At 54.0% G+C, this 115,343-nt stretch carries 103 protein-coding genes, 1 tRNA gene and 1 pseudogene (1 of these 105 running past the window's edge); 47 read left to right on the top strand and 58 right to left on the bottom strand.

Annotated elements, in window-relative coordinates; all coding sequences use genetic code 11:
- Window positions 1-113, top strand: a pseudogene (locus V6575_RS15915) (IS5/IS1182 family transposase); the annotation flags it as partial.
- Between the two features lie 9 nt (window positions 114-122).
- Here the strand turns inward: V6575_RS15915 and V6575_RS15920 are convergent.
- Window positions 123-839, bottom strand: coding sequence for a DUF502 domain-containing protein (locus tag V6575_RS15920; protein ID WP_340275710.1), 717 nt, complete (start codon window positions 837-839; stop codon window positions 123-125).
- A 147-nt stretch (window positions 840-986) separates the two neighbouring features.
- On the opposite strand from V6575_RS15920, the gene V6575_RS15925 reads away from it, so the two are divergent.
- Window positions 987-1,361 (top strand): YbaN family protein, encoded by a 375-nt coding sequence (locus V6575_RS15925; protein WP_340275711.1) that lies wholly within the window; start codon window positions 987-989, stop codon window positions 1,359-1,361.
- Here V6575_RS15925 and V6575_RS15930 read toward each other — a convergent pair.
- From V6575_RS15930 to glmU, 3 genes are all read right to left on the bottom strand, one after another.
- On the bottom strand, window positions 1,358-1,816 hold the full coding sequence (locus V6575_RS15930) for a GNAT family acetyltransferase (protein ID WP_340275713.1): 459 nt from the start codon (window positions 1,814-1,816) through the stop codon (window positions 1,358-1,360). The two genes, V6575_RS15925 and V6575_RS15930, sit on opposite strands and share 4 nt — an antisense overlap.
- A 10-nt stretch (window positions 1,817-1,826) precedes the next feature.
- Complete coding sequence (gene glmS / locus V6575_RS15935) at window positions 1,827-3,653, bottom strand: glutamine--fructose-6-phosphate transaminase (isomerizing) (RefSeq protein ID WP_340275714.1); 1,827 nt, start codon at window positions 3,651-3,653, stop codon at window positions 1,827-1,829.
- A 145-nt stretch (window positions 3,654-3,798) separates the two neighbouring features.
- The gene (gene glmU, locus V6575_RS15940; RefSeq protein ID WP_340275715.1) at window positions 3,799-5,175 is read right to left on the bottom strand and encodes a bifunctional UDP-N-acetylglucosamine diphosphorylase/glucosamine-1-phosphate N-acetyltransferase GlmU; all 1,377 of its coding nucleotides are present in this window, start codon (window positions 5,173-5,175) and stop codon (window positions 3,799-3,801) included.
- 477 nt (window positions 5,176-5,652) lie between these two features.
- Here glmU and V6575_RS15945 point away from each other — a divergent pair, with 477 nt between their 5' ends.
- A complete protein-coding gene (locus tag V6575_RS15945) occupies window positions 5,653-6,528 on the top strand; it encodes a hypothetical protein (RefSeq protein WP_340275716.1) in 876 nt (291 codons plus the stop codon).
- 52 nt (window positions 6,529-6,580) lie between these two features.
- On the opposite strand, the gene V6575_RS15950 is transcribed toward V6575_RS15945, so the two are convergent.
- The 5 genes from V6575_RS15950 to V6575_RS15970 form a co-directional block, all read right to left on the bottom strand.
- The gene (locus V6575_RS15950) at window positions 6,581-7,318 is read right to left on the bottom strand and encodes a cytochrome c biogenesis CcdA family protein (RefSeq protein WP_340275717.1); all 738 of its coding nucleotides are present in this window, start codon (window positions 7,316-7,318) and stop codon (window positions 6,581-6,583) included.
- Window positions 7,319-7,474: 156 nt separating this feature from the next.
- Window positions 7,475-7,903 carry a universal stress protein gene (locus V6575_RS15955; protein ID WP_340275718.1) on the bottom strand — a complete coding sequence of 143 codons (429 nt, stop codon included), beginning with the start codon at window positions 7,901-7,903 and terminating at the stop codon, window positions 7,475-7,477.
- Window positions 7,904-7,915: 12 nt separating this feature from the next.
- Window positions 7,916-10,543 carry a TRAP transporter permease gene (locus V6575_RS15960; RefSeq protein ID WP_340275720.1) on the bottom strand — a complete coding sequence of 876 codons (2,628 nt, stop codon included), beginning with the start codon at window positions 10,541-10,543 and terminating at the stop codon, window positions 7,916-7,918.
- A gap of 127 nt (window positions 10,544-10,670) precedes the next feature.
- Complete coding sequence (locus tag V6575_RS15965) at window positions 10,671-11,636, bottom strand: TAXI family TRAP transporter solute-binding subunit (protein WP_340275722.1); 966 nt, start codon at window positions 11,634-11,636, stop codon at window positions 10,671-10,673.
- A gap of 171 nt (window positions 11,637-11,807) precedes the next feature.
- Window positions 11,808-12,053 (bottom strand): hypothetical protein, encoded by a 246-nt coding sequence (locus tag V6575_RS15970; protein WP_340275723.1) that lies wholly within the window; start codon window positions 12,051-12,053, stop codon window positions 11,808-11,810.
- 442 nt (window positions 12,054-12,495) lie between these two features.
- Between V6575_RS15970 and V6575_RS15975 the strand changes: the two genes are divergently transcribed.
- The 3 genes from V6575_RS15975 to V6575_RS15985 all read left to right on the top strand — a co-directional run bounded on the left by V6575_RS15975 (window position 12,496) and on the right by V6575_RS15985 (window position 13,541).
- A tRNA-Lys gene (locus tag V6575_RS15975) sits at window positions 12,496-12,571 on the top strand.
- Between the two features lie 172 nt (window positions 12,572-12,743).
- Entirely contained in the window at window positions 12,744-13,241 is a 498-nt protein-coding gene (locus V6575_RS15980; protein WP_340275724.1) for a hypothetical protein, read from the top strand.
- Between the two features lie 33 nt (window positions 13,242-13,274).
- Window positions 13,275-13,541 (top strand): hypothetical protein, encoded by a 267-nt coding sequence (locus V6575_RS15985; RefSeq protein ID WP_340275726.1) that lies wholly within the window; start codon window positions 13,275-13,277, stop codon window positions 13,539-13,541.
- A 438-nt stretch (window positions 13,542-13,979) separates the two neighbouring features.
- On the opposite strand, the gene V6575_RS15990 is transcribed toward V6575_RS15985, so the two are convergent.
- The 7 genes from V6575_RS15990 to tpiA all read right to left on the bottom strand — a co-directional run bounded on the left by V6575_RS15990 (window position 13,980) and on the right by tpiA (window position 23,300).
- A complete protein-coding gene (locus V6575_RS15990; RefSeq protein ID WP_340275727.1) occupies window positions 13,980-14,708 on the bottom strand; it encodes a hypothetical protein in 729 nt (242 codons plus the stop codon).
- Window positions 14,709-14,906: 198 nt separating this feature from the next.
- The gene (locus tag V6575_RS15995) at window positions 14,907-18,074 is read right to left on the bottom strand and encodes an efflux RND transporter permease subunit (protein WP_340275728.1); all 3,168 of its coding nucleotides are present in this window, start codon (window positions 18,072-18,074) and stop codon (window positions 14,907-14,909) included.
- Window positions 18,075-18,079: 5 nt separating this feature from the next.
- On the bottom strand, window positions 18,080-19,231 hold the full coding sequence (locus tag V6575_RS16000) for an efflux RND transporter periplasmic adaptor subunit (RefSeq protein ID WP_340275730.1): 1,152 nt from the start codon (window positions 19,229-19,231) through the stop codon (window positions 18,080-18,082).
- A gap of 212 nt (window positions 19,232-19,443) precedes the next feature.
- Entirely contained in the window at window positions 19,444-20,268 is an 825-nt protein-coding gene (locus V6575_RS16005; RefSeq protein ID WP_340275732.1) for a VOC family protein, read from the bottom strand.
- Window positions 20,269-20,303: 35 nt separating this feature from the next.
- Window positions 20,304-21,932 carry a CTP synthase gene (locus V6575_RS16010; RefSeq protein ID WP_340275734.1) on the bottom strand — a complete coding sequence of 543 codons (1,629 nt, stop codon included), beginning with the start codon at window positions 21,930-21,932 and terminating at the stop codon, window positions 20,304-20,306.
- Between the two features lie 133 nt (window positions 21,933-22,065).
- Window positions 22,066-22,440, bottom strand: a complete 375-nt coding sequence (gene secG, locus V6575_RS16015; protein WP_340275736.1) for a preprotein translocase subunit SecG — start codon at window positions 22,438-22,440, stop codon at window positions 22,066-22,068.
- Window positions 22,441-22,541: 101 nt separating this feature from the next.
- Window positions 22,542-23,300, bottom strand: a complete 759-nt coding sequence (tpiA, locus tag V6575_RS16020; RefSeq protein WP_340275738.1) for a triose-phosphate isomerase — start codon at window positions 23,298-23,300, stop codon at window positions 22,542-22,544.
- Between the two features lie 227 nt (window positions 23,301-23,527).
- On the opposite strand from tpiA, the gene V6575_RS16025 reads away from it, so the two are divergent.
- From V6575_RS16025 to V6575_RS16045, 5 genes are all read left to right on the top strand, one after another.
- Window positions 23,528-25,429, top strand: coding sequence for a SurA N-terminal domain-containing protein (locus tag V6575_RS16025; RefSeq protein ID WP_340275740.1), 1,902 nt, complete (start codon window positions 23,528-23,530; stop codon window positions 25,427-25,429).
- 75 nt (window positions 25,430-25,504) lie between these two features.
- Window positions 25,505-26,518: an anthranilate phosphoribosyltransferase gene (gene trpD / locus V6575_RS16030; protein ID WP_340275742.1), complete on the top strand. Its 1,014-nt coding sequence runs from the start codon at window positions 25,505-25,507 to the stop codon at window positions 26,516-26,518.
- A 5-nt stretch (window positions 26,519-26,523) separates the two neighbouring features.
- Complete coding sequence (trpC, locus tag V6575_RS16035; RefSeq protein ID WP_340275744.1) at window positions 26,524-27,336, top strand: indole-3-glycerol phosphate synthase TrpC; 813 nt, start codon at window positions 26,524-26,526, stop codon at window positions 27,334-27,336.
- A 9-nt stretch (window positions 27,337-27,345) separates the two neighbouring features.
- Window positions 27,346-27,867, top strand: coding sequence for a cyclic pyranopterin monophosphate synthase MoaC (moaC, locus tag V6575_RS16040; protein ID WP_340275746.1), 522 nt, complete (start codon window positions 27,346-27,348; stop codon window positions 27,865-27,867).
- A gap of 5 nt (window positions 27,868-27,872) precedes the next feature.
- Entirely contained in the window at window positions 27,873-29,135 is a 1,263-nt protein-coding gene (locus V6575_RS16045) for a molybdopterin molybdotransferase MoeA (protein WP_340275748.1), read from the top strand.
- A gap of 25 nt (window positions 29,136-29,160) precedes the next feature.
- Here the strand turns inward: V6575_RS16045 and V6575_RS16050 are convergent, their stop codons facing one another.
- Window positions 29,161-29,535 carry a 2Fe-2S iron-sulfur cluster-binding protein gene (locus V6575_RS16050; protein ID WP_422785587.1) on the bottom strand — a complete coding sequence of 125 codons (375 nt, stop codon included), beginning with the start codon at window positions 29,533-29,535 and terminating at the stop codon, window positions 29,161-29,163.
- Between the two features lie 79 nt (window positions 29,536-29,614).
- Entirely contained in the window at window positions 29,615-30,577 is a 963-nt protein-coding gene (locus V6575_RS16055) for a LysR family transcriptional regulator (RefSeq protein WP_340275752.1), read from the bottom strand.
- Between the two features lie 131 nt (window positions 30,578-30,708).
- On the opposite strand from V6575_RS16055, the gene V6575_RS16060 reads away from it, so the two are divergent.
- The 7 genes from V6575_RS16060 (at window position 30,709) to V6575_RS16090 (ending at window position 39,881) form a co-directional block, all read left to right on the top strand.
- Window positions 30,709-31,917 carry a cytochrome P450 gene (locus tag V6575_RS16060; RefSeq protein ID WP_340275755.1) on the top strand — a complete coding sequence of 403 codons (1,209 nt, stop codon included), beginning with the start codon at window positions 30,709-30,711 and terminating at the stop codon, window positions 31,915-31,917.
- A gap of 29 nt (window positions 31,918-31,946) precedes the next feature.
- Complete coding sequence (locus tag V6575_RS16065; protein ID WP_340275757.1) at window positions 31,947-33,197, top strand: NAD(P)/FAD-dependent oxidoreductase; 1,251 nt, start codon at window positions 31,947-31,949, stop codon at window positions 33,195-33,197.
- A 781-nt stretch (window positions 33,198-33,978) separates the two neighbouring features.
- On the top strand, window positions 33,979-35,073 hold the full coding sequence (locus tag V6575_RS16070) for an ABC transporter ATP-binding protein (RefSeq protein ID WP_340275759.1): 1,095 nt from the start codon (window positions 33,979-33,981) through the stop codon (window positions 35,071-35,073).
- 92 nt (window positions 35,074-35,165) lie between these two features.
- Entirely contained in the window at window positions 35,166-36,266 is a 1,101-nt protein-coding gene (locus V6575_RS16075) for an extracellular solute-binding protein (RefSeq protein ID WP_340275761.1), read from the top strand.
- A gap of 72 nt (window positions 36,267-36,338) precedes the next feature.
- A complete protein-coding gene (locus V6575_RS16080) occupies window positions 36,339-37,601 on the top strand; it encodes an ABC transporter permease (RefSeq protein WP_340275763.1) in 1,263 nt (420 codons plus the stop codon).
- 10 nt (window positions 37,602-37,611) lie between these two features.
- Window positions 37,612-38,466, top strand: a complete 855-nt coding sequence (locus tag V6575_RS16085; protein ID WP_340275765.1) for an ABC transporter permease — start codon at window positions 37,612-37,614, stop codon at window positions 38,464-38,466.
- A gap of 185 nt (window positions 38,467-38,651) precedes the next feature.
- Window positions 38,652-39,881 (top strand): M24 family metallopeptidase, encoded by a 1,230-nt coding sequence (locus V6575_RS16090; RefSeq protein WP_340275767.1) that lies wholly within the window; start codon window positions 38,652-38,654, stop codon window positions 39,879-39,881.
- A gap of 73 nt (window positions 39,882-39,954) precedes the next feature.
- Here V6575_RS16090 and V6575_RS16095 read toward each other — a convergent pair whose 3' ends face one another.
- Genes V6575_RS16095 through V6575_RS16105 form a run of 3 tightly spaced genes read right to left on the bottom strand, consistent with a single transcriptional unit; the run spans window position 39,955 to window position 42,100 of the window.
- Complete coding sequence (locus V6575_RS16095; RefSeq protein WP_340275769.1) at window positions 39,955-40,830, bottom strand: amidohydrolase family protein; 876 nt, start codon at window positions 40,828-40,830, stop codon at window positions 39,955-39,957.
- A complete protein-coding gene (locus V6575_RS16100) occupies window positions 40,827-41,306 on the bottom strand; it encodes a MarR family winged helix-turn-helix transcriptional regulator (protein WP_340275771.1) in 480 nt (159 codons plus the stop codon). Before V6575_RS16100 ends, V6575_RS16095 begins: the two co-directional genes overlap by 4 nt.
- On the bottom strand, window positions 41,303-42,100 hold the full coding sequence (locus tag V6575_RS16105) for a crotonase/enoyl-CoA hydratase family protein (protein WP_340275773.1): 798 nt from the start codon (window positions 42,098-42,100) through the stop codon (window positions 41,303-41,305). The genes V6575_RS16100 and V6575_RS16105 overlap by 4 nt, the downstream gene beginning before the upstream one ends.
- A 300-nt stretch (window positions 42,101-42,400) precedes the next feature.
- Here V6575_RS16105 and V6575_RS16110 point away from each other — a divergent pair, with 300 nt between their 5' ends.
- Window positions 42,401-44,254: a feruloyl-CoA synthase gene (locus V6575_RS16110; protein WP_340275775.1), complete on the top strand. Its 1,854-nt coding sequence runs from the start codon at window positions 42,401-42,403 to the stop codon at window positions 44,252-44,254.
- A 223-nt stretch (window positions 44,255-44,477) separates the two neighbouring features.
- On the opposite strand, the gene V6575_RS16115 is transcribed toward V6575_RS16110, so the two are convergent.
- From V6575_RS16115 to V6575_RS16155, 9 genes are all read right to left on the bottom strand, one after another.
- Window positions 44,478-44,969: a MarR family transcriptional regulator gene (locus tag V6575_RS16115; protein WP_340275777.1), complete on the bottom strand. Its 492-nt coding sequence runs from the start codon at window positions 44,967-44,969 to the stop codon at window positions 44,478-44,480.
- A gap of 323 nt (window positions 44,970-45,292) precedes the next feature.
- A complete protein-coding gene (locus tag V6575_RS16120; protein ID WP_340275779.1) occupies window positions 45,293-46,081 on the bottom strand; it encodes an ABC transporter permease in 789 nt (262 codons plus the stop codon).
- On the bottom strand, window positions 46,078-46,857 hold the full coding sequence (locus V6575_RS16125) for an ABC transporter ATP-binding protein (protein WP_340275781.1): 780 nt from the start codon (window positions 46,855-46,857) through the stop codon (window positions 46,078-46,080). Before V6575_RS16125 ends, V6575_RS16120 begins: the two co-directional genes overlap by 4 nt.
- Window positions 46,858-46,893: 36 nt before the next feature.
- Complete coding sequence (locus tag V6575_RS16130) at window positions 46,894-47,325, bottom strand: cupredoxin domain-containing protein (RefSeq protein WP_340275783.1); 432 nt, start codon at window positions 47,323-47,325, stop codon at window positions 46,894-46,896.
- Window positions 47,322-47,957, bottom strand: coding sequence for an ABC transporter ATP-binding protein (locus V6575_RS16135; RefSeq protein WP_340275785.1), 636 nt, complete (start codon window positions 47,955-47,957; stop codon window positions 47,322-47,324). The genes V6575_RS16130 and V6575_RS16135 overlap by 4 nt, the downstream gene beginning before the upstream one ends.
- The gene (locus tag V6575_RS16140; protein WP_340275787.1) at window positions 47,954-48,700 is read right to left on the bottom strand and encodes an ABC transporter permease; all 747 of its coding nucleotides are present in this window, start codon (window positions 48,698-48,700) and stop codon (window positions 47,954-47,956) included. The genes V6575_RS16135 and V6575_RS16140 overlap by 4 nt, the downstream gene beginning before the upstream one ends.
- A 6-nt stretch (window positions 48,701-48,706) precedes the next feature.
- Window positions 48,707-49,636, bottom strand: coding sequence for an ABC transporter substrate-binding protein (locus V6575_RS16145; RefSeq protein ID WP_340275947.1), 930 nt, complete (start codon window positions 49,634-49,636; stop codon window positions 48,707-48,709).
- A gap of 228 nt (window positions 49,637-49,864) precedes the next feature.
- Window positions 49,865-50,887, bottom strand: coding sequence for a PQQ-dependent catabolism-associated beta-propeller protein (locus V6575_RS16150; protein WP_422785588.1), 1,023 nt, complete (start codon window positions 50,885-50,887; stop codon window positions 49,865-49,867).
- A 28-nt stretch (window positions 50,888-50,915) separates the two neighbouring features.
- Entirely contained in the window at window positions 50,916-52,121 is a 1,206-nt protein-coding gene (locus V6575_RS16155) for an ABC transporter substrate-binding protein (protein WP_422785589.1), read from the bottom strand.
- A 170-nt stretch (window positions 52,122-52,291) separates the two neighbouring features.
- On the opposite strand from V6575_RS16155, the gene V6575_RS16160 reads away from it, so the two are divergent.
- From V6575_RS16160 to V6575_RS16175, 4 genes are read left to right on the top strand one after another with little or no spacing between them, the layout of a single operon-like run.
- On the top strand, window positions 52,292-52,789 hold the full coding sequence (locus tag V6575_RS16160) for a DUF3280 domain-containing protein (protein ID WP_340275789.1): 498 nt from the start codon (window positions 52,292-52,294) through the stop codon (window positions 52,787-52,789).
- Window positions 52,790-53,338, top strand: coding sequence for an SRPBCC family protein (locus tag V6575_RS16165; protein WP_422785590.1), 549 nt, complete (start codon window positions 52,790-52,792; stop codon window positions 53,336-53,338).
- Window positions 53,316-54,308, top strand: a complete 993-nt coding sequence (locus tag V6575_RS16170) for a YncE family protein (RefSeq protein WP_340275794.1) — start codon at window positions 53,316-53,318, stop codon at window positions 54,306-54,308. The genes V6575_RS16165 and V6575_RS16170 overlap by 23 nt, the downstream gene beginning before the upstream one ends.
- Window positions 54,290-55,138, top strand: coding sequence for a quinoprotein dehydrogenase-associated SoxYZ-like carrier (locus V6575_RS16175; protein ID WP_340275796.1), 849 nt, complete (start codon window positions 54,290-54,292; stop codon window positions 55,136-55,138). The genes V6575_RS16170 and V6575_RS16175 overlap by 19 nt, the downstream gene beginning before the upstream one ends.
- A 42-nt stretch (window positions 55,139-55,180) precedes the next feature.
- Here the strand turns inward: V6575_RS16175 and V6575_RS16180 are convergent, their stop codons facing one another.
- The 6 genes from V6575_RS16180 to V6575_RS16205 form a co-directional block, all read right to left on the bottom strand.
- Window positions 55,181-55,720: a PQQ-dependent catabolism-associated CXXCW motif protein gene (locus V6575_RS16180; protein ID WP_422785593.1), complete on the bottom strand. Its 540-nt coding sequence runs from the start codon at window positions 55,718-55,720 to the stop codon at window positions 55,181-55,183.
- A gap of 77 nt (window positions 55,721-55,797) precedes the next feature.
- Entirely contained in the window at window positions 55,798-56,631 is an 834-nt protein-coding gene (locus tag V6575_RS16185) for a substrate-binding domain-containing protein (protein ID WP_340275798.1), read from the bottom strand.
- 131 nt (window positions 56,632-56,762) lie between these two features.
- On the bottom strand, window positions 56,763-57,293 hold the full coding sequence (locus V6575_RS16190) for a c-type cytochrome, methanol metabolism-related (protein ID WP_340275800.1): 531 nt from the start codon (window positions 57,291-57,293) through the stop codon (window positions 56,763-56,765).
- Window positions 57,294-57,444: 151 nt separating this feature from the next.
- Window positions 57,445-59,244 (bottom strand): lanthanide-dependent methanol dehydrogenase XoxF5, encoded by a 1,800-nt coding sequence (gene xoxF5, locus V6575_RS16195; protein WP_340275801.1) that lies wholly within the window; start codon window positions 59,242-59,244, stop codon window positions 57,445-57,447.
- A 311-nt stretch (window positions 59,245-59,555) separates the two neighbouring features.
- Window positions 59,556-60,383, bottom strand: a complete 828-nt coding sequence (fghA, locus tag V6575_RS16200; RefSeq protein WP_340275953.1) for an S-formylglutathione hydrolase — start codon at window positions 60,381-60,383, stop codon at window positions 59,556-59,558.
- A gap of 29 nt (window positions 60,384-60,412) precedes the next feature.
- Window positions 60,413-61,525, bottom strand: coding sequence for an S-(hydroxymethyl)glutathione dehydrogenase/class III alcohol dehydrogenase (locus V6575_RS16205; protein WP_340274260.1), 1,113 nt, complete (start codon window positions 61,523-61,525; stop codon window positions 60,413-60,415).
- A 168-nt stretch (window positions 61,526-61,693) separates the two neighbouring features.
- Between V6575_RS16205 and V6575_RS16210 the strand changes: the two genes are divergently transcribed.
- Complete coding sequence (locus V6575_RS16210) at window positions 61,694-62,341, top strand: hypothetical protein (RefSeq protein ID WP_340275802.1); 648 nt, start codon at window positions 61,694-61,696, stop codon at window positions 62,339-62,341.
- An 82-nt stretch (window positions 62,342-62,423) separates the two neighbouring features.
- On the opposite strand, the gene V6575_RS16215 is transcribed toward V6575_RS16210, so the two are convergent.
- Complete coding sequence (locus V6575_RS16215) at window positions 62,424-63,467, bottom strand: quinoprotein relay system zinc metallohydrolase 2 (RefSeq protein WP_340275803.1); 1,044 nt, start codon at window positions 63,465-63,467, stop codon at window positions 62,424-62,426.
- Between the two features lie 365 nt (window positions 63,468-63,832).
- On the opposite strand from V6575_RS16215, the gene V6575_RS16220 reads away from it, so the two are divergent.
- A complete protein-coding gene (locus V6575_RS16220) occupies window positions 63,833-64,741 on the top strand; it encodes a quinoprotein dehydrogenase-associated SoxYZ-like carrier (protein WP_340275804.1) in 909 nt (302 codons plus the stop codon).
- Window positions 64,742-64,748: 7 nt separating this feature from the next.
- Here the strand turns inward: V6575_RS16220 and V6575_RS16225 are convergent, their stop codons facing one another.
- The 13 genes from V6575_RS16225 to chvE all read right to left on the bottom strand — a co-directional run bounded on the left by V6575_RS16225 (window position 64,749) and on the right by chvE (window position 79,794).
- Entirely contained in the window at window positions 64,749-65,036 is a 288-nt protein-coding gene (locus tag V6575_RS16225) for a hypothetical protein (protein WP_340275954.1), read from the bottom strand.
- A gap of 128 nt (window positions 65,037-65,164) precedes the next feature.
- Complete coding sequence (locus V6575_RS16230) at window positions 65,165-65,857, bottom strand: hypothetical protein (protein ID WP_340275805.1); 693 nt, start codon at window positions 65,855-65,857, stop codon at window positions 65,165-65,167.
- Window positions 65,858-66,067: 210 nt separating this feature from the next.
- A complete protein-coding gene (locus V6575_RS16235) occupies window positions 66,068-68,326 on the bottom strand; it encodes a hybrid sensor histidine kinase/response regulator (RefSeq protein ID WP_340275806.1) in 2,259 nt (752 codons plus the stop codon).
- The gene (locus V6575_RS16240; RefSeq protein ID WP_340275807.1) at window positions 68,323-69,495 is read right to left on the bottom strand and encodes an FIST N-terminal domain-containing protein; all 1,173 of its coding nucleotides are present in this window, start codon (window positions 69,493-69,495) and stop codon (window positions 68,323-68,325) included. Before V6575_RS16240 ends, V6575_RS16235 begins: the two co-directional genes overlap by 4 nt.
- A gap of 3 nt (window positions 69,496-69,498) precedes the next feature.
- Window positions 69,499-70,221 carry a response regulator gene (locus V6575_RS16245; RefSeq protein WP_340275809.1) on the bottom strand — a complete coding sequence of 241 codons (723 nt, stop codon included), beginning with the start codon at window positions 70,219-70,221 and terminating at the stop codon, window positions 69,499-69,501.
- A 279-nt stretch (window positions 70,222-70,500) separates the two neighbouring features.
- Entirely contained in the window at window positions 70,501-70,851 is a 351-nt protein-coding gene (locus tag V6575_RS16250; protein ID WP_340275811.1) for a RidA family protein, read from the bottom strand.
- Window positions 70,852-70,901: 50 nt separating this feature from the next.
- Window positions 70,902-72,008: an NAD(P)/FAD-dependent oxidoreductase gene (locus V6575_RS16255; protein ID WP_340275813.1), complete on the bottom strand. Its 1,107-nt coding sequence runs from the start codon at window positions 72,006-72,008 to the stop codon at window positions 70,902-70,904.
- 201 nt (window positions 72,009-72,209) lie between these two features.
- A complete protein-coding gene (locus V6575_RS16260; protein WP_340275815.1) occupies window positions 72,210-73,133 on the bottom strand; it encodes a Gfo/Idh/MocA family protein in 924 nt (307 codons plus the stop codon).
- Window positions 73,133-74,875, bottom strand: a complete 1,743-nt coding sequence (gene araD, locus V6575_RS16265; protein WP_340275817.1) for an L-arabinonate dehydratase — start codon at window positions 74,873-74,875, stop codon at window positions 73,133-73,135. The genes V6575_RS16260 and araD overlap by 1 nt, the downstream gene beginning before the upstream one ends.
- Before the next feature lie 5 nt (window positions 74,876-74,880).
- Window positions 74,881-75,876, bottom strand: a complete 996-nt coding sequence (gene araD1, locus V6575_RS16270; protein WP_340275818.1) for an AraD1 family protein — start codon at window positions 75,874-75,876, stop codon at window positions 74,881-74,883.
- Window positions 75,877-75,880: 4 nt separating this feature from the next.
- Window positions 75,881-77,104 (bottom strand): multiple monosaccharide ABC transporter permease, encoded by a 1,224-nt coding sequence (mmsB, locus tag V6575_RS16275; protein WP_340275819.1) that lies wholly within the window; start codon window positions 77,102-77,104, stop codon window positions 75,881-75,883.
- 2 nt (window positions 77,105-77,106) lie between these two features.
- Window positions 77,107-78,627, bottom strand: coding sequence for a multiple monosaccharide ABC transporter ATP-binding protein (gene mmsA, locus V6575_RS16280; RefSeq protein WP_340275820.1), 1,521 nt, complete (start codon window positions 78,625-78,627; stop codon window positions 77,107-77,109).
- An 87-nt stretch (window positions 78,628-78,714) separates the two neighbouring features.
- Window positions 78,715-79,794 carry a multiple monosaccharide ABC transporter substrate-binding protein gene (gene chvE / locus V6575_RS16285; RefSeq protein WP_340275821.1) on the bottom strand — a complete coding sequence of 360 codons (1,080 nt, stop codon included), beginning with the start codon at window positions 79,792-79,794 and terminating at the stop codon, window positions 78,715-78,717.
- Window positions 79,795-79,971: 177 nt separating this feature from the next.
- Between chvE and V6575_RS16290 the strand changes: the two genes are divergently transcribed.
- Window positions 79,972-80,916, top strand: coding sequence for a LysR family transcriptional regulator (locus V6575_RS16290; RefSeq protein ID WP_340275822.1), 945 nt, complete (start codon window positions 79,972-79,974; stop codon window positions 80,914-80,916).
- A 20-nt stretch (window positions 80,917-80,936) separates the two neighbouring features.
- Here V6575_RS16290 and V6575_RS16295 read toward each other — a convergent pair whose 3' ends face one another.
- Window positions 80,937-82,088 (bottom strand): Gfo/Idh/MocA family protein, encoded by a 1,152-nt coding sequence (locus tag V6575_RS16295; RefSeq protein WP_340275823.1) that lies wholly within the window; start codon window positions 82,086-82,088, stop codon window positions 80,937-80,939.
- A gap of 44 nt (window positions 82,089-82,132) precedes the next feature.
- A complete protein-coding gene (gene iolG / locus V6575_RS16300) occupies window positions 82,133-83,131 on the bottom strand; it encodes an inositol 2-dehydrogenase (RefSeq protein WP_340275825.1) in 999 nt (332 codons plus the stop codon).
- A 122-nt stretch (window positions 83,132-83,253) separates the two neighbouring features.
- On the opposite strand from iolG, the gene V6575_RS16305 reads away from it, so the two are divergent.
- The 8 genes from V6575_RS16305 to iolB all read left to right on the top strand — a co-directional run bounded on the left by V6575_RS16305 (window position 83,254) and on the right by iolB (window position 92,836).
- A complete protein-coding gene (locus V6575_RS16305; RefSeq protein ID WP_340275828.1) occupies window positions 83,254-84,102 on the top strand; it encodes a MurR/RpiR family transcriptional regulator in 849 nt (282 codons plus the stop codon).
- A gap of 136 nt (window positions 84,103-84,238) precedes the next feature.
- Window positions 84,239-85,183, top strand: a complete 945-nt coding sequence (locus V6575_RS16310) for a sugar ABC transporter substrate-binding protein (protein ID WP_340275830.1) — start codon at window positions 84,239-84,241, stop codon at window positions 85,181-85,183.
- Window positions 85,184-85,312: 129 nt separating this feature from the next.
- Window positions 85,313-86,467, top strand: coding sequence for an ABC transporter permease (locus tag V6575_RS16315; RefSeq protein WP_340275832.1), 1,155 nt, complete (start codon window positions 85,313-85,315; stop codon window positions 86,465-86,467).
- A 1-nt stretch (window position 86,468) separates the two neighbouring features.
- Window positions 86,469-87,248, top strand: a complete 780-nt coding sequence (locus V6575_RS16320) for an ATP-binding cassette domain-containing protein (RefSeq protein ID WP_340275833.1) — start codon at window positions 86,469-86,471, stop codon at window positions 87,246-87,248.
- Window position 87,249: 1 nt separating this feature from the next.
- Complete coding sequence (locus V6575_RS16325) at window positions 87,250-89,178, top strand: bifunctional 5-dehydro-2-deoxygluconokinase/5-dehydro-2-deoxyphosphogluconate aldolase (RefSeq protein ID WP_340275956.1); 1,929 nt, start codon at window positions 87,250-87,252, stop codon at window positions 89,176-89,178.
- A gap of 80 nt (window positions 89,179-89,258) precedes the next feature.
- Window positions 89,259-91,100: a 3D-(3,5/4)-trihydroxycyclohexane-1,2-dione acylhydrolase (decyclizing) gene (gene iolD, locus V6575_RS16330; RefSeq protein WP_340275835.1), complete on the top strand. Its 1,842-nt coding sequence runs from the start codon at window positions 89,259-89,261 to the stop codon at window positions 91,098-91,100.
- Between the two features lie 21 nt (window positions 91,101-91,121).
- Complete coding sequence (gene iolE, locus V6575_RS16335; RefSeq protein ID WP_340275836.1) at window positions 91,122-92,033, top strand: myo-inosose-2 dehydratase; 912 nt, start codon at window positions 91,122-91,124, stop codon at window positions 92,031-92,033.
- Window positions 92,033-92,836 (top strand): 5-deoxy-glucuronate isomerase, encoded by an 804-nt coding sequence (gene iolB / locus V6575_RS16340; protein ID WP_340275838.1) that lies wholly within the window; start codon window positions 92,033-92,035, stop codon window positions 92,834-92,836. Before iolE ends, iolB begins: the two co-directional genes overlap by 1 nt.
- Window positions 92,837-92,952: 116 nt before the next feature.
- On the opposite strand, the gene V6575_RS16345 is transcribed toward iolB, so the two are convergent.
- The 4 genes from V6575_RS16345 to V6575_RS16360 form a co-directional block, all read right to left on the bottom strand.
- Window positions 92,953-94,695 carry a hydantoinase B/oxoprolinase family protein gene (locus tag V6575_RS16345; RefSeq protein ID WP_340275840.1) on the bottom strand — a complete coding sequence of 581 codons (1,743 nt, stop codon included), beginning with the start codon at window positions 94,693-94,695 and terminating at the stop codon, window positions 92,953-92,955.
- Window positions 94,692-96,800, bottom strand: a complete 2,109-nt coding sequence (locus tag V6575_RS16350) for a hydantoinase/oxoprolinase family protein (protein ID WP_340275842.1) — start codon at window positions 96,798-96,800, stop codon at window positions 94,692-94,694. The genes V6575_RS16345 and V6575_RS16350 overlap by 4 nt, the downstream gene beginning before the upstream one ends.
- 90 nt (window positions 96,801-96,890) lie before the next feature.
- A complete protein-coding gene (locus tag V6575_RS16355; RefSeq protein WP_340275843.1) occupies window positions 96,891-99,626 on the bottom strand; it encodes a molybdopterin-dependent oxidoreductase in 2,736 nt (911 codons plus the stop codon).
- Entirely contained in the window at window positions 99,623-100,468 is an 846-nt protein-coding gene (locus V6575_RS16360) for an FAD binding domain-containing protein (RefSeq protein ID WP_340275844.1), read from the bottom strand. The genes V6575_RS16355 and V6575_RS16360 overlap by 4 nt, the downstream gene beginning before the upstream one ends.
- A 199-nt stretch (window positions 100,469-100,667) precedes the next feature.
- On the opposite strand from V6575_RS16360, the gene V6575_RS16365 reads away from it, so the two are divergent.
- The 11 genes from V6575_RS16365 to V6575_RS16415 all read left to right on the top strand — a co-directional run bounded on the left by V6575_RS16365 (window position 100,668) and on the right by V6575_RS16415 (window position 111,634).
- Window positions 100,668-101,501: a ferredoxin--NADP reductase gene (locus V6575_RS16365; RefSeq protein ID WP_340275845.1), complete on the top strand. Its 834-nt coding sequence runs from the start codon at window positions 100,668-100,670 to the stop codon at window positions 101,499-101,501.
- 202 nt (window positions 101,502-101,703) lie between these two features.
- Entirely contained in the window at window positions 101,704-103,161 is a 1,458-nt protein-coding gene (locus V6575_RS16370) for a 6-hydroxynicotinate reductase (protein WP_340275958.1), read from the top strand.
- A complete protein-coding gene (locus V6575_RS16375) occupies window positions 103,158-104,069 on the top strand; it encodes a UPF0280 family protein (protein ID WP_340275846.1) in 912 nt (303 codons plus the stop codon). Before V6575_RS16370 ends, V6575_RS16375 begins: the two co-directional genes overlap by 4 nt.
- The gene (locus V6575_RS16380) at window positions 104,062-104,646 is read left to right on the top strand and encodes an amino acid synthesis family protein (protein WP_340275848.1); all 585 of its coding nucleotides are present in this window, start codon (window positions 104,062-104,064) and stop codon (window positions 104,644-104,646) included. The genes V6575_RS16375 and V6575_RS16380 overlap by 8 nt, the downstream gene beginning before the upstream one ends.
- On the top strand, window positions 104,643-105,227 hold the full coding sequence (locus tag V6575_RS16385) for an amino acid synthesis family protein (protein ID WP_340275850.1): 585 nt from the start codon (window positions 104,643-104,645) through the stop codon (window positions 105,225-105,227). The genes V6575_RS16380 and V6575_RS16385 overlap by 4 nt, the downstream gene beginning before the upstream one ends.
- Window positions 105,228-105,265: 38 nt before the next feature.
- Entirely contained in the window at window positions 105,266-106,333 is a 1,068-nt protein-coding gene (locus tag V6575_RS16390; RefSeq protein WP_340275851.1) for an aromatic ring-hydroxylating dioxygenase subunit alpha, read from the top strand.
- Between the two features lie 90 nt (window positions 106,334-106,423).
- Window positions 106,424-107,623 carry an ABC transporter substrate-binding protein gene (locus V6575_RS16395; protein ID WP_340275852.1) on the top strand — a complete coding sequence of 400 codons (1,200 nt, stop codon included), beginning with the start codon at window positions 106,424-106,426 and terminating at the stop codon, window positions 107,621-107,623.
- A 100-nt stretch (window positions 107,624-107,723) separates the two neighbouring features.
- Window positions 107,724-109,586: an ABC transporter permease gene (locus V6575_RS16400; RefSeq protein WP_340275854.1), complete on the top strand. Its 1,863-nt coding sequence runs from the start codon at window positions 107,724-107,726 to the stop codon at window positions 109,584-109,586.
- Window positions 109,583-110,356 (top strand): ABC transporter ATP-binding protein, encoded by a 774-nt coding sequence (locus V6575_RS16405; protein ID WP_340275856.1) that lies wholly within the window; start codon window positions 109,583-109,585, stop codon window positions 110,354-110,356. Before V6575_RS16400 ends, V6575_RS16405 begins: the two co-directional genes overlap by 4 nt.
- On the top strand, window positions 110,349-111,050 hold the full coding sequence (locus V6575_RS16410) for an ABC transporter ATP-binding protein (protein ID WP_340275858.1): 702 nt from the start codon (window positions 110,349-110,351) through the stop codon (window positions 111,048-111,050). Before V6575_RS16405 ends, V6575_RS16410 begins: the two co-directional genes overlap by 8 nt.
- Before the next feature lie 131 nt (window positions 111,051-111,181).
- Window positions 111,182-111,634: a MarR family winged helix-turn-helix transcriptional regulator gene (locus V6575_RS16415; protein WP_340275859.1), complete on the top strand. Its 453-nt coding sequence runs from the start codon at window positions 111,182-111,184 to the stop codon at window positions 111,632-111,634.
- Window positions 111,635-111,792: 158 nt separating this feature from the next.
- On the opposite strand, the gene V6575_RS16420 is transcribed toward V6575_RS16415, so the two are convergent.
- Both V6575_RS16420 and V6575_RS16425 read right to left on the bottom strand, forming a co-directional pair.
- Entirely contained in the window at window positions 111,793-112,638 is an 846-nt protein-coding gene (locus V6575_RS16420) for an SDR family oxidoreductase (protein ID WP_340275861.1), read from the bottom strand.
- Between the two features lie 100 nt (window positions 112,639-112,738).
- Window positions 112,739-113,530 carry an IclR family transcriptional regulator gene (locus tag V6575_RS16425; RefSeq protein WP_340275863.1) on the bottom strand — a complete coding sequence of 264 codons (792 nt, stop codon included), beginning with the start codon at window positions 113,528-113,530 and terminating at the stop codon, window positions 112,739-112,741.
- A gap of 148 nt (window positions 113,531-113,678) precedes the next feature.
- Here V6575_RS16425 and V6575_RS16430 point away from each other — a divergent pair, with 148 nt between their 5' ends.
- Window positions 113,679-114,836, top strand: coding sequence for an extracellular solute-binding protein (locus V6575_RS16430; protein WP_340275865.1), 1,158 nt, complete (start codon window positions 113,679-113,681; stop codon window positions 114,834-114,836).
- Window positions 114,833-115,343, top strand: partial view of a CaiB/BaiF CoA transferase family protein gene (locus V6575_RS16435; RefSeq protein WP_340275866.1) — the 5' end (the start) only. 632 nt of this gene lie beyond the right edge of the window; the window shows 511 of its 1,143 coding nt (coding positions 1-511); the start codon lies at window positions 114,833-114,835; its stop codon lies beyond the right edge, outside the window. Before V6575_RS16430 ends, V6575_RS16435 begins: the two co-directional genes overlap by 4 nt.

Raw genomic sequence — 115,343 nt, forward strand, 5'->3', positions numbered from 1 at the left:
GGATGTTCGGCAGGCTCAAGGAGTTTCGCAGGATCGCAACTCGATATGACCGAAACGCCAAGAACTTTATGTCGTCCCTCTGCCTTGCAGCGACCGTCTGCTACTGGTTATGAGTCTGAAGCCTAGGGCTTTTGGGGCATCTGCTGTGGAATATGATCTTCGAGCATTTCAGGGTAGTGCGGGTTCACCAGACCCGCAGAGATGACCAGTTTGGCAGCGTCTTCGACGCCCATGTCCAATTCGATTACATCCCCACGTGGGACAAACAACAAGAATCCGGATGTCGGATTGGGGGTTGTTGGCAAAAACACAGACACGGTATCCGCCCGCCCCTTCAACTTGGCCGCCACCTCGCCTTTTGTTTCCGTTGAAATAAAGACGATGGCCCACAAGCCTTTGCGCGGATATTCTATCAAAGCAGCCTTGGAAAACGACGTCCCGCGCTGATCAAGAACGGTCTCAAAGATCTGTTTCAGGCCGCTGTAGAGATTTCGCACCAGCGGCATGCGATTGACAATCGCCTCCCCAAGGGACAGCAAGCTGCGGCCGAGAAAATTAGCGGCAAGAAAACCGACAATCGTCAGCAGCAAAATCGCAACAATCAAACCGAACCCTGGCACCGGAAACGGTAGGTACGTGTCTGGATTATAGTCGTGCGGTACGAATGGCTTGACCCAACTGTCGACCCATTGAATGAGCGTCCATGTCAGCCACAGGGTAATTCCGATTGGACCGGTTATTACCAATCCGGTCAGCAGGTAATTACGCATGCGCGTCGTAAACCGGCTTTTGTGCGCGACAGAGCTTATTGGCTCATCGCCCGATTGATCCCGCTTCATGCAATTATCCTCAGTCTTCGCAGAAACGCCATCGCATTCCTGTCCACTGTCCATTACATAGTGTTTCAGGATGCGCTGCGATATCCCATTGGTATATTAAATTTTACGCGATCCGCAGGCTCGATTGCATCAATTGGAGGCAGCCCTTTGCGGCGCACCACATTCAAGGTTCTAGGGATTGGTTTCGTCGCCATCGGATTGATCGGTGCCGTACTGCCATTGCTGCCCACCACAATCTTCTTCATTCTGGCAGCCGGTTGTTTTGCCAAGTCCTCTCCAGAGCTGGAAGCCCGAATCCTGGCACACCCCAGGTTCGGACCCTCTGTGCGCAATTGGCGCGATCACGGTGTCATCCCGCCGAAAGCCAAGCTGTTCGCGCTAGGTGGCATGACCATAGGTTACGTTGTCTTCTACGTCACAGCCAACCCTGTGCTATGGCTTGCCCTGACTGCGGGTGCGGTTATTCTGGCGTGTGCCGCCTTTGTTGCCAGCCGTCCATCCCATCCAAAGACCGACGACTAGATGTCTGGGATCAAACGTTTTCCCATTACCACAACCGGCTCTTCTGAGTAGTCAAGTTTCTTGTAAAACTGGATGACACTTAGGTTGGTGCTGCGCACCATCAGATTGATCTTGGGACAACCCAGATCTTTCAAATAAGATTCCGAATGCGCCATCAGCACCCTGCCAGCACCGGAACTTTGATGGTCTGGATGAATGCCGAGATAGTAAATCGCACCGCGATGACCATCATAGCTTGCCATGACAGTCCCAATCAGAGTCGGAACCTGATCTGAAACCTGTTTGCCCCGCGTCAGGACAAAAAGTTTCCCGACCGGATCGCCAAGCATGCGATCCAAGTCTTTGTTTGCATCGTTCCAAGGGCGTGTCAGCTCACAGGCCTGCCACAGTTCAATGACGTCCTGACGATCTTCAGCTTCAAAAGCACGGACCTTGTAGTCGTTCGTCAAGCTCATGTGAGCGAACCTATTCCACAGTGACAGATTTGGCCAGATTACGGGGCTGATCAACATCAGTGCCCATGAAGACCGCCGTGTGATAGGCTAGCAACTGCACTGGGATAGCGTAAATGATCGGTGCGATGAAATCCGGCACATCCGGCAGAACAATTAGATCCTTTTCGGTGTCGACCGAAGCATCAGCGCCCTTCTGATCGGTGATCAGAATGATCTTGCCGCCGCGAGCTGCGACCTCTTGCATGTTCGATACAGTCTTTTCGAAAATGCCATCGTAGGGAGCAAGCACAACAACCGGCATGGTCTCGTCAATCAAGGCAATCGGACCGTGCTTCAATTCGCCAGCCGCATAGCCTTCTGCGTGAATATAGGACAACTCTTTCAGCTTCAACGCGCCCTCAAGCGCCAGCGGAAAATTGGTATTACGCCCCAGGTAAAGCGCACTTGTCGCCCGTGACAACTTATGGGCAAGTGGTTCAATCGCAGATTCACACTTCAGCGCCTGAACTGCATAACCAGGAACACTCGCCAAGGTGTCAATCAGAGCGCCTTCCTGCTCTTCATTCAACACACCGCGCAAACGGCCGGCCTGAACCGCAAGCGCGGCCAGAACCGCAAGCTGACAAGTAAACGCCTTAGTCGACGCCACGCAGATTTCAGGACCGGCCATAGTCTGGAAGAACACGTCAGATTCCCGGGCAATCGTGCTCTCGGGCACATTGACGATAGATCCGACCCGCGCACCTTCCTGTTTGCAATAGCGAAGCGCGGCCAAAGTGTCTGCAGTTTCCCCGGACTGGGAAATGAAGAGTGCAAAATCCTTGTCGCTCACCGGCGCTTCACGGTAGCGCAGCTCGGAGGCGAAGTCGATTTCCACTGGAAGTCGTGCGTATTTTTCAAACCAGTATTTGCCAATCAGCGCGGCTAGATACCCGGTGCCACAAGCTGACAAAATGATCCGCTGAATGCCTGCAAAATCAACGAGGTCAATGCCTTCAATTGCTGCTTTTCGAGCACTCGGATTGATATACCGCGACAGGGTATGACCAATAACTTCAGGCTGCTCGTGCATTTCCTTCGCCATGAAATGACGATAATTCCCCTTGTCCATCAGTGAAGAAGTTACCGATGACTTGGACTCCGGTCGGCAAACTTCCTCATTTGACTCATTGTAAATGGTCACGCCAGCGCGCGTTGCCACGGCCCAGTCACCTTCCTCAAGATAAGTGATCCGGTCAGTAAATGGCGACAGGGCAATGGCATCAGAGCCAAAATACAATTCTCCGTCACCATGACCGATGGCCAAAGGAGACCCCTTGCGGGCACCAATCATAAGATCTTCTGCGCCATCGAACAAAAAAGCCAAGGCAAAGGCACCATTCAGCCGTGGCAGGATAGCAGCAACGGCTTCTTGGGGAGCCAGACCGCTGGCAAGCTGTTCATTGACCAGATGGGCGACGACTTCCGTATCTGTTTCAGTCAGAATATCTGCGCCAGCAGCCTTGATTTCATCGCGCAGAGCCAGATAATTTTCGATGATGCCGTTGTGAACAACCGCCACATGCCCGGTCAGATGCGGGTGAGCATTCATGACACTTGGGCCGCCGTGGGTTGCCCAACGGGTATGGCCAATGCCCGAAGTTCCGCCAATGGGCGTTTTCTCAAGAGCAGCCTCCAGGTTGCGAAGTTTTCCTTCGGCACGGCGTCTTGCAAGTTTGCCGTTTTCAAGTGTGGCAACACCGGCAGAATCATAGCCTCTGTATTCCAGGCGTTTCAGCGCATCAACCAACCGAGGCGCAACATCGCCTAAACCGAGAATACCAACAATCCCGCACATACATAATGTCCTTGAACTTGAAAACGGAGCCCACCCTTAGCGGACGCTGCACAAAGAACTGAAATCAAACCCTGTTTCAGAACGTGACAGAAAGAGTTGAGGATTTAGTGTGCCAAGCGGGCAAAATGTTCGCCTGAACAAAAGATCATTTACCGCGTTCAGTGCCTGAAGACTTTGCGTCCTTGGCTGCCTTGAAGCGGGTCCGAAGCGCTTCTGCACGGCCCGTTTTTTCGACCTGCTGGCTGCGACCAATCACAAGTGCATTGTCTGACACTTGCTCCGTGACAACACTACCTGCGGCAACAAATACACCATTTCCAAGTGTCAAAGGCGCGACCAGAGTGGAGTTGGATCCAATGAAACTTCCAGCTCCAATATCCGTCTTATGCTTGCCGAAGCCATCGTAATTGCAGGTAATCGTCCCGGCACCGATGTTACTTTTTGCGCCGATACTTGCATCGCCAATATAGCTGAGATGGTTCACTTTTGCGCCTACGCCAATTTCGGAATTTTTAACCTCGACAAAATTCCCAACACGACTGCCCTCCGACAAACGAGCACCGGGCCGCAGTCGGGCGTAAGGCCCAACTGTCGCACTGGAGCCAACATGGGCGCCTTCCAGATGGCTGAACGCACGAATGACAGCGCCGCGTTCTACATGAACATCAGGCCCAAACACGACATTTGGCTCAATCAACACATCTGGTTCAATCACCGTATCATGGGAGAAATAAACAGTATCTGGAGCCTGCATCGTGACCCCGCCTTCCAGTGTCTGAATGCGCATCCGTCGTTGGAATACGGCTTCACAAGTTGACAACTGAGCGCGGGTATTGATGCCCTGAACGTCTTCCTCACTGGCAGACACAGCCACAACATTCAGGTTCCGCGCGACGGCAATCTCTGCCGCATCGGTCAGATAGAATTCGCCTTTTTTGTTGTCGTTACCAATAGATGTGAGGAGCTCAAGAACCACCTTGCCACGAAATCCCATGATGCCGGAATTGCAGAACGTAATACGTCGTTCAGCATCGGTGGCATCCTTTTCCTCGCGGATTGCCAAAAGCTGTCCACCATCCGTCAACAAACGACCGTAGCCATATGGTTTTTTCGTTTCGAAACCGAGGACGGCAACATCTGCTCCATCTGCCAAAGCGGCGCGAACTGTGCCGATTGCCTCCCTCGTCACCAACGGCGTATCACCATACAAAATCAGCACATCGTCAGCGGGATCCAGCATCGCATCACGCGCTGCCAACGCAGCATGAGCGGTTCCCAACCGATCCGTTTGAACATGGCAGGAGACATTGGGCGACAGATCAGTAACCACTTTTTCCAACGCATCCATCTGAGGACCGATGACGACCGCAACTCTGTCCGCATTAGACATCTTCAAGCTGTTCAGAACATGACCGATCATCGGCAAATGACCAATCTCGTGCATCACTTTGGGCATCTCGGACTGCATACGCGTCCCCAAACCAGCGGCCAAAACAATCGGCAGAAAACTGCGCTCAGACATATATCAATATTCCTGCTGAAAACCCGGCTAACGAGGTCCCAATTTCAAGGCAACCTGTGCGATTCTGACACCTATATGGCCCGATCCACAGGACAATGGAAGAACTCACTGCATATCGCCTGCTGTTTCTTGTTCGTTAACTGTAAATACGATCAGATGTGAAGTGTTTGTTATTAGATTCGTAAAAGCTAGGACTGCCTAAGCGTGCCCGACCAAAAGGTCACAACATCAAAACGGGAGACCGTCAAAAACAAGCTGAATCCTCAGCGTGTTTTCGTGATGTCGTGGGCATTTGCGGCCATGTGTTTTGGAATTTTAGGCCTTGGCGCTTATCATTTTGGTGAAAACTCCCCTTCTTCTCCAGAAGGTTTTGCAGGAGTGCACCTCCCACCCACAGGACCAATAAGCAACACCGGGTCGATTGGCTTAAATGGTCAGGACGTATCCTTAGGCGTTATTGCAAGCGCCAATGGACATATGATCACTTCGGCAGATCAGATCGAGAGCAGTCAGATCAAGACACTTCAGCTCGAAGTTGTGGCTCTTCGCCGACGCCTTGGAATGCTGAGCGAACAAAACGATAATTATTCCAGACGCTTGGCAGCGCTTGAAAACCAGCCAGCCATTCTTTCAACGAACTTCCCTTCCAAGTCAGCGCCAGAGCCAATTCCCGGCACACCTGTGGAGGGACAAGATCAAGAGACTGCATCAAAAGCCGCCAAACCACCGGTGCCGCTAAAACGCCCTGCGGTTACCGCTGCTGCCAAGAGCACCAAACAACCGACCGAAATGATGAGGACGATCGATACTGTGCCGGCACCGGAAACGGGCATAGGACCGCTGACATCAGCATCTGCAAAAGGCGCGCCTAAGCAACAGAAAAAACAGTACGAACCGGTAAGAATTGTAGCGGCTTCCAATGCTATGGACGATGAAATAACAACCAGTTCGATCAATGAGAGTGCAATTCCGAAGGAAGAACCAGAACCTAAGCCGTTAATGATCATGCCATCTAAGCCTGCCGGAAAAGCGACCGGTTCCGGTAAATCAGCCATAGGACGATCTGACTTTGGCGCTGTTGTTGGACGATATGATACGAAGGAGCTGGCCGCAGCCGCCTGGCAAGCCTTCAAGGAAGAGAATTCTGAACGCATGCAAGACATGCTGCCCGTGGTTGCGCCATCGCAACTCCAGCCAGGCAAAGTGGATCTCCTAATTGGCCCCTTCGCAAATGCCGCGGACGCAATGGTTGCTTGCCTCAGGCTGCTTGATATTTCCGAGACCTGCCACCCCGCTTTTTTCGTGGGTGAAGACGCGGACAAACTGGTCGCAAGTCTAACGCCAGGAAATTAGACGCATAAATTTACTTTAAGATCAGATTATGCGCCAAAGGCGTGTGGGCATTTTATCCAATCGTCGAAAATGCCGGGAATGTCTCTAAAAGCCAATAGGACAGCACCGCCATCTGACCGGTGATGAAAAGCACGCCGGTGATGATCAAAACCACGCCCATGATCTTTTCAACCAGCCCCATATGCTTGCGGAATCTCTTCATGAAACCGAGAAACGGCCGCGCAAACAGCGCAGCAAGCAGAAACGGGATCCCTAAGCCTATCGCATAGGCGCACAATAAGATTGCGCCCTGAGCCACTGTATCTTCGGATCCTGCAACAAACAGCACAGCGGCCAAAACGGGCCCGATGCAAGGTGTCCAGCCGAAGGCAAACGCCAAACCGATCAGATAAGCTCCAAAGAAACCCGCGGGCTTTTTTTCAACATGAACCCGCGCTTCCCGGTAGAGTAGCCCCAGGCGAAACACTCCGAGGAAGTGCAGTCCCATCACGATAATGGCGGCCCCTGCAATATAGCCAAGAAACTGGATATGCTGGGTGATGAACTGGCCAATGAAGCTGGCACTTGCCCCTAGAATGACGAAGACTGTCGTAAATCCGGCAACAAACGCCAGGCTTGCGAAAAAGACCCGACGCGATGCAGCCTTGTCATCATCTTCTCCGGCCAACTGTTCTAGGGACACCCCAGCGATGAACCCGAGGTAAGGAGGTACAAGGGGCAACACGCATGGCGAAACGAAAGACAGGAGCCCGGCCAGAACCGCGCCCCATATGGTGACATCCTGCAACATTAAGTTAAGTCTCTATTGTCGGCCTGAGCGTCAAACCGCTGTGGCACTGCGATATGGTTCATCGTGTCTTCTTATACAAATTTGAGATGTAAAGAAGACACAGGCGCCTCACCTTTGCGAGAGGCGTCTGATCGCAGGTGCCTTTTGAAGAGTGTCTCAGTCCCGAACCACCAGCACAGACTGACGGGCATGGCGCACGACACGCGCCGCATTGGGGCCTAGAAGGTAATCCTTCAACTCAGGTCTATGCGATGACAATACGATGAGGTCACAGTTCAGCTTGTCAGCTGCCTTGTTTATTTCCTCATAGATGGTGCCATGGGCAATATGCCCTTTGACCTCAATATCTTCAGCAACATGCTGAACGATAAAGGATTTCAAAACCTCGCCGGTCGACTTGAGCGCTTGTCCTTCATAGTCATTGGGGAAAAACCCACCAACTATTGATTTTCCAAAGTCAGGCACAACGCAAATCACGTGGACTTCCGCCTTGAAGGTACGAGCCATGGCTTCAGCAGTCGGCAACGCCTTTATCCAGGAGCTTTCCTCTGCCAGGTCGATTGGAACCAGTATAGACGTGTACATCAGGTCACCCCTTTAAAACGCTGGCACGTCTGTTCGACGCCGTTGCAAGACGATGATCCCACCCAAAAGCAGAAGCGCCGGAATATAGAAGATCTCCTTCGGCAACCGACCTGTTGCCGCAAGTTCAACCTTTTCAATCGTAACGGGTACGTCCGCATAATAATCGAACTGACCCTGAACCTTCAGATCGAGCCATTTCCCAGGGAATGGCTCATCAAGAACAGCCTTGCCATCCTGATCAGAGACAATGATACCGACCTTATCAAGACGCGCTGCACCATCAGCCTTTTCCCCGAGCGGGAGAACAACCGTCAGATAACTGATCTTATTGGAATTATTATAATCCGGGCCGCGCATAACAATCCGCAATGTCCCATCTGGGGGCACGTCTTCTGCCAGTTCCACAATGTCAGTGCCTGGGCGATCGACGAATGGCGGTTCGATATAGTCCAGCCAAAACCCTGGACGGAACAGGGTCAGGGAAATCACGACCAGGAGCAGCGATTCCCAAAGCCGACTTCTGGCGAAGAAATATCCCTGCGTCGCGGCCGCAAACAGCATCATCGCCACAACAGCCACAATGAACACAAACACCGCTTTCAGCGGGCCAACATCGATCAGCAGAAGTTCTGTATTGAAGATGAAGAGGAATGGAAGAAGGGCAGTCCTAATATCATAAGTGAACCCCTGAATACCTGTCTTGATCGGATCGCCCTTCGAGATCGCTGCTGCTGCGAAGGCAGCCAGCCCGACAGGCGGCGTATCATCTGCCAGAATGCCAAAATAGAACACGAACAGATGCACTGCGACCAGCGGAACGATCAGCCCGCTTTGCGCGCCTACGGACACAATAACCGGTGCCATCAGTGAAGACACGACGATGTAATTGGCTGTCGTCGGCAGTCCCATGCCCAGGATCAGACTCATGACAGCGACCAGGAACAGCATGACCATCAGGTTGCCGCCCGAGAGGAACTCGACAAACTCACCAACCACCTGATGCAGGCCAGTCAGCGACACCGTGCCGACGATCACTCCCGCAGCACCTGTCGCAACGCCAATGCCGATCATATTACGCGCACCGGCAATCATACCGTCGGCAAAATCCTGCCAACCAGCACTAAATCCGCTATTCAAGCTGCCGGTTTTACGGAAGAGGGCTTTGAGCGGGTGCTGAGTGAGAACAATGGTGATCATCGAAACAGTCGCCCAATAGGCAGACAGCGATGGGGACAGGCGCTCCACCAGAATGCACCAGATCAAAATCACGATTGGAAGCAGGAAGTGAAATCCTGTGACCGCAACGTCCCAAGCCCGTGGCAAAACTTCCATCGGCGCTTCTGGATCATCAACTTCAAGATCCGGATACTTGGCGGCAACTGACAAGAGCACCACATAGGCGACCGCAAACAGACCAACCGCCGTGGCAAAAGTCATTCCGGGGAACACGACTTTTATCCAGCTAAGCCCATAATAAACAGCACCAGTAAGGATACCCATCAGGATAAACCCAAGCAGAACGCCGGAAAGCTTGCGGGCGACAGTCATGGTCGTTGTTGGCTTTTGCAAACCCACCAAGCCAAGCTTGAGAGCCTCAAGATGAACGATATAAACCAGCGCGATATAGGAAATCACCGCAGGCAAAAACGCATGTTTGACCAACTCCGGATACGCAACGCCGGTGAATTCGGAAATCAAGAAGGCCGCAGCGCCCATGACTGGCGGCATCAACTGACCATTTGTTGAAGAGGCAACTTCAATCGCGCCTGCTTTTTCCGGCTTGAAGCCAGTTCGCTTCATCAGGGGAATTGTGAAAGTGCCGGTTGTCACAACATTTGCTATGGAAGAGCCCGAATAAAGCCCAGACAGCGCCGAGGCGACAACTGCAGCTTTGGCCGGTCCACCTCGCAGATGACCCAGCAGCGCAAATGCCAGCTTGATAAAGTAGTTCCCTGCCCCAGCTTTCTCCAGCAACGAGCCAAACAACACGAAGAGAAAAATCATCGATGCGGAAACACCGAGCGCGACGCCGAACACACCTTCGGTCTGCATCCAGTAATGCCAGGCTGCCTTTCCAAAAGACGCGCCCTTCCACTGAATGGCATCCGGCATGATCGAAAGGTGACCGAAAAACACGTAGAATACGAAAACCGACGATACAATCACCAAAGGCAAACCAAGCGCGCGATAGACTGCAATCGCCAAGCTGATCATGCCTATGGCTGAGAAAACCAAATCAGCCGTTGTTGGCAAACCGGCACGGTCCGAAATGCTGTTCTTGAAATAGAGCAGATAAAGACAGGACGCCGCTGCAATCACCGCCAGCGCCCAGTCATATACAGGCACCTTGTGGCGCGGGCTGGTCTTGAAAAGCGGATAAGCAAGCATGGCCAGGGCGAGCGCGAAGGCCAGATGAATCTGGCGCGCTTCCTGGTTGTTGACAACCAAATTGATGCCGAGGTTTTCACTCAGGACGAATGGGATATTGGAGGCAATGTAGAGCTGGAATAAAGACCACACAAAGGCCAGACAAAGGATAAATTTACCGGCGAACCCTGCAGCGTTTCGCGCGCCGCTCTCAACCTCTGCAACCATGAGGTCGACATCGACCTCTCTGTCGCGTTTAATATCTTCAGACATCAATCCCGCCCCTTATCGGCCAAGTTTGGCCGCTTCCCTGCAAACTCTCCCCGGTTCAGCAAAGAAGCTTCAATCACAAAAGCAAAGCGCCGGATGGAAACAACCATCCGGCGCTTGTTTGCAGCTATTACATCCAGCCGCGTTCCTTGTAGTATTTCACCGCACCTGGATGAAGTGGTGCAGACAAGCCGTCCTTGATCATTTCCTCAGGCTTCAAATTTGCAAATGCAGGATGAAGAGCGCGGAAATCATCGATATTGTCGAAGACGCCTTTGACAACTGTGTAGACCACTTCATCAGGCACATCAGCAGATGTGATGAAAGTGGCGCCAACACCGAATGTTGTCGTTTCGCTATCGGTGCCCTTGTACATGCCGCCTGGAATGGTCGCGACGCGGTAGTAAGGGTTGTCAGCAACAAGCTTGTCGATTGGAGCACCAGTCACAGAGATCAGCTCAACATCACATGTAGTGGCAGCCTCGGAAATTGCCGCAGCAGGGTGACCAATTGTATAGATCATCGCGTCGATCTTGCCATCGCAAAGAGCCTGCGCCATTTCGGCACCTTTAAGCTCAGCTGCGAGAGAAAAGTCGTCCATGGTCATGCCATACGCATCCATCACGACTTCTGTCGTGGCACGCTGGCCGGAACCAGGATTGCCGACATTGACCTTTTTGCCCTTCAGCTCTTCAAAGCTCTTGATGCCCGTGTCCTTGCGAACGATCAGGGTAAAAGGCTCAGGATGAACGGAAAAAACAGACCGTTCTTTTTCGAAAGGTCCCTGATCTTTAAATTTGGATGTGCCGTGATAGGCATGATACTGCCAATCGGACTGGGCAACACCAAACTCAAGCTCACCAGCGCGCACTGTGTTGATGTTGTAAACAGATCCACCGGTCGATTCGACTGAACATCGAATGCCGTGTTCCTTGCGATTTTTATTCACCAGACGACAGATTGCTCCACCAGTCGGATAATAAACGCCAGTCACACCACCGGTACCGATGGATATAAACTGCTGATCTGCCGCGCTTGCGGCGCTCATGCTGCCAGCAACCATGGCAAGGCCTAGGGCCAAGCTCTTAATTTTCATGGGGGAACCTCCACCTGTGGAATTATTCAGCCTCAAAAGAAACTGTCACGAGATAAAAATCATCTCGAAGGTGTGAGATAAGCAAAATTTAGGCGATCATGAAACCCTTACTGGAATTTTATATCATAAAATTGATACTGCGCCGCAATATAAAAATCGCGACTGAATGGCCTAGTCTAGAGTCTTGCCGCCAGAAATCACTTCGAACATTCTCTGGCGAAGCACGGATTCTTCTTCGCCACTGCGAAGTTTATCACGCCACTGGTCAATAACCATGCGCAATCCGAGGGTCGCACGGGTATGGGGAAGCTGTGATACAAATCCGGCAAAAAACGTGTCGAGCCGGTCCCGATCAACCGCCCCTTGATCTATAAGCCCGTGAATAAGCGCCATCGTCGCTGCGATATGGCCTCTCATGAACTCGAGTTCTAATGTTTCCGCCGAATGATCTAATGAACTGTCGGACATAAGGTCTCTCAATTTTCCAAGCTTCAATGGACACAGACATAATTTGATGAAATCTCAAAAAATCAGGTGTCATGTCAACAATAGCATGGAAACAACATATCAATTTTTCCATGCAAAGCTATTCCGGTAAATTTATGTACGACAAACTCAACAAACCGGAAACACTTAATAGATTAAATTTTTATCTTAATACTTTTATTATTAACATAGATATCCTCATTTTTTACAGTGCAATTTCTTCATTCCGGGGAAACATTGATTAATCCATAGAAATATCCAGTTTCGGGGTTGAAACTAAAAACGCCTCGGCATAAACACACGCCACGTTCGGAACACGGCAACAAGCGCCGCGCCCTTCCAGAGGCATTAATTGTTCCATTCCCTGACTTGGGAGCCGATAGCTCAGCTGGTAGAGCAACTGACTTTTAATCAGTAGGTCCAGGGTTCGAACCCCTGTCGGCTCACCACTATCTCCACTTCAAATACGATACGATGTAAGAAATTAGCCTATAGGCTGGTAAATCTGTACGGCATAGCGCTGCTCTGATACCATCAGCATAAGTGCATATTTATGCTTAGTGAGATCTGGAATCTAAATACATTTTAGCCCCGACCGATACATCAATAACGTGTACATCATTGCACGACGCACGCGCATATGCCAAGTTGTATGAAAATAATAAGACGGACGGAGCGGTATTTATGCAGAAGAGATCGCAGGCTGAAGGCCCGGATTCCCTCATAAAACTCGCCCCTTCTCCCATACAAAAAAGAATTTACAAATGCCTCGACGACTTGGACCTCTCTGCGGTCGAAGCAGCACGTAAGGTTGGCGCGCCTGACAATTTGATTCGCGACGCCCTGCGACTTGGACAGGCTAGAACCCCAACTCCAGAAAACCTGTTATCTATAGCCAGAACACTCGGCACAACCAGTGACTGGCTTATCAATGGCGACAGCATCACACATCAAATGACGGCCGATGAGCTCATGATCAATAAAAAGCTCCAAGCCAAAGTAAGGCAAGTTGCCGTCCAGTCTTTGGAGACAGCGGGCCTGGAGCTGGAACCGAGGCCTTTTTCCGAGCTGATGATGGTTCTTTACAAACGACTTTCTAAGGACAGTAAAAGCAGCTGAAATCAATTCAGTTCACCCTCGGAGCCGTTTTAAATGAGCATCATGGATGATCCCGAAATCAAACGCATTCTGGCTTCCGCAACGGTTCTCACTCGTCATCAGCGTGAAATTGCAATAGAACGGGAAATTGTCATGTTAAATGGCGCGGACGTTTTGCAACAAGCCCTCCAGAATGCACTCAACATTGAACAGCTTCAGGAGGTAGAAGATCAAGATTTTGATCTGGCTGCGCTCATTTGCTGGAAGATTATCTACAAACTCCGCGATGGTTCCAGCGTTAAAGAGGCCTCTTTGCATTGAACATGATCCACTCCTTTTCCATTGATCATATTGCAAGAGGCCTGGCTCATCCCCTAATTGCTGAATTTTGGCAACAATGGCAAAGGGATGCTCAGTCTCAAAGCGGCCTGTCATCCTACTCCGCTTCTCTCAGGGCCAGAATGACTCTCAGCGCAAGCACAATAGCGGACGATATGGCTCCCGAGCTGCTTGCTGTTGGTCCTCAGTCTTTCATTGCAGCATGCTTTGGCTCAGCCTGGGCCAGGGAGGCAACACTGCATGCCCGGACCCCGGACGCCAATCTTGAACAAATCAGCGCCCGTGGTTACCTCAAGGCGATTTCCGGCGAGCCAAGCCTCGATATCGTCAAGGCGACAATAACGGGCGAGAATGGCCGCAGGATGGGTGTTCATTATGAACGGCTGATCTTGCCAATCAGAACTTCAGGCCAACACCTTGTCATTGGCTGTATGGCAGCCCCTTTGGCGCCGATTTGCTGGTTACCCGAGCCAGGTGAGCAAGATCACTTGGAGTGTTCCAGCACAGGTAATCGTCCGCGTGAATATGTTCAGGCGCCTTTATCCAATGTGTCCCGGCGGGAGAGATATGTGCATGGCCCTGGTGCGCTGCAAATCCCTTGCTGACCAACTTGCTCTCGATAAAACAATAGATGTAATCAAGCGGCCATTTTGCATAAGCCACCAACTGACCAAGCCGACAGAGCGGCTGAGCAAGGCGCTTGCCTTGCCAATCCGGAGTCAGCCACATATTGCCGTGATAAACGCATTTTCCAGTGATCTGAAACGACGCTGGGCAATGCTCCGTACCCAGGACCGGCTGTTCGTCCGGATAAGGATCGCAATAGATCCGTTTGTGTTGGCTCTGCCAGAAATCAGCCAGTGAAATACCGTTCAAATGATCCAAACGCGCAGCTTGCACAGAAGCAACCTTTCCGTCCAGATCACGACAAACGAGGTAAAAGGCATTGTCCGGTGATAAATCAAACAATTTTGGCGAGAATTGTTCAGTCAAAGAAAACTTTCTGCCTTCCTCAACATCTCGCTGGGAACAAATGTCTACCAATTGACCAAAATCATGGCTCTCTTCAACAACAAGACCATGCTGTTCAACTTCATTTCGGTAAAAACTGATGGCACGATTGAGTAAAATATCATTCTTTATCGTCATAAGAAATCTCCTGTCTTTCATGACAGAAAACTTTTACGAGCGCATGAAATTTATACCACCATAAATAATGTAGTTTCAGAGATGGTTAGTCCGATTATGGCTGAAGTTAACCTTCGCTGAAAACGAAAAACGCTGGCACATGTGCCAGCGTTTCAGGTTCTGCGTTATGATCATGGATCAATCAAATTTGGTCATTGGCTAGGCCTTACCTGCACCAGTCTCAGGAGCTTCAGGTGCCATTGTCACATCACCTGCTCCAAACCAGCCCTTCACGGTTTCACGAGCCGTCTGCATCATCACGTACAAAACCGGAACCAGGACAATGCCGAATAAGGTCGCAAACAGCATGCCGCCAAATACAGCAAACCCAATTGCCTTCTGACTGGCGGCGCCAGCACTCGAAGCGGTCATCAAAGGAACGACCCCCAGAAGGAATGAAAGAGCAGTCATCATAACGGCCCGGAAGCGAAGATGGGCCGCCTCCTCTGCCGCTTCGCGGATAGTCTTGCCGGCAGCCCGCTGCTCAATCGCAAACTCTACGATCAAAATCGCGTTTTTGGCCCCCATACCGAGCAACATGATCATGCCGATCTGCGTGTACAGATTGACATCACCACCGGTCACAAACACGGCGACATAGGCCCCTAGCAATGCAACAGTGACCGACATCAGGATGGCAATCGGCATGGTCCAGCTTTCGTATTGCGCCACCAGGAACAAATAAGCGAACAAGACAGAGAGCAGGAGAATGAACACGACAATTTGTCCGGATCCTTCCTGCTGCGCTGCAGTTCCTGTCAACTCGTAGGTATAACCGGATGGCAGGGCTGTGACTGAGGCCTCCCCGACACCCTGTATCACTGTGCCTGTGGAGGCACCAGGAGCTGGATCTGCATTCAAAGGCGCTGACCTGAACATATTGTACCGGGTCAGGTTCTGAGGCCCCAAGACGGTCTCGGTGGTCAGAAGCGAACGAAGCGGAACCATGACGCCCTCGGTCGAGCGCACATAGAGCCTGCCGATATCGTCCACTCTGTCCCGATACTCACCTTCAGCCTGGATCATGACCTTGTAAACGCGGCCGAAGATATTGAAGTCGTTCACATAGTAGGACCCGAGATAAGCCTGCATCGTCGTGAACACGTCAGCCACGTTGACGCTAAGGGACTTGGCCTTGGTCCTATCCAGATCGACAAAAATCTGAGGAACATTTGCTCTGAATGTAGAATAAGCCTGTGCCACTTCCGGCAGCTGATTGGCTGAATAAACAAGCGAACTGACAGCTGATGACAGATCCTGAGGTGTCCCGCCCCCGGTCTGCTGGATCATCATTTCAACGCCACCAGTTGTGCCCAATCCTGGAATTGGCGGTGGGTTAAAGGCAATGATGTTCGCCCCGGCGACTTGAGAGAACTTACGCTGGAAATCGCGCAGGATTGCATTAATTCTGAGACTCGGCGCCTGGCGTTCTTCCCAACCTTTCATAGTGGTAATGACCAGAGCACTATTGGAGGAAAGGCCTCCCTCCAGGATCGAAAATCCATTCACAACAACAACGTTCTCAACTCCAGGAACCTCGTTGACCAACGAGACCACCTGGTCAGTGATCACACCGGTTCGCTCAAGTGTTGCGCCATCAGGTAGCTGAACATTGACCATCAGATAGCCCTGATCTTCCGAAGGTAGAAATCCCTGCGGCAGACGATCATTCAGGAAGACGATCATGGCAATAATGCCAGCAACGGCGACAAGTCCGAATACTGAAAATCTAATCAGCCGCCGGACAATGCTGGTATAGCCGTTTCGAACAGAGCCAATGCCCTTTTCAAAGACACCCAGAATTCCTTTCGGCGGACCGTTGCGGCGTTTCAAGATCAAGCCGCAAAGCGCAGGCGACAAGGTCAAGGCGTTGATTGACGAGATAATGACCGAGATCGAAATCGTAGCGGCAAACTGGGAATAAAGTTCACCGGTGATGCCGGGCATGAAGATGGTCGGGACAAATACGGCCAGCAACACGAGGGTTGTCGCAATAACAGGGCCGGTAATCTGCCCCATTGCCTTGGCCGTTGCCGCGCGCGGATCCAGTCCCTCGTCAGCAATGATCCGCTCGACATTCTCCACAACGATGATCGCATCATCCACCACGATGCCAATGGCCAGCACCAGCGCGAACAATGAGATCGTGTTGATCGACATGCCGAGGACCAGCAAGATGGCAAAGGTTCCGATCAGTGACACGGGAATGGCCACCGTCGGGATGATTGTTGCCCGCCAGTTGCCCAGAAATGTAAACACAACAGCCACCACCAGACCGAAGGTCAGGATCAAGGTTGAAATCACATCATTCAAAGACTGCTGGACGAAATCCGTCGTGTTGAATGGAACATCATAGGCAACATCGTCTGGAAACGCCTTGGCCAGTTCGTCCAGCTTAGCCTGGACACCCTGCGCAACCTGAAGAGCGTTCGCACCAGGTGCCTGATACACTGCCAAAACCGTGGACGGCTGACCGTTGAAGGCTCCACTTGAAGCATAGAATTGAGCACCGAGTTCGACCCGGGCCACATCCCCCACGGTGACGACGGCACCGTCTTCACCCGTGCGAAGGACGATTTGTTCAAACTCTTCCTTTGAATCAAGTCGTCCCTTCGCTTTGACCGTATATTGAAACTGCTGCCCGGTCGGCACGGGAGGCGCACCGATCTGACCGGCCGCGACCTGAATATTCTGGTCCTGGATCGCAGAGATGAAATCAGTCGGCGTCATGGACAGACTGGCAAGTCTATCCGGATCCAGCCAGATCCGCATTCCATATGAAAAGTCAGTCAGCACATCTGCCTTGCCGACCCCTGGTACACGGGCTAACGCATCCTTCAGATTGATGGAGGCATAGTTCGACAGGAACACTTCATCATAAGTTCCTTTGGGCGAATAAACCGTCACCACCATCAACATATTGGAAGATGACTTTTCAACGGTCACACCGCTGGCAGTCACTTCACTTGGAAGCTGGCTTGTGGCTTGACTGACCCGGTTCTGAACGTTGACGGTTGCAATATCCGGATCGGTTCCCACCGCGAATGTAACGTTGAGCGAATAATCGCCACTCGCGGAACTGGTCGAGGACATGTACAGCATGCTCTCAACGCCGTTGACCTGTTCCTCGATAGGAGCTGCAACGGTTTCTTCCAGCACCTCGGCATTGGCGCCAGTATAACTGGCAGACACATTCACCACAGGTGGTGTGATGTTAGGAAACTGCTCAACAGGCAGAGACACATAGCCAAGAACACCGGCGATGGTGATGACCAACGAAATCACCAAGGCAAATTTCGGTCGATAAATGAAAAATGTCGACAACATGGTGCTTACTCCGCCGGCTTGGTGGCGAGGACCGCTTTAACCGGCACACCTGGACGTACCTTTTGCAGCCCCTCGACAATAACCCTTTCGCCTTCGACCAAGCCCTTGGTCACAACGAAATCAGCACCAATCTGCTCGCCCAAATCAACGTAGCGTTGCTCAACAAGTTCCTTCGTGTTCACAGCCAGCACAAAGCTACCGCGCTGGTCTCGTTGAACGGAAGCCTGGGGGATGACAAGAGCTGTCGTTTTCACCGGAGCCTCAATCGTTACAGTCACATAGGTACCGGCGACAAGTCGGCCCTTGTCGTTGGCAAATTGTCCGCGGAAGGCAATGGTGCCTGTCTTGGGATCAACTTTGTTGTCAATGAAAACAATCTCGCCATTTTCGGAGAACTTTTCCCCATTGGGCAACACCAGAGTAAGATCCGGCGTCTTGCTGGGCTTCAGATCAGTAGGGTCTATACCATGAGCCTTTATAGCATTCAGATACTGCGACTCGCTGACCGAGAAGTTCACATAGACAGGGGCTAGACGGATTAGATCCGCCAGTTGCTCCGTTGTCGGACCAACAACTTCACCCACACTGTAGGTGGTTTTGCCTATCTGTCCGTCAAAAGGCGCCTTGACATCAGTGTAGCTGAGGTTGAGCTCAGCCTGCGACATGGAGGCATTCGCGGACAAGACAGCAGCATTCGCCTGCTCCATCTGTGCGACGGTCGCTTCATAAGAGGCTTCAGAAACATGACCTTTTTGATAAAGGTCCTTGTCGCGTTTTTCATCCGCCGCCTTCAGGGCAGCATCCGCCTTTGCGCTGGCCACATTAGCTTTTGCCTCTTGTAAAGACGCTTGATATTCCTGTTTTTCGATCGTGAAGATCAAATCGCCTTTCTTGACGATAGCACCATCCTTGACCAATTTCTTTTCGAGATAGCCATTGACTCGCGCAACAAGCCCTACCTGATCGACCGCAGCAACTTGGCCAACGAAACTGGAACTTTGGCGAATCTCTTTTGACTGAACACCTGCGATGGTGACTGAGGGGGGCGGTGGTGCCTTCACTTCTTTGGCTTTATCGTTACAAGCCGCCAGTGAAAGGGCTGCTCCGGAAGCAATTAAAAATCCTGCCAACCGAAGTTGTCTCTTATATCGAAGCATTTAGCTAAATCCCCTATGACCAAGCATTCGCCTGATCAAAAATTGGTATCGTCATTAGCTGATAGAATACAGATAAACCCATAGCCAAGCCAATGCCCTAAAAACCTATCGGCATTAAATTGCGAGCTATACACCAGACAATTCACCTAAAATGAACATATGATAGAACGCGGGCAGATACACGCCATCATTAATCAAGTGACTTTAGCTTCTCAGGAGGCTGGGGAAAGAATCAATGTGAGACCGAAGAGTTCATTTGCCGGGATCACCTTACGGGCTTCAAGACCTGTACAAGTCAGCTCAATGGCTGCGATCTGTGGGAGGGCATGATCAAGGGAAGAAGAGGCAGCGTCTCCGACAGAAAAACGATAGGTATCCGGATTGAGAACACGGACAAGACCGCGCGGCGTTTCCAATTCGAGGCCGAAACTGGTGGCACGCATTTCACGCTGACCAGTCAAACCGCCCAAAAACTCATGGTGATCGGAAGGATCTTTAGCCACCAGATAGACCGCCTTTATGGCGCTGGCACCATTTGCGTGGACCTGGAACTCTTTGTTCCAGAACGTCTCGGGATAGCGGTTGAGACAGGAGAAAAAGGCAAGACCCGGCAGAAGTGCATCCGTCAAAAAGGTCAAGTCAAAAGCGACCTTGCCGGTTGAGCCGTCCTTAAATGTGGCAATGCGTTCAAAAGAAAACGGCAGATAGGTATCAAGACCGAGCTCCTTGTAAGCCGCCTGATCGCCCGCGGGGTCCGAGCTTTCAACGACCAACATGGATGCGCCTTGTCGCGATGTCAGAAAATCACGGTTGAATGCACCGAAGGAAAAGGCTCCTTCGACGGGCTCTTCAATCAGGGTTTGATCGGCAATGCCAAGCAGCTCGACAAAAAATCCGTCGAGCTGAATGATCCGATTGACCGTGCCCCAGGGGTGGCGGTTTTCCGATGTAACCGTAAAACCGAGGGCTTCCCAGGCTGACCCGGCCGCCTCCAGATCATTAACCGCAACCACGAGATGATCGAGCCCACGAGCCATTAACCGCCCCTCCCCTGTCATTTTCAAATCACCACTCAGACCAGACGGCTCTGTTTGATCGCCGCTTCAATGAAGGACGCGAACAGCGGGTGCGGCTCGAATGGACGTGACTTATACTCAGGATGATACTGAACACCGATAAACCATGGATGACCATCGATCTCTACTGTCTCTGGCAACACACCATCCGGCGAAGTGCCAGCGAAACTCAAACCGCAGGCTTCCAGCTGTTCACGGAAACCAATATTCACTTCATAGCGATGCCGGTGGCGCTCAGATATGGATGTTTCGCCGTAGATGTCAGCGATCTTGGATCCCGGCTTGAAGCTGGCTTGATAAGCTCCAAGACGCATGGTTCCGCCCAGATCGCCATCTTCATCGCGCACTTCGCGCTGGTTGCCCTTGGTCCATTCCGTCATCAAACCGACGACTGGCTGTTTGGCAGGTCCAAATTCGGTTGAGTTTGCGTCCTTGATGCCAGCCAGATTACGGGCCGCCTCCAGAACAGCCATCTGCATGCCGAAACAGATCCCGAAATACGGCACTTCCCGCGTTCTGGCGAAATGGGCTGCTGCGATCTTGCCTTCAGCGCCGCGCTCACCGAAACCACCAGGCACGAGAATACCATGCACGCCTTCAAGATACGGGCTTGGATCCTCTTTCTCGAAGGTTTCAGATTCGATCCATTCGATGTTGACCTTGACCTGATTGGCCAGACCACCGTGCACCAAGGCCTCTATCAATGACTTATAGGCATCCTTCAACACCGTGTACTTGCCGATGATGGCAATGGTCACTTCGCCTTCGGGATTGGCAACGGTTTCGGATATATCTTCCCAGCGGGTCAGAACCGGTGCTGGAGCGCCTTTGATACCAAAGGCTGCCAGAACTTCGTCATCCAGCCCTTCCTTGTGATAGGCGATTGGCACATCGTAAATCGACTTGACGTCATAGGCCGGAATGACAGCGCTCTCACGCACATTACAGAACAGGGAGAGTTTGCGTTGTTCCGACTCAGGGATAACCCGATCACAGCGGATCATGAGGATATCCGGCTGAATACCGATAGACCGCAATTCCTTCACCGAATGCTGCGTCGGCTTGGTCTTCATTTCGCCTGCGCTCGGGATATACGGCATCAGGGTCAGGTGAACATAAACCACATCGCCGCGCGGCAGATCATTGCCGATCTGGCGTATGGCTTCAAAGAACGGCAGCGCTTCAATATCGCCAACTGTACCGCCGATTTCCGTCAGAACGAAATCATAGTCTTCGTTGCCATCCAGCACAAAGGCCTTGATGGCATCCGTGACATGAGGAATGACCTGAACCGTGCCACCGAGGTAATCCCCGCGCCGTTCCTTGGCGATGATGTCCTGATAGATTCTGCCTGTCGTAATGTTGTCCTGCTTGTTCGCAGGCCGTCCGGTGAAGCGCTCATAGTGACCAAGGTCGAGGTCAGTTTCGGCCCCGTCATCGGTCACAAAGACTTCGCCATGCTGGTACGGGCTCATAGTGCCCGGATCAACGTTGAGATAGGGATCGAGCTTACGAAGCCGAACCTTGTAGCCTCTAGCCTGAAGCAATGCTCCGAGGGCTGCTGAAGCCAAACCTTTGCCAAGCGAGGAGACCACGCCGCCGGTGATGAAAATGTATCGCGCCATGGAGCAATACCATATCTTTGCCGAGGGGCATTTGGCCACTCAGGAGTTTGCATTAGACACAACAAAAATGCCCTGCGGATGAAGCAGGGCATAATGTTGATATGAAATTTACTGTCGAACAGACATCAGCGACCTACTGGGCCGCTGGAACCTGAGGTCCTGTCGGCTCTTCTCTTGGCTTCAGCGAATCAAGGATGCCATTGCCTGACGTACCTTCGCCGGAAGTCGGCAGATCCTGAGTTGCCGAGGGTACGGCATCCAGAACGGAAGCCGGACGATCACCCATTTTGGCAATCAAGCTGAGACCAAGTGACGTTACGAAAAACGCGACAGCCAAAACAGCAGTAGCACGGGTCAGCACGTTGGCTGTGCCGCGGCTGGACATTAGTCCGCCACCGCCGCCACCGCCGCCCATACCAAGCGCCCCGCCTTCGGAACGCTGGAGGAGGACGACCAGCACAAGTGCCAAGACGACCATGAGGTGTATTACGATGACTACGGTTTCCATCGTGGGCCATTCTAATTGTTCAAGATTGCCGGGCTTCTACACCACTATCAGCGGTCTTGCCACCCTTGAATCTAGGGTTTCTTAATGCAGTCCCGCCCGATTTAGGCGTAAGCAGCGATAATTCCTAGGAAGTCTGCCGCCTTGAGGCTTGCGCCACCAACAAGAGCGCCATCAACATTTGCAACATTCATCAGCTCTGAAGCGTTAGCCGGCTTAACCGAACCACCATATAGCAAACGCATGGAATCGCCCTCAGCATCAAAGCGCGCTGATAAAACCTTGCGCATTTCGCCGTGGATTTCTTCAACGTCAACTGCAGTCGGTGTCAAGCCAGTACCGATGGCCCAGACAGGCTCATAGGCTATCACACTGTTTTGTGCTGTAGCACCATCAGGAACAGAGCCTGCCAACTGACCAGACACAACGGAAACAGCATTTCCGGATTTTCGTTCAGTTTCTGTTTCCCCGACGCAAATGATCGCTATGAGGCCTGCACGCCAGGCAGCTTCAGCCTTGGCTTTCACAATCTCATCAGCTTCACCATGATCCGTTCGGCGCTCGGAATGACCAACGATCACGGCGGTTGCACCGGCGTCTGCAAGCATTTCGGCAGAAACATCGCCAGTATGCGCACCGCCCACAGCTGTATGACAATCTTCACCACCAACCAGAACCGCACGGCCCTTGCCAGCCTGAGCCAAAGCATAAGTCAAAGTGGCCGGGCCGCAAATCATTACATCGACCTTGGATGCCAAATTGGCTGTTACACCATCTGCAATGGCAGAATACACATCCAGATGGGATCTCAGCCCGTTCATTTTCCAGTTCCCGGCGACCAACGGCTTAATGGTCTTCGACATATGTGCGCACCCTCCACGTAGCGTTTCATTCGACATTTCATGTTCTATAACGCAAAAGTGCCTACAACGTGCAAATGATAACGCGTTAAAACTTGGCAGATGTTTTTTAGAGCCGCCTTGCGAGGCCAGCCTTGCGTCTCTATTATCCGCCCGCTCCGAACAGGAGCAAATTAGGAATTACGCCTTGAGAACCAAGGCCATCGGACCGGACAAGGACGGGAGACAACATGCTCGACGCGCTGCGCAAAGGCGCTGGCACCTGGATTGCCAAACTGTTTATTGCATTGCTCGTGATGAGCTTTGCCGTATGGGGTGTGGCAGATATTTTCCAGGGTTTCGGCCAAAATGTGGCCGCTAAGGTCGGCGACACAGAAATCTCCCTGTTCTCGTTTGACCGTTCTTATCGACGGGATTTGAACAACTTGGGTCGCCAGGTTGGACGTCCGCTTTCCACTGTTGAAGGTGCACAATACGGCATTCCCCAGCAGACCCTCGGAAAACTTGTCGCAGAAGCTGCGATGAATGAAGAGGCCACGTCGATGAACCTGGGCGTCTCTGACGAGAAGCTAGCGACCCTGATTCAGGCTGATCCGGCTTTCCAGCGCCCTGGTGGTGGATATGACCGGTCACAGCTGGCCCAGGTGCTGCGCAACAACGGCATGAGCGAGGACGAGTATGTAATCGAACGCCGCCAGTTGGCCGAGCGCCAACAGCTTGCAGAAGGCATAACAGGCGGTATGAGCACGCCAATTGCCTATCTTGAGGCGCTTTATTCATTCCAGGCAGAAACCCGCGATATCAGCTATCTGCAGCTTGAACCGTCGGTGCTAGGCGAAATTGCAGATCCGTCGGAAGACGATTTGAAGACCTATTTCGAAGCCGAAAAAGCCCAATTCAAAGCCCCTGAATATCGGGAAGTCTCGATCCTGGAGTTGTCCCCGGCAAAATTGGCTCGCGCTGATGATGTAACTGATGAAGCTGTTGCTGAGGAATATGAGCGCGACAAGGCACAGTATTTCGAACCAGAGCGTAGAAAAGTCCGCCAAATGTCATTTCCAAAGGCAGAAGATGCGACAGCTGCGGCTGAAAAGCTGGCTGGCGGCATGACGTTCGATGAACTGATGGCAGAAAAGAACCTGACCAACAACGATGTTGATCTCGGCCTGATGGCTCAGAGCGACTTCCTGGACAGCGCCATTGGCGAGGCTGCATTTGCGTTGGCACAAGGCGAAACCAGCAATGTTGTAGAAGGCCGCTTCTCCTCTGTCATCCTTGATGTGACCGAGATTGAGCCTGAAACCACCCAGCCACTGGCAGATGTTGCAGATAAAATCCGCGAAACCCTTGCACGTGAGCAGGCCGAACGGGAAGTTCTGGATCTCCTCAACGAGATCGAAGACGCTCGGGCCGGCGGTGCACCACTTGCAGATGTCGCCAAGCGCTTTTCTCTTCAGATCATGACTCCGGCAGCATTCGATGCAACCGGCAAGGGCCAGGATGACGTTGCTGTCGAAATGCCAGAAGCAAGCGGCCTTGTGGCTGGAACATTCAACAGCGACGTTGGCATTGAGAACGACCCTCTCCAGCTCGGAGACAGGGGCTTCCTCTGGTACGAAGTTGTCAAAGTCATCCCTGAAAGAGATCGCGAACTGACTGAAGTTCATGATCGTGTTGTCGCCGCCTGGAAACAGGATCAGACGGTTCAACGCTTGAAGGATCTGTCTGCCGAGGTTTTGGCAAAGCTGAACTCGGGCACAACGCTTGAAGCGCTGGCTGGGGAAAATGGCGTCACCATCAAAACGGTACCTGCTGCAAAACGCGGCGGCGACACCGGTGATCTTGGGGCAGATGCCATCGTGGCAGCCTTTGCTGGCCCTGCCGGGATTACTGCGGATGTGGAAGCCACAAATGGCACCGACAGGCTTATCCTGAAAGTAGACGCTGTGAACACTGCGGCCTTCTTTGCCGAGGCTGAGGATTCAATTCAACTTCGCCAGCAATTGTCGCAGCAGCTTCAGGACTCTCTTCTCAATCAGTATGTAACTGATATTGAGGATAAAGCTGGCGTTGAAATCAATCAGGCATCAATAGCGCAGGTGATCAATCCTGCAGAGACTACCGCCTACTGATCTTTGATCCCAAACAGCGCAGCGGCTAACTGGCCGTTGCGCTCTGCCCTTCAGTTTCAAGCGTGCGGACAGGACATGAGTAACTTCAAGGATTTCATTGCCAAAGTCTCAACTGGCAGCACGTTGACCCGGTCTGAAGCAAGGGCAGCGTTCGAAGTCATCTTGTCAGGTGAAGCCACACCATCCCAACTCGGCGGCTTCCTGATGGCTTTGCGGGTGCGCGGTGAGACAATCGACGAGGTGACTGCAGCGGTCGACACAATGCGCGCAAAAATGTTGCCCGTCAGCGCGCCGGACGATGCCATTGATATCGTTGGCACTGGCGGCGACAATTCGGGCAGTTACAACATCTCAACCTGCACAGCCCTGGTAGTGGCCGGATGTGGGGTGCCAGTTGCCAAACACGGCAATCGGTCTCTTTCCTCCAAATCGGGCGCTGCAGAAGCGCTGGCTCAGCTCGGCGTCGACATCGACATCGGGCCCGAGAAAATCTCCAAGTGTATTGAGGATGCAGGCATTGGCTTCATGTTTGCGCCCTTGCATCACTCTGCGATGAAGCATGTTGGTCCTACACGGGTTGAACTTGGAACGCGCACGATTTTCAATATGCTCGGACCGCTCTCCAGCCCTGCTGGTGTGAAAAAGCAATTACTCGGCGTATTTGCGCGCGAATGGGTTGAGCCAATTGCAAAAGTTCTGAAGCAGCTTGGTTCGGATCATGTCTGGGTCGTTCATGGTTCGGACGGCATGGATGAAATCACCACGACGGGTCCGACTTTTGTGACTGAGCTGAAGGACGGTGTGATCCGCTCCTTCGAGATCAATCCGGAAGATGTCGGATTGCCTATTGTCAAGATTGAAGACCTCAAGGGCGGCGAACCAGCTGAAAATGCCCGTGCCTTGCGCGAAGTTCTCTCCGGAGCGAAGAACGCCTACCGGGATGTTGTCCTGTTCAACTCAGCAGCTGCCCTCCTGATCGCCGGGAAATGCGACACCTTGAAAGATGGCGTCGCCATTGCGGCCCATTCTATCGACAGCGGCGCGGCAGCAGGCTGCCTTGAGCGCCTTGTCGCGACCTCCAACGGATAAGTCTCATGGCCGATATCCTCAAGAAAATCGAGAACTACAAGCGGGTCGAAATCGACGTGGCCAAGGGGCTCGTGCCTTTGCGCAACCTGAAAAGCGCAATCGCCGATCAGCCTGCCCCGCGCGGATTTCAAAAGGCGATTGAGGCCAAGACTGCCGCTGGTGACTATGCCCTCATTGCTGAAATCAAAAAGGCCAGTCCGTCGAAGGGGCTCATCCGGGAGAATTTCGATCCTCCTGCCCTTGCCCGTGCTTATGAGGCCGGCGGCGCAGCCTGCCTCTCTGTACTGACTGACACGCCATCATTTCAAGGCAAGCCAGAATATTTGACTGCGGCACGTGATGCCGTAGCGATCCCGGCTCTGCGCAAGGATTTCCTTTATGACACCTATCAGGTGCATGAGGCCCGCGCTTGGGGAGCTGATTGCATCCTGATCATTCTGGCCGCTGTCGACGACGAAACAGCCAAGGCGCTGGAAGACACAGCCTTTGAACTTGGAATGGATGTTCTTCTTGAGGTACACGACCGGGAAGAACTGGATCGAGCCTTGAAGCTCAAGTCGCGCCTGTTCGGCATAAATAACCGTAACTTGAAGACTTTCGAAACCCGCTTGGAAACCAGCGAAGAGCTGGCCTCTCTGGTGCCTGACGAGCGCATTATCGTTGGCGAATCTGGTCTCTTTACACCGCAAGATCTTTCACGCATGTCCAAGGTCGGCATTTCAACCTTTCTGATAGGCGAAAGCCTGATGCGCCAGAACGATGTCGCCATGGCGACCAGAACGCTTCTGTCGAAGGCCAACGCAAAATCTGCGGAATAGAGGATCAGGATGTCCGACGAAGCCCCGAAGCTGACCCATATCAATGCGTCCGGAACAGCCCATATGGTTGATGTTTCGACCAAAGACATCACGTCGCGCATTGCTGTGGCTGAAGGGTCTGTGACCATGCGGCCAGAAACACTTGACTTGATCCTGTCCGGCAATGCGAAAAAAGGCGATGTGCTGGCAACGGCCCGGATCGCCGGGATCATGGCGTCCAAAAAGACCCATGAACTGATCCCGCTGTGTCATCCATTGGCTCTGTCGAAAGTAACAGTCGACATCGAGCCGGACCAGAAACTGCCTGGCCTCAGGGTCACTGCGACCACCAAGGTCAGCGGCCAGACCGGCGTCGAAATGGAAGCGCTCACAGCCTGTTCGATCGCCTGCCTGACCGTCTATGACATGGCAAAGGCTGTAGATCGTGGCATGGAGATCAGCGGTATCCGTCTGTTGGAAAAGGCTGGCGGAAAATCCGGTCACTGGACGGCAGTAGACGACACCAAAAATGGCTTTGTGGGCGGAACCTGAGCCCTATGACCAACGATACACCCTCCGCACCACAGTCTTCCACGAAATCTACAGGTCCAAAGCCCTTGATGCCGGTTGCTGAGGCTATGGCAAAACTTCTCCAGGGCGTGCAACCGCAGGCGATCGAACATGTTCCTCTCGCACAGGCCAATGGCCGTATTCTGGCTGAAGACCTTGCTTCAACGAGAACCCAGCCACCGTTCGCAGCCTCGGCCATGGATGGCTATGCCATTCGTCACAGTGATTTGGCGAGCCTCCCTGCGCATTTGACCGTCATCGGCGAAGCGCCCGCTGGGCATGGATTTTCCGGCAAGATCGCGGAAGGACAAACGGTTCGGATTTTCACCGGTGCGCCGGTGCCAGCCGGTGCCGATACGATCCTCATCCAGGAAGACACCACGCGCGACGGCGACATTGTCACGGCCCATGAATGCCCATCAAAAGAAGGCCTATATATCCGACCCGCTGGGCTGGATTTTGCCCAAGGCCAGGTGCTGATCACCAAGGGCTGCAAGCTAGGCTATCGGGATCTGGCGCTTGCTGCGGCCATGAACCACGCTGAATTGCCCGTCTACCGCCGTCCGATCGTGGCTATTCTGGCAACGGGTGATGAACTTGTCCGCCCCGGCATGACACCAGGGCCAGATCAAATCATTGCCTCAAATCATGCAGGCGTTGCCGCGCTTGTGGAAGATTGCGGCGGCGAACCGCTCGATCTCGGCATTTCACCTGATGATTCAACAATTATGGCCGGTCATGTGCGCCTGGCTATCGAGTCCAAGGCAGACATTCTCATCACCCTGGGTGGTGCATCGGTCGGCGATCATGATCTGGTGCAGGACGTGTTGGGATCCGAAGGCATGGATCTGGCCTTCTGGCGGATCGCCATGCGTCCCGGCAAACCGTTGATGGCGGGACATCTTGGCCAAACCAAAGTTTTGGGATTACCGGGGAATCCCGTCTCCAGTCTGGTATGTGCGCTGTTGTTCCTAAAGCCATTGATCCGAACCATGCTGGGACAGAACTCAGATACTCACCATGAAACGGAAGCTGTGCTCGGTGCACCAATTGGTCAGAATGACCGACGTCAGGATTATGTCCGCGCAGAGCTGACAGAAGAGACAGACGGCAGTCTGACCGTGACTCCCTTTCCCAAACAGGACAGCTCCATGCTCGCGCTGCTGGCAAAATCAGGTGCCTTGATCATCCGCCCACCGCACGCCGATGCATTGGATGCGGGCAAAAGAGTGCCTATCCTTCGGCTTTAGGCAAAAGCCAATTGGGCACCATTGCCTACTGGGTATCTGGAACCTGAACCACCCAACCATCCATATCCTGGGTTATTGAAATCTGGCAGCTGAGTCGGCTTCCGTCCTTCACCTCCGCATTGGCAAAATTGATCATATCTTCCTCCGACGCGCTTTTTGCCGGGAGCATGCCGATCTGATCATCAGAGAAGTAGCAATGACAAGTGGCACAGGCCAGTGCGCCGCCGCAATCAGCGTCTATGCCGGGGACATTGCTGTCACGCGCGGCTTCCATGATCGTTTTGCCAACCGGAGCCTCGACTTCGATACGCGTTCCATCAGCCTCTTGAAAGATAATTTTCGGCACAAGCGTCTCCTCAGCGCGTGTTGATGAAAGTTCGGGGCGTCCTCCCGAATTCATGATATGCAGTATAGACCCAACAACTATTGATCAATCTGATGCAATAGATGGAAATCATTCAGAAATTGAATGCCCGATTTCATTCCCCGATTTTCGAAACGTCCGGAATGCCTGCGGCGATCTTTGCAAGTTCTTGCCGGATCCAGCTGTGCATGGGGGAATGATGGGTTCTGGAGGTCCATACCAGATCAATTTCAAATGGCGCTGGAACCGGGCTCGGGCGGATCACCATTTCCTGATCGAGAGGTGCCGCCATCCGGCTGGGCAAAGTCGCAATCAGATCCGTGCCCTTCAAAATGCGCCCCAAATCCGCGGGACTGGGCACACCCAGCACCTGATTGATTGAGCGACCCTGCTCTTCTAACTCCAGCAGGAATTGAGATTTCCAATTGCCGCCATAGGTGACGATGGCATGGTTCGCTGAAACATAAGTCTCAATCTCCAGCTGCTTTTCTGCAAGCGGATTGTGCCTATCCATGATGCAAACATAGTGGTCATTCAAAAGGCGCCGCTTGAAAAGCCCCGCGTCATTGAAGCGAATTGGACCCATCAGAAAGTCGCTATCGCCCTGCTTAAGCTGCTGGCCGCCAGATCCGAAGGCCTGATGTATGTTCAGATGAAGTCCCGGAGCTTCACGCCTGAGAACCTTCAGCAAGTCTGGAAGCAAAACCAGGCGTTCATAGTAGTTGCAAGACAGGGAAATGGTCCCGCTGGCTTTTGCAGGATCGAACGCGCGCGGAACGGTAAGGGCTTCAAAAGAACCAATCATCTCCCGCACCTCGACCACGATCTCGCGACACCGGTCGGTCGCTGCGATCCCACTCCCCTGTCTCACGAACAACGGATCCTGAAAGGCCTTGCGAAGCCGTTCAATTGTGTAGCTTACCGTGGATTGGTTCACGTCCAGCCGGGTTGCGACGGCTGAAAACGACCCTGTATCATGCACCAGAACCAGTGTTCTCAAGGCGCTGAAGTCGATGGCGAACGGGTCTATACGGCTCATGTTGGATTTAGGCTCATACCGGTTCCTCTGTTTGGACATGAATATATTCGATCCACTCTATTCAGTCCATCTAATTGCCCAATGAGATGTTGTCACCCAAAATACATTATGGGATTTTGATCTGCGGCAGCCGATACGATCGGCACACGCAGACAGGAGGAGAGAAGAATATGGCTAACATAGCCCATGCAGAGGGCCTGGCACCGCTTGCCCCTCTTGATAACGACATCACCATCACTCAACTGACTGATGATCCCTATCCGATTTATCAGCGGCTTCGGACAGAAACACCTGTGCTGCGCGTAGCATCTGTCGGACGAACCCTGCTGACCAAGGCTACGGACACAAAATGGGTCAAGGACAATCCGGAGCTATTCAGCTCGGATGATCCGAACACGCCTATGGAGCGGGCGCTTGGGGCCAAGACCCTGATGCGCCGGGATGGTCCGGACCATATGCGCCTGCGCAACGCCATGACGTCTGCCTTCTCGGCCAAGAACATTCGCGATGTCTGGATACCCGCCTACGAACGCGTGGTCGATGACTATATCTCCCGCTTGCAACCCGGCGAGACGGTCGATCTATTTCAAACCCTGACCGGACCGATTTCTGCACGCTGCCTTGCCATTTTGCTCGGCTTGAATGAAGCCAGTGACGAGGACATGCAGCTTTGGTCAGACACCATAATCAAAGGCGCTGGAAATTTTGGCTGGAAGCCGGAAATTTTTGCGGTCTGCGACCGGGAAAATGCCCGGATGGACGCCTGTATTTCCGCGGCGGCCGACAACCTGAGGGGCAAAGATGACCCAAGCGCCCTGTCCGCCATGATCAATGCGGAAGATCCGATTGAATTCGAACAAGTCATTGCAAATATCAAGATCGCCATTGGCGGCGGCATCAACGAGCCAAGAGATGCGGCCCTTACCGCCGTCTATGGCCTTTTGACCAACCCCGACCAGCTGGAGGCTGTTAAAGCGGATCCGAAGCTCTGGACAATCGCCTTTGAAGAAGCAGTCCGCTGGGTCGCGCCGATCCAGGTGAGCTCGCGCCGTGTGACGGCAGACACTGAAATTCGCGGCTTCAGGATACCGGAGGGCGACGTGGTGATGACCATTCAGGCGTCCTCAAACCATGACGAGGAGGTCTATGAAAACGGCCATCTCTTTGATGTTTTTCGTCCGAAACTACCACATCAGGCTTTCGGCAACGGGCCGCATTTTTGCCTCGGCACCCATGTGGCCCGGCGCATGGTCGGGCAGATTCTTTTGCCCAAACTGTTTGAGCGTTTCCCGAATTTGCAACTGACAGACCCTAAGGATGCTATTTTTTCTGGCTTTGGTTTTAGGGGACCGATTATCCTGCCTGTGATTCTTAGTTAGATAGATCTGCGTAACTTCGGGAACGGCACATGACACAAGAAACCCAAACCGTCGTCATCATCGGCGCCGGACAAGCGGGCCTTTCCGTCTGCGCAAAACTGCGCAGCCTCGGCCACACCGGCCCTATCACCTTGATCGGTGCCGAAGACACGCCGCCTTATCAGCGTCCGCCACTATCAAAAGCCTATGCCCTTGGCGACATGGAGATGGACCGTCTGCTGCTGAGGCCTTTGGATTTTTATCAGGCCAACAATATTACGCTCAAAACCTCCACCCATGTCACCGGCATTGATCGGGTCTCCAAAACTGTCAAAACCGCAGCTGGCAAAACGTTCGAGTACGACAGCCTTGTGCTTGCCACCGGCGCTCCGCCACGCAAGTTACCAGCCAGCATTGGCGGCGACCTTGAAGGGGTCTACTGCATTCGAACGCTCGAAGATGCTGACGGGTTTGCCGAACATTTGGAGACGTCAAAATCAGCCCTGATCGTTGGCGGGGGCTATATCGGCCTGGAAGCTGCAGCTGTTGCCGCCAAAAGGGGCTTGAAGGTCACGCTGATCGAGGCCGCGGACCGTATTTTGGGCCGGGTCGCAAGCCCGCAAACCGCGGACTATTTCCGAGCGCTGCATAAGGCTCATGGGGTCGAGATCCTCGAACAAACCGGACTTGCCAAATTGACTGGCGAAAACGGCCAGGTTACGGGCGCAGATCTAAGCAATGGTGCCCATTTGGCCGCAGATTTTGTCATCGTCGGGATAGGTGTAATACCAGAAGCAAGCCTTGCAGAAGCAGCTGGTTTGACCCTTGAAAACGGAATCTCTGTCGATGATCATTGCCGCACAAACGACCCATCGATTTATGCTGCTGGCGACTGCGCATCCTTTCCTACGTCAAAAGGCCGTATTCGCCTTGAGAGCGTAGGCAATGCCATTGCGCAAGCCGATGCCGCTGCAGCTGCTATTCTCGGCTCTGATGCGCCCTATGTGGCCAAGCCGTGGTTCTGGTCAGATCAATACGACGTCAAGCTTCAAATTGCCGGCCTGAACTCTGGATATGACCGTGTAGTCACGCGTCAAAACGACGAGAAATCCTGTTCGTTCTGGTACTTTAAAGGCGATATTCTACTTGCCGTCGATGCCATGAACGACCCGCGTGCCTATATGATCGGCAAGCGCATGATCGAAAATGGACAATCCCCCATCGACAGTGAAATCGGCAATCCGGAGCAAAATCTCAAGACACTGACTGTCTCGCCCAACGGAGGCATGTCAAAAAGCTAATCTTGACTGACATCTAACACAAAATTCAAGATGTAAGACGGGTAGAAACGACGTCAGCCGAGTGCACGACCAAACCTCATTCAGGTCTGAAACATCATCACAGCGAGCCAGTCTGCTCTTGTTTGCCAGACTGCGCTCGTGGTGGATTTCACCAAGAATGAGAAAAACGAGCCTAAATTTTGACATGACCTCGCTGATCTGAGCGAACTTTACGCATCTTAAGCCGATCAAATTGCAAGTTTTTGCAATTTTAATGGCTCATCCATTTTGCAAGATGACGGTCTCCACAATCTTTCCTTATCTTATTCATAACTTTTCCTTATCTCATAGATCGTCATTTTCCAGGTCCCATACGACCCGTGAGAACCTTGAAATACAGGTGTTTCCCGCCATTTCGGAAAATGCCCGCTGAGCCGATGATACAAACAGCGACACAGATAAAACGACAAGTCTCTGCAACAAACCCGCTCAAAACCCAAACAATATAGCGACACAACCTGTTATAGAATCGTCATGTTTCAGTTTTTAAGATTCCGCAACAAGTCTAATTGTCAATTCTGTTTAAGTCTGAAATTGTGAGCTAGTTCAGAATGTTGAGTTTGATGAATGATTGCGCGCCTCTGATAAATTTTTATTCAACAAAACGCATCTAACCCCTTTTCCTCGGCGGTTTAATTTGTTTTGATCAGGGCAAGCTGATGAACGTCGGCAAACAATACTCGCAGGGTCTGGATTTCAAACAGATCTTAAGCTGAGCAACAACAGAGGTTTCGGGGATCATATGCCAACAAATCGAGGTGCGTCCGTTCGCTATGAGAACGTCCAGAAGAGTTATGACGGTGAATCTCTGGTCGTTAAAAACCTCAACCTCGACATTCCACCAGGAGAGTTTCTCACAATGCTTGGGCCATCAGGCTCGGGCAAGACCACTTGCCTGATGATGCTGGCCGGTTTTGAACCTGCCACGCATGGTGAGATTTTTTTGAACGACAAGCCTATCAACAATGTCCCGCCACATAAGCGCGGCATTGGCATGGTGTTCCAGAATTACGCCCTGTTCCCACATATGAGTGTTGCAGAAAACCTCGCCTTCCCTCTTCAAGTTCGCAACATGAACAAGGCGGACCAGGAAGCAAAGGTAAAGCGAGCGCTCGAGATGGTTGAGCTTGGCGAATTCGGCAACCGTCGTCCCGCACAGCTTTCCGGTGGACAGCAGCAGCGCGTTGCTGTGGCACGCGCATTGGTTTTTGATCCTGAGCTGGTCCTCATGGATGAACCACTTGGCGCGCTCGACAAGCAGCTTCGCGAGCAAATGCAGTACGAAATCAAACACATCCACGAGAATCTTGGCGTGACCGTCGTTTATGTCACCCATGACCAGACAGAAGCTCTGACAATGTCTGACCGAGTTGCAGTGTTCAACGACGGTATCATTCAGCAGCTGTCGACACCGGATTCCCTATATGAAGATCCGCAGAATTCATTTGTGGCCCAGTTTATCGGCGAGAACAACAAGCTGAGCGGCAAGGTCGTTGAGATCTCCGGCAGTGAATGTCTCGTCGAACTGGCCGATGGCACCCGCCTGAAGGCCGATAAGGTCAACGTTGGCAGTGTTGGTGACATGACGACCGTGTCCCTGCGTCCTGAGCGGGTCGAATTCGAACCGGCTGCCTCCATGGACAATCTCGTCAAGGGTCGGATTGCCGAAATGATCTACCTCGGCGACCACATTCGGGTGCGGATGGACGTTGCAGGTAATGACGAATTCATTGTGAAGGTTCGTAACCGCGGCGAGCGCAGAAAGCTCGCAGTCGGCGAAGAAGTGCCAATCGGATGGGCCATCAATGATTGCAAGGCGCTGGACGCCGTTGCCTAAGAAATCACCGGTTGAGCGCGATAAACGCGCCTGCCTATGTGAGTGAACGGAAAGAAACAATCCGTTTAAACCAGAAAGAGGGAGCTAATAACATGAAGCTCAAGACGACAATTCTCGCAGGAACAGCTCTGGCACTGCTCGGCTCTTCCGCATTTGCTGCAGACATGACAATCGTTTCATGGGGCGGCGCGTATTCTGCATCTCAGAACAACGCATACCACAAGCCATACATGGCAGCTCATCCGGATGTGACCATCATCAATGATGAGTCCTCCTCCGAGGCTGTTGCCAAGCTTCGCGCCATGAACGAAGCTGGAAACGTAACCTGGGATCTGGTTGATGTTGAGGCAGCTGATGCCATTCGTCTGTGCGACGAAGGCCTGGCGGAAGAAATCGATGCCGACACAGCTTTGGCACCGGCTCCAGATGGAACGAAAGCCTCCGAAGATTTTGGTGACATGATCGTCTCCGAGTGCTTCATTCCGCAGATCGTTTTCTCCACCACATTCGGCTACCGCACAGACAAAGTGCCTGAAGGCGTTGAGCCTCCAAGTGGTGCTTGTGATGTGTTTGACCTGGCAAAATACCCAGGCAAGCGTGCTCTGAACAAGCGTCCAATTGCGAACATGGAATGGGCTCTTCTTTGTGACGGTGTTGCATATGAAGACGTTTACGACACGCTCGAAACGGATGAAGGCGTTGCACGCGCATTCGCCAAGCTCGACACCATCAAGGATGACACAATCTGGTGGAGTGCTTCAGCAGAGCCTGTACAGCTTCTTGCTGATGGCGAAGTCTTCATGGCGTCAGCCTATAACGGCCGCCTGTTCTCTCTGATCGAAGAGCAGAAGCAGCCTGTTGGCATGGCCTGGAACTGGCAGATGTTCGATCTGGACGGTTGGATTGTACCAACTGGTCTTTCAGATGAACGCAAAGCTGCTGTGATGGACTACCTGTTCTTCGCAACAGACACACAGCGTCTTGCTGATCAGGCCAAGTACATCTCCTACGGCCCAGCACGTGCGTCTTCTGCACCTCTCGTCGGCAAGCACGAGACACTCGGCATCGACATGGCTCCACATATGCCAACCGATCCGAACAACGCAAAGAACACCTTTGTGAACAATTACAGCTGGTGGGCTGATTACCGTGATGACCTGGACGCGAAGTTCCAAGCTTGGCTCGCCAAGTAATCACGAAGCAATGCGACCGGGTGAGGACGTTCCTCACCCGGACTTTCCTTCAAAATTGAAAGACATGTGTTCATGAGCGATACCGCGACAGAGCCGGTTTTAACGACCAGAGATGGCAGACCTCTCAAGGCAAGCCTTGCAAAGGCCCTCCGCAGAGAAAAACTCCGTGCCCTGGTGCTGATCGCGCCACTCCTCATATTTGTCTTGTTGACCTTCGTTGCGCCGATTGTCGACATGCTGTTCCGCTCCGTGGAAAACAGCATCGTCGCTGATACGCTGCCGCAGACCGTTGTCGCCCTGAAAGATTGGGACCCGGCAAGCGACCAGGCTCCGGACGAGGCTGTTTTCGCAGCCCTTGCTTCCGATCTAAAAGTTGCGGTCAAGAACAAGACACATACACGCCTTGGCTCGCGCCTCAATTACGAAAAGACTGGTATTTCTAGTCTGTTCCGTAAGACTGGTCGCAGCATCAAGAAGATGAATGAACCACCCTATAAGGAGCAATTCCTCAAGGCCGACAAAAAATGGGGTGATGTCAGTACTTGGCAGACTCTCAAGCAATATTCGCCGCGCTACACGGATGGTTATTTCCTATCCTCAATTGATGCCAAACGGACAGCCGATGGCATCCAGATGAAGCCCGAAAACGAGCAAATTTACCTGCTTCTGTTCGGTCGCACACTGATGCTGTCTATTGCCATCACACTCGCCTGTCTTCTTTTAGGCTATCCAATTGCCTTCCTTCTGGCCCAGCTGCCCCTGCGAACATCGAACCTCTTGATGATCCTGGTCCTTCTGCCTTTCTGGACATCTCTTCTGGTGCGGACATCCGCCTGGAAAGTGCTGCTACAGCAACAGGGGGTGATCAATGATTTCCTGGTCTGGATAGGCCTCATTGCAGATGCCAACCGCCTGGTCATGATCAACAATCAGACCGGCACGATCATCGCGATGACCCACATCCTTCTGCCATTCATGATCCTGCCGCTCTATTCAGTGATGAAAACCATCTCGCCCACTTACGTTCGAGCTGCCAAGAGCCTTGGTGCAACAGATTTCAGGGCTTTCTGGAAGGTTTATTTCCCGCAGTCCGTTCCCGGCATCGGGGCTGGCGCAGTGCTCGTGTTCATCCTGTCCATCGGCTATTATATCACGCCGGAACTGGTTGGTGGCACATCAGGTATCTTTATCTCCAATCGGATCGCCTATCACATCTCCAGTTCGCTGAACTGGGGCCTGGCTGCAGCCCTCGGCACCATGCTGCTGGCGGCGGTGATGATCCTCTTTGTTGTCTACGACAAGATCGTTGGCATCGATAACGTGAAGCTCGGCTAGGGAGAAAACCATGAGCGCACTTCCAGCCTATGCCTCAAGCGGGCAAATAATCTGGCACTACACTTTCAGAACGATCTGCGGAGTCATCTTTTTCTTCCTGATCTTTCCGATCTTGGTGATCTTGCCCCTGAGCTTCAACTCGCAGGACTTTTTCACCTTCACCAAGGAAATGCTGTCCCTTGATCCTGCCGGATTTTCCCTGAAGCACTATCAGGATTTCTTCACCAATCCTGATTGGCAGCAGGCCTTGGTCAATTCCGTGATGATCGCGCCTGTGGCGACCATTCTGGCGACAAGTTTTGGGACACTGGCAGCCATTGGACTATCACAGTCTCATGTGCCCTTTCGTGGCGCGATCATGGCCATTCTGATCTCTCCAATGATTGTGCCTCTGATCATTTCAGCTGCCGGCATGTATTTCTTCTACTCGCGGATCGGCCTTCAGGGCACTTACTGGGGCGTTGTTTTGGCACATGCTGCCCTTGGTACACCTTTCGTGATCATCACGGTCACGGCAACTCTTGTTGGTTTTGATCGATCTCTTGTTAGGGCAGCTGCCAGCATGGGGGCAAACCCGGTCACAACATTCTTCAAGGTTCAGATGCCTTTGATCATTCCAGGTGTTGTATCTGGCGGCCTGTTTGCCTTCATCACTTCTTTCGATGAAGTTGTGGTCGTGTTGTTCCTGGGCTCGGCTGGCCAAAAGACGCTGCCGTGGCAGATGTTCACCGGAATGCGCGAGCAGATTTCGCCCACCATTCTAGCTGTTGCATCTCTTATGGTGGGTATTTCCATAGTCTTGCTGACGGTTCTCGAAGGCCTTCGACGCCGTTCGGAAAGACTGCGGGGCCTGAGCCCCGGCTAAAATCCAACTTTTCGTTCCCTGATGCAGGGCGGTGGCGGTACGCCAGTCACCGGAGACAATCGCAACAAGCGTTTCTCTCGACGAACACACATTCTTATAAAGGCCTGGCGGGTCGACTTCTCACGAAGTCGGCCCGCTTTTTTGTTCAATTGACGGCATTTGACGGCAACGCAAGGGAGACTGCAATGAGCTCGCAGATGAAACGAACCTACAAGATGAAGAATGGCGAAAAGGCATTTTCCCCATTTTCGGACTCAGAGATGGAAGGCCGCCAGACAAAACTGCGTAACACGATGGCCGCAAATGACATCGATGCCTGCCTGTTCACCTCCTATCACAACATCTGTTATTTCTCAGGTTTCATGTATTGCGCCTTCGGCCGCAACTACGGGTTTCTGGTGACTGAGACACAGGCAACAACGATATCCGCAGGCATTGATGGTGGCCAGCCTTGGCGGCGAACCTACGGCGATGCAGTGACCTATACGGATTGGCGCCGTGACAATTTTTATTATGCAATCCAGCAATTACTCGGCCTGCCAAGCGCCAAGGTGCGGCGGATCGGCATTGAGTTCGACCATGTGTCGCTCGACCTGAAAGCCAAACTGGAAGCTGCCCTGCCCGGTATTGAACTGGTGGATATTGCGAGCAAAGTCATGACCCAACGCACGATCAAGAGCGCTGAGGAACATGTCCTGATCCGCGAAGGCGCGCGCATTTGCGATATTGGCGGACAAGCCGTCTTTGATGCGGTTCAAGCCGGCATTCCGGAACAGGAAGTGGCGATTGCCTCGACCAACGCCATGATACGCGAGATTGCCAAGAGCTTCCCGGCTGTCGAGCTGATGGACACCTGGACCTGGTTTCAGTCCGGCATCAATACGGACGGGGCCCATAACCCCGTGACCAACCGAATTGTTCAGGCAGGAGACATATTGAGTCTGAACTGCTTTCCGATGATCTTCGGCTATTACACCGCCCTTGAACGCACCCTGTTTTGCGAACATGCGTCCGACGATCATCTGAAATTGTGGGAGGTTAACTGCGAGGTTCACCGGGCAGGACTAGAATTGATTGAACCAGGTGCACGTTGCAGCGATATCGCAAAGTCACTCAACGCAATTTATCGATCATATGACCTGCTTCAATTCCGCAGCTTTGGTTATGGCCATTCGTTTGGGGTGCTGAGCCATTATTATGGCCGCGAGGCAGCAGTGGAATTACGAGAAGATGTCGACACAGTGCTTGAGCCAGGCATGGTTGTCTCCATGGAACCCATGATCATGATTCCTGAAGGCATGCCAGGTGCTGGCGGCTACCGCGAACACGACATTCTGATTGTCACACAACATGGCACCCAGAACATCACCGGTTTCCCTTTTGGCCCGGAGCACAACATTGTTCCGGCCAAGTGACCGAGCCTCAACGACAACAAGGACTACAGATTAATCCGTAGCCCTTGTTGTCTTAGCTCTTCTTATCAATTTGTCAGAGGCTCAACAGCTGTCTGGCATTTTCCTTCAAGATCAAGGGCCGGACCTCGTCTCGAATTTCAAGCTTTTCAAAATCCGAGAGCCAACGGTCCGGCGTGATTGCAGGCCAGTCAGATCCGAACAGCATCTTCTTTTTCAAGATCGTATTCGCGTATTGAACAAGGATCTTGGGAAAATATTTTGGCGACCAGCCAGACATGTCGATGTAGACATTCGGTTTGTGTGTCGCGACAGACAGAGCCTCTTCCTGCCAGGGAAAGGATGGATGAGCCAAAATGATCGGCATGTCTGGAAAATCAACTGCGACATCATCAAGATACATCGGGTTGGAATATTTCAAACGCATACCCATGCCACCTGGCATTCCAGCCCCGACACCCGTCTGGCCGGTGTGAAACAACGAAATTCCACCTTCCTCGGCAATGGCTTCATAAAGCGTATAGACGCTGCGGTCGTTTGGATAAAAGCCTTGCATCGTCGGGTGAAACTTGAAGCCTCGTACGCCGAAATCACGCATCAAACGACGCGCCTCTCGTGCCCCCAGCTTGCCCTTCGCCGGATCAATTGACGCAAAAGGGATCATGATGTCGCTGTTCTCGGCAGAAATTTCGGCAACTTCCTCATTCGAATAGCGGCGGAATCCGGTTTCCCGTTCAGCATCAACGGGGAAGATAACGCAGCCTATCTTTCGCTCACGATAATAGAGAGCCGTCTGTTTGACGGAAGGCAACATTCCCTGTCCGCCGGCCGGATTCTTGAAATATTTCGCCATACCGGCCTGAAATTCATCATATCCATCGTCGCGTGGACCACAGCATGGTTCTTCGGCATGCGTATGAAAATCTAGGGCAATCAGGTCATCAAGGTTCATTTGGTCAGTTCCTGGTCAACGCATGCGAATTTGGCAAGAAGTCGTATAAGTTCTTTGGTCTCTGCATCATTCAAAGGACTGTTCAACGACTGGATGTAACCGAAAAACTCCTGTTGATGAAAGGTAACGAAATCACGACCGCTGACCGTCAGATCGAGTTCCACAGCACGCCGATCCCCATCCGGTATAGTCCGGGTCACAAAGCCAGACTCCTCAAAGCTTCGGATCAATTTCGTCATATGGGCATTCTTGATCGAAAGCGTTTGAGCTGCCAGCCCCTGGCGGATTCTCGGATTATTGAAGATCAACCATAGGACAGAATACTCGCCTGGTTTCAAACCGACATGACCAAGTTTCTTGAAGAAATGATCAAAAACCTTGAGCTGTGACACTCTCAATAAAAAACCAAGCGAATGATTGAGGCCGCGCAAATCCCCACCTGTTTTCACGACCGGTTTCACGGCTGCCTCGATCATTTGCCAGACCCCGCCTGATCTTGAGGATTACGAACCTTGGCCGCACGTTTGTCGAGGAATGCCTGCAGGCGTTCCTTCGCCTCCGGACTGTTCTGTGTGAATGAGGCAACGAAAGATTCAACAAAAAGCCCGTCTTCTCGCGCCATGTCCCGAATACGTGGTAGAGCCTGAATGATGGCGTAATTGGACAACTCTGCATTACCTGCCGCAGCCTTGGCCAGCTCCTTTGCCTTAGCCTTAGCCGTGCCCTCTGGCACGACATATTGCGCAAGGTTCCAGCTTTCGGCTTCTTGCGCGTTGATCGAACGCCCGGTGAGCATCAGATCCATCATGCGAGCAACACCCATGAGCCTCGCAATCCTCACAGAGCCGCCACCTCCAACAAAAATTCCGCGCTGCCCTTCCGGCAGCGCCATGAACATGTTTGCATCAGCTACACGTATATGCGTGGCTGCCGCCAACTCTAGACCACCACCGACGACAGCTCCATGCAAGGCGCACACCCAGGGAATAGTGCCAAATTCAATACGCGAAAAAACATCATGCCAGCCTCGCGAATGCCGAACACCTTCTATGGCAGTACGCTCGGCATGCTCGGCCAAGTCCAGTCCTGCGCAAAAATGTTTGCCTTCACCGAAAAGAACGGCTGCCTTCGCTTCCCGGTCTGCCCGTGAGATACACAGTGACAGCGCATCAATCACCCGATCACTGACCGCATTTCTCTTCTCTGGCCGATTCAAACCAACATAGGCAATCTCATCGACCACTTCATAGGTGACCAGTTCTTCTGTCATCGACTGTTCCATGCCTGCCCTGTTCATACGTCTCGTCTGTAAATGCTCATTCAAAAGGGATCGCCACAACGGATAGAGCATGCCACCGATTGCCCTGACTGTGTCGACCTCTGCGAGATGCAAACCAATTTAGTTTTCTGTAGATAGTTTACAAGGAAACATTTATGATGCAAACAAAATAACAACGGTCTCGCTCTTCCGAGAGTAAGACGACTAGAGATTCAATCCAATTTTGCTGCGACAGAAAGAGTCCAGTGAATAAGAATTGCGCTCTGAATGGCATCGACGGGAGGTAAGGCCATGAACGAAGCCAACACGCATGATGTAGATTTCTGGTCGCCGGTAATCGCTTGGGAAACAAGAAAAAATGGCGCGACCTATGTCTGGCGCGAAGATAAACTTGGTGGCTACCCCAGTCGAATAACAGACAAGTTGGACGAATGGGCTGAAGCTGACCCAGACCGGACCTGGATGGCCGCACGCGACAATAAAGATGTTTGGCACAGGGTCAGCTACGGTAAAGCCCTGAAAACGGTTCGCTCCATCGCGCAAGCATTGATCGATCTAGGCCTTTCAACAGAAAGGCCCGTTCTAATCCTGTCAGGTAATTCAATTGAGCATGCGCTTCTGGCTCTTGCCGCTCAATATGTAGGCATACCATCATCAGCGGTGTCCCCCGCCTATTCCCTGCTTTCTACGGATTTCGGGAAACTGAAAGACATCGCTCAACAGATCACGCCGGGGCTTGTCTTCACCGACAAGCTAGAGGGATTTGAAAAGGCTATCGAGACCGTCTTCAATCCCGGCATTCCTATACTCACCTTGGAAGCTAACTTGCCTGGGCGTCCGTGCCTGACCTTCAACGACCTTTGCACAATTTCACCAACCGAAGCCGTTGACGCGGCAAATGCTGCGGTCAATCCGGACACGGTTGCTAAATTTCTTTTTACATCCGGCACAACTGGCTCTCCAAAGGCTGTTATCCAGACTCAACGCATGCTCTGTTCAAACCAGGCCATGGTGGCGGATTGTTATGCATTCTTGAAAAAAGAACCTCCTGTTCTGGTCGACTGGGCCCCATGGAACCATGTAGCAGCGGGCAACAAGGTGTTCAATCTCGCGCTATACCACGGCGGCACCTATTACATAGACGAAGGCAAGCCGACGCCAAAAGCCATTGGCAAAACGATTAAAAATCTAAAGGAGATTTCACCAACCTGGTATTTCAATGTCCCGGCAGGATATGAAATGCTGGTCAATGCCATGTACGATGACGAAGCTCTGCGCGATAGCTTCTTCAAAAACATGAAATATATGATGTACGCGGGCGCAGGCATGGCACAGCACACATGGGATGATCTGAACAGGTTTTCTGCAAAGGCGAAAGGCAGCCCGGTTCTCATCGCGACCGGCCTGGGAGCAACTGAAACAGCCCCTTTCGCCTTGGCACTGTCAGAGGTCCAAGCTCAACCTGGCAACGTTGGAATACCTGCACAAGGAACAATCCTCAAGCTGGTGCCTTGCGGAGAGAAACTCGAGGCCCGTCTGAAGGGGCCTAATGTTACCCCGGGCTATTGGCGCAATGAAGAACTGAGCCGCAAGGCCTTTGATGACGAAGGTTTCTACTGCCTTGGTGATGCCTTGCGCCATGCTGTTCCAGGAGACCCTTCCAAAGGCTTCTATTTTGATGGACGGATCGCGGAAAACTTCAAACTGCAAACCGGAACATGGGTTGCAGTCGGCGCACTGCGCGGGCAACTGGTCAATGACCTTGGCGGGTTGGTTCGCGATGCGGTAATCGCAGGCGAAAATCAGGAAGAGTTGGCAGCCCTCATTATGCCTGCCATGCCGGCCTTAAGAACACTGGTCCCAGATGAAGAGAGGCTTTCCAATTCAGAAATTTTAATGCACGACGATACCCGAAAGGCCTTGTCCGACGCTCTGGCTCAACATGTTCAAGGGTCTACAGGATCGGCGACACGAGTCATGCGCCTGTTGTTTCTTGATACAGAGCCTTCTTTCGACAAGGGCGAGATCACGGACAAGGGATCCATCAACCAGCGCGCCGTGTTATCCCATCGTTCCCAAATGATCGAGCTGCTCTTCAGCGACCATCCGGATGTGATTCATCCAACAACACAGAAGACCACATAACCATTGCGAAGGAATCTAAAACTGTTCTTGTTGCAAGCTCGGAGCCTGGAGATTTAGCCACGTTTCTTGTGACCTCAATGGTGGAGAAAGCTAACGTATACGGCCAAGATGGCCGCACTATTTAAAAAGCGCGCGCGATATAGTCGCTATCAATTTTATCGAAAGGCGATAAAATATTTCCGAAGAAATGCAGCCCCCTTAAACCGAGACAGATCATCTGTTGTTAGATCTGGTCGAGTTCCTCAAGAAGGCTCAGCAAGGTGGCAAGTTTTTGAACGCCAAAACGACCCTCCAGGTCTTTGGCTATCCGTGCAGCCTCGTCCTTCTTGCTGTCCAGCACGAGTTTGCCAGGCATGGTAATTGCGACGGTCTGCCGGCGACGATCAATCACATCAACATCACGCGTGACATACCCCTTCTGACTGAGCGTTTGAACAATACGGGTCTGGCTCGGAAGGTGGAGCGCTGCGCGTTCTGCCAGGCTGGTGGCATCTTGCGGGCCATATTCATGGAGAACGCGCAAGACCCGCCATTGCTGTTCAGTGATATCCGATGTGCTGAGCATGTCCCGTATGGGTCCCATGACTTTTTCCCGCGCCCGGATGAGCGCAATCGGTAGCGATTTTCCGGTCGGTGGCAAACCTTCACGAGCCTCTGATAAAGCCCCTGCTGTCTGGGTTGCCAGATCTTGTCCGGCCTTGCTATCAGCGCTCATTTGATCTTCAACTTTCATATCAACCAGCCAACCAATTGTTGGCACCTGTCTTCCGGGCGAGCTATTCTGACAGATTGTCAGTACTTATCTTCTAAAACGACTTTCACCCATAAAATGCGTTAGCTTTAATGATAGTAGTTAACATACTAAAGAAACACTCACACGCAGCGTACCTTCACCATGAGCAGGTGTGGTATCCATCAGCATCGTTTGAAAATCGAGCCTCTTCCAATACGTTACGCAAACATCTCGGATGAGAGAAATTTTGAACGCTTACACAAGCGAAGCCTGACCTGGACATCACAACAAATGCTGATCGACCGTCAGCGACGCCTCAGCAGTCCTCTTGCAGGGTCATAGCCAATCAAAGCACCTGCCATGAAGACTGTAAACGACCCGATGACCCAAAGTGCTGCGAAGCCATTGAATTGCTGATAGAGCGCAAAACGAATGAGTTCTACCGCATGGGTGAACGGGTTCAGCGCGCAGATATCTTTGAGCAGCGGCGAACTTTCTGCCATTTTCCAGAGCGGGTACAACGCGCTCGACATGAAAAACATCGGGAAGATGACGAAATTCATCACACCGGCGAAGTTTTCAAGCTGCTTGATCGTCGATGAAATCACAAGGCCGAGGGCACCCAGCATCAAACCGGATGCGACCAACGCCGGAAGCACATAGATATATCCAAGCAGCGGCATGTCGATGCCGAACAGCGCCGCAATGGCAAGAAATACATAGACCTGCAGGATAGACACAGCCGTGCCTGCCAGCAGTTTCGAGAACAACAGCCAGCCACGCGGTAGCGGACTTGTGAGCAGAAGCCGCATGGAGCCCATCTCCCGATCATAGACCAGCGACAAGGAGGATTGCATGGCATTGAACAGCTGGATCATGCCGCAGAGCCCAGGCACGATATAGACTTCATAGGTGATATAAGTCTGATAGGGCGGAATGATCGACAGGCCGAGCGCCGCACGAAATCCGGCCGCAAAAACCACCAACCAGACCAATGGGCGCACCAGAGATGCGAAAAAGCGGCTGCGCTGATTGAGAAACCGAAAAGCCTCGCGCAGGACAATGGCTCTTAGGGCCACCAGATAGGCTGTCATAGAGAGCCCCTTTCTGGAATCCCGGAACGATCGGGATCAACTAAGCTAACTGGACCATTTGCGGTTTCATTGCCGGTCAGCCGTAGAAAGGCATCGATCAACGATCCCTCCCCGGCCAGGTTTTTGGCCTGTTCATGGGCCAGAACTTTGCCACGGCTTAGCACCACAACCTCATCGGTTAGCCGGATTTCATCCACCAGATGGGTCGCCCAGAAGACCAGCAGGCCAGTCTCTGCCAAGTCATGCACATGATCGGTGATCGCCGTGCGGCTGCTGGCGTCCAACCCTACGGTCGGCTCATCCAGCAACAGAACATCCGGCTCATGGATCAGCGCACGGGCAATCTCCATCCGTCTGCGATGACCGCCATTCAAGTCACGGACTTTTTCACCGGAGCGCTCACGCATGTTCAAACGGTCCAGCACCGCGTCAATACGTGCCCTTGCATGCGTGCCAGACAGACCTTGAAGAGCAGCAAAATAAGACAGGTTGCGCGCCACTGACATGTCGAGGTCGAGCGTCGGTTGTTGGAACACCACTCCAAGTCGGGCGAGCGCCCGGCGTGGATGGCTGCGCAAGTCGTGTCCGGCAATCTGAATAGTACCGTCACGGGTCACAAAAAGGTGGGTCAACAGATTGAAAAGCGTCGATTTTCCAGCCCCATTGGGACCCAGCAGGGCACAAAAGCGCCCTGCCTCCAAATCAATGGTCACATCATCTAGCGCCGCCTTCGAGCCGTAACTGTAACTGACGTTTCGAACCGAAAAAACGCTCATGATGTTTGCCGTTCCAACTGTGTGGAGAATTCAGTCCTATTCGATAATGATTTCGACGCGCTGGCCTTCACCCGTTGAGCCCGGCTGACGCAAGAAATACCGGCCCGGCTTGATCGCCAGGAATTCAAGTTCCATTGTCCCGGCATCATCGAACTCGACGCTTTCAATGCCGAATGGACGGATCTCCAGACCATTGACCACCACTTCATTGACCCAGATTGCGCGGAAGAATCCTGAGCCTTCCAAGGCCAACTCAGCCGTTCCATCGGATACGATTTCAATTTCGTACATTCTTCCGGACTTCAGCATCAAAGGGGCATCGGCAATCGGCTTGCCCGAGGAAAGGGTCAATTCCGGAAGTTCATCCCGGTTAGACTTGTCCAGAATACCGGCAAAACCGAATTCATGTGCCATGGCTGGTGCGGCGACAAATGACGCTGCGAGGGCGAGTGCTGCAATAATTTTCATGTAACTTCCTCCATTTTATTTAGTGTCCCCCTGCCCGCAGGCAGAAAGACAGAAGCTGGCGACCCGGCAAGTACAAGTGTCCGGTCCGCCAACCGCGCAGCTTCCCTATGTTCGTGCGTGACGAAGAGAGTTGCTGGCGCATTCTTTTTCATCAGCCGTTCCGTCAGGCTGATCATTTCCTCCGCCATTTTCTCATCCAGAGACACGAAGGGTTCATCCAAAAGCAAAAGGTCCGGTTTGCCGACAAAAGCGCGGGCCAGAGCCAACCGCCTTTGCTGACCAAGGGACAATTGGCCCGGAAACATGTCTGTCTTTTCTCCGATACCGACAGATGCCAGCATGTCTGTTGCTGCCTCCGTCGACAGGCTCGGATGGACCAGCAGCAGATTGTCGAGTGCACTGCGCCAGGGCAAAAGCGTCGGTTCCTGGAATACGAATGCCATGTTGGCCGGGCGGTCGATTCCGCCCTCAAACGCTGTATCAATGCCTGCGACCAGCCGCAAAAGCGTCGATTTTCCAATCCCAGAGGGGCCAAGCACAGCCAGACATTCCCCCCGTTTCAACGTGAAGGCCACATCCTTCAGAATTTCGGCCTTACCGAACCACTTGGATTTCACATCAACCCGGATCATGCCATCCTCCAGGCACGTACACGCCGCTCTAATGGTTGCAAGATGATCCATTCGATAGCCAGCATGAAGGCAATGAAGCTGAGCGAATAGACCAGCACCATGGCCACGTCGAAGAGCTGGAAATACATGTGGATCTGAAAACCGACGCCACTGGAGCGTCCGAGAAACTCAACGACCAGCACGATCTTCCAGATCACCGCGATGCCAGAGCGTGACGCGCCGGCGATAAACGGGGCCAGTTGTGGCAGGATCACATGACGCAAATAGGTGTCCCGCCTCATCCCGAACACTTGGGCCATCGCCTTCAGATCCGGATCAAGCGCTCTTGCCCCTTCCCGTATGATCGTCGTGACGTTGGGGATCTTGTTCAAGGTCACAGCTGTAATCGCCGCAGCCTCCGTCAGTCCGATCCACAAATAGCACAGAACGATCAGCACCAGCGCTGGCAGGTTCAAAAACACCACCAACCAGGGGTCCAGCCAACGGTCGATTTGCGGCTGTGTCCCCATGATCAGGCCCAGCACCGTGCCGATGGTCATGGCAAACAGAAACGCTGCAATCACACGAATAATAGTGATGCCCATACTGTCTAGCAAAACACCTGAGGCAAGTTCCCGGTAGAACGGTCGCAGGAGGTCCCCGGGAGCGGGAAGCACTGTCGGGTCGCCGTTCAGCCAAGCGAGTGCAGCCCACAAAATGATGAAGGCGGCAATCGACAGCACCCGGATGGCGGAAGATGACAAGAGCTGTTACTCGACCTTCGCGAAAAGACCATGCGGCAGCTCTGTGGTATCCCCCACCAATTTTGCACCGCCAACGCGGGCCATCAAGGCAAAGAACGTCGCCGCACTGTCTTCATCAACATTGCCCGGAGCTGGAATGCCTGCGCGAAAATCATGGCGCAATGTCTCGAATTGGACATCTGTTTTGACATTCATCTTTGGCCGCAGGATGTCCCAGGCAGCATTATCTGTTGCGAGCAACTCTTTGGCAGCGCGAGACGCGTCGTAAAATGCCTTGGCCATCGCCTGGTTTTCCTTGAGATAGCTCTCCTTCAGAACATAGCCAAGCAGTGGAATATTTGGATCAAGGCCAAGAACTGTGGAAGCGGTTTCAACAGAGATCAATTCGCGCATGCCAGAGGCCTTCATCTTGGCCAGAAAATGCCAAAAATTGATCGCAGCATCTGTGTTGCCCTGCAAAGCGCTCTTGAACACCAGAGGCGGTGCGCCAAAGACCTGCTCGGTCTCACCAGCCAGGTCAAAGCCATATTCTTCCTGAGCATAGGCTTGAAGGATCACCCAGCTTTTATCGACGGGACCGCCAGCAATGCCGATCTTTTTGCCTTTCAGATCAACCAGGGTTTTGGAGGTGCTGTCCTTGGGCACAACCATACCGCCGACAGCCTTGGAATAGGGAATGAAGACATAATCCTTGCCTGCTGCCCGCTGGCGGGCAACCCAGATCCAGTCGGCAACAGCAACATCGGCTTCACCACCTGCCAGGGCAACCCGTGTCGCGCCGTTGTCCGCATAGGGGCGCACATCCAGCTCGAAGCCGTTGGCTGTGTCAAAGCCATTGCGTTTGATGGTGTCCAGTTCCCAATTCACCGTACCGATTTTGAGCACAGCGGCTCGGAGCGTTGGCTTGTCGGCCGCCATTGTGGGATTTGCTCCCATGAGCAAACCGGCGCTGACTGCACCAACTGCCAAAGCCAAAACCAGACGCCGGGAGAAACACCTCCAACCAACTCGTTGAGCCGAACCGCGGCCACTTTCGCGTTTCACGTTCATGTCATTTCTCCCATTCGCGGCTTATGATCGGGTCCAGGCCCGCTACAGCCGCGTCAAATATCATAGCTCTGCCAGTATCGTATTATCTGCAGAACAACCTTGCCTTGCGGGCGATCAATCTGGCGAGACGACTACACCCCATGGCTGCTGTCCGACCTGCACTGATTTGATCGCTTCCTGCTCAGCCACATCAATCACCGTGACATCATTCGAGTTGCCATTGGTGGTAAGCAGGTACTTCTCATCTGGGGTAAACTCAAGCTGCCAGACTCTCTGCCCGACCAGGATATAACGTACGACCTCGCGCTTCTCGATATCGATTACCGCGACACGGTTTGACGGACCAAGAGCCACAAACAGCCAGTTGTTATCCGCTGTGACTCGCATACCAACCGGCTGAAGCCACTCGGGCTGAACGCCAGCCACTTCAAATCCAATTTTGGTTTCCAGCTCAGGTCCTGTTTCGCCCAACATATTGATCACCGAGACAGTGCCGCCGATTTCAGAACTGACAAACAACGTGTCTCCGTCACTTGTAAAACGAGCATAGCGCGGTCGCTGATCAACCAGCACATTGTGTTTGATCTTGTAATCTTCGGTGGAAATAAAATGCGCCATGTTGGTGGTTTCGGACGTATTGACCACAAAACGCATATCCGGGCTGACGGCCATGCCTTCCGGTTCAACTCCTACGGGAATTTCGGCAATAACCGTCTTTTTTTCCGTGTCGACGACCGTGACCAGATTGTCATCTTCGTTGGACGCATAGAGTTTGCTGCCATCCAGGCTGAGGACGAACAACTCCGGATCCGGCCCAGATGGCAAGCTCCACAAAAACTCATAGGTGTGTGCATCAAACACCTTCACGGTGTCGTCATCAGACGCACAGACATAAAGATGTTTGCCATCAGGGCTCAAACCGATTCCACGCGGGCGATTGCCTGCCGGAAATTCCGCGATCTGCTCCCAGGTCTCGCTGTCGATCACCGAGACCGTGTTGCCCTTCTCATTGCTGACAAAAGCCTTGTAGGCATAGGCCGTATCCGGCGTTGTCAGAACGCAGAGCGACATAACTGACAGGCTCAAACCAGCAATGGGACCCAAGTCGGAAAATCGTTTAAACAGACAAGATGACATCGTTAACCCCATGATTAAATGAACTTTATTAGTCGAAAGCTGTGCAGGACGTTTCAGGTTTATCCAGTCCCAGAGTGTCAAGCGGAGAGCGCTGGTGCAGATATCCCTCCTGCGGGGAAACACTGACCGTGACCTTGCTGTCGGTCAGCAAGACAGGTTGGCGCATTTGGCCATTCCAAGGCCGGAAGGTGACTTTCTGCCCCTTGAAAGCAGCAAGCTCAAAAGCATCGCTCAAGATATAGGTCTTCAGTTTTGCTGGATCATTGCTACCGGTTCGTGTGACGGCCTCGCCGATCACCCGCATGGCGAGCCAGGCGTTGTAATCCTGAGGTCGGATATATCGATCCGTTAGCTTTTCAAAACGGCGCTGAAACTGTGTCGCACCCCAAGCCTCACTGGTGGCGCTGAAGTTAACCGGGCGGAGGCCTCCTGATCCGGCGACAGGACGAGGGTCCCAAGCATGAAACGGCAGATATAGCGCGAAAACGTCGCTTTCGTCGGCTGCCACAATCACATCATGATCTGCTGCATCCTGCGTGAACACCGGGATTTTCCGCTGAACCAGGACATGACCGCTGTCAGCGCGCCGCGATCCGCCCGTGTCCTCAAAAGTTCTCTCTTCCACAATCTCTGCGCCGAATTTCCGCGCTGAATGGCGATAAGAGTCCCCGAGCAACTTGTCCGCCGGGTTGGACCCCTCGATCAGGAACCAACGCTTCCATTTTTTCCAGATGAGAAATTGAGTTATGGCGTCGGCCAACATGGCTCGGCTTGGCGCGACATGGAGAAGATTGGCCCGGCAAGCCTCATCGCGCAAAGCATTGTCCGGAGCGCTAGCATTAAACACCAGCACATCAGAACCGGCCGCATCAGCAGCTTTCGCAACGTCGTTGCCATTGCCAAGAACTGCGAGGAGCCTGATTCCCTTGCCGGTCAGTGTGCCAATATCTGCGACCATATTATCCGGATTAGTCGAAACCCGTTCGATGGCAAACTGATGACCAAGGAACGACCCGGTGGTCTGATTGTCTTCATTGCCTAGTTCCGCACCCGCAAACCCAAGATCGTCCGGATGCCTGTCAAAGCGCGAGATCGGAGCAAGGATCGGATACTCAATATTGATGATACCAACCTGGATCTCGACGGCAGCAGCCGAACACACAAACCCTGTGCCCATCACAAAACTGATCAGGCATCTTTTGATCGCCTGAAAGCGTAAAACAGACCACAGCAATTGCAGACCTCCCAGTCGTCCTCAGCCGGTTTCGGCCATTTTGCGCGCGTTTCCAAAATTCTTAATTTTTTTCTTGAGTGTGCCAGACAACTTACCGGTAAAAAAACCGATACTTTAGGATCCATTGCGACCCTAGTGGTGCGGCTTAAGATGCTCATATGAGACAGTTTTTGACCGTTTTTCTTCTGCTTTTTCTCTCCGTTTCGGCGGGCGCAGAAGTGCTTGAACCAGACAGCAAAGTCGCTTTTCTGGGGCTGGTGTTTATGGATACCTCGACAGAGGGCGCCTACAATGGCGAGCGCTCTGACGAGACCGAAAGACTGGCCCTTCTGGAAGGCATCATCGAACAGCGCTTCAGGGATGAAGGCATCCCTTTGATGGACCTTAGTCCGATAGCCGAGAAGCTGGAAAACACCGCCAATGTAGCAAATTGCTATGGCTGTGAAGTGCGCATGGCCGAGGCGCTGGGAGCCGACTTTGTGATGGTTGGCATGGTCCAGAAAGTCTCCAACCTGATCATCTCGATGAACCTATCGCTGCGCGATGTCGGAACCGGTCAGGTCATGCTGGCGCGCTCCGTCGAAGTGCGTTCCAACACGGATCAGTCATGGTCCAGGGGGATGCGCTACATCCTGAAAACCGCATTCTTTAGAAAAAATGAGGATTAAATGTTGATGAGACTATTTGCTGCCATTGCCGTATTTCTTGTTCCCCTGCTGCTCGTCCCAACGACGTCAGAAGCTCATGGGCCGACCCGACAAAAGGTTACGCTGACCACTTCAGTGCCAGCTGCGCCTGCTGATGTTTGGGCCGTCATCGGCAATTTTCAAGACATGAGCTGGCATCCTGCTGTCTTTTCGTCCACGGGCGAAGGCGGAAACGCGATTGACGCGACCCGGGTTCTAACCCTTGGTGAGGCCAGCGGCCCAACCATCTCCGAAGTGCTGTATAAATTCAGCGATGAAAAGATGAGCTACTCCTACAGGATCACAGATGTGAAGGTAGAAGTATTGCCTGTGACGAATTATTCATCGCATCTCACCGTCAAACCGGGCAAGGACGGCGGCTCCCTGATTGAATGGCGCGGCGCTTTCTATCGTGGTTATCCGAACAATGACCCACCGGAGAACCTAAACGATGAAGCTGCCATCGCGGCTGTCAGCGGCGTTTACAAGGCTGGCCTGGATGCCCTCAATGAACGTTTTTCGGGGAATTAAGCCGCTCATTCTGTGTACCCTGCTTTCAGTCTCCGCGAGCGCGACCACGCTCGCGGGGTCTTTTGCTTTTGTGACCAACCAAAACAGTTCTGATGTCAGCGTTCTGGATCTTGATCAACGCGTTGAAATTCGACGCATTCCTGTTCCTGGCAAACCGGCAGGCATTGTCGTTGCACCATCACTCTCGGCTTTTTATACGGTTAGCCCGGACAGCAAGACAGTTCGGAAATTCGACCTCGCAACGTGCCAGCTGATCACTGAGGCGCAGCTGGATGGCGGTCCAACCGGTATTGCTCTCGATCCAAAATCCGGACAAGTTTTCGTTTCCGACTGGTACAACGCCCGCATATTCGTCTTGAATGCGGACGACCTGAGCCTCTCAAGAAATTTGCAGACCGGCAGCGCACCCGCAGGTTTGGTTGTCGATCCGGACGGCCACTGGCTGGCCTCTGCCGACCGGGATGCGAACCAGGTTTCCCTGTTTGACCTCAAAGATCTGACTTTGATCCAGCGGATCAATGTCGGCGTGCGCCCCTTCGGAATAGCCGTCGATCCAAGTGGCCGGATTCACGCGGCCAATGTGGGGTCTAACTCCGTCTCCATCATTACACCGAAAACTGCATCGGTGATCGCAACTGTTCCTGTTGGCGAGCGGCCTTATGGAATCGGCTTTGCGGACGGCAAGGCTTTCACGACCGACCAATACGCCGATACGATCAGTGTCTTCCGGCTCACTGACTTTGAGCTCGAGACCACCATCGATGTTGGCGAATATCCCGAAGGTATTTCTTCAGCAGATGATGGCAAGCTGATTGTATCGACCAATTGGTTTTCCAATACAGTGAGCCTGATCGATCCAGTGAAGGTGGAAGTCATTGGAGAAATCGAGACAGGTGATGGCCCGCGTGCCTTTGGTCGGTTCATTCTTGAAACGCCGCCAGGAGAAAGACCATGCAGCAAGACAGAGTAACGTCCACACGGCAGATAGCAGCTCTGGCGGCGCTTTTTGCAACGTTTTTCCTTGCCGTGCCTGTCTTCGCTGAGGCCAATACATGGCAAGACTTGCGAGACGAACTCTATGATGGTCGCTTCATGGCCAAATCCGACGCGGTTCTCAGTCTTGATGCGCCTTACCGTACAACCGATGATGCGCGCACGAACATGTCGGTTCGTATGGCTGCGCCTCAAGGCCAGACCTTTCGGTCTGTCTCCCTGATCCTGGATGACAACCCGATGCCGGTTTCCGCGCAGATCGCGTTTGCCGATCCGATATCCACCTTTGAGTTCACCGCAACCATGCGCGTCAATGGACCAACGCCAGTTCATGCTGTGGCAGAGCTGAGCAACGGCCAATTGTACGTCGCTGAAACCTTTGTCAAAACGTCTGGAACAGGTGCCTGCTCGGCGCCTCCCGGTACAGACCCGATCGAGGCGCTTGCGACCCTCGGACAGATGGAACTGGCCATAAGACAAGCCAATCCAGATACAGCGACCCTTGTCAGCACGCTTCGTAGAGATGCAAACTCGGTTCTTGATCTGGAGGTGAGCATCAAGCATCCAAGCCATTCGGGCATGCAGATGAACCAGATATCGCTTCTCTACATTCCAGCCCGCTACGTCGAGACCCTGCAGCTCAATCTCAATGGGGCACCGTTTGCGACCATGACCGGCAGCATATCCTTGAGTGAAAATCCTCAAGTGACCGTATCGGTGCCGTCAGGCACAAATCGGGTCAAGGCCATTCTGACAGATACGGATGGCACTGTGACCGAAGCCGAGCGAAGCCTGGCAGATTACTGACCGTTCTATTTGAACGACTTGTGGTCTAATTGAGATGTCAGCTTAGGGAAGTGCAGGTTCCGGCTTAAGCTTTTCCATCGGGTAATCGTCGAAACTCCAGCCGTCGGTGCCTTCCGGATACCAGTAGACGGACTGATAGCCATATTCGAGAGCGCGCTTTGCAGCGTTCCAGGACATCCAGCATTCATCGAGGCAAAAGAACAAAATGGCCCGTGTATGGTCACCGCCAGTTGCCTTCGCAAGACCTTGCTTGAAGTAATTCGCAGTCACATCTGCAATTCTGCCATAGCCCACATTAGGCAACCACACACTGCCGGGAATTGAATAGCGCGGTTTGTCCCGCCAGATGGTTCCCTCTGGCAGGTTTTGGGGTTTCGGCGCACGGGGTAATACATCGACAAATATGGTGGTTCCATCAGTCCAAAGCTGATGAGCCTCTTCAGTCGTGACAACGCTCGCGCCTTGCAAGGTTTCAGGCACCGGTCCGCGATATGGTGCCTCGCGGTAGCCGTGTGGCTCAGACCTGGCCTCTGGCACACTTTGCGCCAAGACCGCTGATCCATTATCCTCTTCGCCAAACAAAAAAAGCCCGACCGCAAAGGCCAGGCTCCATTTCAATCGACTGCAGGAGAAACGAGCTCCCCACTGTCCCTCGGCAATCACTTGCCATCCCCATATAGCCCGGTTCCCATGTCATTCAGCAGAGGAACACCTGCATCTGTGAGCAAATTGTTGATCTCATTTTGATTGCGTCGGATCAGGGAGTTCAACTTGCGTTGCCAGACTTTTTCGCCCTGACGTACACCCATGGTAATCCGATAGAACAGACGTGGTGGCAGGGTTTCTTTCATCAAGGGCGTGACCTGAAGATCCGGAAAGTCCTGTTTGACCAATGGTCCACCAATCGGCCCCCAAAGGATCGCCGCATCAATGTCGCCAGACTTCAAATCGTTCAACATGTCCATGATCGGCGATTCGTGGCGTCCGTCGAACACCATGTTGTAGGGTTTTGCCTTCCCGATCAATCCATTGCGCGCCATATGGGTTGCAGGCGGAGATCCGGCAACGATGCCGATCCGTGTCCCCTTCAATCGATCATCAGCCAGATCAACGACTTCAGCCAGGGGACCTTCCTTGGGAACAATCAACGTATAGGCAGACGTCATGTAATGGTTGGTGTTGAGCACCATTTCATGCCCCTGAGCATAACCCATGACGATGTCGCAACGATTAGCGCGCAAAGTGTTTCGAATAAAACCGGTCGCCATTGGATACCAGGTGTAGGCAACGGGCAGATCCAGTTTTCCGGCCACGAGTTCTGCGAGCCGGTTCTCATAGCCAGCCCCTGTCTTGTCAGACATCGGCAAAGCCGCAGGATCTGCGCAGACGCGAAGCGCATTGTGTGACACCAGATCAGACGTTTGAGAGGATACCGGCATCGCAAGCCCCAAAGAGACAACGGCAGCCCCTAAAAAAACAACCAACCTGCTCATAATGTCTCCTGATAAAAAGCCTAAAACGAACCGTAATTCGAACTTGCCGCCCACTGCCTGGCCTCGGAAAGTCGTGTGACTCAACCTCTGGCACCTCCCAATCAGAAGTCCCAGAGGCTAAGCGAGCCAAATTAATTTTCGAGGCAGGCGTTCTCGTCTTCGCGGATCACGTCTGATTTCTTTTCCTTTTTGCGCGGGCGACCGCGTGCAATCGCATCCGTTCCACGCGCCTTCAGGTACACATACATATCGTCGAGATAGCACATGACATTCGGATTTGTGCCAAAGGCAGGCATCACCGAATTTTCAGAGGCGCTGACTTTCTTACGTCCGTTAGTCACAACATCAATAAAATCATAATAGTCCATATCGAGCGCGGACTTCTTCAGCGCTGGAGCATAAGAGGATCCCTCGCCTTCCGGTCCATGACACACATGGCATTCTGAGTGATAGCGGCGAAATCCGGAATAGCTTAGCCAGTCAATCGTACCGTCTTCCTGCACGTTATACGTGGGAACATCATCTTCGGTAAAATAACGGCCGTCTTCACTGTAGGCGGCATCAACCTGAGCCGGGTCATAGGCCTGCTTGGCATAAGCAGAACCAGCTTGGACTCCGGCAACCAACAGGGCTGCAGCAAAGAGAACCTTCAAGTTGCGCATTTCTTGTCCTTTGAGAACCTGCCGTGTTTACCACGGTGTCCGGGACACTCTCCTGCCCCCCTGGCATGTGGTATCGAGAGCATCACATTTTGTCGGGTGGAAAAACCGGCGCACTGTGGCGCGCCGGTCTAGTCATTGACTGTAGATGTGATCAGTTTGGCAGAGCAAACACTGTCAGCTGACCACCCAGTGCGGTGTAGTCGCTCAAGGCTGCATAGCCGCCAACCGCGCCCAAACCATCGTTCGGGTTGGTCAGACCAGCGGCAAGGCCAATGCCGGCCCAGCCGCCAACACCCGACAGGATACCGATGTATTGCTTGCCACCGTGTGTGTAGGTCATGACATTGCCGATGATGCCGGATGGCGTTTTGAACCGATAGAGTTCTTCACCCGTATCAGCGCTAACCGCCTTGAGATAACCTTCAAGCGTACCGTAGAAGACAACGTCTCCCGCAGTTGCCAAAGCACCGGACCATACCGAGAACTGCTCGGGAATGGACCATTTGATCTCACCCTTTACATTGTCCCATGCAATGAAGTTACCCATGCCGCCATGACTATCCGCAGGTGGGTACATCGCAAGGGTTGCACCGACATATGGCTGACCCGCTGTGTAGCTTACGCGGAACGGCTCATAATCCATGCAGACGTGGTTTGTCGGCACGTAGAACAGTTCTGTTTCCGGAGAATAAGCAGCAGGCTGCTGATCCTTGGTTCCCAACGCTGCAGGACAGATACCGGTTGAGTTGACATCTTCACCGTTTTGTTCGGTCGAATATTCAGCGACAACCTGTGGACGGCCATACTGATCAGACGTCTTGTCCATTTCAACATGCGTGGCCCAGTTGACCGTTGGGTCATACTTCTCAGCAACGAGAAGTTCGCCGGTCACACGATCCATCGTATAGCCGAAGCCATTCCGATCGAAGTGTGTCAGCACCTTGCGCATAGTACCGTCGAATTCCTGTTCGGTCAGGATCATCTCGTTGATGCCATCATAATCCCACTCATCATGAGGGGTCATTTGATAGAACCATTTGGCAATACCGGTGTCCGCATCGCGGGCCATGATGGTCATTGACCAGCGGTTGTCGCCAGGACGCTGGGCCGGGTTCCATGTCGATGGGTTGCCTGTTCCGTAGTAGACGAGGTTTTCTTCCGCATCATAGGAATACCAACCCCAAGTGGTTCCGCCGCCGATTTTCCACTGATCACCTTCCCAAGTGTTCAGACCGGAATCTGCACCAACCGGAGTGCCCAGATGAGTGGTCTTTGCCGGATCGACAAGAATGTCACTGTCAGGACCCATGGAATATGCACGCCAGGCACGGGATCCATCAGCAATATTATAGGCAGTAACGGACCCGCGCACACCGAATTCACCACCGGAGATACCGACAATAATCTTGCCATTCACAGGCATGACGGTGGCCGTGTTGGTTTCACCCTTAGCCGCGTCACCGTTCATGACAGTCCAGAGTTCTTCGCCGGTTTTCGCATCAAGAGCGACAACCTTGGTATCAGCCTGGTGCAGGAAAATCTTGCCTTCTGCATAGGCAACGCCGCGGTTGACCGTATCGCAGCACATCACCGGAATAACATCCGGGTTCTGCTTCGGCTCATAGCGCCATAGGATCTTGCCGTCGTTTTTCAGATCGAGAGCATAGACGATATTTGGAAACGGCGTATGAACATACATCACGTCGCCAATGACGAGCGGAGAGCCCTCATGGCCACGCAGAACGCCAGTCGAGAAGGTCCATGCGACCTGCAGGTCCTTGACGTTGTCCTTATTGATCTGATCCAGCTTGGAAAAGCGCTGGTTCTTATAGTCGCCTGTCTGGCTAACCCACTGGTTTGGATCATCCATCATCTTTTGCAAATTTGCATCTGCAAAGGCACTACCTGCGCATAGTGTAAGCGCTGTGGCTGCAGTCAATAATCTTTTCATCTCCACCTCCCATGGTGATACGATATTAATATGTATCTTAGACAGGGCACACCCCAGACAGCTAAAGCGGATCAAAACGCACATACATGATCCGTATCTCATCCGATGGCTTTCGTGCTCGGTCTATCTCTCCCAACTCGACGCTTCCTCGTCCTCCTTCGGTTTTCTCCGCTGTCCCGGCTGAAAGGCGGTCAGCTGGAGATATTCGCTCCTGACTCAAGCCCCCCTAGAGCAATGTGTCAGGAGAATGATTGGCAAAACGCAGACTTAAACGTCGGAGTTTTCTCCCGAAACTCCGACAATCTGGCGTTCTATCGGTACAGCCGCTTTGCATGCCATTCGACGTGATCGCGAGCGAACGTCGAGACGAAAAAGTAGCTGTGGTCATAGCCTTCCTGCAGCCGGAATACGGATGGCTGACGTGTTTTTGTGATCACCTCTGCAAGGGCCTCGGGTCGCAGAAGATCAAGGAATTGATCACTCGCGCCCTGATCGATCAGAATGTCGTCATGCCACCCCTTCTCCTTGAGAAGGATGGTCGCGTCATAATCCGCCCAGCTGCTTTCATCAGCCCCAAGATATGCCTCCAATTGCTTGCGCCCCCAGTCAGACTGGGTCGGGTTTGCAATTGGCGCAAAGGCCGATACGGATTTGTAGCGATCCGGATTGCGCAGAGCGATGGTCAGAGCGCCATGGCCGCCCATCGAATGCCCGGTGATGCCGTGTGCATCACTGACCGGCAGATTAGCCTGCACCAGCTCACGCAGCTCATTGACCACATAGTCATACATCTGGAAGTGAGGTTTCCACGGTGCCTGTGTGGCATTAACGTAGAAACCAGCGCCCTGCCCCAGATCATAGGCTTCATCATCTGCAACACCCTCGCCGCGCGGGCTGGTGTCAGGCAGGACAATAGCAACACCAAATTCTGCAGCATGCGCCTGAAGGCCAGCCTTGCTCATGGCATTGTCATGAGTGCAGGTCAGGCCAGACAGATACCAAAGACAAGGAACCGAGCCATCCTTTGCCTGCAGAGGCAGGTAGACGGCGAAGGTCATGTCCACACCGCAGACTTTGGAGACATGACGGTACACCGCCTGTTCCCCGCCAAAGCTCCGGTTTTTGGAAACAACTTCCATTCCGCCCGCTTTCATATCGTCAGCCATCCTCAATACAACACGACGGATCGGATGGATTCGCCGGCATGCATGAGATCAAAGCCCTTGTTGATGTCTTCCAGTGGCATCGTGTGGGTGATCATCGGATCGATCTCGATCTTGCCGTCCATGTACCAGTCGACAATCTGGGGAACATCCGTCCGCCCACGCGCGCCGCCAAAGGCTGTACCGCGCCAGTTGCGGCCCGTCACAAGCTGGAATGGACGGGTGGAAATTTCAGCGCCAGCTGGTGCCACACCAATGATGATGCTTTCGCCCCAGCCCTTGTGCGAGGCCTCCAGCGCCGTGCGCATCACATTGACATTGCCTGTGGCATCAAAGGTGTAATCCGCGCCGCCCTTGGTCAGATCGACCAGATAGGACACAAGATCGCCTTCCACTTCCGCCGGATTGACGAAATGAGTCATGCCGAAGCGTTCGGCCATCGGGATCTTCGCCGGGTTCAGATCAACACCCACGATCATGTCAGCACCCGCAAGACGGAGGCCCTGCAGAACATTCAGGCCAATACCGCCCAGACCGAAGACAATCGCCTTGGAGCCAATCTCGACCTTGGCCGTGTTGATCACAGCGCCAATGCCCGTCGTCACGCCGCATCCGATGTAACAAACCTTGTCGAACGGCGCGTCTTCGCGGATTTTCGCCAGCGCGATCTCCGGAACAACCGTGAAGTTCGAGAACGTCGATGTGCCCATATAATGCAGGATCGGATCCCCATCCAGGGTCGAGAACCGCGCAGAGCCGTCCGGCATAAGACCCGCCCCTTGCGTCGAGCGGATCGCCTGACACAGGTTTGTCTTCGGGTTCAGGCAATATTCACAGGTCCGGCACTCAGGCGTATAAAGCGGGATCACATGATCGCCCGGCTTCAACGTGGTCACACCCGGTCCAACTTCAACAACAACACCGGCGCCCTCATGGCCCAGGATCGCCGGAAACAGACCCTCAGGGTCAGCACCAGACAGTGTGAACTCATCCGTATGACAAATGCCTGTAGCCTTGATCTCAACCAAAACTTCAAAAGCCTTCGGCCCCTCAAGATTGACCTCCATAACCTCAAGTGGCTTACCAGCCTGAACCGCTACAGCTGCACGCGTCCGCATAAAAATCTCTCCAAAACAGTCTTAGCCCGACTGCGTCTTCCACAGTGGACCTTTCAATTTCGACTATAAGTGGACGGTAATTGCGAACAATTGCGACCTTGGTGTGTGTTTTTCAGCATGGACAACACAAGCAGACACGTTACCTTTTGAACACAGGAGGGACCTTCAATGAAAAGAACACTTTGGGCATCTGCATTGATACTTGGCACTGCAGTGGGCACTGCCTTGGTTGGGGGATTTGGGTCAACGCAGGTGAGCGCTGCGACCTTCAACGATCCGACCTGGCCATGTTTACAGCGCAAGGTAGAAAACCTGTCTCTGGGTTTGATGTGGCCAGTGCCGCTCAAGCAGACAGAAACCACATCAGACCTGCCGGATGGGGCCCGCGAGTTGGCTGCACAATTGGCCCTGAGACGGATTTCGATTGAAGACGCGGAACCCTTGGTGAATAGCTATATAAAGGCTCATTCTGATATCAACGCCGATCGCCTGGGCCAAATATTTGAGGTTGTTTTCGAAAAACTGGCCAAGGACCGCAGACGGATTATTTCCGGAATTGGACGTTATTCGGAAAAGCAAATCACCCTCGCTGGCACGATCGACGAGACCCGCGCCGAGATGGATCGCCTGATGTCAGCCAGTTCGCCGGACTTTGATGCGGTGGACAAGCTGGAGGAAAAGCTCGATTGGGATGAGCGGATTTACCGTGATCGGGCACGATCACTCACCTATGTTTGCGAAACCCCGGTTCTTCTTGAGAAGCGTCTTTATGCCATTGCAAAGCTGCTGAGCAAACATGCCTCTGACGGTGAGTGACCTGTATTGCAATTCATAAAATAGAAGCTGGAGTTAAATTGACAGGGCCGCCTTGCAATAATCATAAGCTGGATTTCCATGCCTAGTCCCACTCCAGCTCAGTATAGGCGGCCGTTGCATTTCGATGGTTGAAAACTTCAAACAGGTCCCAGTTTCCAGCCTCGGACTGTCCCACATGAACCGCTGCTTCCCCCAACCGTTCGCCATTCGCCAGAGCCTGCCGGGTTTCCGCCTCCAGTATCTGAAGATAGTTCAGCAAGGGAATCAAGCCATCAGGATGTTTGAGAATCGGACCTCCATGTCCCGGGATCAGATATCGAACTTTCAAAGACGACATCTCCTTCAAGACACTGATCCAGCCAACCAGAGAGCCATCCAGAGCCGGGGCATGGTGATCAAACACCAGATCACCGGCAAAAAGCGTACCGCTTTGGGCATCATAGACCGTGATGTCGGTCGAGGTGTGAGATATGGGCCAGGCTCTGAGCTGAAGAACACGGCCACCAAGGTCAATGTTCTCGGGTAAATCGCCCTTAGTTGGAAGCGCGACAGTCGTCCCGATAAAATCGGCAGGCTGGATCAGGTTTTCGAATCCGGTCAAATAGTTCTGCTGCCTGTCCAGTAATGCACGGCGAAGGCCTGGATGCGCAATGATGACTGCTCCGACCTCAACGAACACCGATGCCCCCAGAACATGGTCAGGATGCATATGCGTTAGAACCACATGACTGATCGGCAGCGGGCTAAGTTGGCGAATGGCACGGTAAAGCTGCTCCCCAACGGCACGGGATCCGCCCGTATCAACAACTGCAATCGAGCTATTTCCGATCACAACACCCAGATTGGCGACATCTCCGTGATTCTCCGGCGACGGTTCGTCAACAGCACCTTTGTGGACATAAACACCGTCAGAGACTTTTGTAAGTAACAAGCCTGCGCCCAACGGCTGGCACTTAGGCTCGCCAACGGCCAACACCCCTTCGAATTTCGCACCAAACGCTTCACCAGTGGCCAAAAGCACCTGTTCACAAGTGACACGGGCTTCAAACACCGGACCGGGAACGAGGTGCGCGCGGCAGACATCTGGATTTGACAGCAGGCATAGACCAACGACAATTTCGAACATGGCACCCCTCCAGCGCAGAAGCTTTGACTGCTAGATTCGCCGCTCGACAGGCTTCAACGCAACATATCCAGAAGGCTCGGTTCGCGTTTCTTCCCTAACGTGATACAGTATTCGCTTATGATAGAGACTTTACCGATAGCGGTTGATCACCCTTTGCATCTTCTGATGCGGTTTAAAATGCTGGATTAACTTGAAATAATTGTAAAATTGCGTGGCCTTTTCGAGCCAAGCGAGTTGGACAAGACAAATTTTCTTTGACGACGTTCGTTTCGTGTTACGTGAAATTTATAGTTGTCGAAGTGCGTCAAACAACGCTCCTGCCCCAAGCTCAACGTCCGGGGCATGTTAACAGGCGAGTCGCAGCAATGAAGATGTCCCACAAACGAAGCAACTCAGGCAGAGCAATACGTGCGACACGCTCGGCTGGAATCGTGTTGGCCTTGCAGCTCCTTACGGGAGTTTCTCTGGTAAGCGTCATTTCACTTGGTATTGATACCATGCCGGCGCAGGCAGCGTCTTCGACGGAGGTGACCAATCCGCTGCTTCTGGACAAGGGCAGTTGGAAAGACCTTAGCGGCGATATCATTGGAGATGTATCGCCAGGTGATGCCAAGGGGATCATCAGACTTGACGCACCCTACCGAGCTCATGATGCAGCAACGGTACCGATCCAGTTGCGGCAACCGAGCCCAACAGCTCCGATAATCACGACAGCAACGCTCATCATTGACGAGAACCCAGCACCTGTTGCTGCCGTAATGGCCTTCGGCCCGGCGATGCACCCTCTCGACATTGAAGTCCGCGTCCGGGTCAATCTCTATTCGAATGTGCGCCTAGTCGCGGAAACCGGCCAGGGTCCGGTCATGACGGGGCGTTTCGTCAAGGCTTCTGGTGGCTGCTCGGCACCTGCAACGAAAAATCCGGAGCTGGCCCTGTCAACCATGGGTCAAATACGCGCCAAGCATTTCGACAGCAAAATTGCACAGTCGAACCAAAGGCGTGAAGCACAAATCATGATCCGCCACCCGAATTACTCCGGGCTTCAACGAGACCAGATTACCCAGCTGTTCATCGCAGCGCATTTTGTCGATCATATCGAAGTCCGACAGGGAGACGATCTTCTGTTCACTGTTGACGGCGGCATTTCCCTTTCGGAAAATCCCGTGATCCGCTTTGCCTATACAGACAATGGCTCAACCGATCTCACCATCCGCGCCGAGGATACAGAAGGCAACAGTTGGGAACAATCTATCGCCAAAGACCCGGCAAGCTGAAGCTTGCCTAAAAGCACAGGATATCGGCTTCAGCCTGAGCACGGCGCAGCACGGCGACCCGTTCCTTTGTCAGAGCTGACGTGCGAAAAATAGACATCCGCTCACCGCCGACCAATTGCAGCGACAGTACCGTCTCGGCCTCGACGTATTTCTCGTAAGGCACAATCGAGGCGATGACATCTATCGAGCACGCGCAGCGGCGTAGCGTATCGCTGCTTTGCCCATTGCTTGCCATGCAACCGAAGACATAATCCGCCCGCGCTTCCGTCGGATAGTCATTCAGGCGATCTGCCATGGTCTGGTTCTGACCGAGATTCTGAGCAAGGACTGTTCCCCCGGTCCCAATCAGCGCCAATCCGCTGAACACAACGCTCAAAGTGAGAGCCGTGCTCATTGCACTTGATTTGACCATACGCCTTAGAATCATTGAATTGCCTCCGCCTTGGCCAAAACAATTTCACTGAAATAGGCTGGGGCTGCATCCGTGCTGTCGGCACCAGCTGCATCAGTGTCCGCCTTCAGCGAATAATACCAACCCGGCACATCTGCCGACATGGTGATCGTCAGGGCGAGGTCCCCAAAGCCTTTCATACGTGCACGGTTCGGATCGTTTTTAAAGGGATACAACGTGATCGCCTGGGCTTTTACGTCCTTGCCATGAACCGAAATCACCGCATCAACAATCGGCGCGTCTTCGATGAGCGCTGCTTTCACCCGGTTACGGATGTAATAAGGACTTCCGCCTGCGGTGCCTGCCATATCCCGAATGACCGTTTCCACGAAATACATGATCATCGGATTACCCACAGTCGAGGGAAATTCGCCAATCTTGCGAAATTTTTCTCCCTGGACGAACTGAAGTCCTGCCATATCCTCAGGCTCAATGCTCAAACGAATGGTGCCTGTGCTTTTCGCACCAAGCTCTTCATTGTCGCGCGCACTCACGGTCCTGTCATATTCCAGGACCGAGCCCTGAGACATGTCATCAAGGGTCCCGTTCTTGAACAGCAGATCGTAGACTTCTACCGCATGAGACGGCATGACATTGGCTGCCGTGAAAAGCCCTGCACCGACGATACAGACAACGGCAGATGCAATGGTTCGTAAACGACGCATGATGTTCTCCAACTGCTTTCAACTCCTTGACCAGAAACAGAGTTCGCCAAATCTAATTGACTTTGCTTTGCCACCACTCGACATCCACAAAATCGGCTAACACTGTCTTCCATGCCTAATATGCAAAGACTTCGGATCAACCCCTAGCCTATCGCCCCTCCTTGCCCTGTCACTGCAGACCTTTGTCTGTGGTAAAAGCGCCTCAGAGCGTCAGGAAGTCTCAGAACGGCGTGTTTTCCAGTCGATCAATGGCCGCAAGCGCGACAGCTTCACGGGCTTGGTCAGCACGGTAAACTGATGCGCTTCACTGTCTTTCACCAATGCATCTTCCGGACTTGCTGTGATCATGATGGCCGGAATATCGACGCCGGTCTCCGCGCGCAGAGCAAGGATTGTCTTGATGCCATTATCCGCCCCGTCCAGTTGGTAATCAGCCAGGATAATGTCCGGAGCCATGCCAATTTCCCGCACCTGATCCAGTGCCTCTTGCGTTGATGTTGCCGTCAGAACGCTCCCCCCCCAGCTTTCGACCTTGCGCATGGTTGCAAACAGGACGTCCGGATTGTTCTCGACGATCAAGACAATAAGATCCATTGCCGCGAGAACATCATCGTCTCCATCGTCTTTCATGATGGCATCCCGCTCCATCGGCGGGACCACTGGAAGCGTAATGGAAAACACCGAGCCTACGCCCGGTTTCGAGCGGATGCTCACCGAATGCCCCAGACGTCGGCAGGCCCTGTCAACAATTGATAGGCCAAGGCCCATTCCGTATCCGGTGCTCTCTGTCGAGACACGGGTAAATTCGGAGAAAATACGCTGCTGATCTTTCTTGGATATTCCAATCCCGGTGTCCCAGACTTCCAGCACAACAGTGTTCCCTCGTCGGCGACAACCAACCAATATGCGGCCCTTTTGGGTGTATTGAATGGCATTGACCACCAGATTCTGCACCGAGCGGCGCAGATAACGCTGATCACTTCGCACCCATATGCTGCTGGGAACGATATCCAGGCGAATGCCTTTTTCCTCGGCCAGCTGTGCGTGATCTTCCTGAACAGATCGCAGAACATCCCCCAAGCCGAAGGCCGACATCGACATTTCAGTTCCTGTAGAATCCAGCCGCGAAATATCAAGAAGGGCATGCAACAGGGATTCAATCGAGTTGAATGAGCGACCGAGTCGCTGCACGGTATCGCTCAGCGGTGTGTCCTGTGCAGCCTCGCTCATCGTTGAAATCAGAAGTTTGGCGGCGTTGATGGGCTGCAGAAGATCGTGACTGGCAGCGGCGAAAAATTTGGTCTTGGAGGAGACCGCTTCCTCAGCCTCTTCCTTCGCCAATCTCAGCTGCTCATCGATCAGCCCCTGTTCCTCGTTTTGCCGACGCAGGCGCTCATTGGCCTGTGTCAGCTCCAATGTGCGTTCGGACACGCGTTGCTCAAGCAACTCTGTGGTCTGGGTCTCTGCGGTGATATCCATCACGTTCATGATGAAACCTTGATCGGGCAGACTGTGGACACGCAGATTCAGGATTTCGCCGCTGACATGGCGGACTTTCCGTTCCAGTCCCTCGCCTGCCCGCACCATTGCCACCCAACTTTCCAGCTCCTCTCCGGGAGAGACGCTTTCCAGCGTCTTGTGTTTGACGATGAACTCAAAGATCTGGTTGAAGGACGTGCGTTTGCGCACCAGAGAAAACGGCAAGCGCAGCAGCTCACGAAACCGTTCATTGTTGATCAGCAAGGTACCTTCCGGCGAAAAGGTGCAGACCCCTTGGGTCATATTGTCGAACGCGCCTTGCAGGAAGATTGCCTGCTCGTCGATCAGCCGATCCTTTTCCAAGCGGCTTTGCCGAACAACGCTTGTGATTTCGGTCGAAAGCAAAACAATCTTGTTATCAGAGTTTCGCTTGTGGGTGATCTGAAACCATCGATCGTTGCGCAGACCGAGAACGGATGGGTGTGTGCGGTTCTCAATCGCGCTGGTCCCGGCTTTGCCGAATGCTCCCGTGCTTGAGATCCCGTTGCTTGTGGCTGTACCCGGAACGACATCCACGCTCCGCCCAAGCGTGGCGAAATAGTCATCAAACCCAAGGCCAGGCACCACCAAACCTGAAATATCAGGGGCTAGGGCCTTGAACTGGTCATTGCAAATTTCAAGCTTTCCGTTCGTAAAAAGCGCAAACCCTCCCTCCATCGCATCAAGTGCATCAATAAGATTGCGTTCCGTTTGCTCACGGGCGAATTCGGCAATTTTGAGCTGATTGCTGGCGCGCCCAAGGGTATCAAGCGCCTGCTCAAGATCCCGAGTTTTCTCCCAGACCTCACCTTGCAAGGCAATCGCCGACTGAAACAGAGAATAAGCAGAGCCGCCGATATCATGTTCCCGGCTCGCCCGCTGGATCAAGGCTTCAATGATCTTTGCCTGACGTTCGACCTGCTGCTCGAGTGGTTCCTTTGGGTCGATCAAAAGACAACTCCATCTCCGGGCGGAAAAAACGCCACGCCAACGAACGTTTGGTTGACGTGAACACCCAGGTGCTGCTCACCATAAGTATTGAAGCCTAGAACATTGTGCCTTTTGAGAATCTGAGACACCTCCGGGACGAGGTTATTCTGTTCAATCTCAAGCTTTCTAAGATAGCAATCAAATCCGAGAATGAAGTCCGGACTGAGGCCCTTTCCGTCCGTTTGGGTCAAGCCGGTTTCAAGAGTTGCCAGAATCTCTGTTCCCTGCCCAAGGGTAAGGATTAAACCATCATCAATTGCAGACAAGAACCAAAGCCCGTCATCATCGGCCACCTGTTGAATGGCCCGGACGTGCCAACTGTTGCCGTTGCGGACCAAAACAGGGTTTTCCGCAAAGACCTTGGGGGACAGTTCCTCGGTCGGAATACCCACATAGCGGGCATATTCCTGGGCAGCTGGCGCGCCATTCAGCTCCATGACCAGTCGGTCTTCGGGAATGGCGCGGGTGACGACCAATTGTTTCGTCGTCGGCAGGAAATGATCGAACCCGATGCCTCTAAAGCCAAGGTCCGTTTCCAGCAATAAGAGCAAAGCTGAATTGGGATGAACTTCGCCACCATGCAGAACGAAGGTTTCTTCAAACGCAAGACCATCGCCTGCGGATCCACCAAAGACAGGAACATCACCGAGCCCAGCCTCAAGCGCTGCGACCAGAAGATCTTCCTGTTTCGACAGACCATCGGCAAAAACCAGTGCAACCCGTTTCCAGTTGGCGGTTTTGGGAAAACGCGAAGCCAGCACCCGTGCCTGGGAAGTTGTGTGTTCAATAGATGTTCGCCCAAGTGGCTTGATCAGAGCGGACGAACAGCGAAAATGCCGACGTGGAAAGGCTATGATGAAAAGCGCGTTGCTCTCATAACCCTCGGGCGTAATTTGACCTGCAGTCGTACAGCCAAAAACTGTCGTAGACGGCATATGCTCCGACAGTTCGCGTGCAACCCGCTCCTGATCTAGGTGATGGGGCACGAAGACCATCACAAAACAAATCGCATGCGATTTAAAATCAGAACATGCTTCGTGAACAGCCTCTTTGGAGCTGGACGAATGGGAAACGCCGACCTTGACGGTCGACGGCTCTTTAGATTTCTGCGGACCAGGCCAGATGTTCATAGTCTAGCTCAAAAGCGCACGAGCATCCGAATCCGACAGATACGGTCCACCATCCAGACTCGCACTGCGGACCAGCACCGCAGCCTGTGTTCGGTTGTTGACACCAAGGCGTCGCAAAAGAGCTGTGATATGCGCCTTGACCGTGGCCTCTGCGAGCGACAACTCATAAGCGATCTGCTTGTTCGGCTTGCCAGCGCAGATCAACTTCATGATCCGGTTTTGTTGAGGTGTCAGATCTGCAATCTTATGTGCAATCTGTTGAACTGTCAGATCGGTCCGTGTTGGTCGCTTCGACGGAATATATCCTGGCGGCAGAAAACGTCTGCCCTCGCGAATTTCTGTCAAGGCATGTTGTAGTACTCTATGAGATGCATCTTTGGGGATAAAACCGGCTGCACCAGCTGTCAGTAATGCACCGATGGTCTCATCAGAGGACTCTGCTGATATAACCAAAACAGGCACATCCGGCAGCCTGTCCTTGACCTTCAAAAACCCACTCAAGCCGGTCACATCCGGCAATTTAAGATCCAGCATGACCAAGTCAGGCTGAAAACGTGCTCCCACCAGGCGCAACCCTTCTTTCAAGGATGTTGCCTTTCTGACCGATTTTGATCGGAACAGTTTTTCAAGCGTAGATGCAAGTGCATCACAATAGAGCGGATGGTCATCAATCACCAGAATTGACCGGATGACCACCTGTTCTTGCGGATCGCTTTTTTTGCTCATCCGTCTGCCTCCTCCCAAGAGAAGTCAACAGTAGCAAGCGATTGTTCTAATTAGCAAGACAACTCATGACAATAAAAACTCAACACCGAAAATAAACATAAACAGATTACGACTTAAGTATCTATTTTTCAAAACTAACCTAGCGTAATTTTAAACAAACGTAAATTTAACGAAATAAAAAATAATAGAGAAAATTTCATATACTTAAATACGAGCAAATATTTTAATTAAGCCAATTTTTGGCCTGAAACAATCAATTGTCTCAGGCCAACTTATTCATCACTTCAAAGCAGCAACAACAATGATCTCAACTTTATAGTCAGGTGTCGCCAGTGCCGATTCGCCTGATGCACGTGCTGGTGGGTTTTCTGGATCTACCCATGCATCCCAAACAGCATTCATTTCAGCAAAGTCGTCCATTGAAGCCATCCAAATTGTGGTCTGAAGCAGACGGGATTTATCTGTTCCTGCACGGGCCAGAAGGCTGTCGATTTTGCTGAGGATTTCCTTGGTCTGTGCAGCAACGCTTTCGCTCGGCGTTCCGACCTGGCCAGCGAGCCAAACGAGATCACCATGGATGACGGCCTGGCTCATGCGTGGGCCCTTGTCGAGGCGTTTGATATCACTCATGTCATGTCCTTTTTTAATTTGCAGTCGTTCGAGTAAAAGCAGGCCTGAAGTCAAGTCGACTGGAGGAACCTGCCAGGGTCTAGCGCCTCAAGAACAGCCGCGCTCAGCAGAGATGTTCTATGAAGGCAAAGATCAGCTGTGAGTTGCGACAAGGCCGGCGCTGTCTGAACGCCATATCCGCCCTGCCCTGCAAGCCAGAAAAAACCATCCTGTTCGGGTGAAAAGCCGACCACCGGGGTTCGATCCGGTGCAAACGTCCTGAGGCCCGCCCAACTGTGTTCAATCCGAGTGACTTGCAAATCAACGGCCTGCTCAGCTCGATATATGCCCTCGGCGAGAACCATATCCTCCGGCCAGGCATCCTGTGCTTCAACCGGGTCTTCATCTGCTGGTGACACCATGAATTTCCCGGCATCAGGTTTGACGTACCAGTCTTCAGCTGCACTCACGAGCAACGGCCAACTGCTAATGTCATCCGAACACGGCGGCGACACGATTGCAGCACTACGGCGTAGGGCAGACAAGCCAACGGGAAGCATCCCGGCAAGACCCGCTATTTGATCCGCCCAGGCCCCGGCAGCATTGATGACAATAGGAGCCGTGAATTGCCCTTTCGGCGTCTCAACCTGCCAGATGCCATTGGCACGCTTCATAGCCGTGACGGGCGCTTTCGGTATAAACTCAGCACCATTGCGTCGCGCCAGCTTCAAACAGCCCTGCAGCAACCTGTCTGCATCAATATCTTGCGCTGACTGCTCATAGGCTGCCTCGACGACCCAATCCTGCCTCAACAGCGGGAACAATTTTACCGCTTCAGCAGCGCTGATCCGTTCGAGCCCATCGGATCCTGTCAAATAGGCATTCAGATCGTCGAGTCCGGCCTCATTTGCGACCATAAGTTCGCCACGTTGTGACAGCAGGGAACTTTCGCTAATGCCTTCCGGTTCCAAAAATGTTGGTTCAGATGCCGCATTCAGTGCCCGAAGTGTCGCATTTCCATAGTTGCGGATGAAGATTGCAGCGGATCTGCCACTTGCATGGCGTCCCGCTGCGTCCTCCATTTCCAGAATGATCACTGACGCCTCAGGTGACAAACGCGCTGCTGCGCCGATCCCGGCGATACCACCGCCGATGATAATGATATCCGCCGTTTTCATAATGCGCTCTAAAATTTCCATGAGAGTCATAGACGATGGCTATTCAAAGCCTCTCAAACAGATAACGCGCTTTAACGATATAAATCAAACGTTTCAGGAAAATCTTGGCGCTGGGCAGCGTAGGTCTAATGGCCTTGGATCAGGCAAGAGTTGGGCGCATTCGGCAAAGAGCTGAATGCGCCATTGAGTGCTGACCTATTTTTAAAACTCGAAGGCTTCCACGACCTTCCGCCGCCCGAGCGTAAAGGCATCAGAGACATGCACCATTGGAGACAGATCCATATCGATTGCAGAGGTGGTCACGAGCTCGGCCATCCGGGCATAAAGGTTCGCATATTCTTGATCGGCGCCCTGCTTCACGAGATTATCATTGATATGCAAGGTGGCCCCTCCATTCGACAACTTAAGTACCCCGTCATCCGTCTCGACATCGATATCCCAAGTCTGGGGACCTTCCTGCAACCAATCAAATTCAGCAGAGAACTTGCCTGCATTTGGCCCGGTAAACGACAAATTGGCCGCAATGGGTGTATCGCGGTTGGATGGAAATTCCAGATCGGCAGCATTCAAATGAACGGCGTAGGGAAGAATCTCCGTGAGGATCGACAGGGCGTTGATACCCGGATCAAAGACCCCCAGACCACCCGGTTCAAAGATCCAGTCCTGGCCCGGATGCCAGCGCCTAACATCTTCTTTCCAGGTGATCGACAGCTGCTTGATTGTCCGCGATGCCAGCCAGGCCTTCGCTTCAGGCACGCAATCGGCAAAGCGCGAATGCCAAGTCGCAAACAGCGTCACGCCCTTTGCGCGTGCAAGAGCCTCAAGCGCATGGCACTCTGCCAGCGTTTGCCCAGGAGGCTTTTCAAGCATGACATTCAGCCCGGCTTCCAACGCACTTGCGGCATAATCGAACCGAGGCTGCGGCGGAATGGCCAGCGAAATTGTATCTATATCAAGCCCAGCCATCAAAAGCTTTTCCATCGAGGCGAAATTTTGCACGCCTTCGACCTGCGCATTCCGGCTTACGACTGCAACAAGGTCCCAATCCGGATTTGTTGCGATAGCAGGCAAATGCTGGTCGCGGGCAATCTTGCCAATCCCCACAAGGGCGAGTTTACGGGCCATCAATGGGAGTCCTTTGGAACATCTGACCCACGGCAACCCGCAAGAAAGTCAAAATCAGCCCCGGTATCAGCGCCTTGAACATGATCGTGGAATAGCCGAGCATAGCCGCTAGGTGGCACCTCGTGAGACGGAAGCCAGGCAGCCAGACGACTGGCAAGTTCAGCATCTGGAATATCCAGATGAAGCTTGCGATTGGGAACGTCCAGCTCGATCATGTCGCCATTTTGAACGACGGCCAACGGACCGCCAGCAGCAGCCTCTGGTGAGGTGTGCAGCACAACTGTGCCATACGCCGTTCCTGACATGCGCGCATCTGAGATGCGGACCATATCGGTAATGCCTTTCTTGAGGACCTTGGGCGGTAGGCCCATGTTGCCCACTTCAGACATGCCCGGATAACCTCTTGGACCACAGTTTTTCAAAACCATGACGCAGGTCTCGTCAATGTCGAGCGCGTCATCGTTGATGCGGGCCTTGTAGTCATCGATGTCCTCGAAGACCACAGCGCGTCCACGATGCTTCAACAGGCTTGGGGTTGCAGCAGATGGTTTCAAAACAGCCCCGTTAGGCGCAAGGTTGCCCTTTACCACAGCGATGCCGCCTTCCTGGGTCAGCGCCTTATCAACTGGCAGGATGACGTCCTCGTTCCAGTTGCGAGCTTCTTTGACCTGATCCCAGACGCTTTTGCCGGATACAGTCAGTGCATCCCGGTTCAACAGACCAGATTCGCCGAGCCGTTTGATAACGACCGGAAGACCACCCGCATAGAAAAACTCTTCCATCAGGTATTTTCCGGACGGCATCAAATTCACGATGGTCGGGATATTGCGGCCAAACTCATCCCAGTCATCCAATGACAGATCAACGCCAACACGCCCAGCGAGGGCAAGCAAATGGATGACCGCATTTGTCGAACCACCGATGGCACCATTGGTCCGGATCGCGTTCTCAAATGCCTCGCGCGTCAGGACATCCGACGGCTTCAGGTCTTCCTTGACCATCTCGACAATCCGCCGACCGGTCAGATGGGCCATCACCCGCCTGCGGCTGTCGACAGCGGGGATGGCCGCATTACCGGACAGGGCCATGCCGAGTGCTTCGGCCATACAGGCCATGCTGGAGGCAGTGCCCATGGTGTTGCAGGTACCTGGCGAACGGCTCATGGCAGATTCTGCTTCCAGGAATTCCTCCTGGGTCATATCCCCTGCCTTGACCGCCTCGGAGAACTTCCAAAGATGGGTTCCAGACCCCACCCGTTCGCCCTGAAACCAGCCATTCAGCATCGGTCCACCGGTGACGACAATCGACGGCAGATTGACCGACGCTGCACCCATCATCAAGGAAGGCGTAGTCTTGTCGCAGCCAACCATGAGAACAACGCCGTCAAGCGGCGTGCCCCGGATTGCCTCTTCCACATCCATGCTGGCCAAGTTGCGAAACATCATGGCCGTGGGACGCAGAGTGCTTTCGCCTGCGGAAAAAACCGGGAACTCGACGGGAAATCCGCCCGCTTCATAAATCCCGTGTTTCACCCGTTCTGCCAGATCGCGCAGATGCCCGTTGCAGGGCGTCAACTGAGACCATGTGTTGCAAATGCCAATCACCGGCCGCCCATCAAACAGATCATCGGGCAATCCCTGATTTTTCATCCAGCTGCGATGATAGATGTGATCACGGGACGTGCCACCGAACCATTCGGTAGAGCGAAGTTTGCGCGGCCAGGATTTGGGTTTGAAAGCCATGGCCTCTATAGCACCTTTACACCAACAGGAGCCGCATCAGCAGGCGTCATGACGAGCCGATTGCACAGCGCGCCGCCAAAACCGGGCGCCGAGATCTCGAACTGATCGCCGTCTCGACAAGAGATCTTGTCCGCAAACGACAGCGTTGCCGTGCCGAACATATGAACATGCAGGTCGCCTGGCTGGCAGAACAGGTCATACTTGAAATGATGATGTTCCAGATTGGCGAATGTGTGGGACATGTTCGCTTCGCCGGACAGGAACGGCTTTTCCCAGATCACCTTGCCATCGCGGCGGATCCGGCTCGTACCCACAATACTGTCCGGCAGATCGCCAACCAGGATTTCAGGGCCAAATGAGGCAGGACGCAGCTTCGAATGGGCCAGATAAAGGTAATTCACTCGCTCCATGACATGGTCTGAGAACTCGTTAGCCAGGGCAAAGCCGATCCGAAACGGCGTGCTGTCTTCGCCGACAATGTAGATGCCTGCCAATTCAGGTTCTTCTCCACCATCATCTGCAAACGAAGGACTGACCAGATCCCCGCCGGGGGCAACCGCAGCCGTGCCATTGCCCTTGTAGAACCACTCAGGCTGAACGCCGCATTCGCCGTCGGCAGGTTTGCCGTTCTCAACGCCCATGCGGAACATCTTCATGGAATCCGTTTCCTTTGCAGCGTCCGCAGCATTGGACGCGTGCATGGCATTTCGGGTTGAGGCCGACCCAAGATGGGTCAGTCCAGTTCCGGTTAGATGCATATGCGCCGGGTCAGCATGGTGTATCGGCAAAGTCAGCCTTCCTTCGCTGGCCAACTGCTCCAGATCGACAGCTGCTCCCAAAGCATGCGAGCGAATGCATTCGGCAATTGTCTGACCTTTTGCGATAGCCTCAAGAGCCAACGCATAAGTGCTTTCCACACCGACCAGAACAGAGGCTTCACTGCCGTTTCTTACAACAACGCTCAGGCTGCCGTCCGTGTTGAGGATCTGTGAAATGAGCATTGCGCTATCCTTGTTTATTCTTGTTGTAGACATCGAAAATGACAGCAGCCAGAAGCACCAGGCCCTTGATGACCTGCTGGTAATCGATCCCGATCCCCATGATCGACATGCCGTTGTTCATGACGCCCATAATGAAGGCTCCGACCACGGCACCAACGATTTTGCCGACACCGCCGGACATGGATGCACCACCAATGAAGACCGCCGCAATCACGTCCAGCTCAAAGGCAACGCCAGCTTTGGGTGTTGCTGTATTCAATCGGGCGGCAAAGATCAGTCCTGCGAGCGCTGCCAGCATGCCCATGTTGACGAAAGTCAGGAAGGTCAGCCATTCGGTTTTGATGCCGGACAGTTTCGCGGCCTTCTGATTGCCGCCGAGCGCATAAATACGCCGCCCAAGAACCGTACTTTCCGTCAAAAAGGCATAGATGACTGTCAAAATTCCCATGGTAAGCAACACATTTGGCAGGCCACGGAAGGTCGACAGCTTGTAGGCGACAAAGACGATGGCTCCAGCCACCAGCGCATTGCGCACGATAAAGAAGACAAATGGTTCACCGGAAATTCCGTAAGCCCGGTTGCGCGCCCTGCCCTGAAGACCGAGCCAGACCAGAACGCCAGCAATGGCAACCCCGGAGACCAGCGCCAGACCGTTCATCCGTTCGACGTCGAAGATCGTCTTCACGAATGGCAGAAGATCCGGCAGAAAGCCCGTGGACAGCGCCTGAAACTCACGCGGGAACGGCCCAACTGACTGACCTTCAAGAAGCCAAAGCGACGCACCACGAAACACCAGCATACCCGCCAGGGTGACGATGAATGAAGGGATCTTCCAATAGGCGATCCAGTAGCCTTGTGCCGCACCAATAGCGATGCCAACGGAAAGACAAACCGGGATTGCCAGATAGATGGACCAATGCCATTCGACAATCATCACAGCCGCAAGAGCGCCGACAAAACCAACAACAGAGCCGACCGACAGATCGATATGCCCGGCCACGATCACCAGCAACATGCCAAGGGCCATGATGATGATGTAGCTGTTTTGCAGGAACAGGTTGGTAATATTGACCGGCTTGAGCAACGTGCCATTCGTCACGATCTGGAAAAACGCCATGATTGCAATCAGGGCCAGCAGCATGCCGTAATCCCGCAGGTGGCTTGCCAGGTAACTCGCAGTGGAGCGGTCACTGCCACTCTTGGTTTTATCTGCAGTAGGCGTGGTCATTCTCAACTCCTGACGATGAACGACATGATGCGTTCCTGGCTTGCCTCGGCAGCGCTTAGCTCTCCGACCAGTGCACCTTCGTTCATCACGTAAATTCGATCGCACATGCCCAGCAGCTCGGGCATTTCCGAAGAGATCATCAAGACACCACGGCCCTCGTCGGCCAGCTGGTTCATGATCCCGTAAATTTCAAATTTGGCCCCGACATCAATGCCGCGGGTCGGTTCATCCAGAATCAGCACATCAGGTTCCGCAAACAGCCATTTGGACAGAACGACCTTCTGCTGATTGCCGCCCGAAAGGTTGACCACCTTCTGGAAAACACTCGGTGTGCGGATATTCATGGCCTGACGGTAGCCTTCAGAGACCTTCTGTTCCTCGGCCTCGTTCAAAACGCCTGCACTTGAGACCGCTTCAAGGTTTGCCAGCGTAATGTTGCGCTGAATGGTTTCCTCAAGCACCAGCCCAAGTCCCTTGCGGTCCTCGGTCACATAGGCAAGCCCCGCATCAATGGCGCGGCCAACAGTGGATAGATCGACGGGTTTGTCATTGAGCAGGGCTTCGCCGGAGATGTTTTGGCCGTAGCTGCGACCAAAAAGGCTCATGGCCAACTCGGTTCGCCCGGAGCCCATCAGACCTGCAATGCCGACAATTTCGCCTTTGCGGACAGTGAATGAGGCATCGCGAATAACCTGGCGCTCTGCATGTTCTGGATGAAAAACATTCCAGTTTTTCACTTCAAACAAAGGCGCGCCAATGTTTCGTATACGCTCCGGATAACGGTTGGCCATATCACGGCCCACCATGTCCCTGATAATGCGTTCTTCGCTGGTTTCCGAGTTGCGCGCATTAAGCGTAGAGACGGCTGACCCGTCCCGGATCACCGTGATCCTGTCGGCAACGCGCTCAACTTCATTGAGCTTATGGCTGATCAGAATAGAGGTCATGCCTTGGGATTTGAGTTCCAGCAACAGGTCCAGCAGCGCCTGACTGTCGGCCTCTGACAAGGCTGCAGTTGGCTCATCCAGGATCAACAGTTTGACATCCTTGGCCAGTGCCTTGGCGATTTCCACCAGCTGCTGCTTGCCGACTCCGAGCTTGTCGACCTTTGTCGTAGGGGCCTCATCCAGGCCCACCTTGCGCAACAGTTCTTCCGTGCGCTGATAGGTCTGCGGCCAATCGATAACACCGCGCTTTGAAACTTCATTGCCGAGAAACAGATTTTCGGCAATCGACAGGAGCGGCACCAGCGCCAATTCCTGGTGAATGATGATGATCCCACGGCTTTCGCTGTCGGATATTCCTGAGAACGAGGCCACCTCGCCCTCATAACGAATTTCACCGTCATATTGTCCATGCGGATAAACGCCGGACAGAATTTTCATCAAGGTGGATTTGCCAGCTCCGTTTTCGCCGACTACCGCGTGGATTTCACCCTCGTCCACATCGAGATTAACCTGGTCCAGCGCTTTTACGCCCGGAAAAGTCTTGGTGATATTTTGCATCTGCAACAGAAGCGACATGACTTGCGACACCGTTTTGACATGACGACCCGCCGCTTCTTTTAAGCGTGACGGCGGGTCGTTGTTTTCATGAAGGAAACCGGGGTCTTACTTGACCTGATCAGCTGTGTAGTAACCGCTGCCGATCAGGATATCTTCCCAATTGCTGCCATCAACAGAGACTGGCTCAAGCAGGTAGGACGGCACAACCTTGACGCCATTGTCGTAAGTTGTCGTGTCGTTGATTTCAGGCTCGCCGCCCTCCAGAAGCGCATCGACCATACCGACCGTTACGCGAGCCAGCTCACGGGTGTCCTTGAACACAGTGGAATACTGCTCGCCAGCCAGGATCGACTTGACTGACTGAACTTCCGCATCCTGGCCAGTTACGATCGGCATTTTCTGATCACCAGAGCCATAACCGACGCCCTTGAGCGAAGACAGAATACCGATGGAAAGCCCGTCGTATGGGCTCAAAGCACCATGCAATGGCTTATCTGTGTAGTGAGCCGACAGCAGGTTATCCATGCGGGCCTGTGCAACAGCACCATCCCAGCGCAGCGTGCCGACCGTGTCCATGCCCATCTGGCCTGATGCAATGTTGATTGTGCCAGCGTCTATCAAAGGCTGCAGGACAGACATGGCACCATTGTAGAAGAAATAGGCGTTGTTATCGTCAGGAGATCCGCCGAATAGTTCGACATTGTAAGGACCATCTCCGAAGCGTTCCTTGAGGCCTGCAACCAGCGAAGATGCCTGCTGAACGCCGACCTTGAAGTTGTCAAACGTTGCATAATAGTTGACGTTGCCGCTGTCGCGGATCAAGCGATCATAAGCAATGACCTTGATGCCGGATGCTGCTGCATTTTCCAACGCATTGGACAATGTCGTGCCGTCAATCGCTGCAATCACAAGAACATTTGCGCCCTTGGTGATCATGTTCTCAATCTGAGCGAGCTGATTTGGAATATCGTCTTCAGCATACTGCAGATCTGTAGTGTAACCGGCGGCTTCGAACTGCTCGACCATGGAATTCCCATCGGAAATCCAGCGCGCAGAAGATTTAGTCGGCATGGCGATGCCAATTGTGCCCTTGCCTTCAGCCTGGGCAGCATCGATGTGGGCGACGCCCGTCATAAGCGTCGCTGCGGCCGCAAAAGCGGCCAGCGTTTTGGAAACAAATTTCATTATTCTCTCCCGAACCGCTTAAGACGCGGCCTCAAACCAAATTTGGTCTTCGCTCCCACAGCGCCTCCCGCTGCGTTTGCCTGCACAGTTTTTGTTGGTTTTATCATACCGGTCAAATCATTTGTTGTGATAATAACATACCAAAATCGGTATATTAAATTTGCGAAAGCCATTCAAATGTACGTTGACCTGCTACGAAAAGGCCTGAAGCTATCGCACCTTAGGCTGTTCGCCGAATTGTCCGAACACGGACAGTTAACCCAGGCAGCCAAGGCGCTGAACATGAGTCAGCCCGCCGTCTCCCGGCTGATCGCAGAGGCTGGAAGCGTTGTTGGAACCGAGCTTTACAAGCGCACCGGGCGCGGTATCCAGCTGACCCAGGCCGGTCAGCAACTGGCCTTTCGCAGCATGCGGGTACTTCAGGAAATTTCCGATGCAGGCCGTGATATCAACGAGCTGAAACAAGGCATCTCCGGACGGGTGAAGATCGGCTCTGTTACCGGTCCGGCGATTGAATATGTCCTGCCAGCCCTGCGTCAGGTCCGCCTTAGCTATCCGGCGATTTCAATTTCTATCGAAATCGGCCCCAGCGACATGCTCGCTCCGATGCTGATGGACGGTCGATTGGATTTCTCTCTGAGCAGAATTCCAGTTGAGTATAACCCGGAGCTGTTCACCGAGATCCCCCAATTGGAAGAACCAGCCAGCGTGATCGCCAGGCAAGGCCATCCGCTGTCTCGAGAGACCGAGACAATTTCACCGGAGGCACTGCTGGCGCACGACTGGGTGCTGCCGCCTGTCGGTTCGCCCATTCGGACCACGACCGAGCGGGTGCTCAGGAGCCTTGGCCTCAGCCTGCCAACGCAAGTGCTGACCACTTCGTCGTTTCTGTTTACGCTGGCGACTATCCGGCAAACAAATGCGGTTGCACCCGTTGCCACGTCCGTCGCCCGCTCCTTTTCCGAGAGCGATGACAATCAAGGCAGCCTGATCATCTTGCCATGTGAGTTTGACCTCTCGGTCGAAACTTATTCCTTTTTGACACGCTCAGGACAAACGCTGACCCCGGCCGCCGAACTGGTAGCAACCGAAGTCAGGCGCGTTCTGTCTGCCAATGCCTGAGGTCGCAAGCGCTGCCGCCCCTATCCTTTGATTGATACTCTGGTTCCAGCCCGACTGGACGCCGCAATCGCATGGATCACGTCCTCGAAGTGAAACGCATCCGCAAACGCGGGAAATGCTAGACGATCCTCGGCAATGGCCTTGAGAAACTCATGCACTTCGATGACTTTCAAGTCGTTGAAGCCAAGCTGATGTCCTGCGGCGGGTACAAACTCACCATAGGGCGGATGCGCCGGTCCGCTCAGGATCGTCTTGAAGCCCTGCTCGGCCAGCGCGCCGCGGTTCTGATAGAGCCGCAACTCATTCATGCGTTCCTGATCGAAAGTGATCATGCCCTCGGTGCCGTGAACCTCAAAGCCGATATGGCTCTTACGGCCCCATGCACTGCGCGATGTGGTCAAGACGCCCTGTGCGCCGGTTTCAAAGGTGACAAGAGCACTGGCGACATCCTCGTTTTCCACAGCCCTTGAGGCACCGCCATCAGCAACAGGCCGAGTGTGATGGATCGTTTGCATATCCGCCATGAGGCTTGCGATCGGCCCGGCGAGATATGTCGCGATGCTGACCAGATGACAACCTAGGTCTCCAAGTGCGCCCAGACCTGCTTCTGTCTTCATGGCGCGCCAGGTCCAGGCAAGATCCGGGTCCGCCTGATAATCTTCATCAATCGCACCACGGAAGTGCACAACCCTGCCAATTGCTCCACTCTCAATGAGCTGGTGAGCGTGGGTAATGGCCGGATTATGCAGATAATTGTATCCGGTGATCGTCTTGACACCGGCACTGGCCGCCGCATCTCGCAGCTCATTTGCATCGGCAATGGTCAAGGCCATCGGCTTTTCCAGATGCACATGTTTGCCCGCACCAAGAGCGGCCAAGGCCATCTCCTTATGCACTTTGTTCGGAGCAGTTATACAGACGATATCCACAGCAGGATCCACAACGAGATCCTGCCATGTGTCTGTTGAGCGGGCAAAGCCAAACTGATCCGCAAAGGCTGATGCCTTTTCACTTGGCACATCGCACAAGACTTCAAGCCGAGGCGTTGGAACAGCGCCAAACACGGCCTTGACAGAACCATAGGCCAAGGCATGGCATTTACCCATAAAGCCGGTCCCAATCAGGCCGACCCCTATGGAGTTGTTGTTGTTCTTGTCTTGAGTCAGTGTCATGCGCTTCACCTCCCGATCGCACGTTGACGCTTCAGCTATGAGGCTCAGATCTCGCTGACTGCGACAACCCGCTTTTCCTCGATGGATTTGAGAGCCGCCTCTGCCAGAAGCAACGCCTTGAGGCCATCTTGCCCATTCGGACTTGGTGCCGTTCCGCTTTCCACCGCTGCTACAAAGGCTGCAATTTCAGCTGCATAGGCTTCGGTGTAGCGGGTCATGAAGAAATCATGCAACGGCGGCCGCAGGTAGCCATCTGCGGTGGCAATCTCGATAGACACGGCCCGCTGGTTCTCGGCAGATACGGCGCCCTTCGCGCCCAGCACTTCGATGCGTTGATCGTAGCCATAAGTTGCCCGGCGGGAGTTGGAGATCGAACAATGCTTGCCGCTTGCCGTCGTCAGAATGATCGAAGCGCTGTCGAAATCGCCGAGCTTGCCGATTTCCGGATTAACAAGTGCCGATGCGCTGGCCTGAACGGTTTCAACTTCTTCGCCCAATAGAAAACGCGCCATGTCGAAATCATGGATTGTCATGTCCCTGAAGATGCCACCGGATGACTGAATATAAGAAGGGGGCGGCGCGCCAGGATCCCGTGAAACAATCTGCACCATCTCTACGTCGCCAATACGGCCAGCATCAATCTCGGCGCGCACAGCCTGGAAATGGGGATCAAACCGGCGATTGAAGCCGAGCATCAAAACACCATTGGTCTCCTCAACCACCTTCAGGCAGTCCCGCACCCTATCAACAGACAAGTCGACCGGTTTTTCGCAAAAGATCGCCTTGCCCGCCCGTGCGAAACGCTCGATCAAATCCGAATGCGTATCAGTCGGCGTGCAGATGATCACTGCATTGACCTCACTGGACGCCTCGATTTCATCAATGCTGAGAACCTTGGCACCATAGGCCTTGGCCAGAGCGTCTGCCGCTTCCACCATCGCATCAGCAACGCCGAACAGCTGTGCGCCCGCAGTCGCTTCAATTGCTTTTGCATGAACTTTGCCGATCCGGCCAGCGCCGAGCAGTGCCACGTTGAGCGTCATATGCAGTCCTCCAGGGATATGTCCGGCTTGTTAAGCCTGCTGAACTGCAGCGCTTGCCAGATTAGAATAAAAATTCCAAAATCACTTTCGATAGAACGTGTCAAGCGAGAAAAGAAAATAACATGAGCGATGACAACGCCCCAAAATCCATTGATGAGGTCTTCAGCCGCATCAGCCAACAATCAGATAGCTTCCCCAAGCGTTTGAAACAATGCGCAGATTTTGTTGCGGCCAATCCGGACCGCGTTGCCGTCTCAACCGTTTCTGAACTGTCGGAATCTGCTGGCGTACAACCCTCGGCTTTCATGCGCTTTTGTCAGGACCTCGGGTTTTCCGGGTTTTCACAAATGCAGAAGGTGTTCCGTTCTGACTATTCCCAGAAATGGCCGGACTATGGAACGCGGTTGGAAAAACTGCGAGAGCATGGCACCGAATCTCCCTCCGCCCTGCTGGCAGAATTCGTTGAAGTCGGCCGCATGTCGTTGGAAAACCTCATGACGTCAGTTGACCCTGCTGCTCTTGAAGAAGCTGTCAAGCAGCTTGCCCGGGCCAGAACAATCCATCTTGTCGGGTTTCGCCGGGCCTTTCCGGTCACGTCCTACCTCGGATATGCGTTTGAAAAGCTCGAAGTTCCAACGATTCTTCATAGCGGAATTGGTGGCATCAAGCTCGACCACACCATTCAACCCGATGACGCTGTGATCGCTGTAACCTTCGCGCCCTACTCCGAGCAGACACTGGAAATCGCTGACATCGCGAAACAGCGTGACGCAGATCTCGTTGCAATTACAGACCTGGTCACCAGTCCGCTTGTGCAAATGGGAGCAGTTCCCTTGCTGGTTGCAGAGCTTGATGTCGGAGCGTTTAGAGCCCTTTCAGCCAGTCTTTCCCTGGCTATTTCCCTTGCAGTGTCGGTGGGTGCAGCAAGAGAAAAACTGCAATTTGAAAAAAATATGTTGCATGACAATTGAAATAGAATTTATATTCCACACAGCGGCATTCGAATATTTACGGACCGCATAATTTCAGGCTCCCGGTTTTGGAAGCCTTGGGAGACAAACCCGGCGGCTGCCCTTTGCCGCGAAAATTCGTTCTGGGAGGAACACCATGAAGAGCACATTTCTCGCGATGGCAACCGCAGCCATTGCATTCACCGGCTTGGCAACTCCTGCAGCTCATGCAGAAGGCGAACGCTATGTTCTCGTGAGCCACGCACCTGACAGCGACAGCTGGTGGAACGTGATCAAGAACTCCATTCAGGTTGCTGGTGACCAGATGGGTGTTGAAGTTGAATACCGTAATCCACCAACCGGTGATCTGGCCGATATGGCCCGCATCATTGAGCAGGCTTCTGCGTCAAACCCAGATGGAATCATCGCGACAATCGCCGATTACGACGTTCTGTCCGGCCCGCTGTCGAATGCAGTTGCCAAGGGCATTCCGGTCATCACGATCAACTCTGGTACAGAAGAACAGTCCAAGGCACTTGGCGCCCTGATGCATGTCGGTCAGCCTGAACATGCTGCAGGCAAGGGCGCTGGCGAAAAGGCTAAGGCCGCTGGTGTGACCAACTTCGTTTGCGTCAACCACTACATCACCAACCCGGCTTCCGTTGAACGTTGCCAGGGCTATGCAGATGCACTGGGCGTGGAACTCGGCGGTCAGATGATCGACAGCGGTCAGGATCCAGCTGAAATTAAGTCCAAAGTCATGGCCTACCTGCAGACTCATCCAGAGACAAACGGCATTCTGACACTTGGACCGACCTCCGCACACCCTACACTGTCGGCTCTTGATGAAATGGGCAAAGCCGGCACAATCCATTTCGGCACCTTCGATCTTTCCGGAGAAATTGCCGAAGCGATCAAAAGCGGCACGATTGCATTCGCCATTGACCAGCAGCCTTACCTGCAAGGGTACCTGCCAGTGGTTATCCTGACAAACCTGACCCGTTATGGCGTTGTCCCTGGCAACTCTATCAACTCCGGTCCTGGCTTTGTCACCAAGTCCAATATTGGCCTTGTTGAAAAGTTCGCCGGCGAATACCGCTAGGCGCCTCCCGGCAGGAGACGGCAATAAGTGTCGTCTCCTGCCCCCTAAATTTTCATTCCCCAAATTATTCACGTCCCGGTGACGCTTCAAAAAAATGTCGCCGCTTTGAACGGCAGGCAGGAGGACCCAATGGCTCAAACAGAGGCTGAAACTGACGGCAAAACGGCCGAGCAGATACAAGAAGCAATTCAGGACGAACGCGTCCAGGAAATGTCTCCGTTCCGAAAAGCTCTGATCCGGCCTGAACTGGGCGCTATTTGCGGCGCGATCCTGGTTTTCGTGTTTTTCCTGAGCATTGCTGGCGACAGCGGCATGTTCGCTCCCGAAGGCATCATCAACTGGGGCACCGTGTCTGCCCAGTTCGCGATCATCGCAGTGGGAGCTTGCCTTCTGATGATTGCCGGTGAATTCGACCTCTCCGTCGGATCCATGATCGGCTTTTCCGGCATCATCATTGCGCTTTTGACAGTTCATCTGGGACTGCCAACCTGGTTCGCGATCCTCGTTGCCTTTGCTCTTGCGCTCGCCATTGGGGCCTTGAATGGCTACCTCGTCATCAAGACCGGCCTGCCGTCCTTCATCGTGACCCTTGCGTTCCTCTACATCCTGCGCGGCGCAACGATTTTCATCTCAATCACCACCACACGCAAAACCATTATTGGCGGAGTCCGTGAGGCTGCAGAAGGCGATCCCATCGCCTGGCTGTTTGGTGGCAAGGTCTTCTCTGGACTCTTCGTCTGGCTGGCAGACCTTGGTGTTGTTGGAAAATTTGTAGCCGGCCCGAAAGCAGGCTTGCCCGTTGTCGAGGGCATCCCAATGCTCATGATCTGGGCGGTTGCCCTGATTGTCTTTGGCCATTTCCTGCTGACCAGAACCAAATTTGGCAATTGGATCTTTGCCTCTGGCGGCGACGCTCAAGCTGCCCGATACGTCGGTGTGCCCGTCAACCGGGTAAAAATCCTGATGTTCATGCTATCGGCCTTCTGCGCCACAGTCTTTGCCACCTGTCAGGTGATGGAATTTGGCTCAGCGGCAGCCGATCGCGGAATGCTAAAGGAATTTGAAGCAATTATCTCGGTGGTTATCGGCGGCGCACTGCTGACTGGTGGTTATGGCTCTGTTCTTGGAGCAGCCCTTGGAGCGCTGATTTTTGGTGTGGTCCAACAAGGTCTGTTCTTTGCAGGGGTGGAAAGCTCGCTGTTCCGGGTCTTCCTTGGCGTCATTTTGCTGCTGGCCGTCATTCTCAACACTTACATCCGCCGTATGATCACGGGAGAACGCTGATATGACTGCTCCCCTTATCGAACTGGTCGACATCAAGAAACATTTCGGCCCTGTCATCGCCCTGAACGGCGTCTCTGTCTCCGTAAACCCTGGCGAGTGTCACTGCTTGCTGGGTGACAATGGAGCCGGAAAATCGACCTTCATCAAGACCATGTCTGGTGTTCACAAGCCAACCCACGGCCAGATCAAGGTCGACGGCCAGGCTGTTGATTTTGCCAATCCGCGGGATGCAATGGCAGCCGGCATTGCCACAGTCTATCAGGATCTTGCCATGATCCCGCTGATGTCTGTGACCCGCAATTTCTGGATGGGCCGTGAACCGGAACGCTCTGTCGGTCCGTTCAAATGGTTCGACTTCAAGGAAGCCAACAAGGTGACCTTGGAAGAAATGGCGAAAATGGGCATTCATCTGCGCTCGCCCGATCAGGCTGTTGGAACACTTTCTGGCGGCGAACGACAGACCGTTGCGATTGCGCGCGCTGTCTACTTTGGTGCAAAAGTCCTGATCCTGGATGAGCCAACCTCGGCGTTGGGTGTCCGTCAGACGTCCAACGTTCTGGCAACCATCGACAAGGTGCGCAAGAAGGGCATAGGTGTGATTTTCATCACTCATAATGTGCGCCATGCCATGGCCGTTGGGGATCGTTTTACGGTGCTTAACCGCGGCAAAACACTTGGAACAGCCCTGCGCGGCGATATAAACCCTGAGGAATTGCAGGATCTGATGGCCGGTGGCCAGGAACTTGCGAAACTCGAAGGCTCACTTGGCGGTACCGTTTGATATGAAGCAGCTCGACGTCATAACCATTGGTCGGTCATCGGTCGATCTTTACGGCGCCCAGGTCGGCGGTCGACTTGAGGACATGGCGTCCTTCAACAAGTACATCGGCGGCTCGCCCACCAACATGGCAGCGGGAACAGCTCGGCTCGGACTGAAGTCCGGGCTGATCACCCGTGTCGGCGATGAACACATGGGCCGTTACATTCGCGAACAGCTTGTACGCGAAGGCGTGGATGTCGCAGGGGTCAAGACTGATCCTGAGCGACTGACCGCACTGGTGTTGCTCGGCATTCGCGATCAGGAACAGTTTCCGCTGATTTTCTACCGCGAAAACTGCGCAGACATGGCCCTGTGCGAAGACGATATCGATCAGGATTACATCGCATCTGCGGGCGCGGTGGTTGCGACCGGAACCCACCTGAGCAATCCACAAACCAAAGCAGCCGTTTTGAAGGCGCTCAATCTGGCGCGTGAGAACGGTGCGCGGACTGCACTTGATATTGATTATCGTCCAAACCTTTGGGGCCTGTCTGGTCACGGCGACGGCGAGAACCGCTTCATTGCCTCCAGCGAAGTCACAAGCAAACTGCAATCTACCTTGCATCTGTTTGATCTGATCGTTGGGACGGAAGAAGAGTTCCACATTGCCGGTGGCACGACCGACACCATCCAGGCGCTCAACAATGTCCGCAAAGTGTCTAAGGCGACATTGGTTTGCAAACGCGGACCGATGGGGGCAACTGCTTTTGAGAATGCCATTCCGTCCAGTCTGGATGATGGCGTTTCAGGGCCCGGTTTTCCAATTGAAGTGTTTAACGTTTTGGGCGCGGGTGACGGGTTCATGTCCGGTCTTCTTAAAGGCTGGCTAACCGATTGCGATTGGGTCACCAGCTTGACTTATGCCAACGCCTGCGGTGCCTTTGCTGTCTCTCGTCACGGCTGCACACCGGCCTATCCGAGCTGGGAAGAGCTACAGTTCTTCCTAAAGCGCGGCGTGAAGGAAGGGGCGCTTCGCAAAGATCCGGAGCTGGAACAAATCCATTGGTCCACAACCCGGCATCTAACCCATGGCGGCGACTGGTCTTCCATGCGGGTCTTTGCTTTTGACCATCGCATTCAGCTTGAAGCCATCGCCGATGAGGTCAATGCACCGCATGAGAAAATAAGTGAGTTCAAGAACCTATGCATCGATGCAGCTGTCGGCGTAGCAGGAGATCAATCCGGCTACGGCATTTTGTGCGACAGCCGCTTGGGCCGAGACGCTCTCTATAAGGCCGCAGGAACCGGCCTGTGGATTGGACATCCGGTTGAATGGCCGGCCTCCCATCCGCTGGAACTTGAGCCTGAAATCGGACCTGACTTTGGCGGTCTGGCTGAATGGCCAACAGAGCATGTGGTCAAGGTACTTTGCTTCTATCATCCTGATGATCCAGAGGCGATGAAAGCGCAAGAAGAAGACGTGCTGAAACGTTTGTTCGCCGCCTGCCGTCGCAATCGCCTCGAAATGCTGCTGGAGATCATTCCATCCAAATCCGGCCCGGTTGACGATGATACGACTGCCACCGTAATTCAGCGGATGTATGACATCGGCCTCTATCCGGATTGGTGGAAGCTGGAGCCTATGACTTCAGGTGCTGCCTGGGCAAAGTCTTGCGATGCCATTTCGCGCAATGATCCGCACACTCGCGGGATCGTCGTGTTGGGCCTTGATGCGCCTGAAGCCGAGCTGGCGGCAAGCTTTGCAGAAGCTGCGCAATTTGATCTCGTCAAGGGCTTTGCCGTCGGCAGAACAATCTTCGCAGACGCGGCCCGCAAATGGCTTGCAGGAGACATCTCAAGCGATGATGCTGTTGCCGATATGAGTGCCAAGTTTGAACGGCTCTGTCAGACTTGGGACGACGCCCGGCTGAGACGACATAATCAACTTTAAAGCAAGTTCAGTCATTTTAGATAGATTAGGCCATTACCAGTTCAAACTGGTAATGGCCTGGACTTCCAAGGACCCTCGCAATGAGCACCCTTCGCCTGACCGCCGCGCAAGCTCTCGTGCGCTATATCAGCGTCCAGTTAAACGAGGATGGGCAGCCGTTCATTCCCGGCTGCTGGGCCATCTTCGGCCACGGCAATGTGGCAGGTCTCGGCGAAGCCCTGGCCGCCGCTGGCGACAGCTTTCCGACATGGCGCGGACATAATGAGCAGGGCATGGCTCATGCGGCAATTGCTTTTGCCAAGGCGAAGAACCGTAAACAGGCGATGGCCGTCACCACGTCGATTGGACCAGGTGCCACCAACCTTGTGACCGCTGCTGCCCTTGCACATGTCAACCGCTTGCCTGTGCTGTTCATTCCCGGTGATGTCTTTGCCAATCGGGCTCCGGATCCTGTGTTGCAGCAGATCGAGGATTTCGACGACGGCACAGTGTCAGCCAATGATTGTTTCCGGCCTGTGAGCCGTTATTTCGACCGGATCACCCGGCCAGAACAACTGCTCACCGCCCTGCCCCGCGCCTTTGCGACCTTGACCGATCCTGAGCGCTGCGGTCCTGCGACGCTTGCTTTCTGTCAAGATGTGCAGGCCGAAGCTTACGACTATCCGGCCAGCTTCTTTGAGCCTAAAACCTGGCACCGTCGTCGTCCGCGCCCGGATGACCTTGAGCTTCAGTCCGCCTTGAAGGCGATACGCAGCGCTGAAAGGCCATTGATCATCGCCGGAGGCGGCGTTCTGTATTCAGAGGCCTGCGACGCCTTGAAGGTCTTTGCCGAAACCCACGGCATTCCAGTTGCAGAGACCCAGGCTGGTAAATCTGCCATGGCCTGGGATCACCCTCTCAATCTGGGTTCCATCGGCGTAACAGGGTCTTCGGCAGCAAATGCCGTCGCTGAGAGCGCTGACCTGGTAATCGGAGTAGGCACGCGGTTTCAGGATTTCACCACCGGCTCTTGGGCGCTGTTCAAGAACCCGGACCGGAAAATTCTGGCCATCAACATCGCCGCCTACGACAGCGCAAAACACGCAGCAGTGCCGCTTGTCGCCGATGCCAGAGTGGCCTTGGAGAGCCTCACCGAAAAGCTCAAAGGCCATAAAGTCGCTAAGCCACCTGCCGAACTGAAGTCAGACTGGCTGAAAGCCGTCGATGCTGTCACAAGTCTTCCTGCTGAACACCCAGACGGCAATGCCTTGCCAACAGATGCACAAGTGATCGGCGCGGTTCAGCGCTCTACCAGTGAAAACACAATTGTTCTGTGTGCCGCTGGCGGATTGCCGGGCGAACTCCACAAGCTCTGGAAGACGTCCCGGCCCAACGGTTATCACATGGAATATGGCTATTCCTGCATGGGCTATGAGATTGCCGGAGGCCTTGGTGCCAAGATGGCCCATCCGGACCGGGACGTGGTCGTTATGGTCGGCGATGGCTCCTACATGATGATGAACTCCGAACTGGCGACATCTGTCATGCTCGGCCACAAGATCATTGTCGTGCTGCTCGACAATCGCGGCTATGGCTGCATCAACCGGCTGCAAATGGCGACCGGCAGCAAGAGTTTCAACAACCTGCTTGATACGGCGCGCCATGAGGTTCCCAGTAACATTGACTTTACCGCTCACGCCGGGTCGATGGGTGCGATCTCCGAGAAAGTCGCAAACCTCCAAGACCTTGAAAAAGCCATGCACCGTGCGCGGGTATCGGATCGTTCCCATGTGATAGTGATTGACACAGATCCCCTGCCCTCAACGGATGCTGGCGGACATTGGTGGGACGTTGCCGTTCCGGAAGTTTCCGAGCGCGCCGAAGTTGCCAAAGCACGTAAAAATTACCAGGCAGCGCTCGTGCATCAACGCCTGGTCGACTGAAGTCTCTTGAAAGCTAAAACCATGATCAAATATGGAACCAACCCCATCGCCTGGTCCAATGATGATGACCAGACCCTCGGCGCAGATATTCCCTTGGAGACTTGCCTGCGCGAGACCGGCGAGATCGGCTTTGACGGCATTGAAAAAGGCCACAAGTTCCCGCTTGAGCCCGACGCACTGAAAGCCGTACTTGACCCGCATGGTCTGGCCTTTGTCTCTGGCTGGCATTCACTGAACCTGCTGGTCCATTCCGTTGAGCAGGAAAAGCAAGCAATCCAGCCACATCTGGATCTGCTCAAGGCGATGGGCTGCAAGGTCTGCATTGTCTGCGAAACGTCCAATGCCATTCATGGCGCCGATGATATCGCGGTGAACAAGAAGCCGCACCTGAGCGACGGCGAATGGGCAGCTTTCGGGTCCAAGGTTGAGATAATTGCAGCCTATTGTGCGGATCAGGGCATCACGCTAGTCTACCATCACCACATGGGTACGATCGTGGAGAGCGAAGCCGAGATTGATCGTTTCATGGAAGCCACTGGCCCGGCAACCAAGCTCCTGCTCGACACTGGTCACACCTATTTTGGAGGTGGCGATCCGGAAGCCGTGGCGCATCGCTATATGAAGAGGGTCGCACATATACACGCCAAGAACGTCCGCCCGGACATCATGGCTGAAGTGCGCGAGCAAGGTCTGTCGTTCCTGGAAGGTGTCCGGCGCGGTGTCTTCACAGTGCCCGGTGATGAAGACGGCGGCGTTGCTTTCGAGCCTGTCCTCAAATGCGCCGCTGAGCATGGATACCAAGGCTGGCTGGTCATCGAGGCCGAGCAAGATCCTGCCGTGCGCAATCCATTCCAGTATCAATCCATGGGCCTGAAAGCCCTGAAATCCATGGCCCGTTCAACCGGGTTGGACACATCCGAAGGAACCGTGTGATGGCTGATCTTCTTGTCAAACCGAATGGAACCTCCGGCAAGGTGCATGACATTACGGCGGAGAGAGCCAACTGGGGTTATGTCGGGTTTGGGCTTTACCACCTCAGCGCCGGTGACAGCGCTGCAGAGCCGACTGGCGATCGGGAAGTCATTCTCGTGCTCGTCGAAGGCAAGGCCGAGATTTCAGCCGCCGAGCAGTCTTTTGGAGAGCTTGGCGACCGGATGAGCGTCTTTGAGCGCAAGAAGCCAGCCTGTGTATATATCCCCAACGACAGCAGCTGGTCCGCCAAGGCAACAACAGACTGCGTTCTGGCGGTTTGCACAGCTCCTGGCAAAGGTGGCCACACCGCGAAGGTCATCGCCGACATTGGCTTTGAAGAGCGCGGAAAAGGCGCCAATACACGCTACATTCACCCTATCGCGATGGAAGACAAGGACGTGGCAGACAGCCTGCTGGTGACCGAAGTCTTCACGCCAGCTGGAAATTGGTCGTCCTATCCGCCGCATCGGCACGATGAAGACAATTATCCGCACATGACCTATCTGGAAGAGACCTACTATCACCGGCTCAACCCAAAGCAGGGCTTTGGTTTCCAACGCGTATTCACCGACGATGGTGAGCTGGATGAAACCATGGCTGTTTCTGACGGCGATGTGGTGTTAGTGCCCAAAGGCCACCACCCATGCGGTGCGCCTCATGGCTATGAGATGTATTATCTCAACGTGATGGCAGGTCCATTGCGCAAATGGCGTTTCCAGAACCATCCGGACCACGACTGGATCGCCAAACGCGACGCAGGCTAGAAAAAGACATACCCTCAGGCACCTGAAGCTTCAGATCCCTGAGGGTATTATTATAGTATACATTCGCTTCTAGAGTTTTTCTAACCCATCACATGAGCTTTTAGATGCTCAAAAATCTACGCGCTCCGGACCCTTAGTGCATCAGTCTCAACCGTTGAAACTTCGCCCGTCGCTGTTAAGCAGACTTTGAACAGCGTTTCTGCCTGTTCCCGATTGTACCGCCCCAGGGCAACGTCTTCGGCGACCTTGTCGGGATCGCGATCTTCCGGGTTACCATAGCCGCCACCGCCCGGCGTTCCAACGCGAACCCTGTCGCCACTCTTCAACGGGATATCCTGTGCCTTGGACAGATGTTCCGGCACGCTCGCCACGCCATCCTGGTAGACAATCACGGAATTGGGCATGCCGTCCTGTCCGCCGAGCGCGCCCTGCGGGCCAAAACGACCGTGATCCATGACAAAACTGGCCGTCGCATTGCCGCGCAGCAGCTCGATTTCGTAATCCAGCCCGAACCCGCCGCGCTGCTTGCCCGCGCCGCCAGAGCCTTCACGCAACGCATAACGGTGATAGAGAACCGGGAACTGCTGTTCCATGATTTCAACGGGCGGTGCCTTGGAAATTCCGATGGTCGAACAGCCGTTGGCCAGCCCATCATGATCGCTGTTGCCACCATATCCACCAGCAGAAATCTGATACATGACATAGTTGCGGTCCCGCTCAGGATCGTGTCCACCAAGGGCAAAGTTGCCGGAGCTTCCGGCTGGAGCTGCAGTCACCCTATCCGGCAAGGCTTCAACAAGCGCTGCAAACACCGCCTCGGCAATCCGCTGGCTGACTTCCGCCGCACATCCGGACACAGGGCGCGGATAGTGGGCATCCAGAAACGTGCCTTCCGGCGTTTTCACATGCAACGGCTCGAACGCCCCTGCGCTGATTGGCACATCGGGGAAAATATGGCGCATGGCCAGATAAACAGACGACAGGGTTGTCGCCAGTACGGAATTCATTGGGCCAATGCAGGGCTTGGAGGAGCCGGTGAAGTCGAAATCTAACACGCCGTCTTTCGCGGTCACCGCCAGACGGATTTCAAGCGGTTCATCGACGACGCCGTCGCTGTCGACATAGGCAACTGAGTTGTAAGTGCCTTCGGGAATCAATGCGATATTGGCGCGCATCTGCTCGCTGGCACGACGGCGCAGCTCCGCAATGGATTCGCTCACCACATCATCCCCGTAGCGATCAAGGATCCGGTTGAGACGTTCCTGGCCGACCAGCAAGGCCGCTGCCTGTGCCTTCACATCGCCAATCCGCTGTTCCGATACGCGAATGTTGGAGCAGATGATCGAATAGATCTCCGTATCGAGCTTGCCTTCCTTGAACAGACGTACCGGCGGCAGACGCAGGCCTTCTTGTTCCACCGAAGTTGCCGAGGCTGAAAAACCACCTGGAACTGCACCGCCCGTGTCCGGCCAATGGCCGGTGTTGGACAGCCAGCAATAAATCTCGCCATTTCGGTAAAATGGCATGGCAAAGCGCACGTCCATTAGATGGGTGCCGCCAAGGTATGGATCGTTGACGATATAAATATCGCCTGGCTTGGGAGCCGCCACGGAGCCTGCCGCAATCATCTCGATCAAGGTGCGCGTTGAATATTGCATGGTGCCGACGAACACCGGCAAGCCGCCCGCACCCTGGGCTATCAAGGAGCCGTCTTGCGCCGAATAAATACCATCGGACCGGTCGTTGGCTTCGGCAATCACCGGAGAAAAAGCCGCTCTGGAAAAGCTCAGGTCCATTTCATCACAGACTTGCTGCAGGCCGGACTGAATGACGCTGAGGGTGATTGGGTCGATGCTCATGCGCCTGCTCCCTGCGGGGCCGTTCCAAGGGTGATGATGATATTGCCGTCAGCGTCTTGTATTACTGTGTCACCGGGCTCAATCACGATGGTGGTGTCCATCTGCTCGACGATGGCCGGGCCTTCCAGCGTTGCCTCCAGCGGCAGGTGGTCGCGCCAATAAATCGGCGTTTCCGTCCAGCCATAGAACCAGACCTTGCGGTGGCCCGTGATAGCCTCCTTAAGCGAGGTCTTGCGTCCAGCGGGGTCTATCAACATCGACAGGTCGATATCCTGACGGCGGCCAATCACCGATGTATTGACGTTGACCAGACTTGCCTTGATCTCCGGCAGTTCAACATGGAAGCGATGGAAATAGGCTTCCTCAAACAGTGTCTGCAGGTCTTCGCGTGTCGGGCGCGGATGGTCCAGAGGCACCCGAAGCACATGGGTTTGCCCGATGAACTGCATGTCGACCGAGCGGATTTCCTTGATCTCCTCGATGGGAACGGTTTCTTTCGCAATCAGGCTTCTGCCGTCGTGTGACTGCTGATCGAACAGCGCGTGAACCGCATCGATATCGACGGCATCCAGAGGCCGGTTGACCGTGTTGACGAAATCATGGCGGAGATCCGCAACCACGCAGCCAAGCGCATTTGTGATACCTGGCCTTGAGGGCACCAGTACACGGGGAACGCCGAGTTCCCGTGCAATCGCAGTCGCATGCAACGGACCAGCGCCGCCAAACGCAAACAGGGCGAAATCCCGGGGGTCCTCGCCAAGACTGACAGAGACCATGCGCACCGCATCGGCCATACGCGCATTGGCAATGCGAAGAACAGCCGCCGCCGCTTCATTGGCAGTAACGCTCAGCGGTGAGCCCAGCTTTTCAGCAAAGATGGCTTCAATGTCGGCAAGCGAGATTTTATTGGCGACAGAATTCAACTTGTCCGGGTTCATTCGCCCAAGCAGCAGATTTGCATCTGAAATTGTCGGCTGTGTTCCACCCCGGCCATAACAGATCGGTCCAGGAGCAGATCCCGCGCTATCAGGCCCGACCTGCAAAAGTCCGGCATCTGTCAAACGGGCAATCGAACCACCGCCTGCACCGACTGTACGCACATCGACCATGGGCACATGGATCGGCATGGCGTATTCGATCTCGATTTCATTGGAGACCGCAGGCTCCGCCCCCCGGATCAGTGCCACATCCGTAGACGTGCCACCCATGTCATAAGTCAGCAAATTCGGAATATTGGCGCGCCTTCCCGTATAGGCCGCCGCCATCACGCCGGAGGCCGGACCGGACATCACCGTCTTGGCAGCTTCCGTAGCGACCCGGCGAGCAGACACCATGCCGCCATTGCCATTCATCACCAGCACGTCGTGGCGATAGCCTTCACCGGCCAACTGATCGGCCAGGCGCTCCACATAACGGCGCAGCAACGGCTGAACCGAGGCATTGATCGCCGCCGTGACACCGCGCTCAAATTCACGGCTTTCCGACAGGAGCGCATGGCCAAGGGTGATGTTCTCATTCGGCCACATCTCGGCAGCGATCTCGCCAGCGCGCAGCTCATGGGCCGGATTGGCATAGGAATGCAGGAAGTGGATCACCAGCGCTTCGCAGTCGGCATCAATCAATGTCTGCAGAGATTGACGCAAGGATTTTTCATCCAGCGGCACAAGTTCGTCGCCAAGGGCATTGAAACGCTCTGGTACTTCCAGGCGCAGATCGCGTGGAATGACCGGCTTGAACTCGCCCTTCATGCCATAGGGCTGAGGCCGGGTGCGGCGTCCAAGCTCCAGCACATCTCGAAAGCCCTGCGTCGTGATCAGGCCGGTCTTGCACAGGTTCCGTTCAAGAACCGCATTGGTGGTGGTTGTTGTGCCATGAACGATCAAGTCTACCGCAGAAAGATCCGCCTCGGCTGCATGCAGCGCATTCAGAACACCGAACGCCTGATTTTCAAGTGTCGTGGGCGTCTTGGCGAGGCGCACCTTTCGAGCGCCTGCATCAAACAACACCAGATCTGTGAAGGTCCCGCCGACATCAACGCCTGCAACCAGACTGTCGGCTGCTGGGGCATCGCCCTGAACAGTTGGGCCGGATTTTAGAGCACTCATTGAAATTAAGTCTCGCTGTTTTTATAGCTGTTTTGCGAAGAATTGCAGGCCCGGTTGCCGTTAAACCGGCGCACCCACGACCTTTGGATGTTAGGCATCAAGCCCCCGGATCGCGGCACGCACCTTGTCCGGCGTTGCGGGCATGTCGGTCACCCGTGCGCCCGTTGCATGTTTGATGGCATTGAGGATCGCCGGAGCCGTCGGGATCAGACAATGTTCGCCCAGTCCCTTGGCCCCATAGGGCCCGTGCGCATCGCCGCTTTCGATGATGATCGTCTCGATGGGCGGCACATCGCCGATGGTCGGGATCAGATAATCATGCAGGTTTTCTGTCCGGCCGGGTAGAAACTGCTCCATCATGGCCAAACCGATACCCTGCGCCACGCCGCCATGCACCTGACCCTCGACCAGCAATGGGTTGATGGCCTTGCCCACGTCATGCGCTGCCGTGAACTTAATCAGTTTGACAGTACCAAGCGCCAGATCGACCTCCACCTCGACCATTTGGGCCGTCGTGCCGAAGACAGCGTAGGGGCTGCCCTGACCATTTTCATCCAGTGGCAGCGTCGGCGGATCATAACTTTCCTCCGCCTCAAGAACGTAATCGCCGCCTTTGAGCGTTGCGAGAGCAATCACTCGCTGGGCACCTTCTTCTGTCAGACGGATATCAGAGGCTGTGATCTCTATTTCAGCCTCTTCGGACACATTGCCGAGCCGCAGGATTTTGGCCCGCAACGCTTCCCCGCAGAGACGCGCCGCATTGCCGGTGATGAAAGTCTGGCGGCTGGCAGAGGTCTTGCCAGCGTCCGGGGTCAGATCCGTATCAGGTCCAACCAGCTCGATCCGGTCCATCGCAATGCCAAGCGCGGTCGCGAAGATCTGAGCGATGACTGTGTTGGAGCCCTGCCCGATGTCCACGGCCCCCTGATGCAGCATCACCTTACCGTCTTGGGTAATGCCTGCCTTGATCGTTGATGGATTGGACAGAGATGTGTTGCCGCAGCCATACCAGCCACCGGCAATGCCAACACCGCGTTTGCGCATCGAGTTTGAGGCATTGAATGAGGCAGCCTCTTCAAGCGCGCGCATCCAGTGTGGTTCCAGACTGTCGAAACACTCCACGATGCCCATCCCCGTGTCGAACACCTGGCCCGTAACCGTCGGATCCCCATTGGTCAGGGCGTTCTTGCGGCGGAATTCAAGACGGTCGATGCCAAGCGCATTGGCCAGATCATCATATAACGGTTCCTGCGCCAGCGCCGATTGCGGCACACCAAAGCCACGAAATGCACCAGATGGGGCGCAATTGGTGTGAACACCGACACTGCGCGCCACATAATTGGGGGTAAGATACGGCCCGGATGCATGGATTGGCACCCGGTTGGCGACGGTCGGCCCCCAACTGGCATAAGCGCCCGTGTTGAACACGCCGTCGAACACGACGCCAACGATTTTGCCTTCCGCATCAGCGCCAATCTTCATGGTAATTTCGGAGGGATGGCGTTTGGTGGTAGAGGCCAAAGATTCGGTGCGTGTGTAGGTCACCCGAACCGGCTTGTTGAGCATCCAGGCCGCCAGCGCCACATAAGGCTGGGTCGACAGATCCAGCTTGGAGCCGAACCCGCCGCCGGTTGCGGTCGGCATTATCCGGATTGCGGATTTCGGCAAGCCCATCAACCGGGCCAGACCGTCTCGGTTCATATAGGGGGCCTGGGTGCAGCAATGCACCTCGATACGATCTCCGACCCGGCGGGCGAATGCAGCTTCCGGCTCAATATAACCATGCTCGATGAAACCGGTCGAAAAAGACCCTTCTACGACAATCGCAGCCTTTTCCAGCGCCTGCTCCGGCTCACCTCGGCGAACCAGCCCCCGGCACATGATGTTATCTTGCCGGTCTGCATGCAGATCCTCGATCAAGGCTGCATCAGCTGGAACCAGCGCCTCCTTCAAGGGCGTCCACACCACCGGAAAGGTCTTCAGATCCAGAGCGTTGACAATGTCCGCGCTGCCAATGACCGCTGCAACCGCCTCACCTCGAAATTTCACATCGCTCTCGGCAAACATCGGCTGGTCTTCAAAGCCCGGAATAACACCGAAAATGTTATCGCCCGGAACATCCTTGGCCGTCAGGATCAGATCAAGGCCTTGGTCTTTACGAAAGCCTTCCAAATCTCCAAGAGAAAATGTGGCCCTGTGATGCGGAGAGCGGACAACGCGCAGGCAAAGTGCATCTTCAGGCGCGACATCGTCACCGAACAGCTCCCGACCTGTGACCTTGGCCAGACCATCAATCCGCGCCATAGGTGTGCCGACGCCGCCAGAATCTGGCATCTCACCTCGGCCTGCGTCCATCACCGCATCGATGATCTTGCGGTATCCGGTACAGCGACACAGCACGCCACCGAGCGCATCTTGCACTTCAGTTTCGTCAGGCTCATCGCTTTCGCGCAACAAAGCCACCGCAGAGACCATCATCCCCGGAGTACAAATCCCGCATTGCGCCGCCTGATGTTGCTGGAATGAAGCCACCAGAGATTGGGCGTGAGGGTCGGTTTTGACGAGACCGGACAAGGTTTCCACTCTGGCATCCTGCACCTGGCCCACAGCCGTGGTGCAGGCACAGACGGGCAGACCGTCAATCAGCACCGTGCAGGCACCACAATCACCGGCATTGCAGCCAACCTTGACGTCCCGGGTCCCGGCGCGTTCCCTGAGCGCACTCGACAGGCGTTCTGCTGGCGGTGCTTGCAAGGTGACCTGAGCGCCGTTCAAAGTGAAGGAGATAGCAGGAAAATCGTCTACGTCCAAAAGAGCCATTGTCATCCCTTCTCTCCCTTCACAGCATCCAGAATGGCCCGGCACACAAGCTCCCGTACCGCTTCCAGGCGATATTCGGCACTGCCGCGCACATCACTCAAAGGTGTCAGACCACCCAGTTCCGCAGGCCCGAGCCGTGACCGGATTGGATCGACTTCCGGCATGATGCCGATCAGCGAAGCTTCTACGTTCGGCAGGCGCCGCGCAACCGCCGAACATGCCCCGACGGACAGCCGGGCATCTGAAATCGCACCGTCTTGATCCAGAAGGATTGTGGCTGCGACCATGGCGATGGAAATCACCAGATACCGGCGTGCCCCGAGCTTCAAAAAGCTGGAGGATGCACCTTGGCAGTCAGGGACAAGAACCGCCGTAACAATCTCATCAGGCTTAAGGTCCGTCTTGCGGACACCCAACATAAAATCACTCAGATCCACCACACGAAGGCCATTTGGTCCGGCGATCTCAACCGATGCATTCAACGCCAGCAACGGGGGAACCCCATCCGCAGCAGGCGATGCATTGCAGATGTTGCCCGCAATTGTCCCGGCATTTTGAATTTGGACCGACCCGACTTCCCGCGCTGCCAGTTTCAACCCGTCAAACAACGGTGGCAGATCTGCGCGGGTGATGTCTCTCCATGTGGTCGTCGCACCAATGCGCCAACTGTCTTCTTCCCGGTGAATACCGCGAAGAGCCTCCACCTTTCGAAGGTCCAGGATCGTTCCGGTGGCTGGAGCATCCATCAGCGATGGATAAAAATCCGTACCGCCGGCAAGCAGTCTCCCGCCTCCGTTGGCCAGTACGAATAGAGCGTCGTCCAAAGTTTCAGGTCGGTGGAATTGCATCGGCGTCCTCAATGCATTTCGTTTGTATGCTAACGAAGTTGAAGCCAATTTTTGCAGCCTGTCAAGCAATCGATTTGGACAGGCTTGCATAAATTTACGCCATGGGCGGAAAATTGCCAGCAGCTGATATTTTTCATTTGTATACGAATGATTTTTCTGCCAGCGTAGAGCTATTCGAGATTTCATGAAGGAGACCATGATGTCGGAAACGACCATGATCGAACAGCTGATTTTGGGCGGGGAGCCCTCACCGTTTGACCTGCCCAAAGGCTGCTATGGTCTGACGGTTACGGAGGTTCAGCACTACACAGACAGCCTGTTCCGATTTCGCATCACGAGACCCAAAGAATTCCGGTTTCGGTCAGGCGAATTCGTCATGATTGGCCTTCCCAATACAGAAAAACCGGTGTTTCGCGCCTATTCGGTCGCAAGCCCTTCGTGGGATGAGGAACTGGAATTTTACTCAATCAAGGTACCCGACGGCCCCCTCACCGAGCATCTGCAAAAAATCCAGCCCGGCGACACAATACTGATGCGTAAGAAGTCGACCGGTACGTTGGTCAATGATGCACTGCTGCCTGGAAAACGGGTCTGGATGTTCTCCACAGGCACTGGTCTGGCTCCGTTTGCGAGCTTGATCCGCGATCCGGAAACCTATGAAAAATTTGAGACAATCGTTCTGGTACACGGTTGTCGCACGGCTGCGGAATTGAAATACGGTGAAGATCTTGTCGCATCGCTCCGGGATGACCCTCTGATCGGTGAAATGGTTGATGGCCATCTGTTTCATTACACCAGCGTGACCCGCGAAGACTTTCCCCGTCAGGGCCGAGTCACAGACCTGATTTCATCGGGAAAACTGTTTGACGATCTCGGTTTGCAGAGAATGGGACCAGAAGAAGACCGTGCAATGATCTGCGGGTCCATGGCCATGCTGCGCGACACAAAACAACTGTGCATCGAACACGGAATGACCGAGGGCGCAAACAACAAACCCGGTGAATTCGTCGTCGAACGGGCTTTTGTCGACTGAACATCAGTACGTTCAGCCCACTGCATCGAAATTCACCAAGCCTGCTTATGAAATCAGCGGCATGCCCATTCAAATTCCGTTGACAGCATTTCATGGAACATGTTTGCATACTAACAATTGCCAGATAGGCAAGTGAGGAGCACCGACGTTGACTGCATCCGATGGCAAGCCAGAAAAGATCCGCTGCGACGCCTGCCCGGTGATGTGTTTCATCGCCGAAGGACGCTCGGGAGCCTGTGATCGCTATGCCAACGACAATGGCAATCTGATCCGACTGGATCCACTGACGATTCTTGAAAACCGCGAGGCTACCGACGCCAACGTCGTCCCGTTCCTGGAGCGGGAATGGAATGGCGATATTGTGCCAGGTCCAGAAACCTTCATCACCGCCATTGGCGCGGGCACAACTTATCCGGACTACAAGCCTGCCCCCTTCATCGTGTCCTCAGAGGTAGATGGCGTCGATATGATCACAGTCGTGACGGAGGGTATTTTCAGCTATTGCGGTGTCAAACTGAAGATCGACACCGACCGGCACCTGGGCGATGAATGCGCCGTTGTACGCTCTGGCGACGAAGCCATTGGCCATGTCACAACTTCAGAGTATGGCAGTCAGATGCTGTCCATTGGCGGCGTACATCACCTGACTGGCGGCTCCAAGAAAGAAGGTCGGCTGACCTGCTCGACCATGTTGGCCCTTTGCAACGGCGAACCAGCGGACCTGACCATTGACGGGGGCGCCGAGCTAACCGTTCAGGCAGGCGGAGCACCGATTATAAACGGCGCTCTGGAAGAACGCATGCGCGTTGGCTGTGGCTCTGCGACTGTCGGCATGTTCGCGGCTCAGTGGAAGGGGCTGGTTGATGAGGTCGTCGTCGTTGATGATCACATAACCGGCGTCATGTCCGAGCATCAGGCGGGCAAAGTCATTGGCTGGGAGCCGACCGGCATCAAAATCAATGGTCGACGTTCGACCCCTGGACGGTATTTCCAGGTGGCGGAACCTGGAACCGGTTGGGGCGGCACAAATCTGACCGACCCGCTTGCGATCATCGACAAGTTTGATCCTAAAACAGCACGCGCCGGACTTTCCATTTTAATGGTGTCGACCACCGGAGAACATGCGGCTTACTTTGAACTGAATGACGATTTGATCCCGGTCCAGCATGACATGCCGGACCATCTGTTGCCTTCTGTAAAGCGGATTGAAGACAACTGTGAACCAGCGCTGACATCCGTGCTGTTCATGGCAGGGGCTGGCGGATCATTACGCTCGGGCGTCACCGAACATCCGGTCGGATTGACGCGCTCCGTGCAGAAGTCGCTGACCTATGTCAGTTGTGGCGGCGCACCGGTCTACACGTGGCCCGGCGGCGGCATCACCTTCATGGCCGATGTCATGCGCCTGCCGAAAAACGCCTTCGGATATGTGCCAACGCCAGCCCTTGTCGCACCGCTTGAATTCACCATGCGGGCAGACGACTATCGCTCCCTTGGCGGGCATATGGACTACGTCATGCCGTTTGAAGAAGCCGTCAAAGGCAAGACAGGCCGTCAGAACGATCACCAGCTCAAGGGCCGTCGGTCTGTTGCGACCTCGTCCAGCAATCCCTGGCCAGCAGGTTCGGACAATTACCCCTGGAGGAACGGCACAGAATGATCGACCGCCGCCAAACCTCTTTCGCTGTTGGCACGTCAGGCGCTTCAGGTCCAACCGCTTCACTGATGCCTGATGGAAAGAGACTGCATTTGCAGCATGGGCCAATTGATCTTGTGATCGGGGCCAGTGGCACAGCAAAAGAAGTTGGGTTGGCTTTTCAACAGGCTCACAACGCCTTTGAGCCTGTGCTTTCTGATCTGGTTGCTGAACTTGGGCGACTGAGATCTAAAGATGGTCCCTTTCCCAATGGTACCGTCGCTCAGCGCATGGTTCAGGCGATATCCCCGCTGACGGCTGACTTTATCACCCCGATGGCAGCCGTGGCGGGGAGCGTTGCAGACCATATCCTGGTCCAGATGATTGACGGGCGAACACTCACAAAAGCCTATGTGAACAACGGCGGCGACATTGCGCTGTATTTGAACGAGGGTAGGTTCCGAATCGGGATTTGCGATGATCCGGTCACCGGTAAGCCCGGCGGCGTTGTCGATATCTCATCTGAAGATGGCATCGGCGGCATAGCCACAAGCGGTTGGCGCGGTCGGTCTCATTCTTTGGGCATTGCCGATGCGGTGACGGTTCTGGCCTCCACAGCCGCCGCAGCAGATGCCGCAGCGACCTTGATCGCAAACAAGGTTGATCTGCCTTTTTCACCGCAAATATCCCGCGAACCCGCCTTCTGCCTGTCACCGGACAGCGACCTTGGCGACCATCTTGTAACCACACATGTGGGACCGCTTGGCGCTGCTGAAACTCAAGTTGCCCTCAGCCGCGGCGCGGAGCTCGCGAAGAGCTATTGCGCAAGAGGCCTGATCACGGCAGCTTATCTCAGCCTGGTCGGTGAACGGCGCACAATAATGGCCGAAAAGGCCCACGTGAAAACATTGAGGAACGTAGCCCATGCCTGAACCGATCCTTCGCAAGAAGGCCATTGTTGTGGAAGAAATCTTCCATGAAGGTGGCCCCGCAGTCGAAAAACCTTTGCGCCGGGCTGCTGCGATTGCCGTGATCAAGAACCCATTTGCGAGCCAATATGTCGAGAACATTGAAGGCTTTATGGATGATTTGAAACCACTAGGCGTCGAGATGGCAGGCGATCTTTTGAAGGCGCTTGGCGGCGATGCCAGTGTTGTTGAAGGCTATGGAAAGGGTGCAATTGTCGGTTCTGCGGGCGAAGTCGAACATGGTGCCTTGTGGCATGTGCCCGGCGGCTACTCCATGCGCGAAATTCTGCCAGCCTCCAACGCCATCGTTCCTTCGACCAAGAAGCTTGGCGGACCGGGCACACGCCTTGATGTGCCGATCACTCATTGCAATGCGTCTTATGTACGCTCGCATTTCGATGCCATGGAAATCGGCATCAATGATGCGCCCAAGGCAGATGAGATCCTGCTGGTTCTGGTGATGACGACAGGTGCGCGCATTCATGCCCGCGTCGGTGGCTTGAAAGCCTCTGACGTGAAGGGGGAGGATGGCCTTCGATGATCTCGACCATTCGCAAGTTCGTGACTGCAGTGGAGGAAACACGGCTCGAAATGGGCCAAGTGGTTTCCCCTGCCTCAAGGCGTGTCATGTCTGCTGCGATTATAGAGAACCCGTTTGCAGGCCGGTTTGCAGCCGATCTGGAAGCGCTGATGACCATCGGGGCTGAACTTGGAGAGCTTTTGACGCGGCGCGGCGTTGAGGCTCTTGAGGTTGACCCGGCTGCGATCCAGAGTTTCGGCAAGGCGGCAGCTGTTGGCGAGAATGGCGAGTTGGAACATGCGGCGGCGATTTTGCATCCCCGTTTGGGCGCTCCAATGCGCGACGTGCTCGGCGGCGGCAAGGCGCTGGTGCCTTCTTCCAAAAAAATGAGCGCGCCCGGACAGTCCATTGACGTGCCGCTTGGCCATAAGAACGCTGCCTATGTGCGCTCGCATTTCGATGCGATGGAACTGAGCTGCCCGGATGCGCCCCAACCAAACGAGATTGTCGTCGCGATTGCCCTTGCGACCGGCGGACGGCCGCTGCCGCGTATCGGCGGACTGACCCATGAGACAGCCCAGGGCGATGACGGATTAAGATAGCGGCCTGAGGCCGATGGAAACAATGAGGGAGAGCCAATATGGAATTCATACGAAATGCCTGGTACGTCGCCGGTTGGTCTTCCGAGATTGATCAGGAACTTCGGCGTTTCACGATCCTTGACGAAAACCTCGTCCTCTACCGCAAGTCAGATGGCGCTGTCATCGCTCTTGAAGACCGCTGTCCACACCGTCTGCTGCCCCTGTCTTTGGGCAAGCGCATCGGAGACAACATCCAGTGCGGTTATCACGGCCTAACGTTTGATTGCAGCGGCAAATGTATCCGCGTTCCGGGGCAGAACAACACGCCCGCTTCCGCCTATGTCGAAGCCTTTATCACCTTCGAGCGCCACAACATCGTGTGGATCTGGATGGGCGACAAGGACAAGGCCGATCCTGCAGACATATTTGATCTTGCAGAATTCTCAGACCCGGACTGGGAAGCCCATCAGGGTGATGCGTTGCATCTGAAATCCAACTATCTCAATGTTGCGGAAAACCTGGTCGATCCAGCCCATGTCTCCTTTGTGCATCCGACCACCCTTGGAAATTCAGCCTCTGAAAACGTACCTGTTCATGTCTCCACTGAAGGCAAGGTGATTGTCGCCTGGCGCTGGATCCGGGATTCAGAGCCGATCGGGTTCTTCAAAAAATTCGGCGACTTCACCGGCAATGTGGACCGCTGGCACTATTACTATCTCCACCTGCCATGCACTGCCGTGATTGATTTTGGCAGCGCGCCGACTGAGGACGCGATTGCCGAGGATGATCGCAACAAGGGCGTGCGGATCTTTGCGCTTCATTTCATGACACCGGTGACCGGCGGCTACACAATCGACCGCTGGATGCATCTGCGCAACACGGCGCTTGGCGATGAAGAAGCTGCCGCAAATATGGACGCCATGTTCCGGATCGCCTTCGATGAAGACAAGGCCATTCTGGAAGCCGTACAGCAGGAAGAGGAACGGCCTGCCAAGCGACGGCCCATCCGGATCGCCATCGACAAGGGGCCGATGGTCTACCGCAAACGCATCAACGAAATGCTGCAACTGGAGCGGACCCACGATGTGGCGTCTGACCCAAGCCCGGCGTTCGTCTACCACGACTAAACGACACGACTGAATAACAAGAGCCGCAAAAGGCTCGGCGAAAATAATGGACCGAAAAATCGGCCAATCTTCCAGATAAATGAGGGACTTATGAAACAGGTAAAAACACTTCTGGCCGCAGCGGCACTTGCCGTCATTGGGTCATCTGTTCACGCTGCCGATACGATCAAGATCGGCGAAATCAACCATTACAAGCGCCTCGCAGCCTTTGCTGAGCCTTACAAGAAGGGCATTGAGCTGGCACTTTCAGAGATCAATGGATCCGGTGGCGTCCTGGGCAAGGAGCTTGAGTTCATCTTCCGCGATGATCAGGGCAAGCCCGGCGAAGCCGTGAAAATCGCTGAAGAACTCATGACACGCGACGGCGCGGTCATGCTGACCGGCACAATCCTGTCCAACGTTGGCCTCGCGATTTCATCCTTTGCGGCAGAAAAAGGCTACATCTATCTGGCGGCCGAGCCGCTGGCTGATGCACTTGTTTGGAAATCAGGCAATCCCTACACATTCCGCCTGCGCGCATCGACCTATGTTCAGGCTGCCATGCTGGCAGAGGAAGCAGCCAAGACCGACGCGATCCGCTATGCGACCATCGCCCCGAACTATGCCTATGGCACAGCTGCTGTTGAAGCTTTCAAGGTCAACCTGAAAAAGCTGAAGCCTGAAGTTGAATTTGTCACCGAACAGTGGCCAGCTCTTTTCAAGATCGATGCAGGATCTGAAGTTCAGGCCATTGAATCGGCCAAGCCCGATGCCATCTACAACGTAACTTTTGGCCCGGATCTGGCGAAGTTCGTGCGCGAAGGCACCACGCGCGGCGTTTTTGAGGGCCGCAAGGTTTACGGTCTTTTGACCGGTGAGCCTGAGTATCTGGAGCCACTCAAGGACGAAGCCCCTGAAGGCTGGTTCGTGACCGGCTACCCTTGGTATAGCTTCACATCCGGTCCTGAAAAGGAATTCGTTGATGCCTATATCGCTGAATTTCCAGATGAAACGCCGAAAATCGGTAGCCTCGTCGGCTATATGACCGCCAAGAGCATCGCGGCCTTGATCGACAAAGCCGGATCAACGGAAACCGCAGCCCTGCTCGATGCATTCAAGGATCTGAAGGTCGAAACGCCAATGGGTGAAATCACCTATCGCTCCCTTGATCATCAGTCCACGATGGGCGCTTATGTCGGAACGACAACGCTTAAGGATGGTAAGGGTGTGATGGTTGACTGGTCCTATAAGGATCCGGCTCCCTACATGCCAAGTGATGACGAAATCAAGGCCATGCGGCCTGCTGACTGATCGTCACTGACGTCGCACATGCTAGTCGCTCCACCGCACGCCCGGTTCTTCCGCGCTGCGGTGGAGCAGAGTTCCCTGCTATTTCGGACGTTTTACAGCTATGGGCCTATTTGTGGCGCAGCTCCTAACCGGGCTTGCAAACGCGGCAGCGCTTTTCCTTGTTGCCTCCGGGTTGTCGTTGATCTTCGGCGTCACCCGGATCGTCAATTTCGCACATGGGTCCCTCTATATGCTGGGAGCCTATGTCGGCTTGACCTTGATGAACCATCTGCCAGGACATTTCGGCTTCTGGGGCTCAATTGTCCTGTCCGGTCTGATCGTCGGCCTGATCGGCGTCGCGATTGAAATCTGTGTTCTGCGGCCTGTCTACCGCGCACCGGAGCTGTTCCAGCTGGTTGCGACCTTCGGCGTCATTCTGGTGATTCAGGATCTTGCGCTGATGATCTGGGGTGCTGAGGACCAGTTGGGGCCACGTGCGCCCGGCCTCAAATCCATTGTGCGTATTCTGGGCGAACCCGTGCCGCAATATGATCTTGCGCTGATTGCAATCACACCCTTCATTCTGTTCGGCCTGTGGTGGTTCATCACAAAGACCCGCACCGGCATCCTGGTGCGCGCCGCCACACAAGACCGAGAAATGGTTGGAGCTCTGGGCGTCAACCAGTCCTGGCTGTTTACCGGCGTCTTCTTCCTGGGATCTGCCCTTGCAGGCCTCGGCGGAGCGATCCAGCTGCCCAAAGGCGGCGCAGATCTGCTGATGGACCTGAACATCATTTCCTCCGTTTTTGTGGTGGTCGTTGTCGGCGGCATGGGCTCGATACCCGGCGCCTTTATTGCGGCCGTCCTGATCTCCGTTCTGAATGTCTTCGGCGTCGCCTATTTGCCCCAAAGCACGCTGGTACTGATGTATGTCGTCATGGCTGTCGTCCTGATGGTCAAACCCTATGGTTTGCTTGGACGGGAAGAAAAAGCCGGTGAGCATGGCCAGGTCGGCGAGATCGAACGCCCCATCCGGCCCGCCGGAACGGTCGGCAGATCCCTGGTAGGACTCCTGCTTGTCGCGCTCTTCTGCGTTCCACTGTTTGCCTCGACTTTTACCCAGGTTTTGATCACCGACATCGTCATTTTCTGCCTGTTTGCTGCCTCTCTGCAATTTATCCTGAGTTCCGGCGGGCTGGTCAGCTTCGGGCATGCGGTCTTCTTCGGCGGCGGCGCTTATGTCTCAGCCCTTCTGGTCACCTATTCGGATACGCCGATGGAGGTCGCCTTTCTGCTTGCGCCTCTGGGGGCCGGTCTTCTGGCTCTGGGCATCGGCTGGTTCTGTATCCGGCTCAGCGGCGTCTATTTCGCCATGCTGACGCTGGCCTTCAGTCAACTGGTCTGGTCACTGGTGTTCCAGTGGGGCTCGGTCACCGGCGGCGACGATGGCTTGGTCAACATCTGGCCGTCGGAATGGCTGTCTGGTACCACAGCCTATTACTACTTCACTCTCGCCCTTGGAACCGGTGGCATTCTGGTGCTCCGGCACATCATTCACTCACCGTTTGGCTACACGCTGCGCGCCACGAGGGACAGCGCCCGACAGGCTGAAGCGACCGGGATCGATGTCAAACGGGTGCAATGGATGGCCTTTGCCTTTGCCGGTGCCATGGCAGGGCTTGCCGGTGGGCTGTTTGTCTTCTCCAAGGGATCCATCTTTCCAAACGAGCTTGAAATCGCCAAGAGCTTTGACGCCCTGATCGTCGTGTTCCTTGGCGGGGTCAAAACCCTGTCCGGCGGCGTTGTCGGCGGTGTCTTCATGGAAAGCGTCAAGGACTGGCTGACACGGCTTGAATACTGGCGTTTGATCCTCGGACTGCTGATCATAGCCGTTGTAATTATCGCACCGGATGGGATTGTTGGATCCTTGCGCAAACTGGGTGAAAAAACCGGACTTTTGAAAGAACAGGAGAGCATGCAATGACCGCGATCCTGGAAGTCAAAAACCTGTCAAAATCCTTTGGCGGCATCAAGGCAGTCAACGACGTCAGCTTCGACGTTGCGCCGGGCGAATTGAAGGCCTTGATCGGTCCCAATGGCGCGGGCAAATCCACCTGTTTCAACATGCTGATGGGCCAACTTCCTCCCACCACCGGCTCAGTTCACCTGCGCGGTGAAAAAATCACCGGCCTGGCTCCGCGTGTTATCTGGCGGCGAGGCGTTGGACGCACGTTTCAGATCACGGCCACATACCAAAGCATGACGGTTGTCGAGAATGTCCAGATGGCACTCATCTCCCATCACAGGAGATTGTTCTCCATCCTGCCCTATGCCTATAAGCTCTACCGAGACGAAGCTATCGCTCTGCTTGAGGTGGTTGGCATGGCAGAACAAGCCGACCGCTCCTGCGCAATCCTCGCCTATGGTGACCTGAAACGCCTCGAGCTTGCCATCGCGCTGAGCCATGAGCCTGCGCTCCTGTTGATGGATGAACCCACAGCTGGCATGGCACCAAAGGAACGTATCAATCTCATGCAATTAACGGCGGACATCGTGCGGGACCGGGGCATCAGCGTGCTGTTTACCGAACACGACATGGATGTGGTCTTTGCCCATGCACATCACATCATGGTGCTGAACCGGGGCGAGTTGATCGCCGAGGGGACAGCCTCTGAAGTGCGCGAGAATGAGCGCGTTCAAGAAGTCTATCTGGGTGGCGGTACCCTTTATGCTGCGGAGACCTCACATGCTTGAGATCAATGGCATCAACAGCTTCTACGGCAAGGCGCACATCCTGAACGACCTGAGCTTTTCCGTAGGTCAAGGCGAAGTCGTGGCACTTCTGGGCCGCAATGGCGCGGGCAAAACCACCACCATGAAATCGATCATGCAACTGGTCCGCCCCCGCTCTGGATCCGTGCGCTTTGCTGATACAGACATCACGGGGATATCACCTCACAAGGTCGCCCGCCTTGGTCTGGGGTATGTGCCCGAAGAACGCCGTATTTTTACCGATCTGACCATCCTGGAGAACCTGGAAGTCGGTCGTCAGGCACCGCGCGTGGGCGCGCCGACATGGACGCTCGATGCCCTGTTCGAGTTGTTCCCCAACCTGGCCGAACGCCAGAACAATCGCGGCAAGGCCCTGTCCGGCGGCGAACAACAGATGCTGACCATCGCCCGCACACTGATGGGCAATCCAAGCCTGCTGTTGCTGGATGAACCCTCAGAGGGCATCGCCCCGGTGATCGTCGAGCAAATGGCCCAGACGATCCTGAATTTCAAATCACAGGGCCTGACGGTAATCATCTCGGAGCAAAATCTGCATTTTGCCAAGATCGTCGCAGACCGGGCCGTGATCATTGAAGGCGGAGAAAAGAAATTCGATGACACATTTGAAGCACTTGAGTCGCAACCCGAGATACGAGACGCCTATCTTTCCATCTAATTCACTGTAGAATCCGGATTAGACGTTGCCGAAGGTGGCTTATCGGTTCAAAAAGGCGCGAACTAACTGGCTGGACCCGCCGCAACTCTGCGCTGGAACATTCCGGACTGTTCGGAACCGATGGAGACACCGTGGCAGATCAAGCGGAACAGACACCGCCCGACGAACAGGCGCATGACTATGTGCTCGACGAGCAAATCGGCTTTCTCCTGCGCAAAGCCTATCAACGCAATGCCGTGATCTTCTCCGAAAAGGTTCAAACCGGCCTAACGCCGACTCAATTTGCCGTCATGTCGCGCCTGTCTGAAATCACATCCGTCTCACAAAACCAGCTGGGGCGACTTGTCGGCCTGGATGTGGCCACCACAAAGGGCGTGATCGACCGATTGTTGGGGCGGGATCTGGTCAAAAGCGAACGGGATCCGAACGACCGGCGGCGGCAGTTGATCTCCCTCACCGCGGAGGGCTGGGCGCAATTCCTGGCAACGGTTCCGCTCGGCCATGAGGTCACAGCTGATACCCTGGCCCCACTGACCCAGGCAGAGCAGAAAAGCCTCGCTCGACTGCTTAAGAAAATTACATAAGATATTGTAATTATTAACTTATACAACACCACAAATTCAAACTGCGGTATCATCGTGTGCCGAGACTGTCTGACGGCATGGGTCAATCCAAAACGGGACCGAGATACCTCGGCCCCGCAACAGGAAACAGACATTGCATTCTGCCGAAGTATAATCGCTCAGGTTAGCGCTGCTGCAACCGCATCCTTGAGCGTGGTCGTCGGCCGACCAATCAAGCCAGACAAGGTTTTGCTGTCGTCAAACAACCAGCCATGCTCGGCGTGGCCCTCTGCATCCGCGATGATTTCGCTTTGCCACTCAGGCAGACCGGACGCATTGAGAAACTCAATGTATTCGTCCTGAGGCAAGTTCTTGTAACGGACTTCCTTGCCGCTCTGGCGTGACACCTCTGCGGCAAGGTCGGCAAATGTAAACTGCTCATCCCCGCCCAGTTCATAGATCTTGTTTTCATGACGATCATCGGCGGCAACTGCTGCGACTGCCTCGGCCAAATCCTGGCGGCTGGCCGGGGTCACTTTGCCGTTTCCTATGGTGCTGATCAGTTCGCCTGACTGAATGGCAGCGGACAAAGTGCGGGTCCAGATCTCATAATACCAAGGGTTTCGCAGCATCGTGTAGGCTAGCCCGGCTGCACGAATTGCTTCTTCGGTCTTCTTATGATCCGGCATGATCGAGATCGGCGAAACATCTGTCTTGAGCATGGATACATAAATGATACGATGCACGCCAGCTGCTTTGGCTGCGTTGATCACATTCAAATGCCAGCCCAATCGATCCGCAGACGCGCCGGTTGGAATCAGAACAAGGGTCTTAACACCCTCAAGAGCGGCAACTTGTGTCTCAGGCTTAGTATAATCAAATGCCCGCACCGCAATGCCCAAATCAGAAGCTTTATCCGGGCTGCGTGCCAAACCAATAATGTTTTCTGGATCTATACGGGTCTTGAGATTTTCAATGGCACGACTGCCCAATTGTCCGCTGGCGCCTGTGATTGCGACGGTCATGGAAACTCCCCTGTTTACATTTTAGAAGCTACACATACCCCTAAATCACGAAAACTGAAAGATGCACGAATTTATAAGTGAAACATATATCAATGTGCCTCTAATCAACGTGAACGGATGCACCCAGTTGGCGGGAGATGCTTCGACACACGGAGAGCAAAGCTTCCCGGCTCTCGTCAACGGATCTAATCGACGTACCTGACAATCTCTTGACAAAGGGAATGGTCAAGGCTGCGACCACCTTGCCGGAGAAATCACGGATTGGGCAGGAAATGTTCACAACGCCCTCAATGGTGAGGGACGCGTTTTCGCAGTAGCCCTTCTCCAGGACCTCCGGAATACCCTCAATAAAATCCTTGCGCCGCTCAGCGGACCCGTCAACGGCATCAAGCAGTTGAGCGCGCAAGCGATCTTCCATCCAGGCAGTGAGAACCCTGCCTGATGCTGTGTCAAACAGCGGGATTTGGGCTCCAAGCCGAACGGAAGTGACATTGTTGTCCGGACAATCAACCTGGGCAATCACGAGCACCTTACCCGAATGCATGATCCCCAAATGAACGGACTGATTGATGTCATCGGCGAGCCGCTGCATCTCGTCCCCCGCGATAGATGTCAGACGCCGGATTGGCGGGTGGCGATGGGCAATCTCGAACATTTTGGTCGTCAGTGCATAGCGGTCGCCATCATCACTCAGCTCAACGTAACCGCGCTGGCGCAGGACCATCAACATGCGGAAGATCTCGGAAGTCGTGCGGCCCAAGGTCTTTGCGACTTCGACTTGTGTCTTGCCCCTCGCCTCACCGGCCAGAAGCTCAAGAATATCGAGACCTTTCGAGAGCGCCGGCGCACGGTATTTGTCGTCGTCCTTCGCGTTGTCGCTCGTATCGTTCATATGTCACCCGGATTTTGACCAAACAACGAATATATCTGACTTCTTCTCAATATAAAACAAAAGACCCATCGGTAAAATTGATTTTTAATATATAAAATCCTGTTTTATTTCTGAATGACCCGGTTTAAACTCCTGTCAGGAGGACCTCATGCAAGCGAACATCACGCTGCGAGGCATGACCTGGTCGGATCCGCGTGGATATGACCCGCTCGTTGCCGCAGTAACTGCCTTTCAAAAAAAACGTCCCGACGTTTCGATCCAATGGGACAAGAGATCCCTTCAGGAGTTCGAGAGCACCCCTGTTCAAGACTTGGCCGCAAACTACGATCTGCTGGTGATTGATCACCCGCATGTGGGCACGATCGTCAAACAGAACTGCCTCATTCCAATGGGGGATATTGTCGAAGACGACGTCTTGTTAGACCTTGCCTCGCAAAGCGTCGGGCGCAGTTTTGAGAGCTACCACTATCAGGGACACCAATGGGCCCTGCCGCTGGATGCAGCCGCCCAAGTGCAGGCCTACCGCCCGGACAGGCTGGATACTCCTGTGCGCAGCTGGACTGATGTCGTGACACTGGCGGAAGACGGCAAAGTGATCTGGCCACTGAGGCCACCCCATGTGCTGATGGCGTTTTTCACCTTGATGGGCAACATCGGTGCGCCTTGCGGCGTACAATCAGGCAATTTTGCCGAGACAAGATCGGCCCATCAGGTGCTGAACGCGATGCAAGCACTTTATGACGCCGTTGACCCGACTTGCTCGCTCATGGACCCCATCGCAGCGCTTGACGCTCTGGCGGACAGTCCAAAGCTGGCTCTGAGCCCGCTGACCTATCTCTACAAGGGTTATGCCAACATAGGCTATCGCCCAAACCGCATCGCTTTTTCCGACATTCCGGTTCTGGGAAAATCCGGGCCGCTCGGCTCGGCCCTCGGCGGCACGGGCATCGCGGTCTCCGCAAACACTGCTCACCCGAAACTCTGCGGCGCATTCAGCCAATGGGTTGCTGGCGGGCACATCCAGTCTACGCTCTATGCGCAAAGCAATGGCCAACCCGGTCATGCTGCGGCGTGGAACGATGCATCTGTGAATGAGCCCGTTGGAGATGCTTATTTCAAGACGCGCATGACCCATGAAGCGGCCTGGCTCCGCCCACGCCACGATGGCTACATGGGATTTCAGGAAGAAGGCTCCGAGATCTTTGCAGACATTCTTGCGGGAAAGGCGACCAAAGCCTCAGGCCTCAGCGCCCTCAAGCTGCGCTTCGATTCCAGCTTCAACCCATTCGATAGAGATGCCACATGACATTGCTTCCCCTTTCCGGCCTCAAGGTTTTGGATTTCAGCCAGTTCCTTGCAGGCCCTTATGCAGCCCTCAAACTTGCCGATCTCGGGGCGGAAGTGGTCAAGGTAGAAAAAGCGGGAACCGGCGACCTGTCCCGTTATCTCTATCTGACAGACGTCAAGGTGGATGGCGAAAGCACAATTTTCCACGCCATCAACCGAAACAAGAAAAGCATCGCTGTTGATCTGAAATCGGAGACTGACAAGGACGCCTTGCGGGAACTGGTCAAGGGCGCGGATGTTATCCTGCAGAACTTCCGGCCCGGCGTGATTGAGCGGCTCGGCTTTGGCTATGAGGACGTCAAGGCGATCAATCCCAAGATCGTCTATGGCTCTGTAACCGGCTACGGCGATGAAGGCCCCTGGGTCAATCTGCCAGGTCAGGATTTGCTGGCACAGGCCCGGTCCGGCGTCATGTGGCTGACAGGCAGTGCTAAAGATGGCCCGGTTGCCGTTGGTCTTCCCATCG

The sequence above is a fragment of the Roseibium algae genome (assembly GCF_037783265.1).
Classification (GTDB): domain Bacteria; phylum Pseudomonadota; class Alphaproteobacteria; order Rhizobiales; family Stappiaceae; genus Roseibium; species Roseibium algae.

Bases quoted from the DNA above. Each gene is read 5' to 3' on its own strand.
- V6575_RS16225 (WP_340275954.1), bottom strand. From the start codon at position 65,036: ATGGCAGATCGCCTGAATGACTATCCGACGGAAGCGCGGGCGGATTAT.
- V6575_RS16260 (WP_340275815.1), bottom strand. From the start codon at position 73,133: ATGGCCCGTAAACTCGCCCTTGTGGGGATTGGCAAGATTGCCCGCGAC.
- trpC (WP_340275744.1), top strand. From the start codon at position 26,524: ATGGCCGATATCCTCAAGAAAATCGAGAACTACAAGCGGGTCGAAATC.
- mmsB (WP_340275819.1), bottom strand. From the start codon at position 77,104: ATGACCACGCCTACTGCAGATAAAACCAAGAGTGGCAGTGACCGCTCC.
- V6575_RS16305 (WP_340275828.1), top strand. From the start codon at position 83,254: ATGAGCGATGACAACGCCCCAAAATCCATTGATGAGGTCTTCAGCCGC.
- glmS (WP_340275714.1), bottom strand. From the start codon at position 3,653: ATGTGCGGGATTGTTGGTATTCTCGGTTTAGGCGATGTTGCGCCTCGG.
- V6575_RS16385 (WP_340275850.1), top strand. From the start codon at position 104,643: ATGATCTCGACCATTCGCAAGTTCGTGACTGCAGTGGAGGAAACACGG.
- V6575_RS16310 (WP_340275830.1), top strand. From the start codon at position 84,239: ATGAAGAGCACATTTCTCGCGATGGCAACCGCAGCCATTGCATTCACC.
- V6575_RS16250 (WP_340275811.1), bottom strand. From the start codon at position 70,851: ATGAGTGATATCAAACGCCTCGACAAGGGCCCACGCATGAGCCAGGCC.
- xoxF5 (WP_340275801.1), bottom strand. From the start codon at position 59,244: ATGAAAAGATTATTGACTGCAGCCACAGCGCTTACACTATGCGCAGGT.
- iolB (WP_340275838.1), top strand. From the start codon at position 92,033: ATGGCTGATCTTCTTGTCAAACCGAATGGAACCTCCGGCAAGGTGCAT.
- V6575_RS15985 (WP_340275726.1), top strand. From the start codon at position 13,275: ATGAGCATCATGGATGATCCCGAAATCAAACGCATTCTGGCTTCCGCA.
- V6575_RS16210 (WP_340275802.1), top strand. From the start codon at position 61,694: ATGAAAAGAACACTTTGGGCATCTGCATTGATACTTGGCACTGCAGTG.
- V6575_RS16085 (WP_340275765.1), top strand. From the start codon at position 37,612: ATGAGCGCACTTCCAGCCTATGCCTCAAGCGGGCAAATAATCTGGCAC.
- mmsA (WP_340275820.1), bottom strand. From the start codon at position 78,627: ATGTCGCTTCTGTTGCAGATGCAAAATATCACCAAGACTTTTCCGGGC.
- V6575_RS15930 (WP_340275713.1), bottom strand. From the start codon at position 1,816: ATGAGCTTGACGAACGACTACAAGGTCCGTGCTTTTGAAGCTGAAGAT.
- V6575_RS15970 (WP_340275723.1), bottom strand. From the start codon at position 12,053: ATGAGAGGCCATATCGCAGCGACGATGGCGCTTATTCACGGGCTTATA.
- V6575_RS16170 (WP_340275794.1), top strand. From the start codon at position 53,316: ATGAACGTTTTTCGGGGAATTAAGCCGCTCATTCTGTGTACCCTGCTT.
- V6575_RS16010 (WP_340275734.1), bottom strand. From the start codon at position 21,932: ATGGCGCGATACATTTTCATCACCGGCGGCGTGGTCTCCTCGCTTGGC.
- V6575_RS16095 (WP_340275769.1), bottom strand. From the start codon at position 40,830: ATGAACCTTGATGACCTGATTGCCCTAGATTTTCATACGCATGCCGAA.
- V6575_RS16115 (WP_340275777.1), bottom strand. From the start codon at position 44,969: ATGAGCGCTGATAGCAAGGCCGGACAAGATCTGGCAACCCAGACAGCA.
- V6575_RS16110 (WP_340275775.1), top strand. From the start codon at position 42,401: ATGAACGAAGCCAACACGCATGATGTAGATTTCTGGTCGCCGGTAATC.
- V6575_RS16165 (WP_422785590.1), top strand. From the start codon at position 52,790: ATGTTGATGAGACTATTTGCTGCCATTGCCGTATTTCTTGTTCCCCTG.
- V6575_RS15965 (WP_340275722.1), bottom strand. From the start codon at position 11,636: ATGAAAATTAAGAGCTTGGCCCTAGGCCTTGCCATGGTTGCTGGCAGC.
- V6575_RS16370 (WP_340275958.1), top strand. From the start codon at position 101,704: ATGTGTTTCATCGCCGAAGGACGCTCGGGAGCCTGTGATCGCTATGCC.
- V6575_RS16380 (WP_340275848.1), top strand. From the start codon at position 104,062: ATGCCTGAACCGATCCTTCGCAAGAAGGCCATTGTTGTGGAAGAAATC.
- V6575_RS16430 (WP_340275865.1), top strand. From the start codon at position 113,679: ATGCAAGCGAACATCACGCTGCGAGGCATGACCTGGTCGGATCCGCGT.
- V6575_RS16005 (WP_340275732.1), bottom strand. From the start codon at position 20,268: ATGGCTCGTGGGCTCGATCATCTCGTGGTTGCGGTTAATGATCTGGAG.
- V6575_RS16080 (WP_340275763.1), top strand. From the start codon at position 36,339: ATGAGCGATACCGCGACAGAGCCGGTTTTAACGACCAGAGATGGCAGA.
- V6575_RS16105 (WP_340275773.1), bottom strand. From the start codon at position 42,100: ATGACAGAAGAACTGGTCACCTATGAAGTGGTCGATGAGATTGCCTAT.
- V6575_RS15990 (WP_340275727.1), bottom strand. From the start codon at position 14,708: ATGACGATAAAGAATGATATTTTACTCAATCGTGCCATCAGTTTTTAC.
- V6575_RS16360 (WP_340275844.1), bottom strand. From the start codon at position 100,468: ATGCAATTCCACCGACCTGAAACTTTGGACGACGCTCTATTCGTACTG.
- V6575_RS16215 (WP_340275803.1), bottom strand. From the start codon at position 63,467: ATGTTCGAAATTGTCGTTGGTCTATGCCTGCTGTCAAATCCAGATGTC.
- V6575_RS16255 (WP_340275813.1), bottom strand. From the start codon at position 72,008: ATGAAAACGGCGGATATCATTATCATCGGCGGTGGTATCGCCGGGATC.
- V6575_RS16125 (WP_340275781.1), bottom strand. From the start codon at position 46,857: ATGAGCGTTTTTTCGGTTCGAAACGTCAGTTACAGTTACGGCTCGAAG.
- V6575_RS16185 (WP_340275798.1), bottom strand. From the start codon at position 56,631: ATGAGCAGGTTGGTTGTTTTTTTAGGGGCTGCCGTTGTCTCTTTGGGG.
- V6575_RS16055 (WP_340275752.1), bottom strand. From the start codon at position 30,577: ATGTCCAAACAGAGGAACCGGTATGAGCCTAAATCCAACATGAGCCGT.
- V6575_RS16145 (WP_340275947.1), bottom strand. From the start codon at position 49,636: ATGGGAGCAAATCCCACAATGGCGGCCGACAAGCCAACGCTCCGAGCC.
- V6575_RS16375 (WP_340275846.1), top strand. From the start codon at position 103,158: ATGATCGACCGCCGCCAAACCTCTTTCGCTGTTGGCACGTCAGGCGCT.
- V6575_RS16065 (WP_340275757.1), top strand. From the start codon at position 31,947: ATGACACAAGAAACCCAAACCGTCGTCATCATCGGCGCCGGACAAGCG.
- moaC (WP_340275746.1), top strand. From the start codon at position 27,346: ATGTCCGACGAAGCCCCGAAGCTGACCCATATCAATGCGTCCGGAACA.
- V6575_RS16050 (WP_422785587.1), bottom strand. From the start codon at position 29,535: ATGAATTCGGGAGGACGCCCCGAACTTTCATCAACACGCGCTGAGGAG.
- iolG (WP_340275825.1), bottom strand. From the start codon at position 83,131: ATGACGCTCAACGTGGCACTGCTCGGCGCTGGCCGGATCGGCAAAGTT.
- V6575_RS15955 (WP_340275718.1), bottom strand. From the start codon at position 7,903: ATGTACACGTCTATACTGGTTCCAATCGACCTGGCAGAGGAAAGCTCC.
- V6575_RS16045 (WP_340275748.1), top strand. From the start codon at position 27,873: ATGACCAACGATACACCCTCCGCACCACAGTCTTCCACGAAATCTACA.
- V6575_RS16120 (WP_340275779.1), bottom strand. From the start codon at position 46,081: ATGACAGCCTATCTGGTGGCCCTAAGAGCCATTGTCCTGCGCGAGGCT.
- V6575_RS15945 (WP_340275716.1), top strand. From the start codon at position 5,653: ATGATCACTTCGGCAGATCAGATCGAGAGCAGTCAGATCAAGACACTT.
- V6575_RS16290 (WP_340275822.1), top strand. From the start codon at position 79,972: ATGTACGTTGACCTGCTACGAAAAGGCCTGAAGCTATCGCACCTTAGG.
- V6575_RS16205 (WP_340274260.1), bottom strand. From the start codon at position 61,525: ATGCGGACGCGTGCAGCTGTAGCGGTTCAGGCTGGTAAGCCACTTGAG.
- araD1 (WP_340275818.1), bottom strand. From the start codon at position 75,876: ATGCTCATTTCACAGATCCTCAACACGGACGGCAGCCTGAGCGTTGTT.
- V6575_RS16245 (WP_340275809.1), bottom strand. From the start codon at position 70,221: ATGAGCAAAAAAAGCGATCCGCAAGAACAGGTGGTCATCCGGTCAATT.
- V6575_RS16230 (WP_340275805.1), bottom strand. From the start codon at position 65,857: ATGCGTCGTTTACGAACCATTGCATCTGCCGTTGTCTGTATCGTCGGT.
- fghA (WP_340275953.1), bottom strand. From the start codon at position 60,383: ATGGAAGTTGTTTCCAAAAACCGGAGCTTTGGCGGGGAACAGGCGGTG.
- V6575_RS16390 (WP_340275851.1), top strand. From the start codon at position 105,266: ATGGAATTCATACGAAATGCCTGGTACGTCGCCGGTTGGTCTTCCGAG.
- V6575_RS16410 (WP_340275858.1), top strand. From the start codon at position 110,349: ATGCTTGAGATCAATGGCATCAACAGCTTCTACGGCAAGGCGCACATC.
- V6575_RS16350 (WP_340275842.1), bottom strand. From the start codon at position 96,800: ATGAGTGCTCTAAAATCCGGCCCAACTGTTCAGGGCGATGCCCCAGCA.
- V6575_RS16395 (WP_340275852.1), top strand. From the start codon at position 106,424: ATGAAACAGGTAAAAACACTTCTGGCCGCAGCGGCACTTGCCGTCATT.
- V6575_RS16130 (WP_340275783.1), bottom strand. From the start codon at position 47,325: ATGAAAATTATTGCAGCACTCGCCCTCGCAGCGTCATTTGTCGCCGCA.
- V6575_RS15950 (WP_340275717.1), bottom strand. From the start codon at position 7,318: ATGTTGCAGGATGTCACCATATGGGGCGCGGTTCTGGCCGGGCTCCTG.
- chvE (WP_340275821.1), bottom strand. From the start codon at position 79,794: ATGAAATTTGTTTCCAAAACGCTGGCCGCTTTTGCGGCCGCAGCGACG.
- secG (WP_340275736.1), bottom strand. From the start codon at position 22,440: ATGGAAACCGTAGTCATCGTAATACACCTCATGGTCGTCTTGGCACTT.
- glmU (WP_340275715.1), bottom strand. From the start codon at position 5,175: ATGTCTGAGCGCAGTTTTCTGCCGATTGTTTTGGCCGCTGGTTTGGGG.
- V6575_RS16070 (WP_340275759.1), top strand. From the start codon at position 33,979: ATGCCAACAAATCGAGGTGCGTCCGTTCGCTATGAGAACGTCCAGAAG.
- V6575_RS16190 (WP_340275800.1), bottom strand. From the start codon at position 57,293: ATGCGCAACTTGAAGGTTCTCTTTGCTGCAGCCCTGTTGGTTGCCGGA.
- tpiA (WP_340275738.1), bottom strand. From the start codon at position 23,300: ATGTCGAAGACCATTAAGCCGTTGGTCGCCGGGAACTGGAAAATGAAC.
- V6575_RS16320 (WP_340275833.1), top strand. From the start codon at position 86,469: ATGACTGCTCCCCTTATCGAACTGGTCGACATCAAGAAACATTTCGGC.
- iolE (WP_340275836.1), top strand. From the start codon at position 91,122: ATGATCAAATATGGAACCAACCCCATCGCCTGGTCCAATGATGATGAC.
- V6575_RS16100 (WP_340275771.1), bottom strand. From the start codon at position 41,306: ATGATCGAGGCAGCCGTGAAACCGGTCGTGAAAACAGGTGGGGATTTG.
- V6575_RS16355 (WP_340275843.1), bottom strand. From the start codon at position 99,626: ATGACAATGGCTCTTTTGGACGTAGACGATTTTCCTGCTATCTCCTTC.
- V6575_RS16000 (WP_340275730.1), bottom strand. From the start codon at position 19,231: ATGCTTCGATATAAGAGACAACTTCGGTTGGCAGGATTTTTAATTGCT.
- V6575_RS16405 (WP_340275856.1), top strand. From the start codon at position 109,583: ATGACCGCGATCCTGGAAGTCAAAAACCTGTCAAAATCCTTTGGCGGC.
- V6575_RS15960 (WP_340275720.1), bottom strand. From the start codon at position 10,543: ATGTCTGAAGATATTAAACGCGACAGAGAGGTCGATGTCGACCTCATG.
- trpD (WP_340275742.1), top strand. From the start codon at position 25,505: ATGAGTAACTTCAAGGATTTCATTGCCAAAGTCTCAACTGGCAGCACG.
- V6575_RS15995 (WP_340275728.1), bottom strand. From the start codon at position 18,074: ATGTTGTCGACATTTTTCATTTATCGACCGAAATTTGCCTTGGTGATT.
- V6575_RS16325 (WP_340275956.1), top strand. From the start codon at position 87,250: ATGAAGCAGCTCGACGTCATAACCATTGGTCGGTCATCGGTCGATCTT.
- V6575_RS16060 (WP_340275755.1), top strand. From the start codon at position 30,709: ATGGCTAACATAGCCCATGCAGAGGGCCTGGCACCGCTTGCCCCTCTT.
- V6575_RS16175 (WP_340275796.1), top strand. From the start codon at position 54,290: ATGCAGCAAGACAGAGTAACGTCCACACGGCAGATAGCAGCTCTGGCG.
- V6575_RS16220 (WP_340275804.1), top strand. From the start codon at position 63,833: ATGAAGATGTCCCACAAACGAAGCAACTCAGGCAGAGCAATACGTGCG.
- V6575_RS16135 (WP_340275785.1), bottom strand. From the start codon at position 47,957: ATGATCCGGGTTGATGTGAAATCCAAGTGGTTCGGTAAGGCCGAAATT.
- V6575_RS16075 (WP_340275761.1), top strand. From the start codon at position 35,166: ATGAAGCTCAAGACGACAATTCTCGCAGGAACAGCTCTGGCACTGCTC.
- V6575_RS16365 (WP_340275845.1), top strand. From the start codon at position 100,668: ATGTCGGAAACGACCATGATCGAACAGCTGATTTTGGGCGGGGAGCCC.
- V6575_RS16425 (WP_340275863.1), bottom strand. From the start codon at position 113,530: ATGAACGATACGAGCGACAACGCGAAGGACGACGACAAATACCGTGCG.
- V6575_RS16090 (WP_340275767.1), top strand. From the start codon at position 38,652: ATGAGCTCGCAGATGAAACGAACCTACAAGATGAAGAATGGCGAAAAG.
- V6575_RS16420 (WP_340275861.1), bottom strand. From the start codon at position 112,638: ATGACCGTCGCAATCACAGGCGCCAGCGGACAATTGGGCAGTCGTGCC.
- V6575_RS16025 (WP_340275740.1), top strand. From the start codon at position 23,528: ATGCTCGACGCGCTGCGCAAAGGCGCTGGCACCTGGATTGCCAAACTG.
- V6575_RS16315 (WP_340275832.1), top strand. From the start codon at position 85,313: ATGGCTCAAACAGAGGCTGAAACTGACGGCAAAACGGCCGAGCAGATA.
- araD (WP_340275817.1), bottom strand. From the start codon at position 74,875: ATGGCTTTCAAACCCAAATCCTGGCCGCGCAAACTTCGCTCTACCGAA.
- V6575_RS16295 (WP_340275823.1), bottom strand. From the start codon at position 82,088: ATGACACTGACTCAAGACAAGAACAACAACAACTCCATAGGGGTCGGC.
- V6575_RS16150 (WP_422785588.1), bottom strand. From the start codon at position 50,887: ATGTCATCTTGTCTGTTTAAACGATTTTCCGACTTGGGTCCCATTGCT.
- iolD (WP_340275835.1), top strand. From the start codon at position 89,259: ATGAGCACCCTTCGCCTGACCGCCGCGCAAGCTCTCGTGCGCTATATC.
- V6575_RS16345 (WP_340275840.1), bottom strand. From the start codon at position 94,695: ATGAGCATCGACCCAATCACCCTCAGCGTCATTCAGTCCGGCCTGCAG.
- V6575_RS16240 (WP_340275807.1), bottom strand. From the start codon at position 69,495: ATGAACATCTGGCCTGGTCCGCAGAAATCTAAAGAGCCGTCGACCGTC.
- V6575_RS16400 (WP_340275854.1), top strand. From the start codon at position 107,724: ATGGGCCTATTTGTGGCGCAGCTCCTAACCGGGCTTGCAAACGCGGCA.
- V6575_RS15920 (WP_340275710.1), bottom strand. From the start codon at position 839: ATGAAGCGGGATCAATCGGGCGATGAGCCAATAAGCTCTGTCGCGCAC.